This window comes from Salinifilum aidingensis (genome assembly GCF_054782015.1).
The window spans coordinates 56,366-171,708 of the sequence record NZ_BAAGTH010000012.1; the positions used below are offsets into that span (position 1 = coordinate 56,366).

A 115,343-nucleotide genomic window follows, 5' to 3' on the forward strand; every position below is an offset into this window, starting at 1 on the left:
CTCCGCGCCGAGCAGGCGTTCGGCCGGCACCCGGACGCCGTCGAGGACGACCTGGCACGTCGGCTGGGCGTGCCAGCCCATCTTCGCCTCGTTCGGGCCGAACGACAGCCCGGGCGCGTCGCCGTCGACGAGGAACGCGGAGATCCCGCCCGCGCCCGGGTCGCCGGTGCGGGCCATGACCAGGTACAGCTCGGCGGACCCGCTGCCGGAGATGAACTGCTTGACCCCGGTGAGCACGTACTCGTCGCCCTCGCGCACGGCGCGCGTGCTCAGCGCGGCCGCGTCGGACCCCGCGCCCGGTTCGGTCAGGCAGTAGCTGGCGAGCCGCCGCAGGGAGCACAGCTCGGGCAGCCACTCCTGCCGCTGCTGCGCGGTGCCGAACCGGTCGACCACCCCGGCGACCATGTTGTGGATGGACAGGTACGCGGTGACGCAGGGATCGCCGGTGGCCAGCGCCTCGTAGATGACGACCGAGTCGAAGCGGCTCAGCCCGCTGCCGCCGACGTCCTCGGCCACGCAGATCCCGCCCATCCCGAGCGGGCCGGCCGAGCGCAGCGTGTCCACCGGGAAGGTCGTGTTCTGGTCCCACTCCAGGGCGTGCGGGGCGAGCCGTTCGTCGGCGAACTCCTGCGCCGTGTCGCGCAGGGCGCGCTGGTCCGCCGACAGGTCGAAGCGGGAGGTCGGTTCTGCGGTCGGAGCGGACACGGCTCCTCCTTTCGTGGTCATCTCGCCGGTCTGGTCAGACCTGGCGGGAACCGCGCGGCTCCGGGTGCGGTCCGCATCGGCTCCGGCCGGGCCGGACGGCCCGGCCACCCGCATCCGGCGGATCACCGCCGCGGTGCGGGGTGCTGGAGTTGCCAGCGGCTCTCAGGGGTTCCTCGAGGGTCTGCACCCGAGCGGTGCAGAACCGAACGTCCGCTCCAGCCGGTCATGAGTTCGGAGCGGTCGGGCTGTTCGGGCGAACAAGCCGAAGGCCGAACGCGAGCAGTGCGAACTGCGCGGGTCACCGCTCGGTGCGGAGCTCCCAACCACCCGGCCCGACGCACCACAACGCAACCGGGGCCTGGATTCAGGTGCAGCTCCTGATGCCTCGCAACCGCACCCACCGCGGGTTCTCCCGTGCGGCTCATGCGAGGAAGGCTCGACGTTGTGTAGGTGGCTACCCGATGTCGAGCACCCCGGAGCATGAGCCGTGCGGGAGGTTCTGCTACCGGACCAGCTCCGCAACACGGCCCACCGCCCATCACTACGTCGGTATGGTGAAGCTGGCCCCGTCCTTGACCCCCGACGGCCACCGCTGGGTGACGGTCTTGGTCTGCGTGTAGAAGCGGACGGAGTCGGTACCGTGCTGGTTGAGGTCGCCGAAGCCGGAGCGCTTCCAGCCGCCGAAGCCGTGGTAGGCGATGGGCACCGGGATGGGGACGTTGACGCCGACCATGCCGGTGTCGACGCGGGTGGTGAAGTCGCGTGCGGCATCGCCGTCGCGGGTGAAGATCGCCACGCCGTTGCCGTACTCGTTCTCGCTGGGCAGGCGGGCCGCCTCGGCGTAGTCGCGGGCGCGGACGACCGAGAGCACGGGGCCGAAGATCTCCTCGCGGTAGATCCGCATCTCCGGGGTGACGCGGTCGAACAGGGTCGGGCCGAGGAAGAAGCCGCTCTCGTGGCCGGCCACCGTCTGCCCGCGCCCGTCGACGAGGAGTTCGGCGCCCTCCCGCTCGCCGACGCCGATGAGGTCGGTGACGCGGTCGCGCGCCTGCGGGGTGATCAGCGGGCCGAAGTCGGCGCTCTCGTCGAAGCTGGTGCCGACCCGCAGGTCGCGGACGCGTTCGGCGAGGCGTTCGACGAGGGTGTCGGCGGTGCGCTCCCCGACGGGGACGGCCACGGACACGGCCATGCAGCGCTCCCCCGCGGAGCCGTAGCCGGCGCCGACGAGGGCGTCGACGGCCTGGTCCATGTCGGCGTCGGGCATGACGACGAGGTGGTTCTTCGCCCCGCCGAAGCACTGGGCGCGCTTGCCGTGGGCGGCGGCGGTCGCGTAGACGTGCTGGGCGATCGGCGTGGATCCGACGAAGCCGACGGCTTCGACGGTGTCGTCGGTGAGCAGCGCGTCGACGGCGGTGGCGTCGCCGTGCACGACGTTGCACACCCCCGGTGGCAGGCCGGCTTCGACGAGGAGCTCGGCCAGCCGCAGCGGCACGGAGGGGTCGCGCTCGGAGGGCTTGAGGACGAAGGAGTTGCCGCAGGCGATGGCGGGCCCCATCTTCCACAACGGGATCATCGCGGGGAAGTTGAACGGGGTGATGCCGGCGACGACGCCGAGCGGCTGCCGCATCGAGTAGACGTCGATGCCGGTGCCGACGCCGTCGCTGTACTCGCCCTTGAGCAGGTGCGGGATGCCGGTGGCGAACTCGACGACCTCGAGGCCGCGCTGGATGTCGCCGTGGGCGTCGGGGACGGTCTTGCCGTGCTCGGAGGAGAGCAGCCGGGCCAGTTCGTCCTTCTCCTCCTCGACGAGCCGGAGGAAGCGCATCAGCACGCGGGCGCGCTGCTGCGGGTTGTACTTCGCCCACTCCTGCTGCGCCGCGGCCGCGTCGCGCACGGCGGAGCGCACCTCGTCCGCCGTCGCGAACGGGACGCGGGCCTGCACGGCTCCGGTGTTCGGGTCGAACACCTCGCCCGCGGATCCGGACCGCCCCGCGACCCGCTTGCCGCCGATGAAGTGCTCCAGTTCACGGCTCATGCGCCACCACCGATCCCACGCGATTACTCAAACTTCAAACCATCGGTCTTCCAATATTTCTGGCGGGAGGCGCGAACGCAAGAGCGCGCACCGAACTCGCCCGGAACGAGCAGCACCCGGTCGGGCCACCCCGCCTCGTGCGTGCGCACTCGTCCGCACGCACGCCCGCGCTGATCGCCCGCAGCACGCTTACCCTGCCCGCATGGCACGCGATCCGCAGGACATCCGGGCGATGGCCGACATCATCACGCCGTTCGCCATCCGCACGATCGCGACGCTCGGTGTCCCGGACGTCGTGCGGGACGGCCCGGTGCCGCTGGAGTCGATCGCGCGGCAGTGCCGCGCGCTGCCCGACCCGCTGGGGCGCGTGCTCCGCTACCTCGTGCACCACGGGATGTTCACCGAACCGGAGCCGGACGTCTTCGGCCCGAACGAGACCTCGCACGCGCTGCGCAGCGACCGGCCGGGCAGCCAGCGCGCGTGGCTGGACATGGACGGCGCCGTGGGACGCGCGGACCTCGCCTTCGTCGAGCTGCTCACCCACGTGCGCGGGCAGGAAACGGCCTACACGGCGGTGTTCGGGCGCGGGTTCTGGCAGGAGCTCGCCGACGACGAGCAGCTGTCGGACTCCTTCGACGCCCTCATGGAGAGCAAGACGCACGGGCTGGCGCCGCTGGTGGCGCAGGCCCGCTCGTGGGACGCGTTCAGCAGCATCGCCGACATCGGCGGCGGCAAGGGCCTGCTGCTGGCCGAGATCCTCGCCGAGCACCCGGACGTGTCCGGGGTCCTGGTGGAGCTGCCCGGACCGAGCGGCAACGCGGCGGACTACCTGCGGCAGCGCGACGTGGCCGGGCGGGTGGAGATCGTCACCGCCGACTTCCTCGAACCGCTGCCCCGCACGGCGCACGCCCTGCTGCTGTGCGACGTGCTGGGCGACTGGGACGACGCGGAGGCGACCCGGCTCCTGCGCAACTGCGCCGCGGCCGCCGAGGAGGGCGGCCGCGTGTTCGTCGTGGAGGTGCTGCCCGAGCACGACATCGCCGAGCACCCGAGCGCGGCCGACGCGACCACGATGGACGTGTTCACCGAGCTCGACCTGCGCATGATGGTCTACGTGGGCGGGCGGATGCGGGACCTCGCGGCCGTGCGCGGCCTCGCCGACGCCGCGGGGCTCGACCTGGTCGGGGTCACCACGCTGGACAACGGCTACGCGCTCATCGAGTGCCTGCCGCGCGAGCAGCCCGACTGAGGCAGGTGGCTCCTGGCGGGCACCGATGATCGCGGGGCGCGCGGCTGACCCGCGCAGCACCACTCTCCTGTTAAGCTTTGCCGAAATGACTGAGGGTCGCTGGAGATTCAACGAGGAGCGCCGGGAAAAGCTCCAGAGCGACGGCTCCGCAACCGAAAGCGCTGCAGACTTCAGCAAAGGCCTGGCCGCACAGCTGAAGAATCCACTGGCCAAGCTGGGGGACGCGATCGAGAGCACCTGGACGGCGTTCCTGCTGGCTCCCGGCGCATGCGTCATCGCCGTCGTTGCCGCCACCGTCGAGACCGCTGGGGTTCAGGTCAGCTGATGAGCACAGGACCGTTTCCCCACCTCAGTTTCATGCTGGTATCCCCTCCGCTCGAGCGGAAGATCAAGAGCTCCTGCACAGCGGGTGCGGTTCCGTCCTTGGCCACAGCTCCGATCATCGGCCTCATCGTCCTCTTCCTGGACGGCGACCTGCTGTTCGGAAAGCTGCTGCAGGGGTTGTGCGCTCTCTTTCTGCTGGCATCCGGGAACTACCGAGTCGCCCGCAAACTGCTGCCTCCGCGGCCCGCGATGCTTCAGCAGTACGGTCTGTCAGGGCAGGTCGTCGGCCCGCCACCGCATCCGGCGGACCGCACCGGTGAGCGGTGAACCAGCGAGCTCCTGACGAGGTGGCATCCGAGAACACAGGGGTTGCAACACTGGACACCCCGGACGCCCCGCAGTTGGGCCGCGCGCTCGAGAGTTCGCCGCGGCTCTGCGCGCGTCGACCGGCGGTTCCGCGGGCACCGGCGGTCGCGATGTCGATCGGTGACCAGCCCCGCACCGCCCCCGAGACGTGAAGAGGCGGGCGGGAATCCGACGCCAGGATTCCCGCCCGCCTGCGCACCACCGCTGTCGACACCCCGCCACAGGGTTACTTTGCTGGTGCGTTCACTCCGGTGCGTTCCCACGGCGCACCGGACCCCCTCCCCCGACCGAGCCGGGTACGGCCGGAGGCGGGATTCGCGCACCGGTCCACCTCGGCGCCCCGCAGCGTCCTGGCGGACCGGTGCCGAAAACCGGGATCAGAACTGGGCCGACTCGGTGGACTCGGCCAGCGCCGTGGTGGACGCGTCCGGGCTCACGGCGGTGCTGATCAGGTCGAAGTAGCCGGTGCCGGCCTCCCGCTGGTGCCGGGTCGCGGTGTAGCCCTCGGCCTCGGCCGCGAACTCCCGCTGCTGCAGGTCGACGTAGGAGACCATGCCGTCGTTGGCGTAGCCCTTGGCCAGGTCGAACATGCTGTAGTTCAGCGCGTGGAAGCCCGCCAGCGTGATGAACTGGAACTTGTAGCCCATCTGGCCGAGCTCGTTCTGGAACTTCGCGATGGTCGCGTCGTCCAGGTTGCGCTTCCAGTTGAACGACGGCGAGCAGTTGTAGGCCAGCATCTGGTCCGGGTACTGCTGCTTGACCGCCTCGGCGAACCGGCGCGCCTCGTCGAGGTCCGGTGTGGAGGTCTCCATCCAGATCAGGTCGGCGTGCGGCGCGAAGGCCAGCGCCCGGGTGATGCACGGCTCGATGCCGTTGCGCACCTTGTAGAAGCCCTCCGAGGTGCGCTCACCGGTCAGGTACTGGGTGTCGCGCTCGTCGACGTCGTTGGTGAGCAGCGTGGCGGCCTGGGCGTCGGTCCGGGCGATGACCAGGCTGGGCACGTCGGCGACGTCGGCGGCCAGCCGGGCCGCGTTCAGCGTCTTGACGTGCTGGCTGGTGGGGATGAGCACCTTGCCGCCGAGGTGGCCGCACTTCTTCTCGGAGGCCAGCTGGTCCTCCCAGTGCACACCGGCCGCGCCCGCGGAGATCATGCCCTTCATCAGCTCGTAGGCGTTGAGCACGCCGCCGAAGCCGGCCTCGGCGTCGGCCACGATCGGCGCCATCCAGTCGACCTGCTCGCCGTTGTCGCTGGTGTCCGGGTCCAGCGCCTCGGAGTAGTTGACCTGGTCCTGGCGCAGCAGGGCGTTGTTGATGCGCCGCACGACCTGCGGGACCGAGTTCGCCGGGTACAGGCTCTGGTCCGGGTAGGTCTCGCCGGCGAGGTTCGCGTCCGCGGCGACCTGCCAGCCGGACAGGTAGATGGCCTTCAGGCCCGCGCGGACCTGCTGCACCGCCTGGTTGCCGGTCAGCGCGCCGAGAGCGTTGATGTAGTCGTGCTCGTGGAGCTGCTTCCACAGGCGCTCGGCGCCGTGACGAGCGAGGGTGTGCTCCTCGGTCACCGAACCGCGCAGCCGGACGACGTCCTCCGCGGAGTAGGTGCGCTCGATCCCCTCCCAGCGGGGGTCGGTGTCCCACTCGTGCTGGAGCTGCTCGGCCGCACGCTTGGCCTGGGCGCGGATCCCTTCCTCGTTCATCCGTTTCACCTTCCGGATCGGTCGCTGCCTGGTGACACCCAGTCTTGGTGCTCGCGAGCGAAAAGACGAGGAGATTTCCCTAGAAAATTTGGCTGATTTTCTGCTAGGGTCAACGCCATGTCGGCATTCGCCTCGGAAGAACACGGGAATTTTTCAACCGAGCACGACCTCCTGGTGTTCGGTCAGCGGTTGCGGCACTTGCGCCGAGCGGCCGGGCTCACCCTGTCCGACCTCGGCGACAAGGTGGGGCGGGCGCCCTCGCAGCTGTCCCTGCTCGAGAACGGCCACCGCGAACCCAAGCTGTCGCTGCTGCGCGCGCTGGCCGACGCGCTCGGCACCACCACCGACGAACTGCTGTCCAACAAGGCCCCCAACCGCCGGGCCGAGCTGGAGATCGCGGTGGAGAAGGCCCAGCAGGACCCGCTGTACCAGCAGCTGAGCGTGCCGCCGCTGAAGGTGAGCAAACGCGTGCCCACCGAAGCGCTCGAACACGTGCTCGCGCTGTACGAGGAGCTCAAGCGGCGGGAGACCAAGCAGGTCGCCACCCCGGAGGAGGCCCGCAAGGCCAACGCCGAGCTGCGCGCCATGATGCGCGAGCACGGCAACTACTTCGCCGGGATCGAGAAGCAGGCCGCGGAACTGCTCGACGGCGTCGGCTACCACGGCGGCGCGCTGTCCGAGGGGCTCATCCAGTCCATCGCCGCGAACACCGGCTACGGGCTGCGGTTCGTCACCGACCTCCCCCGATCGGTGCGCTCGGTCACCGACCTCAAGCACAACCGCATCTTCCTGCGCCGCGAATCCCTGGGCATGCACAGCCCCCGCACGATCCTGCTGCAGACGCTCGGCCACCTCACGCTCGGCCACAAGCAACCGCGCGACTTCGCCGACTTCCTGCGCCAGCGCGTCGAGGCCAACTACTTCGCCGCAGCCGTGCTCGTGCCGGAGCAGACCGCCGTGCCCTTCCTGCGCCAGGCCAAGGCCGACCGCGACCTCGCCGTCGAGGACCTGCGCGACGTGTTCTCCGTGTCCTACGAGATGGCCGCGCACCGGTTCACCAACCTCGCCACCCAGTACCTGGACCTGCGCTGCCACTTCGTCCGCAACGACGAGACCGGCATCATCTACAAGGCCTACGAGAACGACGGCCTGGTCTTCCCCTCCGACCCCACCGGCGCGATCGAGGGCCAGCGCATGTGCCGCCACTGGGCCGGCCGGCAGGTGTTCAACGCGCCCGACCGGTACTCGACGTACTACCAGTACACCGACAAACCGGGCGCGACGCACTGGTGCGTCGCGCACGTCGACCCCAGCCGGGGGCGGGACTTCGCGATCACCCTCGGCGTGCCGTACGCGGAGTCGCGCTGGTTCCGCGGCCGGGACACCACCAACCACGAGAAGTCCGGCTGCCCCAACGGCGAGTGCTGCCAGCGCCCGCCGGCGGAACTCGCCAACCGGTGGGAGGGCATGGTCTGGCCCTCGGCGCGGGCGCACTCGCACGTGCTCACCGCACTGCCCTCGGACACCTTCCCCGGCGTGGACGAGGCCGACGTCTACGCCTTCGTCGAGTCGCACCAGTACTGAGGCGTCCGAACGAGTTGAGCGGGCCGGCTTCCCCGGCCCGTCAGCCACCACCCGACTCGGCGTGCGCGGTGAGCTTGCCCAGCACCGCGGCGATGTGTTCCAGGCCGATCTGGTTCTGCGCGGCCGCGCAGACCATCTCCTCGGCCACCTCGACGTCCTCGCTCTTGAGCGGGTCGATGAGGGGATGGCCGTTGAGCTCGAGGAAGACCAGCGAGCAGTTCCACGCGGCGCGTTTGTTCCCGTCCACCAGGGCGTAATTGCAGGCCAGCGAGTGCAGCAACGCTGCAGCTTTGACGTGCACACCGGTGTAGGCATCGGCGCCGAACAGCGACGCCTGCGGCCGCGCTACCGCACTCTCCAAGAGCCCGTAGTCGCGGACCTGCGGTGGCGCACCCAACACAACTCGGGTGACCTCGAGGACGTCGGCGACGTCGAGATGCTCTGTCATCCCTGATCCAGGATCACCGCTGGGCCAGGCGCTCGTTCAGGTCGGACGAGATGCGGCCGACACGCGCGGCGGAGGCGGCGACCTTGCGGCGGTGCAGCTCGGCGAGCACGGCTTCGTTGGCCATCGCCTTCACACTCTTGCCCTCCGCTGCGGCGGCGCAGCGCAGCTGCTCCATCTGATCGTCATCGAAGGTCACGTTAATCGCTGGCATGCATCCAGCCTATCTGCAAGGTACCACATTCGGTACCTGTCGTGCGCTGCAAAAACGATTCGACGCAGCCGGCGACGGCCTACTTCTTGCCCTTCTTGTCCTTCTCCTCCTTGCCGCCGTCACCGCCGTCGGTGGACAGCGCGGCCACGAACGCCTCCTGCGGCACCTCGACGCGGCCGATGTTCTTCATCTTCTTCTTGCCTTCCTTCTGCTTCTCCAGCAGCTTGCGCTTCCGGCTGATGTCGCCGCCGTAGCACTTGGAAAGCACGTCCTTGCGCAGCGCGCGGATCGTTTCGCGCGCGATGATGCGCGAGCCCACGGCCGCCTGGATCGGCACCTCGAACTGCTGCCGCGGGATGAGCTCCCGCAGCTTGTTCGTCATCTTCGTGCCGTAGGAGTAGGCGAAGTCCTTGTGCACGATCGCGCTGAACGCGTCGACCATCTCGCCCTGCAGCAGGATGTCCACCTTCACCAGGTCCGCGGCCTGCATCCCCGCCTCCTCGTAGTCCATCGAGGCGTAGCCGCGGGTGCGCGACTTGAGCTGGTCGAAGAAGTCGAACACGATCTCGCCCAGCGGCATCGTGTAGCGCAGCTCCACCCGGGTCTCGGACAGGTAGTCCATCCCGTTCATCGTGCCGCGCCGCCCCTGGCACAGCTCCATCACCGCACCGACGTACTCCGAGGGCACGATGATCGTGCACTTGGCGATCGGTTCGCGCACCTCCTGCGGCTTGCCGCCCGGCCAGTCCGAGGGGTTGGTGACCTCGGCCTCGGCGCCGTCCTCGCAGGTCACCTCGTAGACCACGTTCGGCGCGGTGGAGATCAGGTTGAGGTTGAACTCCCGCTCCAGGCGCGCCCGCGTGATCTCCAGGTGCAGCAGGCCGAGGAACCCGCAGCGGAAGCCGAAGCCCAGCGCGCCCGAGGTCTCCGGCTCGTACGTCAGGGCCGCGTCGTTGAGCAGCAGCTTGTCCAGCGCCTCGCGCAGCAGCGGGTAGTCCGAACCGTCGATCGGGTACAGCCCCGAGTAGACCATCGGCTGCGGTTCGCGGTAACCGGGCAGCGGTTCCGCGGCCCCGTCCTTCACCGCGGTGACGGTGTCGCCGACCTTGGACTGGCGGACGTCCTTCACCCCGGTGATCAGGTAGCCGACCTCGCCGACCCCGAGGCCCTCGCTGGCCTTCGGGTCCGGCGAGATGATGCCGACCTCCAGCAGCTCGTGGTTCGCGCCGGTGTACATCATGCGGATGCGCTGCCGCGGCGTGATCTTGCCGTCGACGACGCGGATGTAGGTCACCACGCCGCGGTAGGTGTCGTAGACCGAGTCGAAGATCATCGCCCGCGGCGGCGCGTCGACCTCGCCCTCCGGCGCCGGCATCCGGCCGACCACCGCGTCGAGCACCGAGTCCACGCCGTCGCCGGTCTTGGCCGACACGTGCAGCACATCCCCCGGGTCGCAGCCGATGATGTGCGCGAGCTCGTTGGCGTACTTCTCCGGTTCGGCGGCCGGCAGGTCGATCTTGTTCAGCACCGGCACGATCTCGAGGTCGTGCTCCATCGCGAGGTACAGGTTCGCCAGCGTCTGCGCCTCGATGCCCTGGGAGGCGTCCACCAGCAGGATCGCGCCCTCGCAGGCGGCCAACGAGCGGCTGACCTCGTAGCTGAAGTCCACGTGCCCCGGGGTGTCGATCAGGTGCAGCACGTGGTCGCGGCCCTCCACGCTCCACGGCAGGCGCACGTTCTGCGCCTTGATGGTGATGCCGCGCTCCCGCTCGAGGTCCATCCGGTCCAGGTACTGGTCCCGGTAGGCGCGCTCCTCCAGCACTCCGGTCAGCTGCAGCATCCGGTCGGCCAGCGTGGACTTGCCGTGGTCGATGTGCGCGATGATGCAGAAGTTCCGGATGCGCTCCGGACTCGTGAACGTCGTGTCTGCGAAGCTGCTCACTCGTGGTTCCTCGCGTGTCGATACCGGGTTGGCCCCATCGTCCCATGCCGGGGGCCGCCTCCGGAGCCCAACTCCGGAAAGCGCGCGAGCTCCCCGGCCCTGCACAGCGACAGTGTTGCTGAGCAGGGAAGACGAGCTCGCAGGGCGCTGCGCGCGGCCAGGGTCACCACCGGGCCGCGGCACCACCGCTCGGAGGCGAGCGCGCCGGGCCCGCCGGAGCCGCGATCCGGCAATCGGATTCCGCGGCGGACGCTGGCGCCAACCGCGCGCGCTCAGTCTCCGCTCGGCGGGTTCCGCACGTCCACGCGCAGCGGGTGGTCGGCGGGGATCTCGACGAGCACGATCGGCAGCCCGTCCGGATCGGCGATCCACGCCTCGTCCAGGCCCCAGGGCTTGCGCTCGGCCTCGGACAGCACGGTCACCTGCGGACGCAACCTGCTCATCTCGGCTTCGAGGTCGCGCACCTGCAGCCACAGCGACTGGTCCCCGCTCGGCGGCTGCTCCCCCCGACCGGAGACCTCCAGGTAGCCCTGCCCGAGGAAGAACACCGTGCCGCCCGGGAACTCGCGGGCGATCGCGAGCCCGAGCACGTCGCGGTAGAAGCGGACGGAGCGCTCCGGGTCGAGCGGTCGGAGGAGCATCCGGCTGCTGAGAATCTCCATGCCGCGTTTCTACCGCGCAGCCCGCCGCTATGCGACGCCGAGCAGCACCACGCCGACCAGCACGACCGCTGCGCCGGTCAACCGCCGGGCCGGCCGGGGCTCGCCGAGCACGCGCCAGGCCAGCAGCCCGGCGATGACGATGCTGAGCTCGCGTCCCGGTGCCACCAGGCTCACCGGTGCCAGCCGCATCGCGAACAGGGCCAGCACGTAGGCCAGCGGCGAGAGCACCGCCACCGCGAGCACCTCGCGCCGGTGCTCGCGCCAGATGGCGCGCACCCGCGCCCGCTGCGTCCCCGCGTACGGACCGAGCAGCGCGGCGCGCACCACCGAGGAGGACCAGTCGAACAGCAGCGGCGACAGCGCCAGACCGGTCACCGCGTGCGCGTCCCACACCGTGTAGGAAGCGATCAGGGCCCCGGTGAGCAGGCCGAACGCCACACCGCCGACGCGGGCTCCCGACCGCGCGGCCCCGCCGGCGAAGCCGATGACGAACACGCCCGCCACGACGAGCAGCCCGCCGAGAACGCCCTGCGCACCGGGTCGCTTCCCGAGCAGCAGCACGGCGGCGAGCACCGCCAGCAGCGGTCCGGTGCCGCGCGCCAGCGGGTAGACCACGGACATGTCGGCCACCCCGTAGCCGTGCTGCAGCAGCAGGTAGTAGCCGAGGTGGAGCACCGCGCTGACGCCGACGCCGAGCGCCCACGCCTCTCCGGCGGGTGCGCCTTCCCGCCACAGCACGAGCAGGCCGAGCGGCAGGTACAGCACCGCGGAACAGGCGGCGGCGAGCCAGACGAACGCCGCGCCGCCGCCGGCGCGCTTGGCGAAGAGGTTCCACCCCGCGTGCGCGAAGGCAGCGGCGAGCAGCAGCAGGCTGGCGGCAAGACCCACGGGCGGGCACCCTCCGACACCTCGTCGACGGATGCCTCCAGGCTTTTGTCCCTTCAGCTGTGCGACCGTCGTACGGCGGTCGTCGGTACCGCTCGGACCGGTCCCCGGCGCTGGCACCCGCGGCCGGGCGGAACCCTAGGCACACCCGGGGGCGCACGGTACCGCGCCGCCATCGCGAGAACCAGGGCATCACCCGCACGCCGCGCACCCGCCCGCCGATCTCGCAGGTCAGCCTTGGTATCGTGATTGCTCGCGCCGTGCGGCGTTCCGCAGGGGAGGAAAACCGCTCCGCGCACCGCCGACCGCGGTGTCGGCGAGCGCGCCGGGGCGGTGCCGTACACAGCGCGGCGCGAGCAGTCGAGCGACGAGGAAGGCGTACCAGTGGCCAACATCAAGTCCCAGGTCAAGCGGATTCGCACCAACGAGCAGAACCGCCGCCGCAACCAGGCAGTGAAGTCCTACGTGAAGACGGCCATCCGCAAGTTCCGGGAGGCCGCTGCCGCCGGCGACAAGAACCGCGCCATCGAGCTGCAGCGCGCCGCCGGGAGTGCGCTGGACCGCGCTGTCACCAAGGGCGTCCTGCACAAGAACCAGGCCTCCAACAAGAAGTCCTCGATGGCCCGGCAGATCAACAAGCTCTGACTTCCGGCCCTCCGGGACCGCCGAGGCCGCCCCTCGCCGCGCACCGCGCGGTGGCGGGCGGCCTTTCGCGTGTCGCGCCGCCCTCCCGCGCTGCGCGGGCGCCGCTCAGCGCCGTCCGTGCAGGGCGACGACGTCGAGCACGGCCCGCTCCAGGGCGTAGTTCGCGTCCGCGGCGCTGCCCTTGACGTCGGCGTTGAGCGCCGCGACCACGCCGAGCGCGTCGGTGATCCCGGTGCTGTTCCACCCGCGCGACTGCGCCAGGGCCTTCTTCACCTTCCACGGCGGCATGCCCAGCTCGCTGGCCAGCCGGAACGGGTCGCCGCCCTTGCCGGCGGAGGCGACCTTGCCGATCGTGCGCACCGCGTCGGCGAGCGCGTCGGCGATGAGCACGTGCGGCACGCCGAGCTGCAGCGCCCACCGCAGCGCCTCGACCGCGCCGCCGCGGTCCCCGGTGACGGCCTTCTCCGCCACGGCGAACCCGGTCACCTCGGCGCGCCCCTGGTGGTAGCGGCGCACGGCCTCGGCGTCGACCGTGCCGCCGGTGTCCGACACGAGCTGGGTGGCGGCGTTGGACAGCTCGCGCAGGTCGGATCCGACGGCCTCGATGAGCGCGCGGACCCCGTCGGCGTCGATCTTGCCGCCGCTGCGGCGGACCTCCTCGCGGACGAACGCCTCGCGGTCGGCGGGTTTGGTGATGCGGGGGCACTCGGTGACCGCCGCGCCGAGCTTCTTCAGCTGGTTGGGCAGGTCCTTGGCGTGCTTGGCGCGGCCACCGCCGCTGTGCACGATCACCAGCACCACGCCGTCGGCGGGTTCGCGGGCGTGGGTCAGCAGCGCTTCGGCGATCTCCTTGCCGGCGTCCTGGCAGTCCTCGACGGCGAGGATGCGCCCGTCGGCGAACAGCGACGGGCTGAGCATCTCGTCGAGCTCGCTGGCGGTGAGTTCGGTCACCTTCGCCCGGCGCAGCTCCGCCTCCGGGTCGGCCGCGCGCGCCGCGGCGACCGCCGCGCGCACCGCTCGCTCAACCAGGAGTTCCTCCTCGCCCACCACGAGGTGCAGCGGGGCGGCGACCGTGTTCGGCGAGGTCATACCGCACATCTTCGCACGACCCCGGTGATCTTCCGCACCGTGGACAGCTGTGGCGAGATGCCGGGACGGTCCATTAGCGTGTCCGCCACAACCGGATAGCTAGCTCATCCAGAGGGGCAGAGGGACCGGCCCGACGAAGCCCCGGCAACCGGTGTCGGCATTCCTGTGACGCGGGGCCGCCGACGACAAAGGTGCCAACTCCGACCCGCCCGCGGGAGAGATGAGGAAAGGACCTCGCCATGACCGCTGCCGCCCAGGCACAGACCCCGTCGCGTTCCGCCCTCGACCTCGGACAGGCCGCTGAGCTCGTGTCCAAGGAGGAGGGGCACCGCCAGCCGCTGGCGCCGGAGTTCGTCAGCCTCGAGGACTTCTCCCCGCTCGAAGTCGCCTACGACTTCGGCCGCATCACGCGCGAGGAGATCGAAGCCGGACCGCGCTCGATCTGGCGCTACAAGAAACTCCTTCCGGTCCCGTCCACCGTGGATCAGATCGCGAACACGGAACCCGGCTGTACGAGGCTGCTTCGCGCCGACAACCTGGCGAAGGCCCTGGGCGTGAAGCAGATCTGGATCAAGGACGACACCGGCAACCCGACGCACTCGTTCAAGGACCGCGTGGTCGCGGTCGCGCTGGCCGCCGCCCGCGAGTTCGGGTTCAACGTGCTCGCCTGCCCCTCCACCGGCAACCTCGCGAACGCGGTCGCCGCGGCGGCCTCCCGCGCGGGCTGGGACTCGGTCGTGCTCGTCCCGAAGACCTTGGAACAGGCCAAGATCATGATGAGCGCGGTCTACGACGGCTCGCTGCTGGCCGTGGACGGCAACTACGACGACGTGAACCGCTTGGCGACCGAGCTGGCCGGGGAGCACGAGGACTGGGCGTTCGTCAACGTCAACGTGCGGCCGTACTACTCGGAGGGCTCGAAGACCCTGGCCTTCGAGGTCGCCGAGCAGCTGGGCTGGCGGCTGCCGGAGCAGATCGTCGTGCCGATCGCCTCCGGGTCGCAGCTGACGAAGGTGTACAAGGGCTTCAACGAGCTCGGCGAGGTGGGCCTGGTCGAGCCGAGCCCGGTGCGCATCTTCGGTGCGCAGGCCGCGGGCTGCTCGCCCGTGTCCACCGCGTTCAAGGAGGGCACCGACGTGGTGCAGCCGCAGCGGCCGGAGACGATCGCCCGGTCGCTGGCCATCGGCGCGCCGGCCGACGGCCCGTACGTGCTGGACACGGTGCACAAGACCGGCGGGGCGATCGAGGACGTCACAGACGAGGAGGTCGTCGAGGGCATCCGCCTGCTCGCGCGGACCGAGGGCATCTTCGCCGAGACCGCGGGCGGTGTGACCGTCGCCAACGCCAAGAAGATGTTCGACAGCGGCCAGCTCGACCCGGATCAGGAGACGGTGCTGCTCATCACCGGTGACGGGCTGAAGACCATGGACGCGGTCACCGAGCACGTGGGGCCGAAGGCGACGGTGGCGCCGAACACCGAGGCGGTGGACCAGGCCCTCGGCCTGTGACGCCCGGGTGACCAGCACCGGCTGACTTCCCGGGGGCGGGGATCCGCGGATCGGCCCCGCCCCCGCTCGCGTGCGCGGGGGCGCCGGTCATGGGACCGGCAGCAGCGCGTCCCCGCGCGCCGCGGCGCGCGGGCCGTGCCGGCCGGGCAGCACGGCGACGTCGCCGCTCTCGTCGGTGCGCAGCACCTCCGGCACGCGCGCGAGCATGCCCAGCAGGCGTCCGTGCGGATGCCCGTAGTCGTTGTCCGCGCCGACGCTGATGACCGCCACCCGCGGGTCGACCGCTGCGACGAACCGCGGCAGGGTGGTCCGCGAGCCGTGGTGCGGCACCTTGAGCACGTCGGCCCGCAAGTCCGCGCCCGACCACAGCAGCTGCTGCTGACCGCGGATCTCCACGTCCCCCGTCAGCAGCACGCTGCCCGCCGGGGTGCGTGCGCGGAGCACCACGGAGGCGTCGTTGGCCGCTTCCTCATCGGAGGTCCGCGCGAGCGAGCCGGCCGGCCCGAGCACGTCGAGGGCCGCCCCCGGCCACCGCAGCGAGCGCCCCGCCTCCGCGCCGAGCACGGGTGCGCCGTGCCGCCGCGCGTGCCCGCGCACTTCCCGCATCGCCCAGGCCGGTTCGCGCACGGGGCCGACGGCGACGCCACCGACGGGGAATTCCGCCAGCACCCCGCCGACGCCGCCCACGTGGTCGGCGTGCAGGTGGCTGAGCACGAGCAGCGGCACGCGCTCCACCCCGAGACGCCGCAGGCAACCGGTCACCGCGCCCGCGTCCGGCCCCGCGTCCACGAGCACCGCCTCCCCGGGGCGTCCGGTGGCCAGCACGACCGCATCCCCCTGGCCCACGTCGCACACGACGGCGCTCCACCCGCCGACCGGCCACGGCGACACCGCGGCCCGCACCGGGACGAGGCAGGCTGCGAGCACCGCGGCCGCGAGGGCGATCCGCCGGAACCGGCGGAAACGCAGCGCGAGCAGCGCCACCAGCGCGGCACCGGCGAGCAGGACCCCGCCGAACACCCCGTCCGGCCAGGGCAGCAGCGCCCCCGGGACTCCTGCCGCGTGCCCGGCCACCCCGATGATCCACTCGAGGGCCGGAGCGGCGAGTCGCACGCACAGCTCAGCTCCTGGCCGCACGGCCGGTGCGGTGACCGTGGCGAGCACGCCGAGCACGGTGGCCGGGGCCACCGCGGGGCCGGCCAGCAGGTTGGCGAGCACCCCGACGAGGCTGATCCCGCCGGAGACGGCGGCGATGAGCGGAGCCGTGGCCAGCTGGGCCGCCGCCGGGACGGTGATCGCCTCGGCCAGGCCCACCGGAACACCGCGGTCGTGCAGCCGGGCCGACCAGGCCGGTGCGAGCACCACCAGCGCGGCCGTGGCCGCCACCGACAGGGCGAACCCGACCTCGCCGGCCAGGCGCGGAACGAGCAGCAGCAGCCCCAGCACGCTCGCCGCGAGCACCGGCAGGGTGGAGCGCTCCCGCCCGAGCGCCAGCGCGAGCAGCGTGATCGCCCCCATCGCGGCGGCCCGCAGCACGCTCGGTTCGGGCCCGCACAGCACCACGAACCCGCACAGCGCCAGCGCGGCGACGCCCGCGCACACCACAGGTCCGCACCCGACCAGGCGTGCCAGCAGCAGCACCGCGCCGCAGACGATGGCGACGTTCGAACCGGACACGGCGACGAGGTGGGTCAGGCCCGCGGTCTCGAAGTCCTGTTCCACCTCCTCGGGCAGCCCTCCGACGTCACCGATCACCAGCCCCGGCAGCAACCCCGCCGCTGCCGGCCCGAGCACCTCCTCCGAGGTGTCACGCAGGCCCTGCCGCAGGTGTTCGGCCACCCGCTGCACCGCGGGAACCGGGCCGGTGCCCCGTGGTGCGGAGTGCGTGCTCACCGCGGCCGCGGTGAGCTCCCCGGGGCGCGGCGGGAGGAGCTCACCGCGCAGCACGGCCCGCTGGCCCGCCACGAGGTGGTTCCACTCCGCGGTGGGCACGAGCAGCACGACCCGGCCCCGCACCTCCCGCACCCGCCCGTCCACTGCGGCCGCCCGCAGCCGGGCCGGCGCCAGGGCGCGCTCCCCTCGGCGGTGGTTGCCGTAGGAGTCGCCGCGCAGCGCACGGGGCGCGTCGGTGAGGGTGACGTGCAGCTCCGCGGTCGTGCCGAGCTCGGCCCGCAGCGGGTGGTGCTCGACCGCGCTGGCGCGCACGCCGATCGACGCTCCCGCCGCCACCACCAGCAGCGCGGCGGCGAGCACCGCCCTGGCGCCCGGGTGGGCGCGCCGCCTCCACGCGAGGGCGAGCACGGCCACCGCGCAGGCGGTCACCACCGCCGCCGCCACCCAGCCGCCGTGCAACCCGAGCAGGGTCACCGCCCACACGCCGCACGCCGCGGGCACGAGACGCAGGTCGAGGACCTCCCCGATCCCCGCGGCTCGGCCGATCCCCACCGGCCGGCCGTTCCCCGCGGTCCGGTCGGGGTCCGCGGTCCGGTCGGGGTCCGGCACGGCACCTGCCGCGGTCGCGGCCTCCGGGGCGCTCACACCTCGGCCATCTCCCGCAGCCGCTGCACGGTCTTCTCCCCGATGCCGTCGATGTCCTGCAACTGCTCGACGGAGCTGAACTCGCCGTGCTCGCTCCGCCAGCGCACGATCTGCTGCGCGGTCACCTCCCCCACGCCGGGCAGCTGCTGCAGTTCCTCCTCGTCCGCGCTGTTCAGGTTCACCACCGGGCCCTCCTCCGCGGCGGACCCGCCCGGTGGCGGCTCCGGTTCGGGGATGCCGACGTGGAGCTGCTCGCCGTCGTCGAGCTGGCGGGCGAGGTTGAGCGCGGTGACGTCGGTGTCCGGCAGCGGGCCACCCGCCGCGGCCAACGCGGCGGCGACCCGGTCGCCGGGGGCGATGGTGACCAGGCCGGGGTCGTGCACGCGTCCGACGACGCTGACGACGAGCTCCTCCGGCGTCGGCTCGGTGGAAGCGGGAGCGCTCGTCGCCGGGGGAGCGGTGGGGCGGAGGACGCGGCGCGCTGCTCCCCCGCGGCCTGCTGCCGCCACAGCGCGCTCGCGGCCACGACGAGGCTGACGAGCGTGAGCGCCGCGAGCACGAGCACGCCGCCGCTCCCGGGGTCGAAACGCGCCGCGAGCAGTGTTTCCGGCACCCACCGGCGCAGCCGCTCGTGCCACCGCCCGCGCGGCGCGGAACCCCCTGCCCCGCTCGCGCTCATCCCGGGGACGGCAGGCGCGCCCGCCTCCACCGTCCGTCCACTCCCGGCAGAACTGCTCGCGGGGAACGGGTCACCACCGGAGTCCGGCGGGGGCAGCGCTTCGGAGGTGGCCTCCAGCACCGGGTCCGGCGCGTCCGGCGAGGACCCACCTGCCGGAGCGATCGCGTCCGCGGTGCGAGGAGCCGCGGGTCCCGTTGCGGACCGCGCGGCGGAGCCGCCCTGCGCGCCGCGGCCGCGCAGCGCCAGCAACCGCTCCTGCGGGACCGGTTCGGCGCGGCGCGCTCGGAACAGCCGGAAGTCGTCCATGCGGCGAAAATAGAGCGCTGCTGCGGAGTTCCGCCGCCCTGGCAGCAGAATCTGTGGAGAACTCGATCCCCTGTGGACAGCTCACCACGAATGCTCGCCCGCTCGGGCGATGTGGTTCACCCGCCCCAGTGCCCACCTTCCGCGGGAGCGAAGTCCTCCGCGAGTTCGGCCTCCTGGCACCGCACGACGACGCCCAACGCGCCCGGGCCGATGTGCGCGCCGATCACAGCTCCCACCTCGGTGACCGCGCAGTCGACCACCGCCGGGAGCGCCTCCCGCAAGCGCTCCGCCAGCCCCGCGGCCCGCTCCGGTGCCGCCAAGTGGTGCACCGCCACCCGCACGGGCGCGTCGCCGCCGCGCGCGGCCTGCTCGGCGCGCTCCACGAGCCGGGTCACCGCCCGCGACATCGTGCGCACCTTCTCCAGCGGGGCGATCCGGCCGGCCTCGACGTGCAGCACGGGCTTGATGGACAGCGCCGTGCCGAACACCGCGGCGGCGGTGCCGATGCGCCCGCCGCGCCGCAGGTGCTCCAACGTGGGCACGGTGAACAGCGTCGTGGTCCGCGCGACCGCCAGCGAGGCGGACCGCTCCACCTCGTCCGCGGGCGCGCCGCGCGCCGCCGCCTCGGCGGCCGCCAGCGCGGGAAACCCCACCCCCATCCCCGCCGAAGCCGAGTCGACCACGCGCACGCGATCCGCGCCGACGCGCTCGGCGGCCACGCGCGCAGCGTCCCACGTGCCGGAGAGGTGGCGGGACAGGTGCACCGCCACGACCGCGTCCGCTCCGCCCTCCAGCGCCGCCGCGTAGGCCGCCGCCAGCTCGTCCGGGGTGGCCCCGGAGGTGGTCACCCGCTGGTGCCTGCCCATGGCGCGGGCCAGGTCCGCCGGCACCACCTCCGACTCGGCGATCGGATCGGCACCGGCGATGGACACGTGCAGCGGAACCACGCCGATGCCGAAGCGGGAGGCGGGCTCCGCGGGGAGATACGCCGTCGAATCGGTGACCACCGCGACCGTCACGCGTTCACCCTACGCCGAACGGTGCAGCGCACGTCACCCGTCGGGGTGGTCACTGGGGCAGCGCGCCCGTGTTGTACGCGGCCAGCCGCCACCGCCGCTCCTGGCGGCCGATCCGCACGAGCACGGCCCAGTGGCAGTTGGCGATGCCGCCGAGCCCGGGCCACAGGTGCACGGGCAGCTCCAGCAGCTGCGACGTCAGCGCGCCGATCACCCCGCCGTGCGCGCACAGCAGCGCCGTGCCCGAGTGCGCCCGGTCCAGCTCCTGCACCACCCGAGCCGCCCGTTCGGCGACGTGCACCCGCGCCTCCCCGCCGGGCGGCGCCCACCGCGGATCGGTGCGCCAGGTCAGCATCGCTCCTGGCCAGTGGTGCTCCACCTCGGCACCGCTGAGGCCCTGCCACTGCCCGATGTCGGTCTCGCGGAGGCGCTGGTCGATGCTCGCCTCGACCCCGGAGACCTCGGTCAGCGCGGCAGCGGTGACCCGCGCCCTGCGCAGGTCGGAGCTGACGACGACGTCCGGGCAGTACTCGGCGACCACGGTGGCCGCGCGCTTGGCCTGCTCGAGCCCGGTTTCGGTGAGCTCGCTGTCCAGATGTCCCTGAAGCCGGCCGGCACGGTTGTAGTCGGTCTCACCGTGCCGCCACAGCACGAGGCGTTCCAGGCTCACGCGTCGGCGTCCCCGGTCTCGCCGTTCTCCACCGTGGCGACGACTCCTTCGAGCTCCACCCGCGGGCAGTCCTTCCACAGGCGTTCCAGCTCGTAGAAGGCGCGCTCCTCGCTGTGCTGGATGTGCACCACGACGTCGTTGAAGTCGAGCAGGACCCAGCGGCCCTCCCGCTCGCCCTCGCGCCGCACCGGCTTGGTGCCCGCGGCGCGCATCTTCTCCTCGACCGCGTCGACGATCGCGCCGACCTGCCGCTCGTTGGACGCGGAGGCGATGAGGAAGCAGTCGGTGATGATCAGCTGCTCGGACACGTCCAACACGACGACGTCGATGGCCTTCTTGTCCGCGGCGGCCTGCGCGGCCACCCTGGCCAGCTCGCGGGACTGTTCGGTCGCTGCCACGTGACTCCTCTCGACGGGGTACCCAGTCCACCAGGGTAGCCCGTTCCGGCACCTCGGCGGGGCGGCGTCCGGTGCGGCGCGCTCCTCCGGCGGGGCCGCACGCGCCCGCACGCCGGGCGGGTGCTCCGCGCTCGACCCGCGGGCGCGACGCGTGCACCCGCCCCCGGACGCGTGCGGTGCGCGCGACTGCCGTGCAACCGCCGCGGCACCGCCGAGGTGCCGAGCTGGCGCGCAGCAGCGCACCTCGCCTAAGGTGCACGTCCGTGCGCACCGGAGAGCCACTGCCGATGGAGCGGGCCCGGCCGGCCGACGCCCCGCGGCTGCACCGCCTGCGCCGGGACGTCGAGGACTGGCTGGCCGAACGCGGCATCGCCCAGTGGGCGCCCGGCGAGATCAGCGAGCGGACCATCGCCGAGCAGATCGAGCGCGGCCTGTGGCACGTGCTCCGCGAGGACGGGTCCGGAGAAGACGATCGGGGCGTCACCGCCGCGCTGCGGCTGCTGTGGTCCGACCCCGAGTTCTGGGGAGCGGACCGGGCTCCCCGCCGCGTACGTGCACGGGCTCATGGTCGACCGCAGCGCGGCCGGCCGCGGCCTGGGCGAAGCCCTGCTGCGCTGGGCCGCCGAGCAGGGCCGGGCCGCGGGGGTCGGACTGCTGCGGCTCGACTGCGTGGAATCGAACACCGCGCTGCTCGCCTACTACCGGCGGCTGGGATTCACCGAGGTCGGACGCCGGGAGTTCGAGCGGTTCCACAGCGTCACCCTGCTGCAGCAGCGGCTCGGCTGAGGCCCGCCGGCGCGCACCTCCCGCGAGCCGGGAGCCCCGGGCACTGCTGCCCGCGCGGGACCTCCGCGGCTATGGTCGCCCCGAGGGGCGCCCGACCGGAGCCCCGCGATGCTCCGATCAATGCGAGGTGAGCGATGGCAGAGGGTTTCCACCCCGCCCTCCCCGGAGCCGGCCAGGGCGCCACGGGACCCGACCGCACCCGGGTGCACCGCGTGCGCAGCACCGAACTGTCCGCCGACACGGCGCAGTCGACCGGGATGAACCGCATCGAGGCGATCAGCGGCAAAACGGTGGGCTCCGAGCACCTCTGGACGGGGCAAACGCACGTGGCACCGGCCACCGCGTCGTCGAACCACCACCACGGCGAGTCGGAGACCTCGATCTACGTGGTGGCCGGGCACCCGCGCTTCGTCTACCACGACGGTGACGGGGAGGTCTCGCTGGACACCGAACCCGGCGACTACATCTACGTGCCGCCGTTCGTCCCGCACCGCGAGGAGAACCCCGATCCGGACGACGAGGCCGTGGTCGTCATCTCGCGGACGACGCAGGAGGCGATCGTGGTGAACCTGCCCGCGCTGCACCCGCTCGACGAGGGGTGAGGGGAACGCCCGGCGAGATCAACCGCGACCACGGCGGCCGCGGTCCGCACTTCGACGCTCCCGCGGGACACCACCTCGAGGTCCGCGCGCACCGCTACCACTGAAGTCTGCTGAGCAGCGCGGCGCGTCGCGGAACGGACCCGCACCTCCGGCGAACTCCGCCAGCGTGCGCCCGTCGAGCAGGCCGATCCCGGACTCGCGGGGCGCGGTGCGAGGATGCGGCCATGAGCGAGCACTCGGACTCGTCGTCCATACCGCTGGCGGTCCGCCTCGGCCGCGAAGAGCTGCTGATCCGCAAGCGCTACGAGACGCTCAGCATCGTCAACGACGTCCTCATCGCGCTGTGGTTCCTCATCGGCAGCGTGCTGTTCTTCTGGGACTCCACGAACACAGCGGGGACCTGGCTGTTCGTACTCGGCAGCGCGGAACTCGGCATCCGCCCGCTCATCCGGTTGCGACGGCACGTGCACCTGAAGAGGATCCACGAAACCCCGCACCCGACCGCCGAATCCGACCAGGACTTCTGACGTCCAACCGCACGTCCACCGCCCCGCTGCGGGCGCAGTGGTCGAGCGCTGCGGGCCCCGTTCGGCAGAACCACCGGCTCGTGCGGTACCACCGAAAGGTAGCGCAAATGCGAACTTCGGGGCATTGATCGTGCCGCGTCCCGCTCTACCATCGGCGCGATGGGATCACGGGACGGCCGCGGGGCGAAGCCGGTGCGACGACCGGGGTATGACGCGTTCATCTCCTACAGCCACGCGGTCGACGGCAAACTCGCCCCCGCTCTGCAACGCGAGGTGGAGCGGTTCGCCACGCCTTGGCACCGGGCGCGTTCCCTGCGGGTTTTCCGCGATGACGCCAACCTGACCGCGAGCCCGGAACTCTGGTCCTCGATCGAGCGCGCCCTGCACTCCTCCCGGTGGTTCGTGCTCATGGCTTCCCCGCAGGCGGCACGATCGCCGTGGGTGGACGCGGAAGTCGCCTGGTGGCTGGCGAACCGCTCCGCGCAGCGGTTGCTGATCGTGCTCACCGACGGCGAGTTCGCCTGGGACGAACGCGCCGGCGGCGTCGACTGGTCGACCACCACCGCGTTGCCTCCCGCGCTGCACGGGGCGTTGCGCGAGGAGCCGCGGTGGGTGGACCTGCGGTGGTTGCGCTCGGCCGACCAGGCCGACCGGGGAAACCCCAGGATGCGGGACAACGTCGCGGACATCGCCGCCGCGATCCGCGAGATGCCGAAGGATTCCCTGGTCGGCGCGCACATCCGGCACCAGCGCCGAACCGTGCGGCTGGCGACCGCGGCCGTGAGCACGCTGTCGTTGTTGCTGGTGGCGACGTTGATCGCCTCGGTGGTGGCGGTCGTGCAGCGCAACATCGCCGTCGAGGAGGCCGAGACCGCCCGTGCGCGCCAGCTGGCGGGACTCGCCGTGGCGAACCTGGACAGCGACCTCGAAGCGGCGCAGTTGCTGGCCGCCGAGGCGTACCGCACCCGGGCGGACGCGCAGACGCGTTCGGCGCTGTTCCGGTCCGCGGCGGCGAATCCGGAGCTGACCCGGTTCCTGCCCGCCGGGGCCGAGGTCACCACGGCCACCGGGGCGACCGACGCCGGGGTCGTCGTGGCGGGCACCGCCGACGGACGCGTGCTGCGCTGGGACCTCACCCGCGGAAGCCGCGCCACCGGCCGGATCGGCAACGCGCCCATCACGGACCTCGCCACGGACTCCACCGGCGAGGCGGTCCTGGCCACCGACGGCTCCGCGGTGCGGACGTGGAATGCGTCGATGGACCGGGACCGGACCGTCCACTCCGGACCATCAGCGGCCGTGACCGTCACGCCCTCGGGACGCCACCTCGCCGTGCTCACGCGCGCCCCGAACGGGCAGGAGGCGGAGTTGATCGCCTACGCCACCTCCTCCCGCCGAGCCGGTTCCGCCTCGGCGCGAGCGGCGGTGCCGGCGACCTTCTCCGAACTCGACGCGCCGGAGGACGACGCGCTCGTCCTGAGCACGAAGTCAGGACAGTGGCAGCGGCGCACGCTCCCGGAACTCGGCGAGGAGGCGACCTCGCGGCAGCCGCTCACTCCCGCGAGCGCGGGGACCACCGGATCTTCGGCCGACGGCACGTACTTCGGCGTGGACATCTACGGGCGCGCCTCGATCTGGGACAGGGAGGATTCCCCGGAGAACCCGCCCTGGAAGCACCCCGATCTGACGACCACCACCGGCACCACGCGAGGGGACAGAGCGGACGACTTCACGATCAGCCACGACGGCAGCCGCACCGCGACGGCGGTCGGCGGGGCGGTCTACGTCTCCTCCACCGCACCGGACGAGCAGAAGTTCGTCCCGGAAGCGCTGACCGGCACGGACACCACCACGCGCGGAACCCTCTCGTTCGTCGGCGAGCACCGGCTGGTCTCGGCCTCCGGCAGCACGCTCGCCGTCCGGAACCTCAACGCACCCGGCCGGATCGGTTCGGACGCCGGGATTCAACTGGACCACGGAGTATCCGCCAACTCCCCGCGCCTGGCCGCAGCCCCCGGCGAGGACGTCGCCGCGTACAGCAGCAGCGACGAGGTGATCACCTACCGCACCCGCGGCGCGCCCGAAACCCGGAAGCTGTTCGACGAGAACGACCTGGCCGGCAGCGACATAATGCTGCCGGTGTGGAGCCCCGACGGCCGACGTCTGGCGCTGCTCGGAGCGGACCACGCAGCACTGGTCGTGCATCCCGACGCGCCGGAAAGCACCGGCCGGAACTGGAGTCCGGTGCGCCCCGCACCGGGCAGCACCCCCGTCGCCGCGCGGATCTCCGCGGACGGCGGCACGATCGCCGCGCTGGGCTCCAGGGGCGACGGGGTGGTGCGCAGCTTCCCGGAGGGGGAGGTCCAACGGACCTTCCCCGGCAACGTTCCGCCCTACGCGTCCCCGAAAATCCTCTCCCCGGAAGAAGCCGCGATCAGCCACGACCTCGCGCGCGCTGCGGTCGCCGAGGAGTCCAACGCCGCAGTCATCGACCTGCGCACGGGGCAGCGGCGGCAACTGCCCGGCGGCCCGGCCGAGGCCGTGACCTTCACCGCGGACCGGCTGCTCGTCCTCCGCGGCGACGGGGCGGTGGAGGTCTGGAACAACGCGGGGACGCAACGCCTCCAGTCGATCCCGGGGACGGAGGGGGACTTCCTGCCCGTCCTCGCGGCCCAGCCGAACGGCAACCTGATCGCGCGGTTGCGCACGGACAACACCATCGTCCTCACCCAGCTCGACTCCGGTGCGCCGCTGGGCTCGTTCACCATGTGGCGCCCCGCTGACACGAACTCCGCCATGACCTTCACCGCGGACGGCGACCACCTCCTGGTGGCCACCCCGAACGCCCGCCTGACCCGGTGGCAGATGACCGAGGGGTCCTGGCTCCGCGAGGTGTGCGCTCGTGCCGGGCGAGACCTGACCGCGGCCGAATGGCACAACTACGTCGGCACGGAACCACCGGAGGACCTCCGGTGCGCGCGCTGACCCCGAACTGCCGACGACGCCTCGGCGGGAACTCCGCGGAAGGATCCGCGACCCGCAGTCCGGGAAACTGCTCGGGACCGACGTGCGCGGGGATCCGCGCCGCCTGTTCTGCCCGCCCGCGTTCTGCCCGCGCGCGTTGCGGCACAAGCACCGGCAAGAGGGTTGCCACGGCGCCGCCCGTCGCTGATGATCTCGCGGTGACCGGTGGTGCCGGCCGACTTCGGCATCGTGGACCTCGACTCGTGGAAGAGGGGGCTGCGGGCGAGACATGACCACGTCCGATCCGCACGTCGCGCCGACGCTGCGCCCGGAAGACCACCCGGGTCTGTTCCAAGCCGCTGACCAGGCGTCGCAGACGGGGCAACGCCGCTACCTCCGCGCCGTCCGCACCCGGTTGATCCTCTCGGTCCTGGCGGCGGCGTCAGCGGCGTTCACCATCGAGGCCGATGCGGTGGACTGGGCCGCGGTGGCCACCGCGTTGTGCTTCATCGGCACCCTCGGCGTCGAGGTGCTCGTGCTGCGCGGTCGACCGAGCCAGACCTGGTACCAAGGACGTGCGCTTGCGGAGTCGACGAAATCGCTGACCTGGCGCTACGCCGTCGGCGGCGAGCCGTTCCCGCCGGAGCTCCCCCCGGCCGAGGCCGATCAGCGGTTCACCCGGCGCTTGGAGGCCCTGCGAGGTGATCTGGCCGCCGTGCGGCTGCTGCCCACCCGAGCCCCGGCCATCAGCGATGCGATGCGCGCCCTGCGCAGATCCCCCTTGCCCGACCGGCGAGACGCGTACCTGATCAGTCGGATCGACGACCAGCGGACCTGGTACGCGGGCAAAGCGCTCTTCCACGAAAAACGCGCGAGCAGGTACCAAACGCTCACGATCGCCTGCGAGATCACCGGCATCGCGGGCGCGCTGGCCCGCGCGTTCGGAGTGGTCCCCTTCGACCTCGCCGGCATCGTGGCCGCCGTGGTCGCCGCACTCGCCGCCTGGTCCACCACCCGCCAGCACACCACCACCGCAGAAGCCTACGTCGTCGCCAACCACGAACTCGGGCTGATCCGCGAACGCCTGAACCACCACACCACCGACGACACCTGGGCCGAGGCCGTCACCGACGCGGAAGCCGCCATCAGCCGCGAGCACAGCACTTGGCGCTCTTCCCACAGCGAATAGGCGCCGCGTGCGGCTGCAGCCCACGGGGCGCCCCGCCCGGACGGTGGACGGTGCGCGGATACCGGTGCGGGCTCCGGGCGCGCTCCGGTCCACGGTGGACCGCCCGGCGCCGCCGAGCGCCGGAAATGCGCTGAACAGCAGCTCCGCACGATCCGTTTTCGCTCGGATGCGGTAGTGACAGGACCATCTCCGCGGAAGGATGGTGGACGGGAACGCGCTGCGGCGGTGAACAGGTGAAGCGCACGTGAACTCGACCCGGTGTTGCCGAAGCCGTCCCCGCACGCCCCGTGAACACCGAGGGGAGGCCGCATTCCGGCGTCCCCGAGCGCAGAGTGGGAGTTGCTTGGTGATCAATTCGATGCCGTTCGGCGGGGACGGGGAGCCCGACCGGGGTGGTACCGGGGAACCGGGCGCCCCGACCGGGCGCTACGTGGTGGTGCTCAGCGACGACGTGCAAGGGGACTGGTCGGCGACGAACGACGTGTTCCGCTCGGTGGCCGGGGCGTCCAACATCGCGAGCACGAACGACTTCCCGGACGGCGCGCTGGACGTCGAACAAGCGGCCTCGGCGGACGCGGCGGTGTTCGCCGAACTCGGCGTCGGCGTGATCGCGGCGGATCCCGAGCGGATGGGATCGATCATCGCGGCCGCTGGCGAGGACTCCCGGGTGCTCGCGGTCGAGCCGGAACAGACCATGCACGCGCTGGCGCAGCCGCGGTCGCTGCCGGCGGAGTACCTGCAGGGGTTCCGGGACGCCGCGGTGAACCTGTACGAGCACGTCAACGGAGGAGCGCCACAAACTCCGGCGCCGGGGGCAGCGGCCGGGCCAGGGGCGGAATTCGCGGACACGCCGGAATTCACGTGGGGACTGCAGGCCACCGAGGTCGCCCGCTCCCAGCAGAGCGGATCGGGCGTGCCGATCACCGTTCTGGACACGGGTTTCGACCTCGAGCACCCGGACTTCAAGAACCGCTCGGTCACCGCGCGATCGTTCGTGTCCGGTCAGCAGCCCCAGGACGGCCACGGCCACGGCACGCACTGCACGGGCACGGCAGCCGGGCCCGAGCAGCCGCCGAACCCGCCCGGCAGCCGCCGGTACGGGGCCGCCCACGCGGCCGACATCCAGATCGGCAAGGTGCTGAGCGACGAGGGCAGCGGCACCGACAGCAACATCCTCGCCGGCATCAACTGGGCGATCGCCACCGGCAGTCGGGTGATCTCGATGTCCCTCGGCGCGAACATCCGCGAGGTGTCGCAGCGCTACGAGCAGGTCGGGCGTCGCGCACTCGAGCGGGGCTCGCTGATCGTGGCCGCGGCCGGGAACAACGCCGACCGGGCCCAGAACGACGTCGGCTTCGTCGGCGTGCCGGCCAACAGCCGCTCGGTCATGGCGGTCGGTGCGGTGGACGACCAGCTGCGCATCGCGAACTTCTCCGCCCGCACCTATCCGGTGCAGGGCGGGCAGGTCGATATCGCGGCGCCCGGTGTTGCGGTGTACTCGTCCTGGATCATGGACCAGCGCTACAACACGATCAGCGGCACGAGCATGGCCACGCCCCACGTGGCCGGCATCGCGGCCATGTGGTCGCAGCACAGCGGTGCGACCGGGACTTCGCTCTGGGCCCTGCTGATGCGCACCGCTCGGCGGCTCGAGCTGCCCTCGCTCGACGCGGGCGCGGGTCTGGTGCAGGCACCGCGGTGACCGACCGGTTGCCAGGGGGTCCCGATGCCGGACAGGGTGACCGTGATCGTCGACGAGGACCAGGGGGTCGGGATCGACGAGCTCGCCGACCGGTTGCGCAGCGCGGGCATGCAGGTCGAGCAGGTGCTCGGTGAAATCGGGATGATCACTGGCTCCGTCCCGCGGGAGCATCGCGAGGGGGTGCGGACCACGCCCGGCGTGGCCGGCGTCGAGGACGAGACGACGTTCCACGCCCCTCCGCCGGACGACGACACCCGGTGATCTCCACGGATCACCGCGTTGCGGTTCGGTCTCGAAGAGACCCTCCCGCGGGACCGACCGGTCCGCGAACCGCCAGACTGCTCGGATGGAGCTGGATCAGCGACTCGTGGACGCGGCGGTCGACCAGGCGGAGCGCCGCGGTCGCGCGGCGGCCGCGGCCGTGTACCTGCGCGGCGGTCGAATCCTCACCAGCGTGTGCCTCGTACAACCTGAATGCCGCGGCCACGTTGTGCGCGGAAACCGGGGCGATCTGCCAGGCCTACACGCTCGGCGTCCCGGTCACCGCTTCGGTGTTCGTCAGCAAGTGGGAAGGCGCCAGCAGTTTCTCGGTCCTCGCGCCCTGCGGGATGTGCCGAGAACGCCTCGCGCTGTGGGGACCGGACGTTCAGGTGGGCGTGGCGGATCCGGAATCCGCGTCCGGCTGGAGCGCGCGGACCCTCCGGGAGCTCAACCCGTTCTACTGGGGCGAGCACTTCGCCGACGGCGACGCCTGGCCGTCCTCCACCGCGCACGCGTCCTGAGCGCCGGGGATCCCGCGGCACGGGAGATCCGGCCGCGGCGACAACTGCCCCGGCACCACCGCATGCTCGTCGGACATACTTCGTCCCGTTCTACTCGCCCGTCAGGAAATTCTCCGCTTCGGTCGCGAGGAAGTCCCCGGCCATGCTCCCGACAGCTCCGCCGACCACGGTGCCGACGCCCGGGCAGATCGCGGAGCCGACCGCAGCACCGGCCGCTGCTCCACCGAGGCTGGCCCCGGCATCCACCGCGGCCTCCCCGGCCGTGTCGGTCCCGGTCCCGCAATCAATCGCTTCCGAGGTCAGCGTCATCGCTGTCCCCGCACGAGGCACTCCGCGCAGAACAGAGCTCGCCCCTTTGGCGACTTTCGAACCGCCTTTCACGTACTTGCTCGCGCCCGCAGCGGCGATATCACTTCCCCGACCCAGCTTCTCGGCGAGCCGCCCCGTCCTCTCTCCTCGCGCATCCGCGACTTTTCTCTGGGCACGGTCTGCACGGCCGCGACCTTGGCCTCGGCGGCGTCACTGCTGTGGTCCGCAGCCTTGGCCATCCTGTCCATCTCCTCGGGCCGGCCGTCCAAGGCATCAGCCCTCTCGAAGAGCGCGGAGGCGCTGTCGCTGGTGGTCTTGATCGCGGTCAACCCGCCGGTCACCGCTCGCATCACGTGGGTCTTGACGGTGTTGACGGTCTCGTTGGGATCCTTCAACTGGCCTTCGGGCTTGCGGTGCGCTTCCTCCTGCTTGCTCCGCGCGTCCGCGACCGTGTCGCCGGCGGCCTCGAACGCCTTCTGCTTCTCCTCAGCGAGTTGTTCGGCGCTTCTCCGCCTGATCGCGCTGGGCGGCGATGAACAGCGGCACCAGTCCGGCGAGGACGAGCACGAGGGCCAGGGGAAGGAGCCACCAGGCAACATCGGGTGTCTGTGGGGTGCGCCACTGGATCGCGCACAGCGGGAGGAGCGCCAAGCCCAACGCGGTGTTCAGCGCCAGGACCGCCTTGGCGCACCGCGCTGCCGAAGCCCAGGTGGCGGTGCGTTTGACCATGCCGGGTGGACGATCGCGTGGTAGTTCGCTTTCCGGAGTGGTGCGTGCGATGCCGAAGGCGGTGCCGGCGAACAGCATCGTGGTCGCGAGGTAGAGGAATACCGGGAGGAAGACGGAACCGACGGTCTTGGCCGTCCACGCATCGACCCCGCTCGGTCCGATGTGCTGGGGAACCTGTTCAGGCAGGTCGGGGTACACCGTCGCTGCCCACGCGGTCATGGTGACCAGGAGCGCGAGGCTCGGCATCAACCACAGCCGTGGAAACCCTGGCCGGGTATCGGTGGACATCGCGCCTCCCGCTGGACGTCTGCCGCGGCATATGCACCCTATCCGGCAGCATCCGCACAGACGGCCCTCACCGGACGCGCATGCGAGCGAGCAGGGGTTCCCGGCCGGACCTGTCCTCGGTCAAGACCGTGCAGCTGGCGCTCGGGCACTCCTCCCCCATGACCACGCTCGAGACCTGCACCCACGAGTGGCCCGAGACGATCGAGCGCACCCGACCGTTGGTCGATGAGTCACCGGAGCCGATGTAGCGGCTCATCTCGCACGCGAGGTGCTCCCCGCGCTGGAGCCGTCGCTCACTCAGCGCCCGGCCCCCACTCCGGCGCAGGTGAGAGGCCGTCCCCGCGGTAGAGCCCGCGCTTGCCGATGTACTGCACGATCCCGTCCGGGACGAGGTACCAGACCGGCAGGCCCGCGCGCACGCGATCGCGGCAGCCGGTGGAGGAGATCGCCATGGCGGGTATCTCGACGAGCGAGACCGACCCCTCCGGCAGGTGCGCCCCGTTGAGCGAGTAGCCGGGCCGCGTCACGCCGATGAAGTGCGCCAGTTCGAAGGCTTCCTCGGCGCGGTGCCAGGACAGGATCTGCTCCAGCGCGTCCGCACCTGTGATGAAGTACAGGTCCGCGTCCGTGTACTGGTGGTGCAGGTCCTTGAGCGTGTCGACGGTGTAGGTCGGGCCGGGCCGGTCGATGTCCACCCTGCTGGTGAGGAACCGCGGGTTGGAGGCGGTGGCGATGACCGTCATCAGATAGCGGTCCTCGGCCGCGGACACGCGCTCGTGGCTCTTCTGCCAGGGCTGGCCCGTGGGGACGAACACGACCTGTTCCATCCCGAACTGGGCCTGCACTTCGCTGGCCGCGACAAGGTGACCGTGGTGGATGGGGTCGAAGGTTCCGCCCATGACACCGATGCGACGCCGCTGCGACATGGGCTCCAAGCTTAGGAAGCCGCATCAGCGGAGATCGCGCGGGGGTGCCCGCCGCGTGCTGCGGCGCACGGTCACCGCCGAGCGCGGCGCAGTCCGCGCGGCGCGGGACGCGCGCCCCGGTTGCTCCGCCCTGCCGGGGCGCGGCCGGAGCGGTGCCCCGCGCACCGGAGGTCCGGGCACGCGGGAAGTCCCGGCACGCAGGAATCCGGGCACGCGGAGCACCGCACGCCTCCGAGATGCTTCCCCTCACCCCGGAGCCGTGGCGCTTCGGCCACCACCGAGTCTGAACCGCCGGTTCCAAGATCGCCCGCCGACGCGGAACACGCGCCGAGTCAAGCCCGACACGACCCGCGTTGTGGACAACTTGTCACCCGGTGGCGTGGGGACGGGTTCCAATTTTCATGAAAATTGCGCCAACTGGAACGATTCCAGATGAGGGGGAAGGTTCCGTCGGCCCGCTCGCCGGCAGGCCGGCCCACTGCGGTCAGTTGGCCGGGCGCACGTGCCCGTCGCCGTGCACGAGCCACTTCGTCGAGGTCAGCTCCGGCAGCGCCATCGGCCCGCGCGCGTGCAGCTTCTGCGTGGAGATGCCGATCTCCGCGCCCATGCCGAACTGGCCGCCGTCGGTGAACCCGGTCGAGGCGTTCACGACCACCGCTGCCGCGTCGACCCGCGCGGTGAACGCGTTCGCCGCGCGCAGGTTCTCGGTCAGGATCGCCTCCGTGTGCCCCGTGCCGTGCGCGCGGATGTGCTCCACCGCGCCCTGCAGGGAGTCGACCACGCCCGCGGTGATGTCCATCGACAGGTACTCGGTGTTCCAGTCCTCGTCGGTGGCCGGCACCACCGTCGGCCCGCCGTGGGCGGCGACGCGCTCGTCGGCGTGCACCGTCACCCCCGCCTGCCCCAGCTCGGACAGCGCGCGGGGGAGGAACTCCTCGGCGATGTCGGCGTGCACCAGCAGCGTCTCGGCCGCGTTGCACACGCTGGTGCGCCGCGTCTTCGCGTTGAGCAGCACGCGCAGCGCGGTGTCCACGTCGGCGGCGGAGTCCACGTAGACGTGCACGTTGCCCACGCCGGTCTCGATGGTGGGCACGGTCGCCTGCTGCACCACGGTGGAGATCAGCCCCGCCCCGCCGCGCGGGATGACCACGTCGACCAGGCCGCGCGCGGTGATCAACGCGTGCACCGAGGCGCGGTCGTGGCACGGCAGCAGCTGCACCGCGTCCTCCGGCAACCCGTGCTGCCGCAGCACCTCGCCGAGCACCGACACGAGCACCCGGTTGGACTCCTCCGCCGAGGACGACCCCCGCAGCAGCACGGCGTTGCCCGACTTGAGCGTGAGCCCAGCGGCGTCGACGGTGACGTTCGGCCGCCCCTCGTAGACCATGCCGACGACGCCGAGAGGCACGCGCACCTGCTGCAGCCGCAGGCCGTTCGCCAGCGTGCCGCCCTGCACCACCTCTCCCACCGGGTCCGGCAGGTCCGCGACGGTGCGCAGGCCGGCGGACATGTCCCGGATCCGCTCCGGGGTCAGGCGCAGCCGGTCCACGATGCTGTCCGGCGTGCCGGCGGCGCGGGCCGCGGCGACGTCCTTGTCGTTGGCGGCGCGGATCTCCGCTTCGCTGTCGATGAGCGCCTCGGCCATCGCCTGCAGCAACGCGTCCTTCGCGTCGCGCGTGGCCGCGGCCAGCTCGACCGACGCGGTCCGGGCGCGCTGGGCGGCGGATCGGACCTGCTCCTGCAGCTGGCCCCCGTCGGCCGCCTCCTGGCTGTCTGCGGAATTCGTCGCGGTGGTCACGGTCCCAGCCTAGAGACCGCGCGGGCGCGCGCGCCGCCCGGGTGCGCCCGCGCGTGCCCGCGCGGGCGCGCGGCGTGGCCGCCACCGCGCACGGGTTGACCAGCCCCGGCCGGCCCGGCTGGCCGAGCCCGACACACCGCGCGTCGTGCGGGCCCACCGCGCCCGGGCCCGCCGGAGCGGTGCGGTAGGAATCGAGGTATGGACGAACACGTCGTGCGCGAGATGGCGGAGGACCGGCTGCGCGCCCTCGCCGGGGAGGACGCGTCGCTGCGCGAGGACCAGTGGGAGGCGATCCGCGCGCTGGTGCTGCACCGCCGTCGCGCCCTGGTGGTGCAGCGCACCGGCTGGGGCAAGTCGGCCGTGTACTTCGTGGCGACGGCGCTGCTGCGCGAGCTCGGCGAGGGGCCCACGCTGATCGTCTCGCCACTGCTGGCGCTGATGCGCAACCAGGTCGCCGCCGCTGCCGCCGCCGACGTGCACGCGGCGACGATCAACTCGGCCAACGCCGAGGACTGGGCCGGCATCGAGGAGCAGGTCGCCACCGGTGAGGTGGACGTGCTGCTGATCAGCCCGGAACGGCTCAACAGCCCCGAGTTCCGGGAGAACGTGCTGCCCTCGCTGGGTTCCGAGCTCGGCCTGCTCGTCGTCGACGAAGCGCACTGCGTGTCCGACTGGGGCCACGACTTCCGCCCGGACTACCGGCGCCTGCGCGGCCTGCTCGGCGAGCTCGCGCCCGACGTGCCGGTGCTGGCGACCACGGCCACGGCCAACGACCGCGTCGTCGAGGACGTCACCGAGCAGCTCGGCGTCGGCGCGGGCGAGCACGACGCGGGCGAGGCGGAGACCGGCGCGCTGGTGCTGCGCGGCAGCCTCGACCGGGAGAGCCTGCACCTGTCGGTGGTGCGGCTGCCGGACACGCAGACGCGGCTGGCCTGGCTCGGCGACCGGGTGTCGCGGTTCACCGGGTCCGGCATCGTCTACGCGCTGACGGTGGCCACGGCCGAGGAGGTGGCCGCCCACCTGCGCGAACAGGGCCACGAGGTGGTGTCCTACTCCGGCCGCGACGACGCCGAACAGCGCCAGCGCGTCGAGGACGACCTGCTGAACAACCGGGTCAAGGCGGTGGTGGCGACCTCCGCGCTGGGCATGGGCTTCGACAAGCCCGACCTGGGCTTCGTGGTGCACTTCGGCGCGCCGGCCACCCCGATCGCCTACTACCAGCAGGTGGGCCGCGCCGGGCGCGGCGTGCGGCGCGCCGACGTGGTGCTGCTGCCCGGTTCGGAGGACCAGGACATCTGGCGGTACTTCGCCTCGCTGGCCTTCCCGCCCGAGCCGACCGTGCGCGCGGTGCTGGCGGCGCTGGCGGACGCGGACCAACCGCTGTCCACCGCGGCGCTGGAGCCGCACGTGGAGCTGGGGCGCGCCCGGTTGGAGATGGTGCTCAAGGTGCTCGACGTGGACGGGGCGGTGCGCCGCGTCCGCGGCGGCTGGGAAGCCACCGGGCAGGAGTGGCACTACGACGCGCAGCGCTACACGCGCATCGCCGAGCAGCGCGCCGCCGAGCAGCGGGCGATGCTGGAGTACCTGGACACCGGCGAGTGCCGGATGCGGTTCCTCCGGCGGCAGCTGGACGACCCGGGAGCGGAGGACTGCGGCCGGTGCGACAACTGCACCGGGGCGCACCCCGAGGTCGACGTGCCGGAGGAGCGGGTGCGCCGGGCGCAGGAGCGGCTGCAGCGGCCCGGCGTGGAGATCGCGCCGCGGCGGCAGTGGCCGAGCGGGTTGGACGCCTTCGACATCCCCGCCTCCGGCCGGATCGCCGCTGAGCAGCGCGCCGAACCGGGGCGCGCCATCGCCCGGTTGACCGATCTGTCCTGGGGTTCCCGGCTGCGCGGTCTGCTGGACGGTGCGCAGCCGCCCGACGACGACCTGGTGCAGGCGTGCGTGCGGGTGCTCGCGGCCTGGGAGTGGGAGCAGCGACCGGTCGGCATCGTGGCCGTGGAGTCGCGGCAACGGCCCAACCTGGTCCGCGGACTGGCCCAGCGCATCGGCTCGATCGGGCGGCTCCCGCTGCTCGGCGAGGTCACCGCCACCACTGGGAGCACCCCGCACGGCACGAACAGCGCCCGCCGGGTGCGGGCGCTGTGGTCGCGGTTCGCGCTGCCGGACGAGCTGGCGCAGCACCTGTCCGGCCTGAGCGGACCGGTGCTGCTCGTGGACGACTACGTCGACACCGGTTGGACGGTGGCGGTGCTCAGCAGCAGGCTCCGGCAGGCCGGTGCTCCCGGGGTGCTGCCGCTGGTCCTGGCCAGCGCGAGCTGACGCGGCGCGGGACACGTTCAGTGCGGACCCTCCCCCGCCCGAGGAGGACCGTTCGTGTCATTGCACGTGCCGATCAGGGCGGAAGAATGGGTGGACCGGCGCCCGTCCCACGACGCGGACGGCCGCACAACCCGAAAGCGTTGCGACGCACCCGGCAGCGGATCATCACCACCGGGTGCGGCCGCTAGGATGGTCGGGCTGCGGACTCGTCGCAGTCGGGAAGGACGTACTCCGGAGCGGTCCGCGGCCGGCCACGCGATCGCGGGCAGCGCGGTGGCGCGGCGGCCCGCAGCGACCCGACGCGAACAGGCGGTGATTCAGTCATGCCCCACCCGTTTCGCTGGCAACCCGGCGAGGGGAAGCGGCACGCCACGCTGACGCCACGTCCCCGCGGGGGTTTCCCGGACGGAACGGAGGTCGACGCGCTCTGCGGCGCGCGCGTGACGGCCGACAACTCGGACGTCGCCTGGTTGTGGAGCACCTGCACGGAGTGCAACGAACAGGCGCACGCGATGGCCGGAACCCCGGGAGTGCCTCCGAGCGGCCGCTCCTGAGCCGTACCGCCGCGCCGGCACCGCCGCATCGACGCCGAGGCGCGCCGTCCGCCGGGCGCCGGCGGTGGGCCGCGTCAGCGCAGCGGCACCAGGTCGTCGGCGTGCACGACCTCGCGGCGCTGCTCCGCGGGGAGGTCGTGGGTGGAACGACCGATCAGCGCGGGCATCTCGGCCGAGTCGTAGGCGACGACGCCGCGCGCGGCCGTCTTCCCGCGCGGCGAGACCAGGTCCACGACGTCCCCGCCGTCGAACACGCCCTCCGCGGCGGTGACGCCGGCGGCCAGCAGCGATTTGCGGCGCCGCACGACGGCGTCGACCGCTCCGGAGTCCAGCCACAGCCGTCCGGAACTCCCGGCGGCGTGCGCCAGCCAGAACCGCCGCGGCGACAGCCGGTCCGCGCTGGCCGCGAAGGCGGTGCCCACGTCGGCCGCGCGCAGCGCGCTCTCCGCCAGGTCGGACGACGTCAGCAGCACCGGGATCCCCGAGGTGCAGGCCACGCGCGCGGCCTGCACCTTCGACGCCATGCCGCCGGTGCCCACGCCGGAAGCACCGGCCTCACCGGCCTCCACGCCGTCCAGATCGGCGACCGAGGACACCTCGCGCACGACGCTGGCACCGCTGCGCCGCGGATCCCCGTCGTAGAGCGCGTCCACATCGGATAGCAGGAGCAGCGCGCCGGCGTCGACGAGGTGCGCCACGAGGGCGGCGAGCCGGTCGTTGTCGCCGAAGCGGATCTCGTGGGTGGCGACCGTGTCGTTCTCGTTGACGACCGGAGCGGCCCCGAGCGACAGCAGCTTGTGCAGCGTGCGCCGCGCGTTGCGGTAGTGCCCGCGGCGCACCACGTCCTCGGCGGTGAGCAGCACCTGGCCGACGATCATCCGGTGCCGCTCGAACGACGCCGCGTAGGCGCGGGCCAGCGCTTCCTGCCCGACGCTCGCCGCGGCCTGCTGGGAGGCCAGGTCACGGGGGCGGCTGGGCAGCCCCAGCGGCGCGAGACCCGCGGCGATCGCACCGGAGGACACGACGACCACCTGGGTGCCGGCGACCGCCCGCGCGGCCACCGCGTCCACGATCTTGTCCAGCCGCGACCGGTCGAGCCCGCCCTCGGCGGTGGTCAACGACGAGGACCCGATCTTGACGACGATCCGCTGCGCGGTGGCGATCGCCTCCCGGGTGCTCACCCCCTGGCCGCTCACCGGCTGTCCCCCTCACCGTCCCATCCGTCGACGTCCGCGACGCCCTGCTCGTCATCGTCCTCGTCGAGGAAGTCGTCGTCGACGTCGTCTTCGTCACCGATGTACGCCCCGGCCGCGTCGAGGGAGCGGCGGCGCTCCTCCTTGGCCTGCTTGCGCTCCTCGGCCGAGACGCGCTCGGTCCGCTCCAACCGCGCGTCCCCGCCGCGCTGCCCCTGCATCGCGGCCACGCCCGCGGGGGTGGACGGCTCCCAGTCGAAGGTCATGCTGCCGATGGTGACCTGGCTGCCCGATTCCGCTCCTCGGCGCGCGAGCTCCTCCTCCACGCCGAGCCGGGCCAGCCGATCGCCGAGGAAGCCGACGGCCTCGTCGTTGTCGAAGTTCGTCTGCCGCACCCACCGTTCCGGTTTGGCGCCGCGGACGACGAACGCGTCCGCTTCCTCCGGGTCGGGCTCGACGGTGAAGCTGTCGTCGTCGACCGCCTTCGGGTGCACCCGCACCCGTTCGGGCTGCGGCGTCGGCAGCTGCGCGCGGAACCGCTCGACCTCCTCGGCGAGCGCGAACGTCAGCTCCCGCAGTCCTTCGTGCGAGGCGGTGGAGATCTCGAACACGCGCCAGCCGCGCTCCTCGAGCTCCGGACGCACCAGTTCGGCCAGCTCGCGGGCCTCGGGCACGTCGACCTTGTTGAGCACGGCCACCCGTGGCCGGTCGGCCAGGTCCGGCACCCCGTCCACGTCGCTGAGCGCCGGGGTGTACTCGGCGAGCTCGTGCTCGAGCGTGTCGATGTCGGTCAGCGGGTCGCGCCCCGGTTCCAGGGTGGCGCAGTCGACCACGTGCGCCAGCACGGCGCACCGCTCGATGTGCCGCAGGAAGTCGAGCCCGAGACCGCGGCCTTCGCTCGCACCCGGGAGCAGGCCGGGCACGTCGGCAACGGTGAAGACCTTCTCGTCGGCGGTGACCACGCCGAGGTTCGGCGCGAGCGTGGTGAACGGGTACTCGGCGATCTTCGGCCGCGCCGCGGACAGCGCGGAGATCAGCGAGGACTTGCCGGCCGAGGGGAAGCCCAGCAGGCCGACGTCGGCGACGGACTTGACCTCCAGCACGAGGTCGAGCTGGTCACCGGGGTCACCGAGCAGGGCGAAGCCGGGCGCCTTGCGAGCGCGCGAGACCAGCGCCGCGTTGCCGAGGCCGCCGCGTCCACCGCTGCCCGCGGTGAACGTCGTGCCCTCGCCGACGAGATCGGTGACGACCTCCCCCTCCGAGGTGAGCACGACCGTCCCGTCGGGCACCGGCAGGACGAGGTCCTCGCCCGCGGCGCCGTGCCGGTTGTTGCCCTTGCCGGCCTTGCCGCTGCTGGCCTCGACGTTCGGCCGGTAGTGGAAGTCCAGCAGCGTGTGCACCCCGGGGTCGACGACGAGCCGGACGTCGCCACCGCGGCCGCCGTTGCCCCCGTCGGGCCCGGCCAGCGGCTTGTACTTCTCGCGACGCACCGAGGCGACGCCATTACCCCCGTCGCCCGCCTTGATGTGGATGGTCACGCGGTCGACGAACCGCGACACGGACACGGATGCCTCCTGAGCAAAAAAGCGAGGGGCGGGTACCGGGGTGTCCCGGACCCGCCCCTCGGCAGGGTTCGAATCGGCCGAGAGCGGGTCAGCTCTCGGCCGGAACCACGGATACGGCCTTGTCCCGGCCGCGGTACCGCCCGAACTGAACGGTGCCCTCGGACAGCGCGAACAGCGTGTCGTCCTTGCCGCGGCCGACGTTCGCGCCGGGGTGGAAGTGCGTTCCACGCTGCCGCACCAGGATCTCACCAGCCCTGACGACCTGACCGCCGAAGCGCTTCACACCGAGAAACTTCGGGTTCGAGTCGCGGCCGTTCCGGGAGCTCGATACACCCTTTTTCTGTGACATGACTCAGGCCCTCACTTGTTGATGCCGGTGACCTCAACACGGGTCAGCTTCTGCCGGTGACCCTGCCGCTTGTGGTAGCCGGTCTTGTTCTTGAACTTGTGGATGCGGATCTTGGGACCCTTGGTCTGCTCGACCAGACGGCCGGTCACCGACGTCTCCGCCAGCTTGCCCGGGTCAACCGTGACATCGGAGCCGTCGATGACCATCAGCGGCTGGAGGTTGACCTCGGAACCCGGCTCGCCATCGAGCTTCTCGACCTCGACGACGTCTCCGACAGCCACTTTGTACTGCTTGCCGCCGGCCTTGACGATCGCGTACATCAGTCGGAAGTCTCCTGCTGCTCGGTTTCGCTACTTCACCAGGTACTCGGCGCTACGCCCCGCTCCGGCCCGGAGGCCGGAGGTCGACACGCCGCTGGTGCAGCGTCTCGGTGGTTCCTGTCTCGACAGCCGAGCCACACGGGCGATCGCCGCCGCAACAGGCTTGAGTCTCTCCGCCCGCAATCGGCGGCGAGAAGTTCCCGCCCATCATACAGGCAACGCTCGTCCCACCAGGAGACCGGGGCGGCGACCCGCTCGTGCCGCACCGCGCCGCAGCGTTCCGCAACGACAACGCCGGCGCGCAGAGCTCCGCGGCACGATGCTCCGGCTCGGAACACCGCGGCTCGGAGCACCGAGGTCACTGCCAACCCCCGGGACGCGCACCGATCGTACCGGTCACGGGCGCGCGTGTCGTGCCCGGTCATCCGCGGGGCGGACCGGGGAGGGCGCTCCTCGGGAGATGTCGACGACGTCGTCGCCGGGCACGCGGGCAGTCGGCCGCCCAGCCCGGCGGCGGTACCGCGCGGAGGTGCGGGCACCCCACGTGATGACAGGACTACGCAGCGGTCCGAGCTGTCGTATGGTTCCCCACGTGCCCCGCCTACCGCACACGTCAGCCCGCCGCGCGGCCGTGCTGTTCGGCCTGCTCGGAACGGTCCTGGCGCTGCTCGTCCCGTTCCTGCCGGTGCGGCACGACACCACCGCGCTCAGCTGGCCCACCCCCGCGAACGGAACGCAGGCCGTCTCGGCCCCGCTCGTGGCCTACGCACCGCTGCGGTTCGACGCGACGATCCCCTGCAGCACCCTGCGCGACGTGGACGCGCGCCCCGACGCGGGCGTCGTGCTGACCACCACCCCGCCCGAGTCGAAGTACGGGCAGCTGACCGGCCTGGCGCTGCGGGCGCACGAGAACCGGGTGGAGCTGTTCAACACCGGCCGCAGCATCGGCTCCCGCGACCTGCCCACCGGCGACTGCACCGTCCGCGTGCACGCCGACGCCGGGGGGCTGCGCGCCGACCTGGGCGGCCGGACCTGGGCTGCGGCCCCCGGCGACCAACGGCCCCAGCTCACCGGGGTGTACTCCGACGTCGACGAGGACGTCGACGACACGGCGGGCCTCGCGGTGCGCGCCCGGGTGGACGACCGGTTCGAGACCTCGGCGACCGCGCTCAAGCTCGCCGCCACCGCGCTGGCCGTGGTCTCCTTCGCCGCCGCGATGGCGGCGCTGCGCCGCATGGACGACGCCACCGGCCGGCGCCCGCCCCGGCTGACCGGACCCGGGTGGGCGCGGCTGACCACGCGCGACGCCGCCGTGTTCGCCGCCCTGCTCGCGTGGTGGCTGATCGGCGCCATGACCTCGGACGACGGCTACGTGCTCAGCATGCTCCGCGCGCGGGAGAGCGCCGGGTACGTGAGCAACTACTACCGCTGGTTCGCCAACCCGGAATCCCCGTTCGGCTGGTTCTACGAGATCTACGCCGGGTGGGTGCACCTGTCCACGGCCACCCCGTGGGTCCGCCTGCCCGCCCTGGCGCTGGCCGTCGGCAGCTGGCTGCTCATCAGCCGGGGAGTGCTGCCCCGCCTGGGCCCGCAGCTGCGGCGCAGCGCGGCCGCGGGCTGGGCCGCCGCCGCGGTGTTCCTGGCGTTCTGGCTGCCGTACAACAACGGCCTGCGCCCCGAACCGGTCGTGGTGTTCTTCGCCCTCGCCTCCTGGTGCGCGGTGGAACGCGCCGTCGCCTCCCAGCGGATCGCCCCGGCCGCCTGGGGACTGCTGGCTGCGGCGCTGTCCACGACCGCGAACCCGCACGGGCTCGTCGCGGTGCTGCCGTTCCTCGCCGCGGTGCGCCCGCTGACACGCCTGGTGCGCCGCTTCGCAGCAGCGCACGGGTGGTGGTCCGGGATCGCTCCGGTGGCCTGCTCCGGATTCCTCGTGCTCGTGCTGGTGTACTTGGACCAGAGCTGGCGCTCGGTGCTCGACGCGATGGCGCTGAAGACGCGGATCGGGCCGAACAGCCACTGGTACGAGGAGCTGGAGCGCTACGCGCTGCTGTTCAGCCCCATCCCGGACGGGTCGCTCACCCGCCGGTTCCCCGTGCTGCTCGTGCTGCTGTGCCTCGTCACCTGCGCGCTCGTGATCGCGCGGCGCACCCGGATCAACGGTGCGGCGGCCGGACCGAGCCGCCGGCTCGTCGCCGTGACCGCGCTGTGCTTCGTGGTGCTGGCGCTGACCCCCACCAAGCACACGCACCACTTCGGCATCCTCGCCGCTTTCGGCGGAGGGTTGGCGGCCCTGACCGCGCTGGCCACGAGCAGCACCGTGCTGCGCTCGCGACGCAACCGGGCGGCGTTCCTCTCCGGGCTGATGCTCGTCGTCGCGCTGGCCTCCACCGGGCCGAACGCCTGGTGGTACGTCTCCAACTGGGGCGTGCCCTGGTTCGACAAGGCGCCCTCGCTGGGCGGCCACGAGGCCAGCACGCTGTTCCTGCTGCTGGCCGGGGTCGCCGCGCTCGTCGCCGTGGTCGAACACGTGCGCATCGACCCGCGCGCCGCGCACGGGGGCGCGCGGCAGGACCACCCGGAGCAGCGCAGCCGCGCCCTGCGGCTGGGCACCGCCCCGCTGTCGCTGGTGTGCGCGCTGCTCGTGCTCGGCGAACTGGCCGCCTTCGGCAAGGCCATCGCCGAGCAGGGCCAGCAGTACAGCCTCGGCGCGGACAACGTGCAGCAGCTCGTCGGCGCCAGCTGCGGGCTGTCCGATTCGGTCATGGTGGAACCGCACCCCCGCGAAGGGGTGCTCACGCCGGTCGGGCAGCAGCCCGCGGCGGCAGCGCCGGGGACTCCGGCGGCGGAGCGCGGCCCCGGGTACCTGCGCCCCGCGGAACGCGGCTTCGACCGCTCCCGCCTGCCCCGCGGCGACGAGGCCGCACCGGGCGAACCGAACTGGCGTCCCCCGCACGGGTTCGGCGACGACCGGGCCCCGGTGTGGGGCAGCTACGACCCCGACGGGACCAACACCGGGCAGCTGCGCACCCCCTGGTACGGCCTGCCGGAGCAGGCGAGGCGCGGTGACCGTCCGGTGGCGCTGAGCCTGGCCGGGATGGAAACCGGCGCCAACCGGGTGGTGCTCGAGTACGGGCGGCCCACGCCGGAGGGGTTCGAGGTCCTCGGGCGCAGCCCGGTGCTCGAGGGGCCACCACCGGGGTGGCGGGACTACCGCGGGGACGTCCCGGAGCGGGCCCGGCAGGCGACGATGGTGCGCGTGGTCGCCACCGACGCGGCGCTCGGCCCGGAGGGCTGGGTGGCCGTCAGCGCCCCGCGCGTGCCGCGCGTGGCCACGCTCACCGAGGTCGTCGGCCGGGACCCGGCCTTCGTGGAGTGGCCCGCCGCGCTAGTGCACCCCTGCCTGCGGCAGCCGCGCCTCGGGCACGGGGTGGCGGAGCTGCCGCGTTACCGCGTCTCGGCCGGCAGGGAGTTCCGCGAGACCGGGCAGGGGTGGTCGGCGCCGGACGCCGGCGGCCCGTTCGGCTGGCTCAACGTGGCCACCACCGCGCGGGAACTGCCCACGTACCTGCGGGGCGACTACGAACGCGACTGGGGGACGCTGTACCGCGTGCAGCCGTACGTCCGCGCCGCACCGGCCGAGACCGCGCTGCGCACCAGCTCGGAGACGCACTGGGGGACGTGGTCGCCGGGACCGCTGCCGGAGCCGGTGGAGCTGCCCGGGGACATGCCCTCCTCCGACGCCCGCGGCGACGTGCGCGGGTTCTCCGACGAGGACTGATCACCCGGGGCTCAACGAGCACCCGGGGGGCGCTGCAGCAGCGGTCGGCGCCGACCGGAGCGGACGCGCGGACCGGCGGCCGTGTGCTCGGCTGCACCGGCCAATCCGCGGAGTCCCCCCGGTCGGCGCCGACCTGGGTCAGCTCTCCTGCGGCGGTCCGGACTGGCGCGAGGCCGTGCGGCGGCGCCGCCGCACCGGCTGCACCTCGGGCTCCGGTTCCGCGGCCGGGACGGTGCTCCCGGTGTCGGCCGGTTCGGCCGGCTTGGCCACGACCACGGGTTGCCCGCTGGTGCTGGCGCTGGTGCTGCCGCTCGGCCGGGTGGCCTTCCGGCGTCCCCGCCCGCCGGTCGGAACACCGCTCTCGTCCGCCGACCCGTTCTCGTCCGCCGGCCCGTTCGCGCCTGCCGACGTGGTGGCGGCCTCCGCGGAGGCCTCCTGCGCGCCCGCCGCTGTTCCGGCTGCGGTGCTCGGCACGGCCGGGGCCGCGGAGGTCTCCGCGGCAGCAGCGGAGGTGCGCTCGCCCCGTCCCGCCGGGGTCGCGGAACCGTCCGCCGCTGTTCCGGCGCCCGAGACCGGTGCCGCGGCCGCCTCCGCGGAGGCCGGAGCCGACCGCCCGGCGGGAGCGGGTTCCGCGGCGGACTCGGCCGGGGCTTCCTTCGCCACTTCCCGCGCCTGCGCACCGCGCTTGTCGCGGCGGTTGCGCCGGCGACCCGCGGAGCGGGTGGACTGCTCGGACGCCTCCTGCGCGGCCTCCGCGGGCTTGTCCTCGGTCTTGGCCTCACCGCGCTGCGGCTCGGCCTTGCCCGGCTGCTCCTTGCCGCCGCGGGAGTCAGCTCCCTTGTCGCCCTTGTCGGAGGACCCCTTCTCGGATCCCTTCTCGGATCCCTTGTCGCTCTTGTCGCCCTTGTCGGTTCCCTTGGGCTCGGAGTGCCGGCCGTCGTCCTGGCCCTTGCCGCGGCGGCGTCCCCGCCCGCCGTTCTCGTTGCCGTGGTGCTGGTGGTTCGCCGAATCCGCGGACACGAGCAGGCCGCGGCCCCGGCAGTGCTCGCAGGTCGAGCTGTAGGCCTCGAGCAGGCCGGTGCCGACGCGCTTGCGGGTCATCTGCACCAGGCCCAGCGACGTGACCTCGGCGACCTGGTGGCGCGTGCGGTCGCGGCCCAGGCACTCGGTCAGGCGACGCAGCACGAGATCGCGGTTGGCCTCCAGCACCATGTCGATGAAGTCGATGACGATGATGCCGCCGACGTCGCGCAGCCGCAGCTGCCGCACGATCTCCTCGGCCGCCTCGAGGTTGTTGCGCGTGACCGTCTCCTCCAGGTTGCCCCCGGACCCGGTGAACTTCCCGGTGTTGACGTCGATGACCGTCATCGCCTCGGTGCGGTCGATGACCAGGTAGCCCCCGGACGGCAGCCACACCTTGCGGTCCAGCGCCTTGGAGATCTGCTCGTTGATGCGCCGCTCGGTGAACACGTCGTTCTTGCCGACGTGCTTGGACAGCCGCGAGACCAGGTCCGGCGCCACGTGCTGCACGTAGGCCTCGATCGTCTCCCAGGCCTGGTCGCCCTGCACCGTCAGCGCCGAGAAGTCCTCGGTGAACAGGTCGCGGATGACCTTGATCAGCAGGTCCGGCTCCTCGTAGAGCAGCTGCGGCGCGTGCGTGTTCTTGGCCTCGGACTTCTCCTTGATGACCTCCCACTGCGCCTGCAGCCGCCGCACGTCGCGGTCCAGCGCGTCCTCGCTGGTGCCCTCCGAGGCGGTGCGGATGATCACTCCCGAGTCCTCGGGCACGATCCGCTTGAGGATGTCCTTGAGCCGCTTGCGCTCGTTGTCCGGCAGCTTGCGGCTGATGCCGGTGGCGCTGCCGCCGGGCACGTAGACGAGGAACCGCCCGGGCAGGCTGATCTGCGTGGTCAGCCGCGCGCCCTTGTGCCCCATCGGGTCCTTGGTGACCTGCACCAGGACGTTGTCACCGGTCTGCAGGGCCTGCTCGATGCGGCGCGCCTTGCCCGCCAGGCCGGCGGCGTCCCAGTCCACCTCGCCCGCGTAGAGCACCGCGTTGCGCCCGCGGCCGATGTCGACGAACGCCGCTTCCATGCTGGGCAGGACGTTCTGCACGCGGCCGAGGTAGACGTTGCCGACCAGCGAGCCGCTGCCGGAGGAGGTCACGAAGTTCTCGACGAGGACGTCGTCCTCGAGCACGGCGATCTGGGTCTGCTCGCCCTGCTGGCGCACCACCATCTGGCGGTCCACGGACTCGCGGCGGGCGAGGAACTCGGACTCGGACAGCACGGGTGCGCGGCGGCGTCCCGCATCGCGCCCGTCGCGGCGGCGCTGCCGCTTGGCCTCCAGCCGCGTCGACCCCTTGACCGAGCGGACTTCGTCCTCGCTGCTGTCCTGCCGGCCCTCCGGGGCGGATTCGCGCACGTGGACCACCGTGTTCGGCGGGTCGTCCTCGCGCGTGGAACCGCTGCCGCCGGAGCCGTTGTCCTCCTCGCCGGAGCTCTTGCGGCGGCGCCGGCGCCGCCTGCGCCGGTTCCCGGCACCGGACTCGCCGTCCTGCTCGGACTCGGCCTGCTCCTCGGCTGCGGCGCCCTGCTCCGAGGAGGACTCCTCGGTGGTGTCACCGCCGGTGGTCCCGCCCTCGGCGGTCTGCTCCTGCTGAGCCTGGTCGCTCTCCCCGCCGCGTCCGCGTCCGCGACCGCGGCGGCCGCGGCGGCGCCGCCTGCGGGCACCGCTCTGGTCCGAGTCGTCACCGGTCTGGTCGGTGGCCTCGTCCTCGGCCTCGCCCTCTTCCTCGGCGGTCTGCGCCCCCGCACCGCTCACCGCGGTAGCGGCGGCGGAGCCGTCCTCGGCCGTCCGCTGCTCGGACGGCGACTCCGCCTCGGTCGAGTCCTTCTCAGCCGTGCGGTTCTGCTGCGGTTCCGGCGCCAGGAACGTGGCGTCCGGCGCGGCGAAGAGCGGGGTCAGCGGCGCCGCTTCCCTGCCGCCCGAGCCGGCGGCCTCCCCGGCGGTCTCCGAAGTGGTCTTCTCGGCGGTCTCAGCGGTGGTCTTCCCGGGGGTGGCTGCGGCACCCTCCGCGGTGCTTCCGCCCTCCGCAGCGGTCCCCTCGGCGGCCTCGGCCGCGGGCTGCTCCGCGGGCTTCGGTGCGGCGGCCGGCGCGGCCCCGTTCGTGGACGCGGCGCCGTGCGCAGCGGTGGACACCTCGGCGGAGCCCGCAGCGCCGTCCGCTCCGCCCGTGCCGGCGGGCATCCGCTCCGGGAACAGCGCGCCGATCACGCGCAGCGCGACCTCCCGGGTGATGTTCGACTGCGCGCTGCGCACCGACTCGTCGAGCTCCTGCAGGGTCCGGATGACTTCCCTGCTGCTCGTGCCGAGCTTCTTCGCCAGCGCGTGCACCCGCATCTTGGCCGGCAGTTCGAACGTGTCCTGCCCGGCCTCCTCGCTGACCGCACCGGCTGCGGCGCTCGCGGCGCCCCCCTGCGAATCCTGTTCCCCTCGTGCGGGTGTGGGCGATGACCCGCTGGGTGTCCCAGCGGGTGTGTCCGTGTTCAACATCCAGCTCCTCCGCCCCCGGGCGCGTCCGGAACGACGCGGGCCGCACAGGGGCATGCGTTCTTGTTCGTTTTCCGCCGTCCGAGGACGGCGGCAATCCTTCTCGGTCTGTTCCGCCCCGGCGAGAAGCCGCGCGGCGGAGTCGACGACGACCGCCCGGCGCTCCTCAGCCGCAGCGCCCCGGGTGCAGTTCCTGCTCGCACCCGGGCACGGCTCCCCGTTACCCGTCCGGGCCAACGAGTCCCCGCAAGCCTCCCGTCGGCGAGCCGGCCGGCGCAGCGGCGAGCGGATCTCCTCCGCCCCCGGTCCCGACCGGCGACGACGCGCAGGGCTGTGGCCTCGTCGTCGAACCGTTCGGCGGTGTGCTCTACCGGACGGCCACCACGAGTATCCCATACCGTCTCGGTTCGGTCCGCCGATCGTCCAACCGGACGGGACGGATCGGTTCCGCTCACGGAGCGCGGCAGGCCCCCACCGTCCACGGACCGGACCGACGCGCACGCCGCGGCGCCGCCGATGCGCACGCACCGGCGACGCCGCGCGAACTCGCTCTCGCGTATCGACTCAGGACGACCTCCCGCTCACGTTCGTCGGCGGCGGTCGCACCGCGCGACCGCTTCGCCGACGATGCTTGCTCGCCGAACCGCGCGCTGACAACACCCGCGCGACCGGAGCGCGGAAGCTGCGGCCGTCCGAGCGATCCCGCGAGCCGCACCCGGCGGTCCGGAACCCGTGGTGGCCCGGACCGGCCGGACGGTTCACACCTCCGGGCGGCTCACACCTCGCGGGTCAACCAGATCCCGTCGCGCTCGTCCTCCGGGGAGGCCCTGAACGCACCGGGCCAGCGCCCGCGCTCGACCCAGCCGTGACCGGTGAAGAAGCGCTCCAACTCGTGACCCGAGCGGACGAACACCTGCAGCCTCGCCAGGCCGCTGGCCTGCGCCTGCACGAGGACCGCGTCGAGCAGCTGCCGGCCCCAGCCCTTGCCCTGGAGCAACGGGTCCACCATCAGCCAGGTCAGCTGCCCGGTGTGCGCGTCCACCGGCAGCCGCCCCGGCACGAGCGCGGCCGCGCCGACGAGCACGTGCGACTGGCCGATCGTGATCAGGCTCGCGCGGCGCTGCTGCGCCTCCTCGACCACCGATTCGGCGACCGCGCGGAGCTCGTCGACCTCGCTGGTCGAGCTGAACCCGACGGCGCCGCCGGCGACCGTGACGCGTCCCCACAGGTCGGTCAGCGCGTCCGCGAGACCGGGGTGCGGGGTGTCCACGCGGTGCGGTCCGGTGACGAACCCCTCCGGATCGATAGCGGTTTCAGTCAACTCGCGTCAGAGCTCCGGGAACCACAGCTTGATCTCGCGCTCGGCCGACTCCGGCGAGTCCGAGCCGTGCACCAGGTTGTACTGCACCTCGAGGCCGTAGTCGCCGCGGATGCTCCCGGCGTCGGCCTTCTCCACCGGGTCGGTGCCGCCGGCGATCTGGCGGAACGCACCGACCGCCTTCGGACCCTCCACGACGGCCGCCACGACCGGGGCCGAGGTGATGAACTCGACCAGCGACTCGTAGAACGGCTTGCCGTCGTGCTCGGCGTAGTGCTGCCGGGCGAGCTGCTCGTCCACCTGCCGCTGCTCCAGCGCGACCAGCTTCAGCCCCTTGCGCTCGATGCGTCCGATCACCTCACCGATCAGACCGCGCTGAACCCCGTCCGGCTTGACGAGAACCAGTGTGCGCTCGCTCACGAAAGTACTCCTTCGTCGTCCCTCGGGGCCGCTACCCTGGCGGCCCGGTGCAGCGCGCCCGCGCAGCGCGAAGCGCGCGCACCCCGTCCGGCCGCCAGGGTAGCGGCCCGACGGGGCTGGTCACCGGCGAGGGCCGCGCACCGGCGCGTCCGGCGGGGAGATCACCTCCTCCCGCCGGAGCCGCGGTGCGCTCCGGGACCGGCCCCGCCCCGGTAACGCCGGCACCGCTCCCCGAGCTGGGGGACTTCCTCGAGGACGTCCCCACCGCCGACCGGCGGAATCGGGCGGTGCGGGTGATCGCCACCGCGCACCTCCGGCCCCTGGTGCCGTCGCGATCCACCCACTAGTGTTCAGCACCGCCTCGAACGACGGCGTCGACGGGAGTTGGGATGCGTGCGGCAGTACACACCGCGGTGCACGAACCGATGCGGATCGAGCAGCTGCAGTCCCCGGAACCGCGCACCGGGGAAGTCGCCATCGACGTGCGCTCCTGCGGCGCCTGCCACTCCGACCTGCACGTGCTCAAGGGGGAACTGCCGTTCCCCGCGCCCGGCGTGCTCGGCCACGAGGTCGCCGGCACGGTCTCCGCGCTCGGCCCGGGCGTGAACGGCCTGTCCGTCGGCGACCCGGTGGTCACGAGCTTCATCATGCCCTGCGGCGACTGCGGCCAGTGCTCCCGCGGCAACGAGGAGATCTGCGAGCGCTTCTTCAGCTGCAACCGGGCCCGGGGCCTGCTCTACGACGACGACACCCGCCTGTTCCGCCCGGACGGCGAGCCGGTGGCCATGTACTCGATGGGCGGGCTCGCGGAACGCTGCGTCACCCCCGCCACCTCGGTCTACCGGGTGCCGGACGGGGTGGAGCTGGGTGACGTCGCCTCGGTGGGCTGTTCCACCATGACCGCCTACGGCGCGCTGCGGCACGCCGCCGACGTGCGGGTCGGGGACGCGATCGCCGTCGTCGGCGCGGGCGGTGTGGGGTCGGCGCTGATCCAGCTGGCCTCCGTGTTCGGCGCCTCCGCGATCGTCGCCGTGGACATCGCCGACGACAAGCTCGACGCCGCGCGGCAGCTCGGCGCGACCCACGCGGTCAACGCCACCACCACCGACGCGCCCGCCGCGATCCGGGAGATCACCGGCGGCCGCGGGGTCGACGTGGCCTTCGAGGCGCTCGGTTCGGTGGCCACGTTCGGCACCGCCCGCGACGCGGTCGTCGAAGGCGGGCACGTCGTGGTCGTCGGCATCGCCCCGCGCGGCACCACCGGCGAGTTCGACCTGGCCACCATCGCGCGCCGCAAGCTGCGCATCAGCGGTTCCTACGGGGCCAAGCCCCGGCGCGACATGCCCGTGCTGCTCGACCTGGTCGCGCGGGGGCTGCTGCGCCCGCAGGACGCCATCACCCGGCGCTACGAGTTCGACCAGGTGCAGCAGGCCTACGACGCGCTCGACAAGCGGGAGATCCTCGGCCGCGCGATCATCGACATCCGGTGAGTCCCCGGCACCGCGGGCGGCACGGACGGCACCGGCACCACCGGCCCACCCGCGAGCGGGGAGCCGCGGGACGCCCCGCGGACCGGGATCCCGCGCCGCTCGTGGCGCTGAGCGCCTCCGCCTTCACTCGGCCTGCTCGGGGTAACCGGGCGGGTGCCCGAGCTGGTCGTACAGCCGGCCTTCGCGCATCCGGCGGGCGACGTCGCGGCGCAGGTGCAGCATGTAGCCCCACGCCGCGGCGAACAGCACGCCCATGATCCCGATGGCCGGGTGCACGAACGCGCACAGCACGGCGCAGGCCTGCAGCACCAGCGCCAGGCCGAGCCCCCACGGACGCCTCTGCACGAACCCGGCCAGCAGCATGAGCACGGCCAGCGCGGCGACGAGGCCGAAGCCGACGCTGGACACCCCGCCGCCGAACTGCCACACCACGGGCAGGGCCAGACCGAACACGATGAACTCCAGCACGAGCGTGCCGGCCATCACCCCGCGCAACCCCTTCCACGGGTCGCGCACGCCCTCCGGCGGGACCGGAAGGCCGCGTTCGGTGCCGCCCGCCTCGCTCACGCCGGCTCCTTGCCGAACAGGGCCCGTCCCTCACCGGCGGTGACGACCGAACCGGTGATGAGCACACCACCGCCGGAGACGGTCTCGCTCGGGTCGCTGACCTCCTCGGCGAGCTGGATCGCGTGCTCCACGGCGTTGTCCAGCCGCGGTTCGACCACGATCCGGTCCTGGCCGAAGACGTCCTTGGCCATCGCGGCGAGCTCGTCGGGGTCCAGCGCGCGCGGCGAGGAGTTGCGGGTGATCACCAGCTGCTCGGCGACCGGTTCGAGCTCGTTGAGGATGCCGTAGGCGTCCTTCTCCCCGAGCACGCCGACCACCGCGACGAGCGTGCGGAAGGAGAACTCCGCGCTCACCGCCTGCGCCAGCGCCCGCGTCCCGTGCGGGTTGTGCGCCGCGTCGACCAGCACCGCGGGGGCCGCGCGCACGCGTTCCAGCCGCCCCGGGGTGAGCACGCTGGCGAAGCCCTCGCGCACCGCGTCGGCCTCCAGCTGCCGCTCGGCGCCGGCGCCGAAGAAGGCCTCCACCGTGGCCAGGGCCACCGCCGCGTTGCGCGCCTGGTGCTCGCCGTGCACCGGCAGGAACACCTCGTCGTACGCACCGCCGAGGCCCTGCAGCCGCACCATCTGCCCGCCGACGGCGACGGTGCGCTCCAGCACCCCGAACTCGTGACCCTCGCGGGCGACGGTCGAGTCGGCCGAGGCGGCGCGCTCCAGGATCACCCGTTCGGCCTCGGCCTGCTGCCCGGCGAGGATCGTGACGGAGCCGGGCTTGATGATGCCGGCCTTCTCCGCCGCGATCGCGGCGATGTCATCGCCGAGGTACTCCGCGTGGTCCTTGGCGACGGGGCAGATCACGTTGATGAGGCCGTCGGCGACGTTGGTGGCGTCCCAGCTGCCGCCGAGCCCCACCTCGAGCACCGCGGCTTCCACCGGGGCGTCGGCGAAGGCGGCGAAGGCCATGCCGGTGAGCACCTCGTACTTGCTCATCGGCACGGGGCTGCGGTTGTCCACCAACGTCACGTACGGCGCCACGTCGCGGTAGGCCTCGACGTAGCCCTCGGGGCTGATCGGCGCGCCGTCGACCGAGATCCGCTCCGTGGCCAGCTGCAGGTGCGGGCTGGTGTAGCGGCCGGTGCGCAGGCCCAACCGGGTCAGCAGCGCGTCGACCATGCGGGAGGTCGACGACTTGCCGTTGGTCCCCGCGATGTGCACCACCGGGTAGGTGCGCTGCGGCTCGGCGAGCAGATCTGTCAGCGCCCGGATGCGCTCCAGGGACGGTTCGATCTTGGTCTCCGGCCAGCGCTCGTTGAGCTCGTCCTCGACCAGCCGCAGCTCGCGGAAGGACTGGGACTCGGTGCCGGGCACGTACTCACCTCTCTGCGAGCAACAACGGATCCGTACGCAGTCTACGTGGGCCGAACGGAGGAACCGGAGACGGCCGCTGCGGCGCGTGCTGATCGGTGCGGACCTCCTCGAGGGGGTCCGCACCGCCGCGCCCGGCGGGCAGGAGCGGTTCAGCCCTCCGGCAGCGCGGCCAGTCGGGCGTTGATCCGCTCGATCTCCGCTTCGGCCGCGGTGCGGCGCGTGCGGATCTTGTCCACCACGTCGGCCGGGGCCTTCTCCACGAACGAGGGGTTGTTCAGCTTCTTGTCGGTGCCGTCGAGCTCCTTGCGCGCGGCGTCGAGGTCCTTGTTCAGGCGCTTGCGCTCGGCGGCCACGTCGACGGCACCGGACAGGTCCAGCTCGACGGTGACGCCGCCACCCGGCAGGCCGACCTCCACCGAGGCCGAGGACGTGAACTGCTCACCCGGTTCAGTGACGCGCACCAGCGCGCGCACCCCGTCCGCGTGCTCGGCCAGACCGGCCCCGCCGATCCCGCCGAGCCGCGCGGCGACCTTCTGCCCCGGCTTGAGGCCCTGGTCCGAGCGGAACCGGCGGATCTCGGTGACGAGCTTCTGCACGGCGGCGATGCGCTCGGCCGCACCTTCGTCGGCGGCCGCGCCGGAGGCGGCCGGCCAGTCGGCGACGACCACCGAATCCCGCCCGGTCAGCGCCGTCCACAGCGCCTCGGTGAGGAACGGCATCGTCGGGTGCAGCAGCCGCAGCAGCACGTCGAGCACCTGGCCGAGCACCTCGCGGGTGCGCTCGGCGCACGCCTCGTCCGCGTCGAGCTGCACCTTGGACAGCTCCACGTACCAGTCGCAGAACTCGTCCCATGTGAAGTGGTACAGCGCCTCGGTGGCCTTGGCGAACTGGTAGTCGTCCAGCAGGTCGTCCACGTCGGACACGAGCTGGTCGAGCCGGTCGAGGATCCACCGGTCGGCATCGGTCAGCTCGGCCCGGTCCGCCGGGGCCTCCGGCACCCGAGCGCCCTTCATCAGGGCGAACTTGGTGGCGTTGAACAGCTTCGTGCCGAAGTTCCGCGCGCCCGAGACCCACTCCTCGCTGATGGGGGCGTCCGCCCCCGGGTTCGCCCCGCGGGCGAGGGTGAACCGCAGCGCGTCGGCGCCGTAGGTGTCCATCCACTCGAGCGGGTCGACCGTGTTGCCCGCGGACTTGGACATCTTCTTGCCGAAGCCGTCGCGGACCATGCCGTGCAGCGCGATGACCTTGAACGGCTCCACCCCGTCCATGGCGTAGAGCCCGAACATCATCATCCGGGCCACCCAGAAGAACAGGATGTCGTAGCCGGTGACGAGCACGCTGGTGGGGTAGAACGTGCGCAGGTCGGCGGTGTCCTCCGGCCAGCCCATCGTGGAGAACGGCCACAGGGCCGAGGAGAACCACGTGTCCAGCACGTCCTCGTCCTGGCGCCAGCCCGGTTCGGACGGGGGCCGCTCGTCCGGGCCGGGGCAGACCATCTCCCCGTTCGGCCCGTGCCACACCGGGATGCGGTGGCCCCACCACAGCTGGCGCGAGATGCACCAGTCGTGCATGTTGTCGACCCAGTCGAAGTAGCGCTTGGCCATCTCCGGCGGGTGCACCGCGACCCGGCCGTCGCGCACCGCGTCGCCGGCGGCCCTGGCCAGCGGGCCGACGCTGACGAACCACTGCTGCGACAGCCGCGGTTCGATCGGCTCCTTGGTGCGGGAGCTGTGCCCGACGCTGTGCACGTAGGGGCGCTTCTCGGCGACGATGCGCCCCTCGGCGCGCAGCGCCTCGCGCACCTGCGCGCGGGCCTCGAAGCGGTCCATGCCGTCGAACCGGGTGCCGGTGCCGTCGATCCGGCCGCTCTCGTCCATGATCGTCGGCATCGGCAGGTCGTGCCGCTGGCCGATCTCGAAGTCGTTCGGGTCGTGCGCCGGGGTGATCTTGACCGCGCCGGTGCCGAACTCGGGGTTGACGTGGTCGTCGGCCACCACCGGGATCTTCCTGCCGGTCAGCGGATGCTCGAGCTCGGTGCCGACCAGCGCCCGGTAGCGCTCGTCCTCCGGGTGCACCGCGACGGCGGTGTCCCCGAGCATCGTCTCCACGCGCGTGGTCGCCACGACCACGGACGCGTCGCCCTCGCCGTAGCGCATGGACACGAGCTCGCCCTCGACGTCCTCGTAGTCCACCTCGATGTCGGACAGCGAGGTCTTCAGCTCCGGCGACCAGTTGACCAGGCGCTCGGCGCGGTAGATGAGGCCGTCGTCGTAGAGCTTCTTGAAGATCGTCCGGACCGCGCGCGAGAGGCCGTCGTCCATGGTGAACCGCTCGCGGGTCCAGTCGACGCTGTCACCCAGGCGGCTCATCTGCGACAGGATGGCGCCGCCGTGCTCGCGCTTCCACTCCCAGGCGCGGTCGACGAAGGCCTCGCGGCCGAGCTCGCGGGCGTCCGTGCCCTCCTCGCGCAGCTGGCGCTCCACCAGCGTCTGCACGGCGATGCTCGCGTGGTCCATGCCCGGCAGCCACAGGGCTTCGTAGCCCTGCATCCGGCGGCGCCGCGTGAGCAGGTCCATCAGCGTGTGCTCGTAGGCGTGGCCGATGTGCAGGCTGCCGGTGACGTTCGGCGGCGGGATGACGATCGAGAACGGCGGACGCCCGCTGTGCGGGTCCGCCGTGAAGCAACCGGCATCTACCCAGCGCTGGTACAGCTCGGCCTCGGCGTCGGCGGGGTTCCAGCTCGACGGGAGTTCACGGGGCTGCTGCGCGCTGTGGGTCTGAGTCACGCCCGGAATTCTACGAGCCCCGGTGAGCACGCCCGTCGGGGAGTGCTTCCTTCCGCGCGCGTGTCGGCCCCGGGTCGGAAGGTGGGCCTGGAACCCCGGTTCCGCCACGAATCGCCGGGCCGTTGCGCGAGGGTCATCTGCGCGGGGAACTTCGCGCGAGCCCGACCGGCCGCCCGGGCAGCCCGGTCCAGGAACCTGAGGACCCGCCCGGCACCTCGGCGGCCGCGCCGGGCGAAGCGATCCGACCGCCCCCGCGCCCGCAGCCGCGGGCAAGGCGTCCGGAAACCGCACGGGTCGCTCAGGCCGCGATCTGGCCCTGCGAACCGCCGACCAGCTCGCTCCTCGCCGTGTCAGCCCCGTCGCGCCGCACCAGGTCTTCCCAGCACGGGCACCGCCGCACGCGCCCGCGCAGGACGCAGCTGAACACCCCGAGGATCCGCAGCGCCACGACCACCTGCTCCAGCCCGCCGCCCTCATCGAGGATCGCCGTGCACAGTCCCCGCGCGACGTCCGCAGTTCCCGGGAGATCACCGGTCGAGCTGCCGATGAGCTCCAACACCGGTGTGCGCGTACCGCGGTTGAGCTCCTCCGACCTGTTCGCCGAGTCAGCCAACGCTCGACACGACGCTGCCGATGCCTCGGCCGTGAACGCATGCCAGCAGGCTCCGCCGAGGAGGTTCTGCCCCGTCCGGCGATGCGCTGCTGCCATTCAGCTCCGGTAACCGCGTGCGGGAACTTCTTCTGCTGCTGCTTCCGGCAGTGCTCCACGAGCAGCTGCCACAGCTTCTCGCTCGCCTGCCGCAGCGCTTCGATCGCCAGTGGGAACGTGCCCCGCCGTCCGAAGAAGCGGTGGTCCGAGCACCGTTCCCGCGGTCGATCCCTGCTGACCCGGCGTTGACACCGCGTGCCGTCACGGGTGTTCCTGTTTCCGCATGCGGGGCCGTCCCGACGCGATGTCATGACGGAAGCTTGACGATCACGGGCGAACGACACGACCGCTCATCGAGCGATGATCACGGGGAGGAGCCCGGTCGAAGGCGCGAACCGGCCCCGGGCGGGCCGCGACTCACGAGTTGACCGGCGCGCGATCACGCGGATCGTCATCGGGCGCGACACCGAGGAGCTGCATCTGCCGGATCCGGCCTCGTCCCACACCAGCATGTAGCGCTCCAGCAGCAACAGCACGTCACCCGTGCCCGCGCCGCTGCCGAACGCGCCGAACTCCTCGGTGCTCAGCGGCACCACCCGCGGCGTCTCCCCCGCGGCGCTCGCCCGCAGCTCCCGCTCCACGGCGCGGCGGTGCTCGGTGTGCGTGCGGGGCGCGTCTTCGTCCTGCCCGTGCGGCGTCACCGGGCGCAGCGTCTCCGGCCAGCGGCGCAGGGCCTCGTCGAACTCGCCCTCGGGCCAGTACGGCACCAGCGGCGGCGTGTCCTGCTGCGGCCGCGGCGCGAGCGATTCGGCGACGTCGCCGCGGGACGCCTCGACGAGCTCGTCCAGTTCGTCGGCGGGCTGCTCGAGAGCACGGCGCTGCCGCCGACGCCCGTCCAGCAGCGCGAACAGCTCCACGTCCTCGCGGAGGTCGGCGAACCAGGGGTCGAACGGCTGCGGACAGCACCGCGCCACGCCCGCGTTGGACCAGGTCAACGCCTCCTGCAGAAAGCCGAGCTCCTCGTGGATCTCGGCCGCCCGCTGGTAGTCCTGCGGATCGGTGGTGCGCTCGTGCCAGAGCTGGCGCAGCATGCCCCACCCGCGGTCCGGGTCCAGCTCCGCCTCGATGAGGAACTCCGCGTACGGCACCCGCGGATCCGGCATGTGCGGATCGTCCTGCTCGGCCAGCAGGCGCTCGTAGCACTGCTCCGCCCGATCGAGGTCACCGGCGCGCTGCCAGGCGTGGGCGGCCTCGCCGAGGATCTCCGCGTGATCCTCCGGGCAGGCGTCGATCTCCGCCTCGAGCTCGCGGGCCGTCTGGCGCCACTCCTCCGGGGTCTGCCTCGCCCGAGCAGCTCATCTGCGGCATGCCGCTGCTGCGGTCGCGATCCGCGGCGCCCTCGGCCAGGTCCGCATCCGCCATCCCCCAGCCCAGTGGGGGAGCCACCGGGCGTACCGCGCCGGTCCGGCGCGCCACCGCGCACCCGCCCTCGCGGTCGTGCGCGGGTGTCCCGGCGCGGCCGCGGTGCGCGCCCGGGTGCCGCGCGACAGGCGTCCCCAGGGCTTACGTCGCGGGGAGCACATGCGGCATGATTCTCGCTATGGCGCGCGAAGCTCCCCGTGAAGATGTGGACGAATCGGCCCTCGACGTTTCCGAGCCCGGCACGGCCGCCGCCGGTCTCACCGGCGTGTGGGTGTCGCTGCGGCGCGGCTGGGAGCAGATGGGGCTGTCGCGCACGGTCCGCACGCTGCCGCTGCTGAACCAGCGCTCCGGCTACGACTGCCCGGGCTGCGCGTGGCCGGACCCGCGCAAGGCCGACGGCGAGGACCGCTCGCTCGCCGAGTTCTGCGAGAACGGCGCGAAGGCGGTGGCCGAGGAGGCCACGACCCGCCGCGTCGACCGGGAGTTCTTCGCCGCCCACCCCGTCTCCGAGCTCGCGGGCAAGACCGACTACTGGCTCGGCCAGCAGGGCCGGCTCACCGAGCCGGTGGTGCTGCGCGAGGGCGACACGCACTACCGCCCGATCAGCTGGGACGAGGCCTTCGACCTCATCGCCGAGCGGCTGCGCGGGCTGGGCTCGCCGGACGAGGCCGCCTTCTACACCTCCGGCCGCACCAGCAACGAGGCCGCGTTCGCCTACCAGCTGCTGGCCCGCTCGTTCGGCACGAACAACCTGCCGGACTGCTCGAACATGTGCCACGAGTCCTCGGGCGCGGCGCTGACGGAGACGATAGGCATCGGCAAGGGGTCGGTCTCCCTGTCCGATGTGGAGAACGCCGACCTCGTGCTCGTCGTGGGGCAGAACCCGGGCACGAACCACCCCCGCATGCTGTCCTCGCTGGAGAAGGTCAAGAACAACGGCGGGCGCATCGTCGCGGTCAACCCGCTGCCGGAGACCGGACTGATGCGGTTCAAGAACCCGCAGACACCGCGGGGGCTGTTCGGCAAGGGCACCGCGCTGGCCGACGAGTTCGCGCAGATCCGCATCGGCGGCGACCTGATGCTGTTCAAGGCGCTGAACGCGCTGCTGCTGCAGCGCGGCGCGGTCGACCGCGCCTTCGTCGACGAGCACACCGCCGGTTTCGACGAGTTCGCCGCCGACGTCGAGCAGGTCGACTGGGACCGCGTGGTCGAGGCGACCGGCCTGGACCGGGCGCAGATCGAGCGCATCGCCGACATGCTCGCCGCGTCCGAGCGGACCGTCACCTGCTGGGCGATGGGGCTGACGCAGCACAAGCACGGCGTGGCCACGATCCGCGAGGTCGTCAACACCATGCTGCTGCGCGGCATGATCGGCAAGCCGGGCGCCGGCCTGTGCCCGGTCCGCGGGCACTCCAACGTGCAGGGGGACCGGACCATGGGCATCTGGGAGAAGATGCCCGAGGGGTTCCTGTCCGCTCTGGACGACGAGTTCGGCATCACCTCGCCGCGCGAGCACGGCCGGGACACCGTGGACACCATCCGCGCGATGCAGTCCGGCGACGTGCGGGTCTTCGTCGGCATGGGCGGCAACTTCGTCTCGGCCACACCGGACACCGAGGCGACCGCGCAGGGGCTGCGCGGCTGCGAGCTCACCGTCCAGGTCTCGACGAAGCTCAACCGCTCGCACGCCGTGCCGGGGCGGACGGCGCTGATCCTGCCCACGCTGGGCCGCACGGAACGCGACGTGCAGGAGACCGGCCAGCAGTTCGTCACCGTCGAGGACTCGATGTCGGTGGTGCACGCCTCGCGCGGCCGCCTGGAGCCGGCCGGGGAGCAGCTGCTGTCCGAGGTGGCGATCATCTCCCGCCTGGCGGGGCGGCTGCTGGGCGCGGACCACCCCGTGGCGTGGTCCGAGTTCGAGCGCGACTACGACGTCCTCCGCGAGCACATCAGCCGCGTGGTGCCCGGCTGCGCCGACTACAACCGGCAGGTGCGCCAGGAGGACGGGTTCGTGCTGCCGCACCCGCCGCGGGACGAGCGCGCGTTCCCCACGGCCACCGGCAAGGCGAACTTCACGGTCAACGCGGCCGACCCGATCCGCATCCCGCACGGGCGGCTGCTGCTGCAGACGCTGCGCAGCCACGACCAGTTCAACACCACGATCTACGGCCTGTCCGACCGCTACCGCGGCATCGAGGACGCCCGCCGGGTGGTGCTCGTCAACGCCGAGGACCTGCAGGGGCTCGACGTCGCCGACGGCGACGTGGTCGACCTCGTCTCCGAGTGGGAGGCCGCCGACGGCACGCTCGAGGAGCGCCGCGCCAAGCGGTTCCGCGTGGTCAGCTACCCCACGGCGCGCGGCTGCGCGGCCGCCTACTACCCGGAGACCAACCCGCTGGTCGCGCTCGACTCCGTCGCGGACGGGTCGAACACCCCCGTGTCGAAGGCGATCATCGTCCGCCTCGAAACGGCGTGATCTCGCTCCGGCGGGCACGACCCGGCCGGTCTCCGGGATGCTGGGGCGCGGCACCGGTCCGCGGGCGCGGGCAGCGCGATCCGCACGGGTCCCCGCGGAGGCCGCGGCCCGAGCGCAACGGCGGACCGGCCCGCCAGCCGGCCGGCCGGCTCCGCGGCCGGCCCGACGACGCGACGCAGGGAGGCGTCATGGGACGAGTAACGGTGCGCCGCCCGATCCTGCGGGTCAGCCCCGAGCGCACCGACACGCGCCCGGACACGCTGGCCGCCGAGGAACCCCTGGAGCTGCGCCTGGCCGGTGATCCGCTCACGGTGACCATGCGCACCCCGGGCCACGACGTGGAGCTGGCGCACGGTTTCCTGCTCACCGAGGGCGTGGTCTGCGCGCCGGAGGACGTCAGCGGGGCGCGCTACTGCGACAGCCCCGGACCGGACGGGCGCAACACCTACAACGTGCTCGACGTCCTCCTCTCCCCCGGCGTGGCTCCACCGGACACCTCGGTGCAGCGGAACTTCTACACCACCTCCTCGTGCGGGGTGTGCGGCAAGGCGGCGCTCGACGCGGTCCGCGTGCGCACCCGCTTCTCCCCCGCGGCCGACCCGGTGTCCCTCTCCGCCGACACGCTGGCCACGTTCGGCGACACGCTGCGCGCCTCGCAGCGGGTGTTCGCCAGCACCGGCGGGCTGCACGCCGCCGGGCTGTTCACCCCCGACGGCACGCTGCTGGCCGTGCGGGAGGACGTGGGGCGGCACAACGCGGTGGACAAGGTGCTCGGCTGGGCGCTGCTGTCCCAGCGCGTCCCGCTGCGCAGCTGCGCGCTGATGGTCTCCGGGCGCGCGTCGTTCGAGCTGGTGCAGAAGGCGGCGATGGCCGGGATCCCGGTGCTCGCCGCGGTGTCGGCCCCGTCCTCGCTCGCGGTGGAACTGGCCGCGGAGCAGGGGATGACGCTGGTCGGGTTCCTGCGCGGCGAGACGATGAACGTCTACACCCAGGCCGCGCGCGTGCTCACCGGTTCGGGCACCGAGTGACGGGACGCACTGCGGCGGCCCCGCGACGCTCGTCGACGGCCGCGCCGCTGCGCTGACACGATCGGAGGGGTGGACGGGGGGACGCGTCCCCTCGTCGCGCGGGGCACCGCGGCGGACCGGTGCTTCCGCAGTTCCACCACTCGGTCGAGGGAGAGGTTCGCATGTCGCGAGAGGGCCGCACCGGACTGGTGCTGCCGGTTCCGGAAGCGGATCCGGTGCTGACGACCGTCCGCCAAGGATTTCCCGGTGCGCTGCTGCGGGAGAACCCGGCGCACATCTCGCTGCTCTACCCCTTCCTGGACGCCGCGGCGGTCGACGAGCGGACCGTCGACGCGCTGGACGGCATCGTCCGGGCGCAGGGCACCGCGTCCCTGACGCTGGCCGAGTGCCGCAGGGAGGAGGACGGCTTCGTCTACCTGCCCGCTGACAGCACCGAGGTCGCGGCGCTGGCCGACGCGGTGCGGACCCGGTGGCCCGACGTCGCCCCGCACGAGGGGCGCGGCGGCGTGACCGCGCCGCACGTGACGGTCGCCAGCGGCGTCGCCGAGGAGACCGCGACGCAGATCCAGACCACCGTGACGGGAGTGCTGCCGGTGCTCGCGGTGCTGGAGGAGGTCTGGCTGGTGGTGTTCACCGGCGGGCAGTGGCAGGTGCGGGAACGCTTCCTCTTCGCCGACGACGAGGTGACGGGCGCGGCCACCTCCTGACGCGGCCACCTCCTGGTGCGGCCACCTCCTGGTGCGGCCACCGCGCACCGATGGCGCCGCGCGGCGGCCGGTGGCCGCCTGGCCGCGCACCCGAGCGGTGCCGCCGCGCACCCGCGGTGCACCTCTCCGCCGCGCCGCCCGGTCGCCGTGTCAGACGAGCTCGCCGCGGGCGAGTTCCGCCTCGTAGCGGTCCACCAGCGGGGCGGTGCCGTGCAGCACCCAGCGCAGCATCGCTGGCCACGGGCCGTAGCCGGCCTCGGTGGTGAGGTGCTCCCCGCCGAGGATGACGTCGAGGTCCACGCCCAGGCGGTCGGCCAGCGTGTGCGCCCGCAGCATGGGCAGCTGCTCGTCCCCGGTGCCCACGACCAGGCGCGTCATCCCGGCGGCGCGCCGCGTGGCGCTCACGTCCACGTCGGGCGGGGGGCCTTCGGCGGGCGCGCACAGCAGCACGCGGTCGGCCCGCCGGAGCGCCGGGTCGAAGCGCGCCACGTGCTGCAGCCACAGCGCGGCGCCGCGGGAGTAGCCCACGACGACGAGCTCCTCCGTCTCGGGCACGGCGTCGAGCGCGCCCTGCAGCTCCGCGAGCAGCAGCGGGAGGGCGGGTCTGTCGGTGGCGGGCAGGCGCAGCGCGTTGAGCGCGACACCGTGCTCGGCCAGGCGGTTGGTGAGCCACTGCTGCCAGTGCCACGGTCCAGTGGCGGCGTCGCGGAGCAACAGCACCCGCAATTCGCTCATCGTCTCTCCCCCGAACGTCCGTCGCGGTCCCCACACATGATCGACGATGTTCGAGCGTTCCGCAGCGGGAATCGCGATGCCGCGGCCGCGTGCAGATCCGCGCCGGGGGTCGCAGCGCCAGAACACGCGCGCGGGCGCCCCCAGCTGGGGGCGCCCGCGCGATGCGGATGGGCCGAGATCAGGCGGACTTGTCGCGCCGCTCCCGGCGCGCCGCCTGTCGGGCCACGATCGTGGGGTTGACGTTCTCCCGCACCGTCTGCTCGGTGATGACGACCTTGGCGACGTCGGAGCGGCTCGGGATGTCGTACATGACCGGGAGCAGCACCTCTTCGAGGATCGCCCGCAGGCCGCGGGCACCGGTTCCGCGCAGGATCGACTGGTCGGCCACCGCCTCCAGTGCGGCCTTGGTGAACTCGAGCTCGACGTTGTCCAGCTCGAACAGGCGCTTGTACTGCTTGACCAGGGCGTTGCGCGGCTCCGTCAGGATCCGGATGAGCGCTTCCCGGTCCAGGTTCGAAACGCTGGCGACGGTGGGCAGCCGGCCGATGAACTCCGGGATGAGCCCGTACTTGATCAGGTCCTCGGGCATGACGTCGCCGAAGTGGTCGGTCGTGTCGATCTCCGACTTCGCCCGCAGGTCCGCCCCGAACCCGATGCTGTGCTTGCCGACGCGCTCCTCGACGATCTGATCCAGGCCGCCGAAGGCCCCGGCGACGATGAACAGCACGTTCGTCGTGTCGATCTGGATGAACTCCTGGTGCGGGTGCTTGCGCCCGCCCTGCGGCGGCACGCTCGCCTGCGTGCCCTCCAGGATCTTCAGCAGCGCCTGCTGCACGCCCTCACCGGAGACGTCCCGGGTGATCGACGGGTTCTCGCTCTTGCGGGCCACCTTGTCGATCTCGTCGATGTAGATGATGCCCGTCTCGGCGCGCTTGACGTCGTAGTCCGCGGCCTGGATCAGCTTGAGCAGGATGTTCTCGACGTCCTCGCCCACGTAGCCGGCCTCGGTCAACGCCGTGGCGTCGGCGATGGCGAACGGGACGTTGAGCATCTTCGCCAGGGTCTGGGCGAGGTAGGTCTTGCCGCAGCCGGTCGGGCCGAGCATGAGGATGTTCGACTTGGCGAGGTCGACCTGCTCCTCGCTGCGGCTCTCCCGCTTCTCCGCGGCCTGGATGCGCTTGTAGTGGTTGTAGACGGCGACCGAGAGGTTGCGCTTCGCGCCGTCCTGGCCGATGACGTACTGGTCGAGGAAGTCGTGGATCTCGCCCGGCTTGGGGAGCTCGTCGAGCTTCGCCTCGCCCGTCTCGGCGAGCTCTTCCTCGATGATCTCGTTGCAGAGATCGATGCACTCGTCGCAGATATACACGCCGGGGCCGGCGATGAGCTTCTTCACCTGCTTCTGGCTCTTCCCGCAGAAGGAGCACTTCAGCAGGTCGCCGCCGTCACCGATACGTGCCATGACCGCTGACCCCGTCCCCTCCGGCGCGTCCTCCGATGACGCACCTGACCGTGTTCGTGCCTTCGACAGTACCCGGCGTTCCCCGGTTTCGGGGAGACGCTGCGATGCCGCGATCCTGGCATGCGCTTCTGCGGCCGCGGCCACGCACGCGCCACGCGGCGGGACGGCCGGGCGTGTCGTGCCCCGGCCGTGTCGCCCGGCTCCGCTCAGTCACCGGGCGACACCCCAGGAAACCATCCGCGGACGGCGGAACGCCCGCGCATGTCCGGCTCGGTGCCGGTGGCATCACTCACGAACGCGACAACTTGCGGTAGGGCAGCACCTCGTCGACGAGTCCGTAGTCCACGGCGTCGTTCGCCGTGAGGATCTTGTCCCGATCGATGTCCTCGTGGATCTCCTCGGACGTCTTGCCGGTGTGCGTCGCGAGCGTGCCCTCCATGAGCTTCCGCATCCGCTCCACCTCGGCGGCCTGGATCTCCAGGTCGGAGACCTGGCCGTAGAGGCCCTCCACCGAGGGCTGGTGGATGAGCACGCGGGAGTTCGGCAGGGCGAGCCGCTTGCCCTTCGTGCCCGCGGAGAGGATCACCGCGGCCGCCGAGGCGGCCTGGCCCAGGCAGATCGTGCTCACGTCCGGCCGCACGTACTGGATCGTGTCGTAGATCGCCATCAGCGCCGTGAACGAACCGCCCGGCGAGTTGATGTAGATCTTGATCTCCCGGTCCGGGTCGTCGGACTCGAGGAAGAGCAGCTGGGCCATGACGTCGTTGGCCGAGGCGTCATCGATCTGCACCCCGAGGAACACGATGCGTTCCTCGAACAGCTTGTTGTACGGGTTGGATTCCTTGACCCCGTAAGGCGTGCGCTCGACGAAGGACGGCAGCACGTAACGGGACTGCGGTAGCTGGAACGAGCTCACGAGAGGTGACTCCTTGTCGCTGGAGTGGTTCACGAAGAGGCTGCACTGGTTGCACGCCGCCGCTGTCCGCAGCGGTTGCGCACCCGCGACCGCGACCGGACGCGGCACGTCGAGGAGGCTCAGCTCTGCGGCAGGTTCGCCGCCGACGCGATGTGGTCGACGAAGCCGTACTCCTGGGCCTCCCGCGCGGTGAACCAGCGGTCGCGGTCGGAGTCCTGGAGGATCTTCTCCGGCGTCTGGCCCGTCTGCTCCGCGATCAGCTCGGCCATCTCCCGCTTGTGCTTGGAGAACACGTCCGCCTGGATCGCGATGTCCGAGGCCGTGCCGCCCAGCCCGGCCGAGGGCTGGTGCATCATGATCCGCGCGTGCGGCAGCGAGAACCGCTTGCCCTGGGCGCCCGCCGAGAGCAGGAACTGCCCCATCGACGCGGCGAAGCCCATCGCGACGGTGGCGACGTCCGGCTTGACCAGCTGCATCGTGTCGTAGATGGCCATGCCCGCGGTCACCGAGCCACCCGGCGAGTTGATGTACAGCGCGATGTCCCGCTCCGGATCCTCCGCGGCCAGCAGCAGCAGCTGCGAGCAGATCTGGTTGGCCAACGTGTCCTCGACCTGCGTGCCGAGGACGATGATGCGTTCCCGCAACAGCCGCTCGTACACCGAGTCGGTCAACGAGAGCCCGTTGGACGTGGTGGTTCGCATCTGCGGCGACCCGTCGGACGCCGGTTGAGTCAGGTGCTGCGTCACGATTCCCTGCCTTACTCCCACAACTGGGCTTTCCCGCCGAGGGCGAGGGTCTACAGTGGACCGCGCAAGACGCCGAGCGGCTTTCGCGGTTGCGGGCTCACCCCCGGTGTGATCCGCTGACGTCGACCCTAACGAACGTGGGCGGCACCAGCTTCCCAGTACCGCCCACGTTCGCTCAGAGCATGTTCCTGTGATGTGCCGGCGCGTCAGCCGTCCTTCTGCTCCGACTCCCGGTCCGCCGAGTCCCGGTCCTGCGACTCGGCGGAATCCTCCGCTGACGCGACCTCGCCCTCGACCTCCGTGATGGACGGCGCGGACTCCTCGTCCTGGTCACCGCCCTCGTTCTCGGTGCCGAACAGCTCGTCCATGTCCAGCTCGTTGCCGGAGGCGTCGGTGATCGTCGCCTGCCGCACGACGTTGAACAGCGCCTTGCTGCGGCGGACGTCGGCGTAGATCGCGCCCAGTTGACCGGACTGCTGCACCTGCTGCACGAACTGGTCGGGGCTCATGCCCGACTGCTGCGCCTGGTACATGATCCGCTCGGTGAGCTCGTTGTCCGAGACGGACACGTCCTCGGCGTCGGCGATGGTGTCCAGGATCAGCTGGGTCCGGACGGCCTTCTCCGCTTCCTGGCGGGTCTCGGCGTCCCAGTCCTCGCGGGTCCGGCCCTGCTGCCGCAGCGACTCGTTGAACTGCTCGTCGTCGTGGTCGAACGGGTGCACCGCGTCGTGGTGCCGCGTCTCGATCTCGGACTCGACCGCCTGCTCCGGCACCGGCACCTCGGTGCTGTCCAGCAGGGCCTGCAGGACCTGGTCCCGGGCCTCCATGCCCTGCTGCATCCGCTTGACGCGCCCCATGCGCTCGCGCAGGTCGGCCATGAGCTCGTCGATCGAGTCGAACTCGCTCGCCATCTGCGCGAACTCGTCGTCGGCCGCGGGCAGGTGCCGCTCCTTGACCGAGCCGACCGTGGCGGTCACCTCCGCCTCGCGCTCGGCGTGCTCGCCCGCGACCAGCGTCGTCGTGAACGTCGTGGTCTCACCCGCGCTCAAACCGGTGATCGCGTCGTCGAGGCCCTCGATCAGGTTGTTCGAGCCGACCTCGTGGGACAGGCCGCTGGTGCTGGCGTCCTCGACCTCCTCGCCGTCGACCGTGGCCGACAGGTCGAGGGTGACGAAATCGCCCTGCTGGGCGGCGCGGTCCACCCCGGTGAGGGTCCCGAAGCGGGCCCGCAGGGTGTCGAGCTGCTCGTTGATCTCCTCGTCCGTGAGCTCGACGTCGTCCACGGTCACCGACAGCTCGCCGAAGGCGGGCAGGGTGACCTCCGGGCGGACGTCGACGTCGGCGGTGAACTCGATCTGCTCGCCGTCGGCGATGTTGGTCACCTCGATGTCCGGGCGGCCGAGGGGGCTCACCTCGGTGCTGTTGACCGCCTCGAGGTACTTCGACGGGACTGCCTCATTGACGACCTCGTCGAGCACTGGGGCACGACCGATGCGGCTTTCCAACACCCGGGCCGGCACCTTCCCCGGCCGGAAACCGGGGATGCGGACCTGCTGGGCGAGTGCCTTGTACGCGCGGTCGAAGTTCGGCTTGAGCTCGTCGAACGGCACCTCGACATTGATCCGGACGCGCGTCGGGCTCAGGTGCTCGACGGTGCTCTTCACGTGGTCTCCTAGTCGAACGTGCTTGCTCCCGGCGCTTTGCCTGTCGGGGTGACCGGACGAACCGCCGTCGGCCGAATCGCCGCTGTCACGCCCGCCGATGCCGGGCTGACCACTGAGTCTATTGCTTCGCGCGGCGGGTGCGCGCTCCGGGGTCAGCTGCTGCGGAGCACATCGGCACCACCCGTGACGGGCGGGCACGAACGCCACAGCGCACACCACCGCCACCGGCGGCGCCCGCTCAGCGACGCGGAGGCGGCACGGCGGTGCCGACCTGCGACGGGCCGACCTGGGCGGGGATGTCCGGCTCGGGGCCGTCGACCCCGAGGGACACGCCGACGAGCACCGCGACCGCGAGCATCAACCCGGCGCACACGAGCACCGCGGACCAGCGGGGCGGCGAGGGGAATCTGTCCACGCCGTGGGGATCGCCCGATTCGCCGTGATCGTTACCCGTTCGGCGGGATCGCTCGCTGCGCTCCGTGACCGGCACCCGCGATGACCCTCGGTGACCGACGCCCTCCGTTCTCGGCCGGGGCCGTCCGGAGGCGCCGACCCCGCGGGGCACCCGGACCGCGGTCGCGGAGCGCGACGCGGAGGCGGCCGCCCGTCGCGCGACGGGCGGCCGTCCGGTCGGGGTGGCGGGATTTGAACCCACGGCCCCTCGCACCCAAAGCGAGTGCGCTACCAAACTGCGCCACACCCCGGTCGCGTCCGCCCTGCGGACACCCTGCCGGGAGCCTATCGCGCACGGGCCGGTTCGAACACGCGTGGTCGACTCCGCACGGCCCGCGGACGTGGCGGGGGCGGGCGAGAACGGGACGGGTCGACCTGCAGGCCTGGGCGGGCGGAGTCCAGGACGGGGCGGATGACACCGCTGCCGCGGGCTGGGTTACGATCTCACCGGGCGGTCGCAACGGCCCCCCAGTTGGTCGGTCCAGTTGGCGGATCCCGCCGGTGGCACCGGCGAACCGCGGAATCCGGCGCGGATTCCGACAACGGAACACGCGGGCGTAGCTCAATGGCAGAGCCCCAGCCTTCCAAGCTGGTTATGCGGGTTCGATTCCCGTCGCCCGCTCTGCACGGGGTGCGTCGGCGCGATGCCGGCGCACCCCAACCTCATCGCAGGGTCCTCATCGTAGGGTCCTCATCGCGGGGTTCTCGGCGCGAGCACGTTCCCCCGCGTTCCTCCTCCGTTCCCGGTCGCCCGTCCGCTGGGCCCGTCCGCTGGGCCCGTCCGCTGGGCCCGCTTGCTGGGGGCGCTTGCTGGGGCCCGGCACCGCTCCCGCCGCTGGACCGCCCCTCCACCATCGCGCGCCGCGACCCCTACGCTGGGCGCACTCGGCGGTGCGCCCCCGGGACGGCTTTGACACGACCGGCGTGAGATAGCTCAATCTGACGCCACAGGCGAAAGGAACCGTGCAGTATGTGTGGTGTGATCGACATGCCACACGCCGATCAGGTCCGGAACTACGCCCGCTGGCGCCCCGGGTGGCACGCCGGGCGCACGAGCTACGCCTGGCTGCTGTCACTGGGCGGCCAGCCTGGTCTGCGTGACCTCGTCAACCAGTACCAGTACGCACTGCGCGACCTCCCCGGTTTCGACCCCGTTCCCCTGGAGTGGATGCACATCCTGGTCCAGGAGATCGGCTTCTCCGACGAGGTGGACCGGTCGGAGCTGGACTCGCTCGTCCCGGCGGTGCGCGAACGCATCACCGGCACGGCCCCGCTGTCGCTGGTGTTCCAGCGCGCGGTCGTGCTGCCGGAGTCGCTGGCGCTTCCCGCGGAACCGCAGTCCACCGTGCGGGAGCTGCGCAGCTCGGTGCGCTCCGGGCTCGCCGACGTGCTCGGCGAGGACCAGCTCCCGGGCGAGCCGGAGGACATCGACCAGCACATCAGCCTGGCGCACTCGAGCCAGGACGGTCCCGCGATCTTCGCCGTGGCCACCCTCGGTGCCACCACCGTCGACCCGGCTTCGGTCCGCGTGCCCTCGCTGTCGCTGGTCGAGCTCAACCGCGACCACTCCTGCTCCGAGTGGGAGACGATCGCCGAGCTCCCCTTCGACGGTTCACCCGAGTGACGCGGGCTCCCGGCGGACGCGGCCCCGCGGGTGACGCGGGCACCGGGGACCGCCCGGCGGGCGGAGCGGGGCGCGGTGCTGCCGCGCTCGCCGCCCGCGCCGCAGCACCGCGGCGTCCCGTCCCGGAGCCGCCCGCCGAAACCGGCCGCTCGGGTTCCGCGCAGGAGTAGGCTCGACGACGAACGGTCGTGTGCGGGAGGCAACGCGTGGAAGCGCTCATCATCATCGTGCTCGCAACGGCGGTCCTCCTGGCCGCCGTCTGGTGGTCGCGCCAGAAGGCCGAGGCCGCGCGCCAGCGGGAACTCGACGACGCCAAGGCGGAGGCGCGCCGCTGGGTCGAGCGGCTCGGCGGCCAGGTGCTGCACCTCGTGGGGACCAACGACGCCGCGAAGCAGGCCCTCGCCGATGCGTCGGAGCGGCACACCGCGGCCACCTCCCAGCTGGAGCAGGCGACGAGCACCCAGCAGGCCCGGTTGACCACGGACACCGCTCTGGAAGGGCTGTACTACGCGCGCGCCGCGCGCACCGCCATGGACATGGACCCGGGACCGGAGCTGCCGGACACCTCGGGACGCGCCCGGGCCGGCCGGGTCACCGAGTACCGCGAGGTGGAGGTCGAGGGCCAGCAGCAGGTCGCCTCGCCCTCGCCGACCGAGCAGACCCCGCACTACTACCCCGGCGGCACCGTGGCCGGGCGCCCCGTGCCCGAGGGCTGGTACAGCCAGCCGTGGTGGAAGCCGGCGCTCGTGGCCGGCGCTTGGGGCGCGGGTTCGTTCCTGCTGATGAGCACGCTGTTCACCGGTATGGCCGGGGTGCCCGCGGCCGCCATGGCCGCCGACGGCGGCGGCGACATGGGCGGCGACGCCGGTGACATGGGGGGCGACGGCGGTGACGCCGGTGACATGGGCGGTGACATGGGCGGCGACGGCGGCGGGCTCTTCGACGGCTTCGACTTCGACTTCTGACGAGCCGCGGAATCCCCCGAAGTCCTACCGCGGGTCCTTCTGGCAGGCGGGGCACCAGTAGAGGTGCCTGCCGGCCAGCTTCTCGGTGAGCACTTCGCTGCCGCAGACGAGGCAGGGCATGCCGGCGCGGCGGTAGACGTACACCTCGCCGCCGTGCCGGTCGCGCCGGGGTTCGCGGCCCGTGGCGACGGGATCGTGCTCGGGGCGGACCGTGTCGATGCGCCCGGACCGCACGCCGTCGTGCATGAGGGCGACGAGGTCGGCCCAGACGCCCTCCCACTGCTGCGGCGTGAGGTCGCGCCCGGGGGTGTGCGGCGGGACGCCGCGGCGGAACAGCACTTCGGCGCGGTAGACGTTGCCGACCCCCGCGAGCACCGCCTGGTCCATGAGCAGCGCGGCGATCGTGGTGCGGCTGCGGGAGACGCGGCGCCAGGCGCGCTCCGGGTCGGCGTCCGAGCGCAGCGGGTCCGGGCCGAGCCGTTCGCGGACGGCGGCCGCTTCGCCGGGGGTGAGCAGTTCGCAGGCCGCGGGCCCGCGCAGGTCCGTGCCGTGCGTACCGCCGAGCAGGCGCATGCGCACCTGGCCGCGGGGTTCGGGCGCGGGCAGCTCGAACTCGGTGAACGTGCCGTACAGCCCGAGGTGGACGTGCACGGTCCGATCACCGTCGTAGGTGTGGAACAGGTGCTTGCCGTGGGCTTCCGCGGAGCGCAGCACGGCGCCGTCGATCCCGGCCGCGCCCGCGGCGAACCGCCCCTGCGGGCTGGACGCGCGCACGGGGCTTCCGGCGTAGCGCTGCTCGTGCAACCGCGCGAGCCGGTGCAGGGTGTGACCTTCGGGCATGGCTGATCGCAGACCGCGCAGATCGGTCCCGGCCCGCGGGGCGGGCCGGGACGCGGTGGTCAACGGTGGGGCCGCCGGGGCGGTCAGTTCGGCAGCGCGGGCGGCTGACCGGTCTTCTCGTAGTCGCCCAGCATGTCGATGCGCCGCTGGTGCCGGCCGCCCTCGAACTCGGTGGTCAGGAAGGCGCGGAGGATGCCCTCGATCTCCTCGGTGCTGTGCATCCGCGCACCGATGCCGGCGACGAGCGCGTTGTTGTGCTTGCGGGAGAGCTCGGCGGTCTCCGCGTTCCACGTCAGCGCGGCCCGCACCCCGGGGACCTTGTTCGCGGCGATCTGCTCGCCGTTGCCGGAGCCGCCGATGACGACCCCGAGGCTGCCCTCGTCCGCGGCGACCCGGCGGGCCGCTTCGACGCAGAACGGCGGGTAGTCGTCCTCGGCGTCGTAGACCTCCGGGCCCACGTCGACCGGTTCGTACCCGTTCTCGCGCAGCCACGCGAGCAGGTGCTTCTTCAGTTCGAAACCTGCGTGATCAGAGCCTAGGTAGACGCGCACGCCGCGCAGTCTGCCAAACGCGTCCCGCCGCTCGGCAGCCCGGTAGGCTCTCCGCCGGGTGCCCGGTCGGATCCGCGCCGCGGCCGGTCCGCCCGCTCGTCCCGTTCCCCGCGCCCGACCGCACCGGAGGTGGCCGCCGTGCCGTGGCACACGCTCGCCACCGGGGTGCGCATCCGCACCCACTCCGATCTGGACCTGACGGTCGGGCTCGTCACGGGAACGCGCGCGGCGCTGGTGGTCGACTCCCGGGGTGATGCGGAGCAGGGCGCGGAGCTGGCCCGCGAGGTGCGCGGGCTGACCGCGCTGCCGGTGCAGCTGGTGGTCACGCACGGCCACTTCGACCACTGCTTCGGCGGCGGGGCGCTGCGCGCCGAGCGCGTGTGGGCCCACCGCGACTACACCGCGTTCCTCGCCGCGACCGCCGAGCAGCAGCGGCAGCACTGGGCGGAGCACTTCGCCGAGGGCGGGGACGCGGCGCGGGCCGCCGCGCTGCGCCGCGCGGTTCCCGTGGCCGCGGACCGCACCGTGGCGGAGCGGGCGCACCTCGACCTCGGCGGGCGCACCGCGCGGTTCGTCCACTTCGGACGCGGGCACACCGACCACGACCTGCTCGTGCTCGTCGAGGACGCCGGTGTCGTGTTCACCGGCGACCTCGTCGAGCAGGCCGGACCGCCGGACTTCGAGCACGCCCACCCGGCGCAGTGGCCGTCCGCGCTGGACGCGCTGCTCGCCGACCGCAGCTGGAGCACGGCCGTCCCGGGGCACGGCGAACCCGTGGACCGCGCGTTCGTGCGGCGCCAGCGCGACGACCTCGCCGCGCTGGCCGGGCTGTGCCGCGCCGCCGCGGACGGGGAGATCGGCGGGGGCGAAGCGCTGTCCCGCTCCCCGTTCCCCGCCGAAACCACCGCCGCGGCCCTGCACCGCTGCGGCCTGCGCTGACCCCGGTTCCACCCCGAAGCGTCGACCGGAGCCCGGGGGAGTCCGCGGATGGGCTGTTGAGGGGCGGGGGACGGGGGCAGCTGGGAGGAACCTCCGTCAAGACCCCGCTGCGGGATCCCCGACACCGGGTAGCCACCTGCTCCCAGCTGCCCCCGAGCACAGCTCGATCACACCTGCGGGTCCTCGTTCCGCGTCCTCTTCAGCTCGAAGAAGTACGGGTACCGCGCCAGCGACACGGCACCGTCGAACATGGCCGCGGCCTCCTCCCCGGTGGGGACCCGCGTGATGACCGGACCGAAGAACGCCACGCCGTCCACGTGCAGCGTCGGCGTGCCGACGTCGTCGCCGACCGGGTCCATCCCGGCGTGGTGGCTGCTGCGCAGCGCCTCGTCGTGCTCGGTGCTGTCCGCGGCCGCGGCGAGCTCGGCGGGCAGGCCGGCTTCCTGCAGGGACTCGGCGATGACCCCGTCGAAGTCCGAGCGGCCCTGCCCGTGCAGCCGGTCGCCCATGGCGGTGTACAGCGGTTCGAGGACCTCGTTGCCGTGCTGCTGCTCCGCGGCGATCGCCACGCGCACCGGGCCCCACGCCTTGCTCATGAGCTCCTGGTAGTCCGCGGGCAGGTCGCGCCCCTCGTTGAGCACGGCCAGGCTCATCACGCGGAAGCTCAGGTCCACGTCGCGGACCCGGGCCACTTCGAGGATCCAGCGCGAGGAGATCCACGCGAACGGGCAGGCCGGGTCGAAGTAGAAGTCCACCTTCGGGCGGGACGTCGTCATCGCATCTCCTTGCATCCGTCGTGCGGTGCCCGGTCGGCGCACCGCCCCACCGGAACAACCCGCGCGGCCCGCCGCGTCATCCCGCGCTCGATGACACGCGCGTGCGCACCCGCCCGCGATGTCCGGACCCGCCGTCGTGATTGGATGCGGCTGTCGACGCATTCGCGCCGGTGAAAACCGATCCAACGAGCAACGAGGTGATCCGTGGCACCGCCGAACCTCACCCGCGAACAGGCCCAGGAGCGCGCGGCCCTGCTGCGCGTGCAGTCCTACGTCGTCGAACTGGATCTGTCCGACGGCGCGGGCGGCTCCGAGGTCGCGACGTTCTCCTCGACCACCACGGTGCGGTTCACCAGCGACCAGGTCGGCGCGGAGACCTGGATCGACCTGATCGCCACCCGCGTCCACCGCGCCGCGCTCAACGGTGTCGAGCTCGACCTGTCCGACTACGACGAGTCCACGGGGATCCGGCTGCCGGAGCTGGCCGCGGACAACGAGCTCGTCGTCCACGCGGACTGCTACTACACCAACACCGGTGAGGGGCTGCACCGCTTCGTCGACCCCGTGGACGGGGCCGTCTACCTGTACAGCCAGTTCGAGACCGCTGATGCGAAGCGCATGTTCGCCTGCTTCGACCAGCCGGACCTGAAGGCCGCGTACCAGCTGACGGTGCACGCCCCGGAGTCGTGGAAGGTCATCTCGAACGCCGCGGCCGAGGTGGTCGAGGCGAACCCGAACGGCTCGCTGCGGCACGTGTTCGCGACGACGCCGCCCATGTCGACCTACCTGGTCGCGCTCGTCGCCGGCCCCTACGCCGAGTGGCGCGACGTCTTCCGCGGCGAGGAGGGGGACATCCCGCTGGGGCTGTACTGCCGCGCCTCGCTGGCCGAGCACTTCGACCCGGAGCGCCTGTTCACCGAGACCAAGCAGGGTTTCGCGTTCTACCACCGGGCGTTCGGCGTGCCCTACCCGTTCGGCAAGTACGACCAGTGCTTCGTGCCCGAGTTCAACGCCGGGGCGATGGAGAACGCGGGCTGCGTCACCTTCCGCGAGGACTACGTGTTCCGGTCCAAGGTGACCGGTTACTTCTACGAGCGCCGCGCCGAGACCGTGCTGCACGAGATGGCGCACATGTGGTTCGGCGACCTGGTGACGATGCGCTGGTGGGACGACCTGTGGCTCAACGAGTCGTTCGCCACCTGGGCGAGCGTGCTGTGCCAGGTCGACGCCACGCAGTACGAGCACGCCTGGACCACGTTCGCGAACGTGGAGAAGTCCTGGGCCTACCGGCAGGACCAGCTGCCGTCCACGCACCCCATCGCCGCCGACATGACGGATCTGCAGGCGGTCGAGGTCAACTTCGACGGCATCACCTACGCCAAGGGCGCGTCGGTGCTCAAGCAGCTGGTCGCCTACGTCGGCCTGGAGAACTTCCTGGCCGGGCTGCGCGTCTACTTCGACCGGCACGCGTGGGGCAACGCCACGCTGGGCGACCTGCTGCAGGCCCTGGAGGAGTCCTCCGGCCGGGACCTGTCCTGGTGGAGCGCGCAGTGGTTGGAGACCACCGGGCTGAACACGCTGCGGCCCGAGTTCGAGACGGACGCCGCGGGGCGGTTCACCTCGTTCGCCGTGCTGCAGGAGGGGGCGCAGCCGGGCGAGGGCGAGCTGCGCACGCACCGGTTGGCCATCGGCGTCTACGACGACCAGGACGGCCGGCTCGTCCGGCGGCACCGCGTGGAGACCGACGTCTCCGGCGAGCGCACCGAGGTGCCGGACCTCGTCGGCGTGCACCGCGGTCAGCTCGTGCTCGTCAACGACGACGACCTGACCTACTGCTCGCTGCGGTTGGATCCGGATTCGCTGCGCACCGTTGTGGAGCGGATCGGTGATCTGGAGGGGTCGCTGCCGCGCGCGCTGTGCTGGTCGACCGCGTGGGAGATGACGCGGAACGCGGAGATGCGCGCCCGCGACTTCGTCGACCTCGTCGTCGGCTCCTCGGCGGCGGCCGGCATCGGCGCGGAGACCGAAGTCGGCGTGGTGCAGCGGGTTCTCATGCAGGTCCAGACCGCGCTGGCGTCCTATGTGGATCCCTCCTGGCAGGACGCGGGCTGGCGGCGGTTCACCGGCAGGTTGTTCGAGCTCGCGCGCCGGGCCGAGCCGGGTTCGGACCACCAGCTGGCCTTCGTCACCGCGCTGGTCGGGTGCGTCCTGGACGACGAGCAGCTCGGGGTGCTGCGCGGCTGGCTGGACGGTTCCGCCCCGCTGGAGGGGCTGCACGTCGACACGGATCTGCGGTGGCAGCTGCTGCAGGCGCTCGTGGCGCACGGCGCCGCCGAGGAGTCCGAGATCGACGCGCAGCTCGAGCAGGACTCCACCGCCACGGGCCAGCGGCGCGCCGAGCGGGCGCGGGCGCTCATCCCCACCGCGGAGAACAAGCGGCGCGCCTGGCAGCGCGCGGTGCACGACGACGAGCTGCCGAACGCGATCAACGAGGCGATCATCGGCGGGTTCAGCCACCCGAACCAGAAGGAGCTGCTCGCCGACTACGTGCACACCTACTTCGCCGAGGTCGACGACGTCTGGCAGCGGCGGTCGAGCGAGCGGGCCCAGCCGACGGTGATCGGCCTGTTCCCCTCGTGGGCCGTTTCCGAGGACACGGTCGCCGCCGCGGACGCGTGGTTGGCCGACGAGCACCCGCCGGCGCTGCGGCGGCTCGTCTCGGAGGGCCGCGCCGGGGTGGTCCGCGCGCTGGCGGCGCGGGCGTTCGACCGCGGCGAGCAGCCCACCGGGTGACCCTCCGGTGGGATGACCACCGGGCGCGGCCGGGGGCGGGCAGCGCGCCCGCCCCCGGCCGTCGTGCTCCCGGCGGAACTCCGCCTGCCGCCGCCGCGCTCCCGGCCGGAGTCCGGGTGCGATCGGCCGGAGTCCGGGTGCGGTCGCTGCACGCCGGCCGCAGGCGCCGCTCGGGCCCTCGCGTTCCCCCGGCTGCGCGGCGGGGCGTTCGCGGCTGCGTCGTCGACCCGCGGAGCGGTCACCCGCTTCGAGCGGTTCGGCCTGCTCCGGACGCGACCGGGCGGCGCCGCCCGGGTTCGCCGACCGCAGGCGTCACTCGGGGTGGTCGGACCGCTGACCGGCCGCGTCGGCCAGCATGCGCAGCCCGCTCACCAGCCCTTCGGTGAGCTCGCCCTCCTGGAACGAGGCCATCATGCTCATGGCGGCCAGCTGGCAGCTGCGGTCGGTGATGCGCCGGTGCGCCTCCTCGCCGGTGACGATCTCGAACGTGCGCTGCCCGGGCGAGACGGCGATGAGCACGCCGGGCGAGGCGTACTCGCCGAGACCGGCGTGCAGCTCCTCGGCGCGCGCACGGCTGTCCTCGCCGAGGCCGCCGAGGTAGATGGCGAACTCGAGGCCGGTGCTGCGGCTGGACAGCACGAGGGCCTCGTCGATCCGCTCCAGCTGGGTGGGGCTGAACGGCAAGCGGTACGCGTCCGGCTCGACGCGGCGGGCGATGGACAGCCTGCCGGCGTCCATCACGACCTCACCGGAGCCCGGTTCAGCATCGGACTGCGCGGGACCTCCCGCGACCTCACCAGTTGCCACGTGCGCCTCCCCGAGCCGTATCGGGACGTGTGCCCCCGGCCGCACCGGTGTCGGTGTCGACGGGCACCGCCCTGCTCACCTCGACCGGGTCCGCGACCCAGAGCACCGGAGAGAAGTTCCAATCCTGACCTGCGCGGTAGCGCGGGCGGGTGAGCCGCGGCCACATCACCACGAGCGTGATCAACGCGTAGATGGCCGCCGGGATCACCGCCAAGACGAGCACAGCCTCAACGACAGTCACGGGTCGTACGGTATCCGATGAGTCCCCTTCGACGCGCCACTGCCGCCTCCCCGATTCGACATCGCCGCGCTGCCGCCGCGGCCGCTCCGGGAGGGGCGCCGCACTGCCCAGCCGGAATCACCCGAAATCACCTGGACGCGCAGAAAACCGTAGCGGAGTGTGACGCAGTTCACCTACTATGGCTCAAACGGAGCACAGCCGGAACCCGTCCGAGCCCATCCAGCGGTATACGCAGCGGGGCAACTTGGAGGCTTGTACCGAGAACGAGGCGGTTCTAAATTTCACCTGTATGGATCTTGCGTGACCGTCCACGCACGTTCCACGAACCAGCGAACCGCGGAGGAAGCACCCATGGCAACCACGAGGACCCCGAGTGGATCGCAATCCGTCGCCCGCACGGGTGGGAGGCGAACACGCAACGCGCACGGCGTGCGGATCAGCGGCCGGCACACCGGCTCGCGCGGGGCCGCGCGGTGCGGCGTGCGGATCAGCGGCCACCGCGGCGTGCGCATCAGCTGACCGCGCGAGCCGGCGGATCCAGCCCCGCTCCGACGCTCCGGGGACGACGGCGGGACGAGGACGCGGGAACGCCCGGGGGGCAGGACCACCGGTAGCTCACCGACCGCTCACGCGGTCGGCTCACCGGTCGCTCACGCGGCGACCTCGCCGAGGTACGGCAGCCACGTCGGGTCGGTCTCCACGCCCATCAACCGCCAGTGCCGCCCGTGCGGCGCGCGCGGCGCCACCGACAGCCGCCAGCCCAGCTCGGCCAGCGTCCGGTCGGCCTTGCGGTGGTTGCACTTGCGGCAGGAAGCCACGCAGTTCTCCCAGGTGTGCTGCCCGCCGCGGCTGCGCGGGATCACGTGGTCGACCGTCTCGGCCTTCGCGCCGCAGTAGGCGCACCGGTGGTCGTCCCGCGCCAGCAGCGCCGCGCGGCTGAGCGGCACCCGACCGCGGTAGGGCACGCGCACGAACGTGCGCAGCCGGATGACCGAGGGCACGGCCACCGCGTGGTTGGCCGAGCGCAGCACCACGCCGGCCTCGTCGCCGTGCACGAGCTCGGCCTTGCCGCACACGAGCAGCACCACCGCGCGCCGCAGCGGCAGCGCCGTCAGCGGCTCGAACGTGGTGTTCAGCAGCAGCACCCGCCGCCGCGCGGCTCGCGCGGGATCCCCGCGCGCCGGTGCGCGGTTCCCCGCCACGCAGCGCGCGGAAACCGCCGCCGGCTCGACGGCGGCTCCGCGCGCGGAGCCGCCGTCCGGCGTGTTCGTCGGAGTCCGTTGCAGGTCGGGCACGCGACCACCTCCACGGGCTGTCCGGCAACAGTCGACCACACACGCCGACCCGAACGCACGTGTGATTCGTCACGCCAGCTTCCACCGGACCGCACGACCATTCTCCGCCACTTCCGGAGCTCTCCCCGGGCGCCTTCCCCGACAGCGTGGTCACCTGGTCGAGCGAGAGCTCCGCGCTCCGAGGGGATTCCGTATCGTCAGTGCCGTGAGCGAGCCGCCATTCCAGTCCTCCCCGAACTCCCCGACTCCGCTGCCCGCCTACCCCGAGGCGGAGCGCGAAGACCGGGTCGACGTCCTGCACGGCCGTCCCGTCAGCGACCCGTACCGCTGGCTGGAGGACCCGCAGGACCCCCGCACGGTGAAGTGGAGCGAAGCTCAGGACGAGCTCGCCCGCGCGCACCTCGACGCGCTGCCCGACCGCGAGGCGATCACCGAGCGCATGTCCGAACTGCTCGCCGCGGGATCGGTGGGCACGCCGACCTGGCGCGCCGGCCGCGCCTTCTTCACGCGCCGGGCTCCCGGTGAGGAGTTCGCCGTGCTGCACGTGCGCGAACCGGACGGCACCGAGCGCGCGCTGCTGGACGTCATGCAGCTCGACCCGAGCGGCCTGACGACGCTCGACCGGTGGTCGCCGAGCCGCGAGGGCGACCGGCTCGCCTACCAGATCTCGGTCGGCGGCGACGAGGAGTCGCTGCTGCACGTGCTCGACGTGAGCACCGGCGAACTGCTCGAGGGCCCCATCGACCGGTGCCGCTACTCCCCCGTGTCCTGGCTGCCCGGCGGCGAGGAGTTCTGCTACGTGCGGCGCCTGCCGCCGGAGGAGGTCCCGGAGGACGAGCGGCAGTTCCACCGCCGCGTGTGGCGGCACCGCGTCGGCAGTTCCCCGGAGGAGGACGTCCTGCTGCACGGGGACGGCCTCGACCCGACCTACTTCTTCGGCACGAGCGTCTCCCGCGACGGGCGCTGGCTGGTGATCAACGGCAGCCCCGGCACCGCGCGCAAGGACTCGGTGTGGCTGGTCGACCTCGACCCCGCGGCCGCGCGGCCGAAGCGGCAGATCGTCGACACCACCGAGGGGTTCCGCGCGCACGCCTGGGTCGAACCGGACGGGCGGCTGCACGTGCTGACCACGCGCGACGCGCCCCGCTGGGAGCTGTTCACGGCGGACCCGCACCGGCCCGAGCAGCAGCACTGGAGCAGGCTGCTCGGCGCGGACCCCGAGGCGGTGCTCGAGGCCGTGCGCTGGTTCGACCCGGGCGACGGGCGACCGCTGCTCGCGGCGCTGCGCACGCGGCACGCCGTCTCCGAGATCACCCTGCACGACCCGGGCAGCGGTGCGGCCGTGCGCGAGCTCCCGCTGCCGGGCACCGGCCAGGTCACCGGGCTCAGCACCGTCGACGAGCACACCGGGGGCGGCGCCGAGCACCTGTGGTTCGGCTGGACCGACTTCGCCACCCCGCCGTGCGTGCACCGCTACACGCACACCACCGGTGAGGTCGTGCTCGACCAGCGGGCCCCCGGGGCGAACCGGTTGCCCGAGGTGCGCACCCACCAGGTGACCTACCGCTCCGCCGACGGCACACCGGTGCGGATGTTCCTGCTCACCCCGACCGAGCGGCCCGACGGGCCGCGTCCGGCGCTGATGACCGGCTACGGCGGTTTCTCGCTGTCCCGCGAACCCGGCTACGCACCGACCGCCCTGGCCTGGGTGGCCGCCGGCGGCGTGTGGGCGCTGCCCTCGCTGCGCGGCGGCGGCGAGGAGGGCGAGCAGTGGCACCGCGCGGGCATGCGGGAGAACAAGCAGAACACCTTCGACGACTTCCACGCCGCGGCGGAGCACCTGATCGCCGAGGGGTGGACCGACGGCGAGCGGCTGGCGATCTCCGGCGGCTCCAACGGCGGGCTGCTCGTCGGCGCGGCGCTGACCCAGCGGCCCGAGCTCTACCGCGCGGTGGTGTGCTCGGCTCCGCTGCTGGACATGGTGCGGTTCGAGCACTTCCTGCTCGGACGCCTGTGGACCGAGGAGTACGGCTCCAGCGAGCACCCCGAGGAGCTGGGGTGGCTGCTGTCGTACTCCCCGTACCACCACGTGCACCCCGGCGCGGCGTACCCGTCGGTGCTGTTCAGCGTGTTCGAGTCGGACACGCGGGTGGATCCGCTGCACGCCCGGAAGATGTGCGCCGCGCTGCAGCACGCGACCGAGCCCCCGCTCGCGGCCCAGTCCCCGAGCGCGGGGGTCGCCGCCCGGCCGCGGCCCGTGCTGCTGCGCCGGGAGACGGAGGTGGGGCACGCCGCCCGTTCGGTCTCGCGCACGGTGGGCCTCGTCGCCGACCAGCTCGCGTTCCTGTCCGCGGCCACCGGCCTGCACTGGGTGACGGAATCGCCCGAATCTCCTGATCACACGGCGTGAGACGCTGCACAAAAATCGGCGATCCAGGTAACGAACGAGCATCGTCGTTCGACTACCCGAGTGATGCGCGCCGTCCCGTCCACCCCGGACGGCGGCGACCCCCGACGCCGCGCACGGCGCGCATCCCCCCGTCATCCCCCGATGGAGACCGCCGAGCATGGAACTACCCGATCTCTCGCAGCCGAAGTGCGTGGAGGACGTGGGCAGCTGGTGCCACGGCGTGTTCCGCATGACCGGCAACGAGTGGCTCGCCGCGTCGGCCGACTTCTTCCTGGCCAAGCCGTTCAAGATCCTGCTCATCCTCGTGGTGGCCTACACGGTCCGCTGGGCCGTGCACCGGGTGATCACGCGGATGACCCAGCCGAACGGGCACACCCCGAAGCTGCTGCAGCCGCTCAAGGAGCGCTCGGACGTGCGCACCAGCGCCGCGCTGTCCGAGCGGCGCCTGCAGCGGGCCCGCACCATCGGCTCGGTGATGAAGTCCGTCGCCTCGCTGCTCATCCTCGGCCTGGCGGTGATGTACATCCTGCAGGTGCTGAGCGTGCCGATCGGGCCGCTGCTCACCTCCGCGGGAGTGCTCGGCATCGCCGTGTCCTTCGGCGCGCAGAACCTCGTCCGCGACTTCCTGTCCGGCATGTTCATGCTCGTCGAGGACCAGTACGGCGTGGGCGACTGGGTCGACGTCGGCGAGGCGACCGGCACGGTCGAGGCGGTGGGCCTGCGCGTGACCACGCTGCGCGACGTGGACGGCACGGTCTGGTACGTGCGCAACGGGGAGATCCTGCGCGTCGGCAACTCCAGCCAGGGATGGGCCGTCGCCGTGCTGGACCTGCCGATCTCGCACTCCAGCGACGTGCAGAAGGCCATCGAGGTGGCCGCCGGGGTCGCCGAGGAGGCCACCCAGAGCGATCCGCTCGCCACCGACTGCCTGGAACCGCCGCAGATGCTCGGCGTGAACCAGATCACCGCGGACACGATCACCCTGCGGTTGACGATTAAAGTGCGCCCCGGCAAGCAGTGGACGGTGCAGCGCCAGTTGCACCGCGAGATCAAGCGGGCCTACGACCACGAGGACATCAAGCCGCCGTACCCGAACGGGCTGCCGCTGGGGCCCGGCAACAGGGCGCACCGCGACTCGACGCAGCCGTGACGGTGCCATCGGGGTGCTGACAGGATGGGGACGTGACTTCGCAGACCTTCTACGACCAGGTGGGCGGCGAGGCGACCTTCGACAAGATCGTGGCGCGCTTCTACCAGGAAGTCGCCTCCGACGAGTTGCTGCGGCCGCTCTACCCGGAGGAGGACCTGGGGCCGGCGCAGGAGCGCCTCAAGCTGTTCCTCATGCAGTACTGGGGCGGCCCGCGCACCTACTCGGACCAGCGCGGACACCCGCGCCTGCGGATGCGGCACGCCCCGTTCAAGATCGGGCTCGCGGAGCGCGACGCGTGGCTGCGGTGCATGCGCATCGCCCTGGACGAGGCGGAGCTGAGCTCCGAGCACCGCCAGCAGCTCTGGGAGTACTTCGAGATGGCCGCGCACAGCATGGTGAATTCGTGGTTCTGACTCGGGTGGCGCGGTGATTGGCAACCAGGAGACGACCGGCCGGCCGTGGTGGCGCGACGCGCTGTTCTACCGCGTGGACGTGCGCACGTTCGCCGATGCCGACGGCGACGGCGCGGGGGATCTCGAGGGCCTGCGGGCCCGGCTCGGCTACACGGAGCTGTTCGGCGCGGACGCGCTCGTCCTCACCGGAGTGCCCTCCCCGGACGGTGATTCGTTCACGGCCCTGGTGGACGAGGTGCACCAGAGCGGCATGCGCGTGCTCATCGCGGCCGACTTCGACCCGCACGAGCAGGACGCGCGGGCGGTGCTGGAACCGTGGCTGCGGCACGGCGTCGACGGCGTGCACCTCGCGCCGCGCGACGACCCGGACGGGGTGGTGCGCGGCATCGTCGACGAGTTCCCCGACCGCATCGTGCTCGGCACCGGCAAGGGGCCGTGGCACCTGGCGTTCAACCTGGAGCTCGCCGTCACCGGCTTCGACCCGGCGGGGCTGCCGGCGGTGATCGACCGCATCCTCGACGGCCCGAACGGCGCGCCCACGCGGCAGGCCTGGGCGATGGCCAGCCGGGACACCGAGAGCAGCCGCACCGAGGCGGCGCTGCGACCGGTGCGGGCGATGGCGCTGGTGCAGCTGGCGCTGCCGGGCGCGGTGTGCCTGCGGCACGGCGAGGAGCTCGGCCTCCCCGGCACCCGGCCGGTGCCGATGCCCTGGGAGGGCGACGCGGCCCCGTTCGGCTTCTCCCCGCTGCCCGGCGAGTGGGAGCAGATCCCGCAGGCGTGGTCCGAGTTCACCGTGGAACGCCAGCTGGAGGACGCCGAGTCCACGCTGTCGCTGTACCGCAAGGCGGTGCAGCTGCGCAACGAGCACTCGGCGTTCATCGGCGACGGCGTCGAGTGGTTCGGTGCCCCGGAGGGGTGCTTCGCGTTCCGGCGCACCGGTCACGGGATCACGTGCGCGCTGAACGTCTCGGCCGGGCCGGTGCCCGCCCCGCCGGGGGAGCTGCTGCTGTCCAGCAGCCCGCTGCGCGACGGCGAGCTGGAACCGGGCACCGCCGCCTGGATCGCGGGCTGAACGAGCCGCGGACTCCCCTACATGAGCAGCGGCAGCAGCGCGTGCCGCCGCCGCACCACGGCGCCGAACCGCGAGTCGATGCGCACCCAGGAATCGGTCGCGCTGACCCGGACGACCTCCTCCTCGGAGGGCTCGGAGACGAGGAAGCCCATGCCGGACAGGGCGAACAGGCACCGCAGCGGCACCTTCACCTCCATCCCCGCGCCGTGCACGGTGAAGACCTCCTGGTCCATCAGCGACGCGGGCGGGGTGCCCTTCGGACCGACGTTCTCGCGGGCGAGGTGAACCCCCTGGTCAGCGACCTCGCCGACGACCTTCGCGGGAAGGTCGTCGACGCGCCGCCAGCCCTCGGGCGGTGGCAGCTCGGAACGCCACATGAGGTCCCGCTCCGGGCCGGGGTCCATCCGCGGCCCGCTGGCCACGGTCAGCGCGGCGAGCAGCTCGCTGCCCTGCACGCTCACGTCGGCCGGTTCGGCCTCCCCCTGCACCACCCGGGTGCACAGCGCGTCGAACGGGGTGGCGGTCCACACATCCAGCAGGCCGGTTCCGGTGCGGTTGCGCAGCCGCACGACGGCCTGCTGCTCCAGGCGCACGGCGCGCGCGACGAACGCGCCGAGGTCCTCGCGCTGCGTCGCCTCCGGCATCCGCAGTTCAGGCACTGGAGTGCTCCACCCCCTCCGGTCGCGCCGCCTCCGGGTGCTCCGGCCCCGGGGCCCGCCAGCGGCCGAGGAACGCGCGCTCCTCGGCCGTCAACCGCCGCGGCCGGCCGGACCCGAGGTCGTACGGGACCATGAGCGTTTCCGCGCTGGCCACCGTTTCCTCGGACAGCGCGGTGTAGTCCACGACGAACGAAGCGGCCTTGACCTCCCGCACGGACATGCGCACCCGCAGCACGCGGTCCGCGTAGAACAGCGGGCTGTGGTAGTCGATCACCACGCGTGCCACCACCATGCCCGCGGACATGCCGTGCAGCCCGTGGCGCTCCGCCTCGGCGAAGAGCATCTCGGCCCGCGCCTGCTCCAGCAGCGTGACCATCGTCGCGTGGTTCACGTGGCCGAACGCGTCCACGTCCGCCCAGCGCAGCGGGACTTCGGCCGCAAAGGCGCCCACCGAACGCTCCTTTCCGCAACAACCTCTAACGCACCATGCCGCGCAGTTCGCGGGCCGCCACGGACAGGGTAGCCAAGTCCAGTCTGCCCGATCCCATGATCTGGGTCAGCACCGAGCGGGCCCGCTGCAGCCGGAAGGAGTTGGCCGACTCCCACCGCGCGATCTTGTCCGCCGCGCTCTGCCCGGGCTCGCTCGTGCGCAGCACGTCCACCGCGATGTCCCGCAGCGTGGCGTAGAAGTCGTCGCGCAGCGCCAACCGCGCCAGCGCGTGCCACCGGTTGCCGCGCTCCAACTGGTTGACCGCCTGGAGCATGCGCTCCGCGTCCAGGTGCTCCCAGAGCGCGTAGTACAGCTCCGCGCTCTCGGCCGGACTGCGCTCGGGCGATACCCCGGCGTCGCGTTCTGCCAGTTCCGCGACCTCGGTGATGTCCAGCAGCGCGAACGAGTCGACCAGAACGGCCACGCGCTCGGCCAGCTGCTCGGGCACGCCCTGCTCGACCCAGGCGCGGATCTTCTCCTCCGCGGCCTCCAGGGCCTGGCCGCTCAGCAAGCTGCGGACGGATCCGGTGAGTTCGCGCACGACCGACTGGAACCGGTTGATCTCGGCGTTGATCGCCAGCGGCTGCGGCCGGTTGGACAGCATCCAGCGCGAGGCGCGGTCGAGCAGCCGGCGGCTCTCCAGCACGAGGTGATCGGTCACCGAGCTGGGCACGCTGCCCGTCAGCCCGTCGATCTCGCGCCACACCTCGTGCAGGTCGTAGATGCCGGTGACCGCGGCGAACGCGCGCACCGCGTCGGTGGCCGTGGCGCTGATCTCCTCGGAGAGCCGGAAGGCGTAGGAGATCCCCGCGTTGTCCACCATCTCGTTGACCAGCAGCGTGGTGATGATCTGCCGCCGCAGCGGGTGGGCGTCGATCGCGTCGGCGTACTGCGAGCGCAGCGGCTCCGGGAAGTACTCGGGCAGGCGCCGGGTGAACGCCTCCTCGTCCGGCAGGTCGCTGGAGAGCACCTCCTCCTTGAGGGAGAGCTTCACGTGCGCCATCAGCGTGGCCAGTTCCGGCGAGGTCAGCCCGTCGCCGGCGCGCTCCCGCCCCTGCACCTCCTCCTGCGAGGGCAGGGCTTCCAGCTCCCGGTCGAGGGAACCGGTGCGCTCCAGCGCGGTGATCTGCCGGGCGTGCACGGAGAGCATCTCCGGCGCGTGCGAGCGCGCCACGCCGAGCAGGCGGTTCTGGCTGCGGTTGTCGGCCAGCACCAGCTCGGCGACCTCCTCGGTCATGTCGCCGAGCAGTTCGTTGCGCTGCTGCCGCGTGAGCTTGCCCGCCGAGACCAGCCGGTCCAGCGCGATCTTGATGTTGACCTCGTGGTCCGAGCAGTCCACGCCGGCCGAGTTGTCCAGCGCGTCGCTGTTGACCTTCCCGCCGGTGCGGGCGAACTCGATGCGGCCGAGCTCGGTCAGGCCGAGGTTGCCGCCTTCGCCGACCACTTTCGCGCGCAGCTGCTCGCCGTCGACGCGCACCGAGTCGTTGGCCTTGTCGCCGACCTCGGCGTGCGTCTCGGTCGACGCCTTGACGTAGGTGCCGATCCCGCCGTTCCACAGCAGGTCGACGGGGGCGTGCAGGATCTCCCTGATCAGCTCCGGCGGGGACAGCCGCTCCACCGACTCGTCGATGCCCAGCGCGGTGCGGATCTGCGGGTTCAACGGGATCGACTTGAGCGAACGCGACCACACACCGCCGCCCTGGCTGATCGCCGAGCGGTCGTAGTCGTCCCACGTGGACCGGGGCGTGGCGAACAGGCGCTGCCGCTCGGCGAACGACGCCGCCGGGTCGGGGTCCGGGTCGATGAAGACGTGCATGTGGTTGAACGCCGCGACGAGCTTGAGGTGCTCGGAGGAGAGCATCCCGTTGCCGAACACGTCGCCGCCCATGTCGCCGATGCCGACGACGGTGAACTCCTCGCGCTGCGTGTCCACGCCGAGCTCGCGGAAGTGCCGCTTGACGCTCTCCCACGCGCCGCGGGCGGTGATGCCCATCTCCTTGTGGTCGTAGCCGACCGATCCGCCGGAGGCGAAGGCGTCGCCGAGCCAGAACCCGTAGGAGCCGGCGACCTCGTTGGCGATGTCGGAGAAGCTCGCGGTGCCCTTGTCCGCTGCGACGACGAGGTAGTGGTCGTCGCCGTCGTGGCGCACCACCCCCCGCGGCGGGGCGATCCTGCCGTCGACGAGGTTGTCGGTGAGGTCGAGCATGCCGGAGATGAACATGCGGTAGCAGGCGATGCCCTCGGCCTGCTGCGCCTCGCGGTCGGCCGCCGCGTCGCCCGTCGCCGCCGGCGGGCGCTTGACCACGAACCCGCCCTTGGCGCCGAGCGGCACGATCACCGCGTTCTTGACCGCCTGGGCCTTGACCAGGCCGAGGACCTCGGTGCGGAAGTCCTGCCTGCGGTCGGACCAGCGCAGTCCGCCGCGCGCGACCGAACCGAACCGCAGGTGCACGCCCTCGGTCCGCGGCGAGTACACGAAGATCTCGTAGCGCGGCCGCGGCTCCGGCAGTCCGGCGATCGCCGTGGGTTCCAGCTTCAGCGCCAGGTAGGACCGCGGTCCGTCCTCATCGGACACGAAGTAGTTCGTGCGCAGCGTGGCGGTGACCAGGTTCAGGTAGCTGCGCAGGATCCGGTCGGTGTCCAGTCCGGACACCTCGTCGAGCAGCGCGCCGATCTCCTCCTGCAGCCGCTCCTGCTGCTCCGCACGCTCCGCTGTGGACAGTCCCGGGTCGAACCGCGCTTCGAAGAGCCGCACGAGCGCGAGCGCGACCTCCCGGTGGTCGAGGACGACGTTCTCGATGTAGTCCTGCGTGTAGGCGGTGCCTACCTGGCGCAGGTACTTGGCGTAGGCGCGCAGCACGACCACCTGCCGCCAGTCGAGCCCGGCGCGCAGCACCAGCGCGTTGAACCGGTCCACTTCGGCGTCGCCCAGCCACGCGGCCCGGAAGGTCTGCTCGAAGCGCTCCTGCAGCGTGTCCAGCGGCTGCGTGCCGTCGTCGACGAGCAGGTCCTTCTCCACGCGCAGGCCGAAGTCGCAGATCCAGTAGCGCTCGCCGTCGAACACGACCTCGTAGGGGCGCTCGTCGACGACCTCCACACCCATGGCCTGCAGCACCGGCAGCACGCGGGAGAGGCTGATCCGCCCGCCGCGCACGAAGATCTTGAACCGCCGCTCGTCCGGCGCCGAGCCCTGCGGGTCGTAGAAGTACATGTCGAGGTCCCGGTGGCCCGACAGCTCCCGCAGCCGGGTGAGGTCGCGCAGCCCTTCCTCCGCCGGGAAGTCCTCCTTGTACGCCTCCGGGAAACCGCTGGCCCACCGCTGGGCGAGCTGGTGGATGGCCTCCGAGCCGGCGGAGGGCCAGTCCGGGTGCGGACGGGTGCGCTGCTCGGCGCGCAGCGCGTCGATCATCGCGTCGTCCCAGCTCCGCACGGCCTCGTTGAGCCGCTGCTGGATGCGGTCGAGGTCCGGCTGCACCTGGCTCTGCGGGTCGGTGTGCACGGTGAAGTGCACCCGCGCCAGCGCCGACTCGCCGACCCGCGTGCTGTACTCCAGCCCGGTGCCGCCGAGCTCGTCGAGCAGCACCTCCTGCATCGCCAGCCGCGAACTCGTCGTGTACCGGTCGCGCGGCAGGTACACCAGGCAGGAGTAGAACCGCCCGTAGGGATCGCGCCGCAGGAACGGTTTGAGCTTGCGGCGACCGGCCAGCGCGAGCACACCGGTGATGATCTCGCGCAGCGTCGCCTCGTCGGTGGCGAACAGCTCCGTGCGCGGGTAGTCCTGGATCTCCTCCAGCATCTGCTGGCCGGAGTACGACTCGAGAGGGAAGCCGGCGCGGTGGATGACCGTGCGCACGCGGCGTTCGATCACCGGGATGTCGAGCACGTTCTCGTGCAGCGCGGTCGTGGTGAACAGCCCGAGGAACCGGTGCTCACCCGTCACGCGGCCGCTCTCGTCGAAGGTCTTCACACCGACGTAGAACGGGTGCACCGGACGGTGCACAGTGGACGAAGCGCTGGCCTGGGTGAGCACCATCAGCTGCGGGGCCAGCGCTGTGGACAGCGCGTCCGGCCCCGCGGTGAGCCGGCGGGCCTCGACGCTGTCGTGGCGCAGCACGCCGAGCCCGGAGGCCAGCACCGCGCGCAGCGCCGGATTCGCCCCCGCCTCGCCGTCACCGCCGCTGACGGCGGTCCCCTCGCCGGAGTCAGCGTCCTCGAGCGCGTAGTGCCGGTAGCCGAGGAAGGTGAAGTGCCCGTCGGCCAGCCACCGCAGCAGCTGCGCACCGTCGTGCACGTCCTCGGCGGGCAGCGGCGGCGGGTTCTGCTCGAGCTCCTCGGCGAGCGTGCGCGCCGTGGTGTGCATCCGGTCCACGTCCTCGACGACCTCGCGGACGTCGTTGAGGACGTCGAGCAACCGACCCTCGAGCTCCGCCAACCGCTCGGGGTCGACGATCTTGTCGACCTCCACGCACATCCAGGACTCGGTGATCGCGCTGGAAGGCGGGGCCGCGGGGTCGGCACTCGGCAGCACCTCGCGCAGCTGCCCGGTCACGTCCCTGTCGGCGGCGATGATCGGGTGGATGATGCGCCGCACTTCGGCACCGCTGCGGCCGAGCTCGGCGGTGACCGAGTCCACCAGGTACGGCATGTCGTCGGTGACGATCTGCACGATCGTCGCCGAGCTCTCCCAGCCGTCGGTGTCCGGGTCGGGGTTGAACACCCGCACCACGGCGCGCCCGGCCACGCGCTCCGCGGCGAGAGCGCGGTGCGCGCGCACCGTCGCGGCGAGGTCGGCGGGCTCGTCCTGCGCGAACTCCTCGCCGGGCACGTGCCGGTAGTAGGTACCGAGCAGCTCGGCGAGATCGGGAGCCGACTCGGCGGCGCGGCTCAGCAACCGGTTCCTCATCCCGTCGGAGCTCTCGCCCCGTTCGTCCGTCACGTCTCCCCCAGCTCCGCGTGCTGTCGCGTCGACGTCCAGCTGTCCAGCTCTCGAAATCATGCTCAGCTCCTGCTCCAAGGCACCTCGTTGTGCCCGCACCGTCCACCCTAAGCCTGCCAGTCCGCACTGTTGAGAGGCGTCCCACAGCCGACATCCGGCGCGAAATCACACCCGGCGGGCGCGATCCGGTTGCACGGCGCACCGATCAGGGCGCAGCGCGGGCGGCATCGCACGCAGCGTGACGAAAGCGGCGGGAAGCCCCGGGTTCGCGGGGGAGCAGCACATCACCCGCCCGCACGACGGCGGCGGGCCGGACCTCGTCCGGCCTCCCCGTCCAGCACGGCATCGCCCGCTTCCCCGCCGCGGCGCAGGTTCTCCGCCACACGCAAGTCCGAAATGGACACAGGGGCGCCCTGCGCGGGCAGGCCGGCCGGATCGGTGTCGTCGAACCGGTCACCCCGCGTGTTCTCGAAGGCCGCGAGCGCCCCGGCGAGCAGGTCCGCGAGCCCCGCGCTGCTCGGGTCGACCTCCTCGGCTGGTCCGGGGCCGCCGGCCGGGGTCGCGCCCGGCTCGGACCCCTGCTCGGGGGTCTCCGGCGCCGGGGTCTCCTGCTCCGGGAACCCCGGCACCGCGGGGACTTGCGCGGCGAATTCCTGCGCGTGACGGGTTGGAGGAGCGTCCCTCCCGGAGGACGGGGCGACACCTGCCTGATCCGCGAGCGCTTCCGGCGGTGGCGGCTCGGCGGCGGAGCGCGGTTCCCCGCTCGGGCCCGCTCCGGCGGCGGGCGGGGCGGCTCCGGCCTGGTCGGCGAGCGCGGCGAGCTCCTCGGTGGCCGGCCACACGCGCTCCACCGGGGGCTCGGCGGGGGCCGTGCCCGGGTCCACGTCGGTGACGGGGATGACGGTGTCCAGGTCCACGGCCCGCGGCCACCGCGGCGCCTCCTCGGACGGCGAGGCCTCGCCCCGGGCACCGGGCCCCTCCGCCGGCTCGGGCGCCGGGGGTTCCGGTTCGGCGTGGCGGCCCCCGCCCGGCACCTCGGCGGCGCCGCTCTCCGCCGCCCGCGCGGAGAGGATGATGTCGAGCGCCGAGATCCCGGCGGCGGACTCCGCGTGCGCACCGCGCTCGCGGACGCCGGTTGCCGGGTGCTCCGGCACCTCCGCCCGATCAGCGGTGGGCGCACCGGCTGCCGCGGTTTCCGCGGGCGCTTCCGGTGCAGCCGCCTTCCAGGCAGCCGCTTCCAGCGCGCTCATCTCCCGGGCAGCCGGCCCCCGCGCGGTGCGGCCCTCGGCCTCGCTGCCGAGCGTCCCGGGCCCGGCGGGGTGGTCGGCGGTCCCGGCGGGTTCCGCGGCCGCAGCAGGGGCGGGCTCGGCAGCGGGGCCGGATTCGGCAGCCGCGGCGGGCTCGGCCGCCCGGTGCCCACCGCCGGTTCCGCCGTTCCGCCCCCCGGGGAGGTAGCGGGCCAGCACCTCCGCTGCGGGCGTGCTCGACCGGCGGGAGCGCCGCGCGCCCGCCGGTGCCGGGGCTCCGGCGGGCGCGGAGCGCGGGTGGTGCGCGTGCCCGTCCCGTTCGGCCGCGCGGCGGCGCCCGCGCGGGCGCCGCCCGGTCTCCGGCAGGTCCCCAGCAGGAGGCAGGTCCCCCGCCGCCGGGGACTCCCCCGCAGCGGGGAAGCCCCCAGCCGCGGGGTGCTCACCGGCACCCGGGAGGTCACCGACCGGAGGGAGGTCTGCGGACGGTGCGTCCCCGGTCACCGCGTCGCCCCCGGGGGACTCGGCCCCCGGGGACCGGTGCTGGTCACTCCGGCCGGACCACCTCCCCGGCTCCGCGGCGGAGCGCTCCTGCCCGCGCTGCGCGGGCACCGCCTCCCACCGGGGATCCGCGGATGCGGCCGGAGCGGGCCCCGCCGAAACGGGCTCGTCCGGCACCGCCCCCGCCGGGGCGGCCACCTCCGGGGCGGCCACCTCCGGAGCGGGCGCCGCCGGACGCGCCGCGACCGACCCGACGGCCGCGGTCCCGGTCCGCGCAGCTCGCACTGCCGACGCCGGTGCCGGCAGTGCCGCGGGGACCTCGGTGCACAGCCGCATCCGGGCGACGTGCACGGCGGAGCGCCACCGCCGGTCGACGGCGTAGGCGGTGCGCAGTGCGCGCAGGGCGGCGTGCGGGTGGTCGGCGCGCTCGTGCAGGTGCGACAGGGCCCGCTGCACGTGGACACCGATCGCGTCGAGCCCGTACCGCTCGGCCAGCGCCGCGGCGTCGTGCAGCACGCGGACGGCGGAGTCGAGGTCGCCGCGCGGGGCCTGCACGCGCGTGGCGAGCACGAGCCCGAGCCAGGCCAGGTGGGGGGCGGCCGCGGCGCGGGCGGGCTGGCGCACGGCGTGCGCGGCGATGGCTTCGGCCTGCTCCCGCGCGCCGAGCTCGAGCAGGGCCTGCACCCGTTCCAGGACGAGCAAGCCCCGGGCCGCACCGCTGTCGGCCGCGGGATCGTCGAGCTGCTCCACCCGCGTCAGACCGCTCTCGGCGGCCTCGGCCGCGGCGCGGAAGTCCCCGCTGCGGCGCCAGTGCACCGCGCGCTCGGCGGCGACGCGCGCCAGTGCGGGCAGCGCGGCCCGCTCGGGCAGGGCGGAGCAGAGCCGCTCGGACTCGTCGAGCGCTGCGACGCGCTCGGCGGGCGGCTGCGGCAGGGCCGCTGCCGCCAGCAGGGCGTGCGCGCGCAGACCGTCGGTGACTTCGGAGTCGAGCACCGAGCGCAGCACGCGCCGGGCGGTGCCGGGCGCGCCGCACGCGCCCGAGCACCAGGCGAGCTCCACGTACAGCTCGCCGAGGATCCGGTCGGCGGCGGGACCGGCGGTGTGGCGGGCGGGCAGTTCCCGCACCACCGGCACCGCGCGTCCCGCCGCGGTGACGGGCCGACCGAGCCGATTGGCGGCGAAGGCGGCGAGCGTCTCGGTTTCGAGGCGGGCGACCCAGTCGCCGTCCTCCGGTGCGCCCGCGCGGGCGCACCACGCCCAGGCCAGTTCGGGGGCCCGCCACCGCACGTCGCGTGCGGCGGCGAGCGCTGCCCGAACCGGACCGCCGGCGTGGGGACCGGGTTCGTCCGCCACAGCGCCTCCCGTGTGCTCCGGACCTCCCGCGTGCTCCGGGCGGTTCAGTCCCGGGTGAGCTTGCGGTGCGTGACCCGGTGCGGCCGGGCCGCTTCCGCGCCCAACCGCTCGACCTTGTTCTTCTCGTAGCCCTCGAAGTTGCCCTCGAACCAGAACCACTTGGCGGGGTTCTCCTCGTCGCCCTCCCAGGCGAGGATGTGGGTGGCGACGCGGTCCAGGAACCAGCGGTCGTGCGAGGTGACCACCGCGCAACCGGGGAACTGCAGCAGGGCGTTCTCCAACGAGCTCAGCGTCTCCACGTCGAGGTCGTTGGTGGGCTCGTCCAGCAGCAGCAGGTTGCCGCCCTTCTTCAGGGTCAGCGCGAGGTTGAGCCGGTTGCGCTCACCGCCGGACAGCACGCCCGCGGGCTTCTGCTGGTCCGGTCCCTTGAACCCGAAGGCGCTCACGTAGGCCCGGGACGGCATCTCGACCTGGCCGACGTGGATGTAGTCCAGACCGTCGGAGACGACCTGCCACACGGTCTTGTCCGGGTCGATGTGCTCCCGGTTCTGGTCCACGTACGACAGCTTCACGGTGTCGCCGACGCGGACCGTGCCCTCGTCCGGCTCCTCCAACCCGACGATGGTCTTGAACAGCGTGGTCTTGCCGACGCCGTTCGGACCGATCACGCCGACGATGCCGTTGCGCGGCAGGTTGAACGAGAGGTCGTCGATGAGCAGGTTGCCGTCGAAGCCCTTCTTCAGGTTCTCCACTTCGACGACCTGGTTGCCCAGGCGCGGACCCGGCGGGATCTGGATCTCCTCGAAGTCCAGCTTGCGGGTCTTCTCCGCCTCGGCGGCCATCTCCTCGTAGCGCTGCAACCGGGCACGCGACTTGTTCTGCCGCGCCTTGGTGTTGGACCGGACCCATTCGAGCTCGTCCTTGAGGCGCTTCTGCAGCTTCGCGTCCCGACGCCCCTGCACTTCCAGGCGTTCCTGCTTCTTCTGCAGGTACGTCGAGTAGTTGCCCTCGTAGGGGTAGGTGTTGCCCCGGTCCAGCTCCAGGATCCAACCGGCCACGTTGTCCAGGAAGTAGCGGTCGTGGGTGACGGCCAGCACGGCGCCGTGGTAGTCGGACAGGAACTGCTCGAGCCACAGCACGCTCTCGGCGTCGAGGTGGTTGGTGGGCTCGTCCAGCAACAGCAGGTCGGGCTTGCTCAGCAGCAGTTTGCACAGGGCGACCCGACGCCGCTCACCACCGGAGAGCTGCTGCACGGGAGCTTCCGGCGGCGGGCAGCGCAGCGCGTCCATCGCCTGCTCCAGCTGGGAGTCCAGCTCCCAGGCATCCGCGTGGTCGAGCTCCTCCTGGAGCTTGCCCATCTCGGCCATGAGGTCGTCGGAGTAGTCGGTGGCGAGCTTCTCGGCGATCTCGTTGAAGCGGTCGAGCTTGCCCTTGATCTCACCGACGCCCTCCTGGACGTTGCCCAGGACCGTCTTCTCCTCGTTCAGCGGGGGTTCCTGCTGGAGGATGCCCACGCTGTAGCCGGGCGAGAGGAACGCCTCCCCGTTGTTCGGCTGGTCGAGTCCCGCCATGATGCGCAGCACGGTCGACTTGCCAGCGCCGTTCGGCCCGACGACGCCGATCTTGGCGCCTGGATAGAACTGGATGGTCGCATTCTCGAGGATGACCTTGTCCCCGTGCGTCTTGCGCACGCTCTTCATGGTGTAGATGAACTCGGCCATACCGGGAATCGTAGTGGTGCTTCGCCACCCCGTCCGCATCCGGTGCGGCTATTCACGGCGCAGCGCCCGCGCCTCCCGCCCGCGGGGCGGCGTCGCAGGTCACTCGGATCAGCGATGCGGGCGCTCCTGCTCGGCGAGCTGGCGCAGCATCTCGTTGTAGGCGGCGAGCTCGGCGTCGCCGTCGGCGTCGGCCTTGCGGTCGATGCGGCGCGCGCTGCGCAGGTCCGAACGCGACCACTGGATCAGCAGCGCCAGGGCGACCACGATCGTGGGAGCCTCGCCACCGGCCCAGGCGATGGCCCCGGCGACGTTCTGATCGGCCAGCAGGTCGCCCATCCACGGCAGGTCCAGGCTGCGGTAGAAGTTCCCGCCGATCACGTCGTGCGACATCATCAGGATGACGCCGAAGAACGCGTGGAAGGGCATCGACGCGAACACCAGCCCGAGCTTGCCGAGGTGGGGCAGCTCGCGCGGCGCCGGGTCCACCCCGATCGCGGGCCAGTAGTAGACGTAGCCGACGAGCAGGAAGTGCGCGTTCATCGCCAGGTGCGCCCAGTGCTCGGACACGGCCAGGTCGTACAGCGGGGTGAAGTACAGCACCCAGAACGAGCCGACGAACAGCGCCAGCGCCGGCAACGGGTGCGTGAGCGCCCGCGAGACCGGCGAGTGCACCGCGGCCAGCAGCCACTCCCGCGCGCCCGGCGGTTCGCCCTTGCGGGCGGGTTTCAGCGCGCGCAGCGCCAGCGACGCGGGTCCGCCGAGCACGAGGAACGCCGGCGCCAGCATGTTCAGCAGCATGTGCTGACCCATGTGCGCGCTGAACATCGCCATGGCGTACTTGCCGAGTCCGGTGGACGTGGCCAGCAGGATCGTGGCGCAACCCGCCAGCCACGCCACCGTGCGACCGACCGGCCAGTGGTCGCCGCGCCGCCGCAGCCGCCGCACGCCCGCCAGGTACAGCCCGGCCAGCACGAGCGACAGCGTGCCGAAGACGAGGTCGAAGCGGAAGTCCACCAGCAGCGTCCACACCGACGGCGGCTGCGGCAGCGGGAAGCCGATGAGCAGTTCGACCCGCCCGGGCGGCGGTCCCAGCTGCGCGGGCGGCGGGGTGCGTCCGAGCGCGACGGCCACGCCGACCGTGGCCAGCATCACCAGCACCTCCACCGCGCCGAGGCGCAGCAGCTCGCTCCCGCCCGCGCCCTCGTCGAGCCGCCGGACCGAGCGCCGGCGCTGCAGGTGGCCGAACACGCCGAGCACGACCAGCGCGGCGGTCTTGACCAGCAGCAGCGCGCCGTAACCGGTGGTGAGCACCTCGCCCGGCGACGCGCGCACGAGCGCGTTGACCGCTCCGGAGGCGGCCATCGCGACCCAGCACCACAGGGCGATCGCGGAGAACCGGCGCGTCACCAGCGGCAGGTGCGCCCCGCCGCGGGCGGCGTGCGCCAGCAGCGCGACGAGCCCGCCGACCCAGAGCACCGCGCCGAACAGGTGCAGCAGCAGGCTGTTCATGGCCAGGTCGTGCGCCCCGCCGCTGGCCGAGTGGCCGGTAGCGACGACCGGGAGGACGCCCAGCAGCGCCAGCCCGAACAGGCCCGCCGACCAGCCCCAGGACAGCACGAGGCGGCAGCCGACCGCGGTCAGCAGCGCCAGCGCCGCGGTCAGGGTCCAGGCCTTGGCCTCGGCCAGCGCGCCGAACAACCCGAACAGCACCTGCGGGTCCAGCATCCGCGACACGGGCACACCGCTGGCGTCGGCGGCGGTGAACGGCACCACCAGTGCCGCGCCGAGGCACCACACCGCTGCTGACCAGCTCGCGGCGCGCACCGCGGCCCAGCCGTCGGCGGTGAGCTCGCCCGAGCGGCGGGCCGGGATGCCGAACACCGCCAGCAGCAGCGAACCGATGGTCACCAGCGCCCCGACCTCGGCGAGCACGCGCACCGCGGGCAGGCCGTAGCGCGTCGCGGCACCGGGGTCGGGCAGCCCGAGCAGCGCGTGGGAACCGCCGGCGAAAGCGGCGGTCAGCGCGGCGGCGACGAGCGCGGCGAGGGCGGTTCCGGTGACCACGAGGATGCCGAGGGTGCGGGACGCGGCGCGGGCGTCCCGCCGCGCCCGGGACCGCTCGGTCGGGGGCGCGGCATCGCTTCCGGAGGACACGGGTCGAGCTTAACGAGCTCGTGATCCGCGCTCCCCCGCGGTGCGGTCGACGTTCGTGCGCGCGCGGCCCGGCCGCTACGGTGATCGCCGTGACTCCCGCCCGCCGTCGCCTCCGGTTCGCGCTGCCGTGCGGCGCGGCGGCGCTGCTGCTCGGGTGCGCGGCGCAGGTCCCCGGTGAGCCGATCCCGGCCGCCGGGTTCACCGACCCGCCGCCGCAGGACACACCGGGTGCGGCGAGGCCGGTGCAGATCCCGCGCCCGCTGCGCACCGCGGGCGATCCGTGCGCGCTGCTGGGCCCGCGCGAACTCGAACCGGTGGGCGGGCTCCACGGGCGTCCGCACCCGGGGAACCCGTTCCCGGAGACGTGCACGTTCCCGCTGGGCGCGCCGGGGGACGGCGGGGGGCGCGCCGACCGGGCGCGCAACACGGCCGCGGCCGGGTTCCACCGCTCGTACGAGAAGACCGCGCGGCAGCAGCCGGAGGGGGTCAAGACCTCGGTGCGGGGCTACTCCAGCTGGCTGTACTGCGAGGTGGTGCGGGGCTTCCAGACGTGCACGGCGACCACCGCGGTGACCGAGGAGCGCTCGCTGGTGACGATGCTCTCGCTGCGCGGCGCCGCGGCGGCCGACACGACCGCGCGCCTGCACGGGTTGACCGAGGCGGCGCTGAAGCGCCTGCGGCCGCTGTGAGGCGGCGGCAGCCGCGAGCCGGTCCGGTGCGGGGCGACCCGCCCGGGCCGCCCCGGTGCGGTCCGGCTGCGCGCGGAGCCGCTCACCGCACCGCCACGGCGTCCGCACCGAGCAGCAGCCGACCACCGATCACGGTGGCCGTGACGGCGGTGTCCCTGATCCGGGTCGGATCGATGGCGAGCACGTCCTCGGACAGGGCGACGAAGTCCGCGAGCTTGCCCGGCTCGAGGGTGCCGACCTCGTCCTCGCGCCCCGCCGCGTGCGCCGAGCCGTGCGTGTAGGCCCGGAGCGCCTCGGCGATGCCGACTCTCTCCGCCGGGGCGAAATCAGCCCCCGCGGAGGTCCGGCGGTTGACGAGGTCGTGGATCGACACGAGCGGGTTGGCGTCGGAGACCGGGGAGTCGGTCGACCCGGGCACCACCATCCCCGCGTCGAGGAGGGAGCGCATCCGGTAGGTCCCCCGCACCCGATCCGCTCCGATCGCGTCGATGATGCCGTCGCCGAACTCGGAGATGAAAGCGCCCTGGGGCACGGGGGTCACCCCCAGTTCGGCGCAGCGCCGCACCTGGGCGTCCGTGGCGATGGCGAAGTGCTCGATCCGGTGCCTGACCTGCTTCGGCGCGGCTTGCTGGGCTGCGGCGACGGCGTCGAGGGCGTGGTCGATCGCGCGATCGCCGATCGCGTGCGTCGCCACCGCCCACCCGGCCCGGTGGTACGCCGGAACGAGCTCGCGGAGTTCCGCCGGCTCGACGACCATCACCCCGCGGTTGTCCGGCTCACCGCAGAAGCAGTCGTGGACCGCGGCCGACCGCCCGATGAGGGATCCGTCGGAGATGACCTTCACGGGTCCGAACCGCAGGTGCTCGTCGCCGAAGCCCGTTCGCACGCCCAGGTCGAGCGTCCGCATCCCCTCCGCGTTGAGCTCGAGCTCGTGGAGGGTCCGGTGGAAGGGCATGACCGTCATCCGCGGGCGCAGCACCCCGGTTTCGACCGCCGTCTGGTAGAGCCCCAGCACCGGGGCGTCGGCCCCGAGGACGCCGCCGAGGAGGACACCCGGTTCGGTGAGGCTGGTGAGCCCGTAGGACAGGGCCTGGTCCGAGGCCAACCGCAGGTACCCGAGCGACTCCTCCTCGGTGACCTTCGCCGCCTCGAGCGCGATGCGGTCTCCCGCGTTCTCCTGCAGCAGGCCTTCGGCGCGCCCCTGCTCGTCGCGGATCACCCGCCCGCCGGGAACGTCCGAGTACCCCGCACGACCGGGGGCACCGACGAGTTCGAAGGCCCGGGTGTTGGCGACGATCATGTGGTGGGACACGTGCTCGACGATCGCCGGGCGACCACCGGTGACCCGGTCGAGCGCCTCGGCGGTGGGGTGCCCGCCGAGGCGGTTCTGGTCGTAGCCGCTGCCGCGCACCCAGGAATCCGGGGGGAGTTGCGCGGCGCGTTCGGCGAGCGCGGCGTAGAGCTCGTCGAGATCGCGCACGGCCGGGTAGCGCAGGTCGACGGTCGCCAGCTGCTCACCCGTCCCCATCGTGTGGTGGTGGGCGTCGTGGAATCCGGGCACCGCGCGGGCGTCGCCGAGGTCGAACTCGCTGTCCGGCTCGAGCCCGGAGACCTCGTCGACGGCGAGGATCCGGCCGCGGTGGACGGCGAGGGTGCGCGCCTCGGGGTGGGACGGGTTCCCGGTCCAGAACCGCCCGTGCCAGAACGAATCGATCTTCATGCCGTGTGCTCCTCCTCCGTCATCGCGTGTTCGACCTCGGAAGCGCTGCGTCGCGACAGCCCGATCACTCCGAGGACCGAGAGGGCGACGGTGCCGACGTAGAACGACATCACCGCCCACGGGCTGCCACCGGTCGAGTTGAGCAGCCACTGGGCGACGATCGGGGTGGTTCCGCCGAAGACCGTCGCGCACAGCTGGTAGGCCAGCGTGACTCCCGTGTAGCGGATCCTGGCGGGGAACGCCTCCGACAGGGCGGTGGCGAGCATCGCGTAGTACGCGGTGGCCCCGATGGTGTTGACCACGAGCATCACGCCGAGGAACACCGCGTCCGCCGACTGGATCGCCAGGAAGAAGGGCGGGGTGGCCACGCCGGTGACGACCAGCCCCCAGATGAGGACGGCGCGCAGACCGATCTTCTCGGCGATCTTCGCGGCCACCGGTTGCCAGAAGAACTGGACGACCGCCGAGAGGAGGATGAGGTTGAGGATCACGGACCGATCCATGCCGAGCAGATCCGTGGTCCAGGAGAGCATGAAGGTGTTGTTGAAGTACGCCGAGGAGATGCCCACCACCGAGGCGAGCACGCCGAGGACGACGAGCAGCGGGGCCGTGGTGACCGCTTCCGCGGCGGGGATCCGCGACACCTGGCTGCGCTCCTTGAGCTCGCTGAACTGGGAGGTCTCCTCGACCTTCAGCCGGATGAAGAAGGCGAGGAGGACGAGGACGGCGGAGAGCAGGAAGGGCACGCGCCATCCCCAGCTCATGAAGGCCTCGTCGGGCAGGAGGCCGACGAGCGTGAAGGCGACGGTCGAGAGGATCGATCCTGCCGGCGAGCCCTGCTGCACCCACGCCCCGGCGAGCCCGTTCTTGCCGGGAGCGGCGTTCTCCGTGGCGAGCACGACGGCTCCGCCCCATTCGCCGCCGACGGCCAGCCCCTGGGTGGTGCGCAGGACGACGAGGAGGACCGGAGCGAGCACGCCGATCTGCTCGTAGCTCGGCAGCAGACCGATGCCGGTGGTCGACACCCCCATGAGGAGGAGGGTGACGATGACGGTGTTCTTCCTCCCGAACCGATCACCGAAGTGGCTGAAGACCACCCCTCCGATCGGGCGCGCGAGGAACCCGACCCAGAAGGTCGCGAACGAGGCGAGCAACCCGGCCCCCGGAGCGAGGTCGGGGTAGAACGCGGTGCCGAAGACGAGCGCGGCGGCCGTGCCGAAGAGGAAGAAGTCGTACCACTCGATGGCGGTACCGACGAAGGCACCCATCATCGATCGGCGCTGCTTCTGCGCAGCTGCCTGAGACGTCGTTGCCATGGTGGGCTCCCGGAGGTCAGCGGGCGGGGGAGGTCCGGCCGTCGAGAAGCGCGAGCGGACCGCTCAGGACCGCCCGGAACGCCGCTGCCGAGACACCTGCGGACCGAGGTGGCTCGAAAAGCGCGCGCAAGCTCTCGGGCAATCTAAGGTCCGGGGAGGTATGCGCACCAATACTGATTCATGAGGGTTGTGATAACTTTCGCGCATGGAACTCGCGGCCCTCGAGAGCTTCCTCGCCGTGCTCGAGACCGGCACGGTCACCGAGGCCGCACGCCGCAGGTTCACCTCCCAGCCGGCGCTGTCCCGCCAGATCAGAACGCTCGAGGACACCTGCGGCACGCAGCTGTTCACCCGCGCGAAGACCGGGATGGTCCCGACCCGGGCCGGCCGTCAGCTCGAGCCGGTCGCCCGCGACCTGCTCGCGCGCAGTCGTTCCGCCGAACGCATGATGTCGACGCTCGCCCAGCAGGAGGTCCCGCTCACCGTGGCCTGCCCGACGATGGTCGCCGAGCACCTCGTCCTGCCCTTCGTCGCCGAACGCTGCGCCGCGGTCGCCAACGTCCTGGAACGCCCCACCCTCGAGATCTTCGACCTCGTCACCGACCTCTCCGCGGACCTCGGGATCGCTCCGATCACCCCGCCGCCGGGGATCGAGTCCCGGTTGATCTGCCACATCCCGTTCTCCGTGCAGGTCACGCCCGATTCACCGCTCGCCGGGCGGGCGGCGGTCGACATCACCGAACTGCCGGAGCTGCCGCTGCTCGTCCCGGACGCGCTCAGCGGGACCCGGCGCGCCTTCGACGCGCACCTCGCCCGCGCGGACGTCACGCTGCACCCGCGCACGGAAGTCACGCGCACGCACATCGCGCAGGCGATGGCGACGGCCGGGCAGGGGGTCGTCGTCGCGATCGATCCACCGCAGTACGACCTCGTCGCCGTCCCCCTGCTGTCCGGAGGGCGGCAGCTCTTCGTCGAGGAGTGGGCCGGGTGGCCGAGCGGCCACTACGCAGCGGGGACGATCCGCAACTTCCTCGACGCGTACGTCGCCTGGCTGAGGCGGTCGCCGCGGGCGGAGTCCCTCGTCCACGCCGAGCACGGGCCTGCCGCCGGAACACCCGGGCGCGGTGAGCGCGCGGGACCCGGCGCGGAGGCATAGGTGGCGCCCGCGGCGGGTACGCGCGTGGCACACCCGGTGCCGGAGGTTCGGAGGGACCGGCCGCGCAGCACCGGTGCGCAGCAGGCGACGAGGAGGAACTGTGGCCGACGAGCAACTGCCGATCGCGGGATTCGACGAGCTCCCGCTGAACACGCTGCAGCACCGCATCCGCTCGCTGACCTCGGACCAGCTGGAGCAACTGCTCGCGCACGAGCAGGAGCACGCCGACCGGGTCCAGGTCGTGGAGCTGCTGAACAACCGCCTGGAGGAGCTGGCAGCGGGAGCGGAGCCCACACCCGGCGAGGGGGAGCCGATCGACGTGCCCGGGCAGACGGCGCACGGCTCACCGGTCGGGCCGCAGGGACCGCGCGAGAAGGGGCGTCCGGGCGTGCACGGCACGCGCAGCTCCACCGGCAAGGGCGCCGAGCACAAGTCGAAGTGAGCCCGCACGTCGCACCGGGGTGCAGCACCTCGGCGAGGAGGAGCCGATGACCACCGCCCACCAGCAGCACACCGGGCACGAGCACGTGCACGGCGAGGGGTGCGGCCACGTCGCCGTGCCGCACCATGACCACGTGGACTACGTGCACGACGGCCACCTGCACGCCGCCCACGACGACCACTACGACGAGTGCGAACCGGCCGAGCACCAGGCGCACGGCGACCACGGCGAGCACGTGCACGGGCCGGACTGCGGGCACGTCGCGGTGCCGCACGGCGACCACGTCGACTACGTGCACGACGGCCACCGGCACGCCGCCCACGGCGACCACTACGACGAGCACTGAGACGGCTGCTGCGGTGCGGCATCCGAGTGACTCGAACTCGGCTGTCCGAGGGGTTTTCGACCTCAGGCCCGGCAGCGGGGAATCACCGGCGCACGACGGACGTTGGATCGGCGGTCCTTCTTGATCAGCATGGAGGTTCCGCCCGTGCAGGATGTCCCCGAACCCGGTCCTCGCCAGCAGCCCGACCCGCACATGCCCGAATCCGCGCCACGTCGGCAGCACCAGCCCAGTCACCACCGCAGCAGTCGTCGGGCGGGTCCCTCCCGCCCTTTCCCGCCGGTCGCCCAGCTGCAACGAGCCCTGCGCAGGCTGAAGTTCCGCAACGCCGGCCTGCGCATCGGTGGTTCGAAAACGGTGCACGGCCTCCGATGGGCCGAAACCTCCGAGGGAGCACTGCGCGTCGCCACGGCGTGCAACACCGGGCACGACCGCAGCGATAACTCGGAGGACCTCAAGCCCGAGGTCAGCGATCCGGTCAACTGCGACAAGTGCAGCGGCGCAAAGGCCCTGGCCCAGGGGCAGCGCTACGACCCCAACCGGAACACGAACCAACCTCCGCTCCCCGCCATGCACCGGCACCCGATCTGGCCCGGTGATTACGGGGATCGCACACGACCCCTCTGGTGAGCCGGGCACCCGGAACACTGCTCCCTCCGAAAACCCCGCCACGAAGGGGTCTTCCAGGAAACACCTCAGGCGAAGCGGTCGATCTTGACCGCCTCGATGAAAGCCTGCCACTGGGCGCGGCCAGCCGTGAAGTGCCCCTGCGCGCGGTTCTTGGTGTCGCGCACGGCAGCACCGTGGTCGGTGCGCCCAACCTCGACGCAGTTGTTGGCCCCTTGAGTACGGCTCGACTTCCGCCACCCGCTCGGCTGTTCCTGCAGGGCCATCACACGCTCCTAGATCAGTTCCTTGATCCGCCGCTCCAGCATCGCCATCGTCGCGCGTTCCGAGGCAGCTGCGGCACGCAGCTTATCGAACGCCGTGACGTACTTCTCCGTGTGGCTGGGCTTGTCCAAGTAGTCGCTGCCCGTCAGCCCCTCCAGATAAGCGTAGGTCGCGACCGGTTCTCCCAAGTGCAACAGGACCCACGAGGAACCCACAGCGATGTGCTGCCCCGCGGAGAAGGGCACGATCTGGATCGTGATGTTCGGCCGCTGAGCCGCCACGCGCAGGTGCTCGAGCTGCTCGCGCAGGACCTCGTGGTTGCCCACCTCGCGGTAGAGCACGGCCTCGCCGAGCACGCACCACAGACTCGGGCCCGTACCTTCGAGCACTCGCGATCCCCTGGCCAGACGCTCGCGGATGGCCGGTTCGATGTCGCGGGAGTCGTCCAGGGGATCGCTCAGGATGGCTCGCGCGTAGTCCTCGGTCTGCAGCGTGCCGTGGATCAGCTCGGGATCATAGGACTTGATCTCGGTGGCAGCGCCTTCCAGCGCGACGTACGTCGCCGCCCAGTCGGGCACCTTCGCAGGCTGGTCCCGCCGCCGCGCCTCACGAGCCAGCTCCCGCAGTTGCTCGGCCTCCGCGCCATCGGGCACCGAGAACATGGTGAGCAGTACTTCAACTTCAGCCGCGCTGACGGTGAGCTCGCCCTTTTCCACCCGGGTGACCTTGGTGGAGTACCAGTCCAGCCGCTCGGCGATCTCCTTCGGTTTCACGCCTGCGCGTTCTCGCAGATTTCGCAGGATGAGCCCGACCTGCACGCGGCGCACTGCTGGCCAAGTGTTGCTCATGCTCACATCATGACCCATCGGTCACCCCCACCTCGCATGTCACTCATTCGGTGTCTCGCAACTGTAATTTCACCTCGGTAATTTTCTCTATGTTGCTTACGCCGACGAGCACCAGGAGGGAGCGGCGATGTGGGAGCGGTGGAAGTTGAGCCATTCCGCACGGAAGGCACGACGCGAGCGGGAACGCCGCCGCAAACGGGTGGTCCTGGACCGCAGCCCGATGCCGGGGGTGATCAGGTGACCTCGCCCGGAGCACGGCTTGCCATCGTCCTGCGCAGCGCGCAGTGGGACATCGACGAAGCCGCCTTCCGGATGCCGCGCGGCGAGGTCACCGCCGAGGAGTGCTACCGGCTCGCCCACGGGCTGGAAGAGGTGGCCCGGCAACTCCGGCTGCACGTGGTTCGCGAGGGCAGCACCACGGGTGAGTGCTCATGACCGGACGCGGATCCCTGCGGTGGTGTCAGCGCGCCGAACGCGAACGGCCCTGCTGAAAGCGCCGGCCGGGAGAAGGCACCCCCGGCCGCCGCTGCGGCACTCCCACCGGCGATCGCGCGCACCGCGTCCGGGCGAAAGCGGCGGGGCACCGTCCACTCTCCCGATCCGCGCGAGTCCCCCGATGCTGCGACCGCGGAGGAATGCTTTCCGTTTTCCGCGTTCTTCCGCGCATTCCCGCCCCGAATCGCAGCGCGCGCGATCGGGCGCGGATCTGCTGCGAAAACACCGCGCGGTTGCCGCTCCCCAGCGCACCGGGGCAGCGCTGCCGCCACAACAAGGCCGATGACCTGCGGATTCCTCGGAGGGGCCGCACCTCCGGGCGCAACCCGACCCGGCGGCACCCGCGAAATGTGGTGCCCCCAGCTGGACTCGAACCAGCGACCTAAGGATTAGAAGTCCTTCGCTCTGTCCTGCTGAGCTATGGGGGCCGAACGGTTTCCCGTCAACCGCAGATAGCAGGGTAGCGCTCCGTGTTTGATCTCGTGACGACGATGCCGGGCTGTTGCCGACTCGGTATCGAACAGCAGCCCGTTCGGCGACAACGAACCCGGCACCCGACCGCGCGGAATCGGGGGGCACCGCCGTCCACTCCGCCGGAAACAGCCCAGCTGCGCTGGGGAGGAGAGGGATCGGCGCACATCCGGTGCACGCCGGGTCACGATACGCGCACCGGCGGCGCGCGGAACCGCCCGGCACTGAACCCCCCCGGAAGAGCCAGTGAGCGGGTGCTCAGCGCAGCCGGTCGATCACGTGCGGCGACTGGCGCAGCAGGCGGGTGACCCCGCCGACGGTGAACTCGGTCAGCAGCTCGAGCAGCGCCTCGCGGTCGGGACCGCCGTCGGTGCGGGACAGGCGCACCATGGACTCGGTCATCGCGAAGTACAGGGCCACGAGCGCGTCGTCGGCGCCGCCCGAGCTGACGCCCTCGGCCTCCCAGCGGCGCCGGCTCGCCGCGGCGTAGACGGGCGCGAGCCGGCTGCACAGCTCCGTCAGGCCGGGCCTGCCGGTCTGCTCCGCCACGTGCAACACGTCGTAGACCTCGGGTTGCCGCTCGACGAACTCGAACATCCGCGCGTAGCTGCGCCGCGCCACGAGCTCGAGCTCCTCGCTCTCGGGTTCGAGCACCTCCGCGGACAGCGCCGCGACCGCGCGGTCCAGCGCGCGCTGCGCCGCCGCGTCGAACAGCTCCGCGCGCCCGCCGAACAGCTCGTACACCGACTGCCGGGTGAGCCCCGCCGTGCGGGCGACCTCCTCGATGGTGGCCGACTCGCCGCTGCGCGCGAACGCGCGCACGGCGGCGTCGACGACGAGCTCCCGCTGGCGCTCGACCGGGATCTTGCGCGGACGGCCCCGACCGGACCCGGCCCTGCCCGTTGACACGTAACGCACCTCACAGCATCATTTTCGACAATCTTGTCGGATATTCCCCTCCGGCCCGGTCTCGACCTCGAAGGAGAGGCGATGTCACTGCTCCGCCGATTATCCCGACTCGCGACCCTCACCGCGGCCACGGCGCTCGGCCTCGCCCTCACCACGGCGAGCAGCACCGCCGCACCCTCCTTCTACGACCCGCCCCGACCGCTGCCCGCCGGCGAGAACGGCGACGTGATCAGGCACGAACCGAGCAGCTTCCACCTCGACCCGCTGCGCGGCGTCGAAGCCCCCGCCGACGTCGAGCGGATCATGTACCGCAGCACCGACGCCCGCGGCGAGCCCACCGCCGTCACCGGCACCGTGCTCACCCCGCAGCGCTCCTGGGACGGGCCCGGTCAGCGCCCCCTCATCGCCTTCGCCCCGGGCACCCAGGGCATCGGCGACCAGTGCGCCCCGTCGAAGCGCCTCGCCAGCGGCGAGGAGTACGAAGGCGTCATGCTCAAGGCCCTGCTGAACCAGGGCTACGGCGTCGTCGTCACCGACTACGAGGGGCTCGGCACCCCCGGCGTGCACACCTACGTCACCCGCGAATCCATGGGCCACGCGGTGCTCGACGCGGCGCGCGCCGCGCAGCGGCTGCCCGCGGCCGACCTGCCGGACTCCGGACCGGTGGCGACGTACGGCTACTCGCAGGGAGGCGGTGGATCGGCCGCGGCCGCCGAACTGCAACCGAACTACGCACCCGAACTCGACCTCCGCGGCTCCTACGCCGGGGCGGTCCCGGCCGACCTGCGGCAGGTGGCCGCAGCGCTCGACGGCAACGTCTCGGCCGGACTGCTCGGGTTCGCCCTCGTCGGCGCCGACTCGGCCTACCCGGAGGCGGGGATCCCGGACATCCTCAACGAGCGCGGGAAGGAGATGGCGCAGCAGATCCGCGAGGACTGCGTCACCGACATCCCGCACTACGCGTTCACGCGCTCCGAGGACCTCACCGCGGACGGCCGCTCAGTACTCGACCACCTCGACGAGGAACCGTTCCGGTCCATCGTGGACGAGCAGACCATCGGCGACCGCGCACCGGAAGTTCCGGTGCTCAGCGTGCACAGCATCGCCGACGACATCGTGCCGTACCAGCAGGGGCGCGAGATGGCGCGGAAGTGGTGCCGGCAGGGCGCCCAGGTGCAGTTCTCCAGCTACGCCGCACCGACCCACGTCGCCCCCGCCGTGCTGGGGATCCCGGAAGCCCTGCACTTCCTCGAGCAGCGCTTCGCCGGGAGGGAAGCGCCGAGCAACTGCGCCGAGCTCCTCGGCGAGTCCACGGCGGACGCGGTGGAGCGGCACGCGCAGGAGGAGTCGAACTAGCTGCTCGGACGTCGAAGCCGGGTGGACGGGGCGGCTGGCGGGGAATCCCCAGCTGCCCCGAAATCCCGAGGGACGAGGACGATCGGGGGAGACCTGAACGCAGCCCCGGAGCCCCACGACGCCGCGGGCCCCTCCGGGGCCACTTCCGCCGCACCCGCGGAGCGGCGGCACCTGCTCGTCGCGCGTCCCGCGAGGCTCCCCGGCTCCAGCGACCCGCCGACGGCCCAGGACGCGCGGCATCCCCGGCGTCGTCCCGCGGACCCACCGCTCGTCGCCGGCGCGCTCCCCGTCGGTTCACGGGCATCCCTCCGCCAGCGCGGCGACCACCGACGCCGCCGGCCCGGTCGGCGCGTGCCGGTGGCCGGTGCCCGCCCACAGGTGCACGCGGTCCGCGTCGTGCGCCTTCGCCGCCGCGCCGCGCAGTTCACGGGTGAGGTGGTGGACGGCCGGGTAACCGACCGGCGCGGTGGCGCCGTGGCGGTCGACGAACCCGTTGCGCAGCGCCCGCGCGGGACGACCGGTGAAAGCCCTGGTCACCACCGTCCCGGTGAACGACGGGTCGACCAGCGCGTCGCGGTGCGCCCCGCCGGCCCCGCTCTCCTCCGTGCGCAGCAGCAACGTGCCCACCACGACCGCCTCCGCACCCGCGTCGAGCAGCCGCCGCACGTCCTCCGGCCCCGCGACACCACCGGCGGCGAGCACGGGCAGGCCGGTGCCGGAACCGACGTCGGCGACGAGCCGCTCCAGCGGCACCTCGGAAGGTTCCCGCGCGGCGGAGTGCACCGCGGAGTGCCCGCCCGCCTGCGGTCCCTGCACGACGATGCCGTCGACGCCGAGTTCCCGCGCCGCCGCGGCCTCCTCGACGTCGGTGACCGTGACCAGCACGTGCGAACCCGCGCGGCGCAGCGCCGCGACCACGTCCGCACCCGGCAGGCCGAAGGTGAACCCGACGGCGGAAACCGGTTCGCGCAGCAGCAGATCCACCTTCTCCTGCCACCGGTCGTCGTCGTGCACCACGGGCGCACCCGCGAGGTCGAGGCCGTAATCCCGCCCCTCCTCGGCGATCTCCCGCGCGTAACGGCGGAACTCCGCCTCGTCGACGGGTTCCCGCTCGGGCACGAACAAGTTCACGCCGAATGGGAACCCCGCTCGCCGCACACCGTCCATGTCGGACTTCAACGCCGCCGCCGTCTTGTAACCGCCGGCGAGGAAACCGAACCCGCCCGCCGCGGAGACGGCCGACACGAGCGCGGGAGTGCTCGCCCCGCCCGCCATCGGCGCCGCCACCAGGGGGAGACGGCTCGGCACCAGCTGCGAATCCGCGCTGCCCATCACTTCGCCCTTCCCTCGTCTCGTTCCGCAACCGCGTCGCCCCGCTCGCGCCGCCACGACGCGCCGAGCCGCCGAACGGCTTGTTCGCCCAGCGCGCGCACCACCTCGGCGGCCGGGCGCACGCGGTCGACCCGGCCGATCGCCTCGCCGGCGATGATCCCGACCTCGTCGGGATCGTCCCCGTCGACCGCCGCGCGGTACTGCTCCACCACGCGCGGCAGATCGGCCGCGAGCTCGTCCTCCCGGCCGTGCCACCGCTCGACGAAGCCGTTGCGCAGCACGCGGCTGGTGTACTCCCGCGGCCAGGACAGCCGCCGCACGACGTCGTACACACCGGTGCGCACCGTGTCATCACCGCTGCTGCCGAGCACGCGGCGCTGCGCTCCTGCCGGGAGGAGCGCTTCGGCGGTGGCGAGCAGGCGGGTGCCGACGAGGACGCCGTCGGCACCGAGCACCAGGGCGGCCGCCACCGCGCGGCCGTCGACCACGCCTCCGGCCGCGAGCAGCGGTGTGCCCGGAGCCTCCTCGGCGATCAGGTCGGCCACCTCCGGGACGAGGGTGAACGCGGTGCGCTCCGCCCTCCCGTGCCCGCCGGCCTCGGAACCCTGCGCCACGACGACGTCCGCGCCGGCTGCCAGCGCTTCCCGCGCCTGGGCGAGCGTGTGCACCTGGCACAGCACGCGGGCGCCCGCGTCGCGGATCCGGTCCACGAACGGGGCGGGGTCGCCGAAGGACAGCATGACGGCCACCGGTTCGTGCTCCAGGGCCACGTCGAGCAGGGCGGGCCGCTCGGCCAAGCTCCAGGTGATGAAACCGCAGCCCACGCGCGCCCCTTCCGCTCGGGCGAACTCGCGGCGCAACCACTGCTCCTCCCCGTAGCCACCGCCGATGAGGCCGAGGCCGCCGGCGCGGGAGACCTCACCGGCGAGATGCCCGCCCGCCACGACGTCCATCGGCGCCAGCGCGAGCGGGTGCTCCAGGTCGAACATCCCGGTGAAGCTGCTCGTGAGCGGCACGGGTTCCTCCGTTCGGGATCGCGGACGGGACGGCGCGCACCGCCGTGGACGGTAGTCGCGGTGCCTGCAGCACCACCAACGATTCCTCGGGATGGGAGCCATCTCCGCAGCAGAACGCTCACCGCCCGCGGCATGGCGAGCGCCACGAGCGATCGCCCGCACCGATCGCGGCTGCGTAGTGTGGGGCGCGACCCGCAAGCCCTCCGCGCGTCCGCGCCGCGGACGCGCTGGCACCGGAGGTGCGCCGTGGAGCTGTACGACCTGCGGATCTTCCGGACCGCCGCGCGCACCGGCGGCATCACCGCCGCCGCGCGCGAACTGCACACGGTCCAGTCGAACATCAGCAGCCGCATCGCCGCGCTGGAGAAGGAGCTCGGCGCCGACCTGTTCCACCGCCACGCGCGCGGTGTCGTGCTCACCGGTTCCGGGCAGCAGCTGCTCGGCTACGCCGAGCGCATCAGCGAGCTCGCCGAGGAGGCCCGCCGCACCTTGGCCGACCAGGACGACCCCAGCGGCCCGCTGCGGATCGGCGCCCTGGAGACCACCGCCGGGCTGCGCCTGCCCGGCGTGATCAGCGCCTTCAGCGCGGACTGCCCGCGCGTCGAGCTGTCGCTGATCACCGGGGCCACCGACGGGCTGATCGCCGACGTGCTCGCGCACCGCCTCGACGGCGCGTTCGTCAGCGGACCGGTGCAGCACGCCGACCTGGAGGCGGCGGAGGTGTTCACCGAGCAGCTCGTGCTCGTCACCGCGCCGGCCGTGCCCAGCATCGACGCCGCGCTGCGCGGGGCCGCTCCGAAACTGCTGGTCTTCCGGCGCGGCTGCTCCTACCGCCGCCGGCTGGAAGATCTGGCGCCCCGCCACGACGCACCCGCCCCGCAGGTGCTCGAGTTCGGCACGCTCGAGGGGATCCTGGGCTGCGTGCGCGCGGGCATGGGCTGCACGCTGCTGCCGGAAGCCGTCGTCGACGAGCACGTGCGCCGCGGGCGCGTGCGCACCCACGCCCTCCCCCCCGAGCACGCCCGCACCGACACCGCGTTCGTGCGCCGCCGGGACACCACCGCCGGCCCGGCGCTGCGCCGCTTCGCGGAACTCGCGCAGCAGCACGCCGCCCCCGCGGGCGGCGAACGCGCGCAGGCGTTCCCCGCGTGACGCGTTCGCCCCCCGCGCGGCTCACGCCCCGCCGCACTGCCAGCGGCGCCACTCGTGGTCCCAGAACCGGGCCGCGTGCCTGCGTCCCACCACCTGGCACATCCGCGCGGAGAACCAGCAGACCAGCACCGCGAGCACCCACAGCAGCACGCCGGTGAGCGCCGCGACGGCCCCTCGCGTGGGGGGTGACATCGGCGGTGTCACCCGGTCACCGGAGCGGTCCACCCACACGCGCACGGTGTCGCCGCGGGAGAGGTCCAGCGGCACGTCCACGGTGCTCGTACTCGTGCTCGCCCCGGTGTGCCACCGCACCGTGGCTTTCGCCGACTGCTGGTAGTAGCCGTTGCCCGCGGGGGACTGCATCCGCGGTTGCGAGGTGAGCACGGCCTGCACCGGCTGCGCGGTGCGCACCGTCGCGGCCGCCTGCCGTTCCAGGTCCCGGTGCACCTCCGCAGCGGCCACCGCGACCGCGGGCGCGGCCAGCAGCGCCGCGGTCGCGAACAGCGCCGTGAGCCAGGCGACGACCCGGTCCACGCGCCGGCACAGGGGGTTGTCGGAACGCAGGGCGTTGCGCAGCCATGCCAGCTCCTCGCGCCACGCGGCGGCCATGCTCACCCCTTTCGCCGAACGCGCACCGAAGAGCGGGCGTGCGACCGGCGGCCACACCGCTCCGCGGCGCACCCGCCTGCGGCCCGTGCCACCAGCCTGCCAGCGGAAAGCCAACCGGGGTGGAAGCCGACCGCTCGGGTCCGCGCCGTTCCCGCGTGCCGTTCCCACCGGGGTCGTTCCCACCAACTCGCTCCCGCGGGGTCCGTGCCGAGCACGGCGGCCGAGCGCGACCGCACCGGAGTTCTTGGTAGCACGGAGTGCGCTGCGTCACAGCGAAGGCGGGTTCCTCCGACCCGCCGACCGGGAGCGCCCGCCGGCCCCGGCCTCCGGGGATCAACCGGCCTCCGGGGATCACCCGGCGACCGGGAGTCAGCGGCGGCTGAGGAAGCGGCGGAACCACTCGCGCGGTCGCGGTGCGCGCTGGCTGCGGGGCCTGCGCGACAGCTCGCGCAGCCAGTCCTGCCACGCCCCCGCGGCGTCGCTGTCCACACCGCGCAGCAGGCGGTGGATGCGGATGTAGTCGCCCTGCCGGTGCTCGCTCGCCCACTGCTCCAGGCGCGCGTCCACCGCGCGCCGCACGCCGTCGGGTGCGCTGTCGGACCAGGCCATCGCGAAGGCCAGCGCGATCGCCCGATCCCGCCGCTGCTCGGGGACGCCTCTGTCCTGCCACACCCCGGGCAGGCGTTCGGCCAGCAGCTGCGCGAACGTCTCCCCGCTGCCGACGGCGATCTGCAGCGCCACCCGCAGCGACACGTCGAGCACGGAGGAGGCGAGCTCGTCGGCCCGGGCCGTCAGCACCGCTTCGGACACCGACTGCGGCGCGTCCGCCCCCGAGGCGGGGAGTTCGCCGGTGCGCTGCAGCGCACCGAGCCAGTGCCGCAGCCGTCCGTCCTCCTCCCACAACTGGCGCAGCTGTTCGTGGTCGGGGCCGGCGTGGTGCACCACCAGCCGCAGCACGTCCAGCAGCCCCGGCGACATGGTCGCCCCGTCGAGCACGCCGAACACGCGCTGCGCCAGCGACTCCTCCACCGCCGAGGACGGCACCACCGCCAGCAGCCCGGCCGCCTCCTCGACGCTCGGCCGCACCTCGTCGAACAGCGCCCGCCACGCCGCTTCCGCGTCGACGTCCGCCTCGGACTTCGCGAGCAGATCGCGGCAGCGGTCGATCGCCTCCCTGCGGGACTCCTCACCGCGGGCCACGGCCGTGCGCAGCACGAGGGCGTCGAGCTCGGAGGCGGGATCGCGCACCAGCGGCAGCAGCAGCGGCCACCAGTGGTTGCGCACCGCCTCGACCGCCCCGTCGCGCTCGGCGGCCCCGGCCGGCTCGGCCGAGTCGCGCCCCACCCGGCGGGCGAGCTCCTGCCGCAGCAGTTCCACCAGCTGCTCGCCGCAGCTCCAGCGCTGCGCGTCGAAGCCGAGCCGGGGTCGTTCGGCCCACCAGCGTGCGAACTGCTCCATGGCCTGCCCGGTGCGCTCCAGGCGCGGCGTCAGGCCGAACCGGGTGGCGGTGCGCAGCACCGCGTCCACGCGTTCCGGGGACGTGCTGTTGACGATCCGCTCGACCAGTTCGGTGGCCTGCTCGGCGTCCCGCTCGGACCAGCCCAGCTCCGCCGGCAGCGGCACCGCGTCCCCGACGCCCTCGGCCGAGTCGCGCGCCGCGGTCAGCTCGGCCCGCAGCACCGCCAGCCACAGCCGCCCGGTGCGGGCGCCCAGGTCCACGTCGGCGAGCCGGTGCAGCACGCCGCGGTCGGGGTCCGCGGCCAGCAGGGCGTCGAGCACCGGGGTCCAGGTCTCCGCGTCGAGCACGTAGGCAGCGGTGCGCAGCCAGTCGGCGAGCGCCTCGGTCTCATCGGCCGTCACGGGTTCGTCGAAGGTGAGCACGGCTGCGGCGTACCGGTCGGCGGCCTCCGGGTGGCGCTGCCGCCGCTGCCGCCCGAAATCGTGCGCGCGTTCGACCGCGTCGACCACTCCGAACGGGTCGCCCCCGAGGAACCGCCGCACCCAGAACGCCGCGGCCGAGGTGGGGGTGACGCGGCTGCGGGTGCCCTCCGCCGCGTTGAACACCACCGCCTCGGACACCCCCGAGGGGTCGGCGAACTCGCCCGCGTTGTCCGGCGTCACGGCGACCACCGGGTAGCGGCGGTCGCGCGGGTCGGGGCCGAACACCCGGAAACCCACGCGCAGCGCGCGTTCGCGGGGCAGCAGCAGGGTGGCCGCGGCCAGCCAGCGGACCACGGCGGCGGTGTCCGAGGCGACGAACACCACTCGTGCGGGGCTCGCCCCGTCGAGCTCCTCCAGCGCGGACAGCAGGGCCAGCAGCCAGGACTCGCCCTCCGGTTGCGCGAGCACCCAGTCGCGCACGGTCTGCGCGTCCAGTGGGCCGGCCTCGGCGGCGCCGACCGCCGGGCACTCACCGCCGTCCGCGGGGGTGTCGGCCCAGCAGCCCGCGTCCCACAGCTGCGCGGGGCGGGCGGTGCCGTAGGTGGCGGGATCGTCGGCCACGAGCGCGTGGGTGAACCGCCCGGGCTCCTCCCCGTCGCCGTCGCGGCTGACGCAGCGGGCGGTGACGTAGGCGGTGTCGCAGGCGTGCAGCAGCGAGGGCTGCTGCCGCGCCGGGCCGTCCGGATCGGGTTCGGCGGCGACGCACCGCTCGACGAGGGTGCGCGTGTGCGGGTCGGTGTTCGGGGAGGTCGCGTGGAACAGCAGACCGCCCCGGTTCTCGTCCCACACCGGGGTCTCGATGCAGTGCACTGCCTGGAACTCCCGCGCGCTCATGTCCCGTCTCGCTCCGTTCCGCCCGGCGCACCCCGCTGGTGACCGGTTCGCCCGTCGTGTCCACGTGGTCCGGCTGCTCCGGATCAAGTCCACATGATCCGGTTGCTCAGCACCGTAGGACACCGCGAAACAGCGGAACGTGACGTGCCTTCGATCATGCGCGTGTCGGGCACCGACCCTCGATCAGGCGAACTCCCCGGGGCGACCCCCGAGCAACCGACCGGCCGGCGACCGGCGGCCCACCTCCCCGGTCCGGGACCACCCCGGCCGGCGACCCCGCCGGTCCGGGGGATCAGGAGAGCGCGGGCAGGCCGATCGCGGAGTCCACCGCGATGCCCACGAACAGCAGCGCGAGGTACGAGTTCGACAGGTGGAACAGGCGCATCGGGTTGGCCGCGACCCCGCGGCGCACCGCGCCGTGCAGGTGCTGGGCCACGACGAGGAACACCACCCCGGAGGCCACGGCCAGGACGAGGTAGATCCAGCTGGTCACCGGCACGAGCAGCAACGTGCACGCCACGGTGGCGTAGCTGTAGGCGAGGATGCGGGCCGAGACCTGGCCGGGCGTCTTCACCACCGGCAGCATCGGCACGCCCGCCCGCGCGTAGTCCTCCCGGTACTTCATCGCCAGCGACCAGAAGTGCGGCGGGGTCCACAGGAACACCACGCCGAACATGACCAGCGCGGGCCACTCGACCCGGCCGGTCACCGCTGCCCAGCCGACCACGACGGGCATGCACCCGGCGGCCCCGCCCCAGACGATGTTCTGCGTGGTGCGCCGCTTGAGCACCAGCGTGTAGATGAAGACGTAGAACAGCAGCGCAGCCGTGGCCAGCACCGCGGCGAGCAGGTTCGCCCCGGCCCACAGCACGGCGAAGGAGGCGGCGCCGAGGACCAGGCCGAACACGAGCGCGTGCCGCCGCGGCACCGTGTAGGTGGCCAGCGGGCGCTTCTTCGTGCGGTCCATGACCTGGTCGATGTCCGAGTCGGCCACGCAGTTCAGCGCGTTCGCGCTGCCCGCGGACATGGCCCCGCCGAGGAAGGTGACCAGCACCAGCCAGAGGTTCGGGACGCCGCGCTCGGCGAGGAACATCGCCGGGATGGTGGTCACCAGCAGCAGTTCGATCACGCGCGGCTTGGTCAGGGCCAGGTAGGCACCGAGCACGCCGCGAACGTCGGGCCCGCGCTCGGGCGGTTCGCCCCCGGAGCGTGCGTTGCCGTCGTGTGCGTGCGCCGAGGTGGTCATGACGTCCGATCTTCCTCCGCGGCCCGTGACTGCTCCTGCGGGGTGATCGGTTCGCCGGCGGCACGCGCGCGGGACCAGTGCGTCACCCTGCGCTCCGCGAAGAACGCTCCGAACGGGATGGTGCCGGCCAGCAGGACCAGCAGCATCCGCCCGAGCGGGATGCGCAGCCGCGTGGTGAGCACGAAGGCCACGAGCAGGTAGACGAAGTACAGCCAGCCGTGCAGGAAACCGATCCGCCCGACCCAGGTGTCGCC

At 72.7% G+C, this 115,343-nt stretch carries 98 protein-coding genes, 3 tRNA genes and 1 riboswitch (2 of these 102 running past the window's edge); of the genes, 39 read left to right on the top strand and 62 right to left on the bottom strand.

The genetic code is table 11. The annotated features are described in order from the left end of the window. A protein-coding gene (locus ACYVJE_RS16555) for an acyl-CoA dehydrogenase family protein (RefSeq protein ID WP_461145169.1) crosses the window boundary here: on the bottom strand, positions 1–705 show its 5' portion. The gene continues 468 nt to the left of window position 1, outside the view; 705 of the gene's 1,173 nt are visible here — the first part of the coding sequence; the start codon lies at positions 703–705; its stop codon lies beyond the left edge, outside the window. A 541-nt stretch (positions 706–1,246) separates the two neighbouring features. Beyond that, complete coding sequence (locus ACYVJE_RS16560) at positions 1,247–2,740, bottom strand: CoA-acylating methylmalonate-semialdehyde dehydrogenase (protein ID WP_461145170.1); 1,494 nt, start codon at positions 2,738–2,740, stop codon at positions 1,247–1,249. Positions 2,741–2,942: 202 nt separating this feature from the next. Here ACYVJE_RS16560 and ACYVJE_RS16565 point away from each other — a divergent pair, with 202 nt between their 5' ends. The 3 genes from ACYVJE_RS16565 (at position 2,943) to ACYVJE_RS16575 (ending at position 4,640) form a co-directional block, all read left to right on the top strand. Next, entirely contained in the window at positions 2,943–3,989 is a 1,047-nt protein-coding gene (locus tag ACYVJE_RS16565; protein ID WP_459158748.1) for a methyltransferase, read from the top strand. An 85-nt stretch (positions 3,990–4,074) separates the two neighbouring features. Further along, positions 4,075–4,314, top strand: coding sequence for a hypothetical protein (locus tag ACYVJE_RS16570; protein ID WP_461145171.1), 240 nt, complete (start codon positions 4,075–4,077; stop codon positions 4,312–4,314). A 98-nt stretch (positions 4,315–4,412) separates the two neighbouring features. After that, positions 4,413–4,640 carry a hypothetical protein gene (locus ACYVJE_RS16575; protein ID WP_461145172.1) on the top strand — a complete coding sequence of 76 codons (228 nt, stop codon included), beginning with the start codon at positions 4,413–4,415 and terminating at the stop codon, positions 4,638–4,640. Positions 4,641–5,056: 416 nt separating this feature from the next. Here the strand turns inward: ACYVJE_RS16575 and aceA are convergent, their stop codons facing one another. Beyond that, positions 5,057–6,373 (bottom strand): isocitrate lyase, encoded by a 1,317-nt coding sequence (gene aceA, locus ACYVJE_RS16580; protein ID WP_459158741.1) that lies wholly within the window; start codon positions 6,371–6,373, stop codon positions 5,057–5,059. Positions 6,374–6,490: 117 nt separating this feature from the next. Between aceA and ACYVJE_RS16585 the strand changes: the two genes are divergently transcribed. Next, a complete protein-coding gene (locus ACYVJE_RS16585) occupies positions 6,491–7,957 on the top strand; it encodes a helix-turn-helix domain-containing protein (RefSeq protein WP_459158740.1) in 1,467 nt (488 codons plus the stop codon). A gap of 40 nt (positions 7,958–7,997) precedes the next feature. Here ACYVJE_RS16585 and ACYVJE_RS16590 read toward each other — a convergent pair whose 3' ends face one another. The 5 genes from ACYVJE_RS16590 to ACYVJE_RS16610 form a co-directional block, all read right to left on the bottom strand. Beyond that, a complete protein-coding gene (locus tag ACYVJE_RS16590; RefSeq protein ID WP_461145173.1) occupies positions 7,998–8,405 on the bottom strand; it encodes a type II toxin-antitoxin system death-on-curing family toxin in 408 nt (135 codons plus the stop codon). 13 nt (positions 8,406–8,418) lie between these two features. Beyond that, positions 8,419–8,616: a hypothetical protein gene (locus ACYVJE_RS16595; protein ID WP_461145174.1), complete on the bottom strand. Its 198-nt coding sequence runs from the start codon at positions 8,614–8,616 to the stop codon at positions 8,419–8,421. A 79-nt stretch (positions 8,617–8,695) separates the two neighbouring features. After that, positions 8,696–10,558 (bottom strand): translation elongation factor 4, encoded by a 1,863-nt coding sequence (gene lepA, locus ACYVJE_RS16600; protein WP_461145175.1) that lies wholly within the window; start codon positions 10,556–10,558, stop codon positions 8,696–8,698. A 272-nt stretch (positions 10,559–10,830) separates the two neighbouring features. Further along, positions 10,831–11,220 (bottom strand): VOC family protein, encoded by a 390-nt coding sequence (locus ACYVJE_RS16605; protein ID WP_461145176.1) that lies wholly within the window; start codon positions 11,218–11,220, stop codon positions 10,831–10,833. A gap of 27 nt (positions 11,221–11,247) precedes the next feature. Further along, positions 11,248–12,108, bottom strand: coding sequence for an EamA family transporter (locus ACYVJE_RS16610; protein WP_461145177.1), 861 nt, complete (start codon positions 12,106–12,108; stop codon positions 11,248–11,250). Positions 12,109–12,489: 381 nt separating this feature from the next. On the opposite strand from ACYVJE_RS16610, the gene rpsT reads away from it, so the two are divergent. Next, positions 12,490–12,750, top strand: a complete 261-nt coding sequence (gene rpsT / locus ACYVJE_RS16615; protein ID WP_459159930.1) for a 30S ribosomal protein S20 — start codon at positions 12,490–12,492, stop codon at positions 12,748–12,750. Positions 12,751–12,855: 105 nt separating this feature from the next. Here the strand turns inward: rpsT and holA are convergent, their stop codons facing one another. Continuing rightward, entirely contained in the window at positions 12,856–13,839 is a 984-nt protein-coding gene (gene holA / locus ACYVJE_RS16620) for a DNA polymerase III subunit delta (RefSeq protein ID WP_459158735.1), read from the bottom strand. A gap of 101 nt (positions 13,840–13,940) precedes the next feature. Next, positions 13,941–14,066, top strand: a riboswitch (SAM riboswitch). 12 nt (positions 14,067–14,078) lie between these two features. Here holA and thrC point away from each other — a divergent pair. After that, the gene (gene thrC, locus ACYVJE_RS16625) at positions 14,079–15,347 is read left to right on the top strand and encodes a threonine synthase (RefSeq protein ID WP_459158734.1); all 1,269 of its coding nucleotides are present in this window, start codon (positions 14,079–14,081) and stop codon (positions 15,345–15,347) included. An 87-nt stretch (positions 15,348–15,434) separates the two neighbouring features. On the opposite strand, the gene ACYVJE_RS16630 is transcribed toward thrC, so the two are convergent. From ACYVJE_RS16630 to rsfS, 5 genes are all read right to left on the bottom strand, one after another. After that, entirely contained in the window at positions 15,435–17,885 is a 2,451-nt protein-coding gene (locus tag ACYVJE_RS16630) for a ComEC/Rec2 family competence protein (protein ID WP_461145178.1), read from the bottom strand. After that, on the bottom strand, positions 17,882–18,394 hold the full coding sequence (locus ACYVJE_RS16635; protein ID WP_461145179.1) for a ComEA family DNA-binding protein: 513 nt from the start codon (positions 18,392–18,394) through the stop codon (positions 17,882–17,884). The genes ACYVJE_RS16630 and ACYVJE_RS16635 overlap by 4 nt, the downstream gene beginning before the upstream one ends. Positions 18,395–18,986: 592 nt before the next feature. Next, positions 18,987–19,889 (bottom strand): DegV family protein, encoded by a 903-nt coding sequence (locus ACYVJE_RS16640; protein WP_461145180.1) that lies wholly within the window; start codon positions 19,887–19,889, stop codon positions 18,987–18,989. A 49-nt stretch (positions 19,890–19,938) separates the two neighbouring features. Beyond that, positions 19,939–20,556, bottom strand: coding sequence for a histidine phosphatase family protein (locus tag ACYVJE_RS16645; RefSeq protein ID WP_461145181.1), 618 nt, complete (start codon positions 20,554–20,556; stop codon positions 19,939–19,941). Beyond that, positions 20,553–20,954, bottom strand: coding sequence for a ribosome silencing factor (gene rsfS / locus ACYVJE_RS16650; protein ID WP_459158729.1), 402 nt, complete (start codon positions 20,952–20,954; stop codon positions 20,553–20,555). Before rsfS ends, ACYVJE_RS16645 begins: the two co-directional genes overlap by 4 nt. A gap of 471 nt (positions 20,955–21,425) precedes the next feature. Here rsfS and ACYVJE_RS16655 point away from each other — a divergent pair, with 471 nt between their 5' ends. The 8 genes from ACYVJE_RS16655 to ACYVJE_RS16690 all read left to right on the top strand — a co-directional run bounded on the left by ACYVJE_RS16655 (position 21,426) and on the right by ACYVJE_RS16690 (position 29,506). Continuing rightward, positions 21,426–21,740 carry a GNAT family N-acetyltransferase gene (locus ACYVJE_RS16655; protein WP_461145259.1) on the top strand — a complete coding sequence of 105 codons (315 nt, stop codon included), beginning with the start codon at positions 21,426–21,428 and terminating at the stop codon, positions 21,738–21,740. Positions 21,741–21,874: 134 nt separating this feature from the next. Beyond that, positions 21,875–22,342, top strand: a complete 468-nt coding sequence (locus ACYVJE_RS16660) for a cupin domain-containing protein (RefSeq protein ID WP_461145182.1) — start codon at positions 21,875–21,877, stop codon at positions 22,340–22,342. A gap of 224 nt (positions 22,343–22,566) precedes the next feature. Next, positions 22,567–22,869 (top strand): YrhK family protein, encoded by a 303-nt coding sequence (locus ACYVJE_RS16665; protein WP_461145183.1) that lies wholly within the window; start codon positions 22,567–22,569, stop codon positions 22,867–22,869. Positions 22,870–23,028: 159 nt separating this feature from the next. Next, on the top strand, positions 23,029–25,854 hold the full coding sequence (locus ACYVJE_RS16670; protein WP_461145184.1) for a TIR domain-containing protein: 2,826 nt from the start codon (positions 23,029–23,031) through the stop codon (positions 25,852–25,854). 268 nt (positions 25,855–26,122) lie between these two features. Then, positions 26,123–27,022: a DUF4231 domain-containing protein gene (locus tag ACYVJE_RS16675; RefSeq protein ID WP_461145185.1), complete on the top strand. Its 900-nt coding sequence runs from the start codon at positions 26,123–26,125 to the stop codon at positions 27,020–27,022. Positions 27,023–27,368: 346 nt separating this feature from the next. Next, positions 27,369–28,724, top strand: coding sequence for a S8 family serine peptidase (locus ACYVJE_RS16680; protein ID WP_461145186.1), 1,356 nt, complete (start codon positions 27,369–27,371; stop codon positions 28,722–28,724). Between the two features lie 24 nt (positions 28,725–28,748). Beyond that, positions 28,749–28,985 (top strand): hypothetical protein, encoded by a 237-nt coding sequence (locus ACYVJE_RS16685; protein WP_459158722.1) that lies wholly within the window; start codon positions 28,749–28,751, stop codon positions 28,983–28,985. 227 nt (positions 28,986–29,212) lie between these two features. Continuing rightward, entirely contained in the window at positions 29,213–29,506 is a 294-nt protein-coding gene (locus tag ACYVJE_RS16690) for a cytidine/deoxycytidylate deaminase family protein (protein ID WP_461145187.1), read from the top strand. Between the two features lie 90 nt (positions 29,507–29,596). Here ACYVJE_RS16690 and ACYVJE_RS16695 read toward each other — a convergent pair whose 3' ends face one another. From ACYVJE_RS16695 to ACYVJE_RS16705, 3 genes are all read right to left on the bottom strand, one after another. Next, entirely contained in the window at positions 29,597–29,815 is a 219-nt protein-coding gene (locus tag ACYVJE_RS16695; RefSeq protein WP_461145188.1) for a hypothetical protein, read from the bottom strand. A 68-nt stretch (positions 29,816–29,883) separates the two neighbouring features. Then, positions 29,884–30,210: a hypothetical protein gene (locus ACYVJE_RS16700; protein ID WP_461145189.1), complete on the bottom strand. Its 327-nt coding sequence runs from the start codon at positions 30,208–30,210 to the stop codon at positions 29,884–29,886. A 91-nt stretch (positions 30,211–30,301) separates the two neighbouring features. Then, a complete protein-coding gene (locus ACYVJE_RS16705) occupies positions 30,302–30,832 on the bottom strand; it encodes a DUF1648 domain-containing protein (RefSeq protein WP_461145190.1) in 531 nt (176 codons plus the stop codon). Between the two features lie 80 nt (positions 30,833–30,912). On the opposite strand from ACYVJE_RS16705, the gene ACYVJE_RS16710 reads away from it, so the two are divergent. Continuing rightward, positions 30,913–31,080: a hypothetical protein gene (locus ACYVJE_RS16710; protein ID WP_461145191.1), complete on the top strand. Its 168-nt coding sequence runs from the start codon at positions 30,913–30,915 to the stop codon at positions 31,078–31,080. Between the two features lie 45 nt (positions 31,081–31,125). Here the strand turns inward: ACYVJE_RS16710 and nadD are convergent, their stop codons facing one another. Together nadD and ACYVJE_RS16720 are read right to left on the bottom strand one after the other, a co-directional pair. Continuing rightward, positions 31,126–31,758 carry a nicotinate-nucleotide adenylyltransferase gene (gene nadD / locus ACYVJE_RS16715; RefSeq protein WP_461145192.1) on the bottom strand — a complete coding sequence of 211 codons (633 nt, stop codon included), beginning with the start codon at positions 31,756–31,758 and terminating at the stop codon, positions 31,126–31,128. A 484-nt stretch (positions 31,759–32,242) separates the two neighbouring features. After that, complete coding sequence (locus tag ACYVJE_RS16720) at positions 32,243–33,556, bottom strand: glutamate-5-semialdehyde dehydrogenase (protein WP_461145193.1); 1,314 nt, start codon at positions 33,554–33,556, stop codon at positions 32,243–32,245. 198 nt (positions 33,557–33,754) lie between these two features. Between ACYVJE_RS16720 and ACYVJE_RS16725 the strand changes: the two genes are divergently transcribed. Both ACYVJE_RS16725 and ACYVJE_RS16730 read left to right on the top strand, forming a co-directional pair. Continuing rightward, complete coding sequence (locus ACYVJE_RS16725; RefSeq protein WP_461145194.1) at positions 33,755–35,878, top strand: RecQ family ATP-dependent DNA helicase; 2,124 nt, start codon at positions 33,755–33,757, stop codon at positions 35,876–35,878. Between the two features lie 323 nt (positions 35,879–36,201). Then, the gene (locus ACYVJE_RS16730; RefSeq protein ID WP_459158703.1) at positions 36,202–36,432 is read left to right on the top strand and encodes a zinc finger protein; all 231 of its coding nucleotides are present in this window, start codon (positions 36,202–36,204) and stop codon (positions 36,430–36,432) included. Between the two features lie 74 nt (positions 36,433–36,506). On the opposite strand, the gene proB is transcribed toward ACYVJE_RS16730, so the two are convergent. The 4 genes from proB to rplU all read right to left on the bottom strand — a co-directional run bounded on the left by proB (position 36,507) and on the right by rplU (position 39,859). Then, positions 36,507–37,628, bottom strand: coding sequence for a glutamate 5-kinase (gene proB, locus ACYVJE_RS16735; RefSeq protein WP_461145195.1), 1,122 nt, complete (start codon positions 37,626–37,628; stop codon positions 36,507–36,509). Next, on the bottom strand, positions 37,625–39,184 hold the full coding sequence (gene obgE / locus ACYVJE_RS16740; RefSeq protein WP_461145260.1) for a GTPase ObgE: 1,560 nt from the start codon (positions 39,182–39,184) through the stop codon (positions 37,625–37,627). The genes proB and obgE overlap by 4 nt, the downstream gene beginning before the upstream one ends. 94 nt (positions 39,185–39,278) lie before the next feature. Continuing rightward, on the bottom strand, positions 39,279–39,539 hold the full coding sequence (rpmA, locus tag ACYVJE_RS16745) for a 50S ribosomal protein L27 (RefSeq protein WP_459158701.1): 261 nt from the start codon (positions 39,537–39,539) through the stop codon (positions 39,279–39,281). Between the two features lie 11 nt (positions 39,540–39,550). Further along, positions 39,551–39,859, bottom strand: coding sequence for a 50S ribosomal protein L21 (gene rplU / locus ACYVJE_RS16750; protein WP_459158700.1), 309 nt, complete (start codon positions 39,857–39,859; stop codon positions 39,551–39,553). 592 nt (positions 39,860–40,451) lie between these two features. Between rplU and ACYVJE_RS16755 the strand changes: the two genes are divergently transcribed. After that, positions 40,452–43,637, top strand: a complete 3,186-nt coding sequence (locus ACYVJE_RS16755; protein ID WP_461145196.1) for an arabinosyltransferase domain-containing protein — start codon at positions 40,452–40,454, stop codon at positions 43,635–43,637. Between the two features lie 138 nt (positions 43,638–43,775). Here ACYVJE_RS16755 and ACYVJE_RS16760 read toward each other — a convergent pair whose 3' ends face one another. From ACYVJE_RS16760 to ndk, 3 genes are all read right to left on the bottom strand, one after another. Further along, positions 43,776–47,192 carry a translation initiation factor IF-2 N-terminal domain-containing protein gene (locus tag ACYVJE_RS16760; protein WP_461145197.1) on the bottom strand — a complete coding sequence of 1,139 codons (3,417 nt, stop codon included), beginning with the start codon at positions 47,190–47,192 and terminating at the stop codon, positions 43,776–43,778. Between the two features lie 772 nt (positions 47,193–47,964). Continuing rightward, on the bottom strand, positions 47,965–48,510 hold the full coding sequence (locus ACYVJE_RS16765) for a GNAT family N-acetyltransferase (protein ID WP_459158697.1): 546 nt from the start codon (positions 48,508–48,510) through the stop codon (positions 47,965–47,967). A gap of 6 nt (positions 48,511–48,516) precedes the next feature. Continuing rightward, positions 48,517–48,927: a nucleoside-diphosphate kinase gene (gene ndk / locus ACYVJE_RS16770; RefSeq protein ID WP_459158696.1), complete on the bottom strand. Its 411-nt coding sequence runs from the start codon at positions 48,925–48,927 to the stop codon at positions 48,517–48,519. A 389-nt stretch (positions 48,928–49,316) separates the two neighbouring features. Between ndk and ACYVJE_RS16775 the strand changes: the two genes are divergently transcribed. Beyond that, positions 49,317–50,417, top strand: a complete 1,101-nt coding sequence (locus tag ACYVJE_RS16775) for a zinc-binding dehydrogenase (protein WP_461145198.1) — start codon at positions 49,317–49,319, stop codon at positions 50,415–50,417. A gap of 123 nt (positions 50,418–50,540) precedes the next feature. Here the strand turns inward: ACYVJE_RS16775 and ACYVJE_RS16780 are convergent, their stop codons facing one another. The 5 genes from ACYVJE_RS16780 to ACYVJE_RS16800 form a co-directional block, all read right to left on the bottom strand. Next, positions 50,541–50,984, bottom strand: coding sequence for a DUF4233 domain-containing protein (locus ACYVJE_RS16780; RefSeq protein ID WP_459158694.1), 444 nt, complete (start codon positions 50,982–50,984; stop codon positions 50,541–50,543). After that, the gene (folC, locus tag ACYVJE_RS16785; protein WP_461145199.1) at positions 50,981–52,348 is read right to left on the bottom strand and encodes a bifunctional tetrahydrofolate synthase/dihydrofolate synthase; all 1,368 of its coding nucleotides are present in this window, start codon (positions 52,346–52,348) and stop codon (positions 50,981–50,983) included. Before folC ends, ACYVJE_RS16780 begins: the two co-directional genes overlap by 4 nt. 149 nt (positions 52,349–52,497) lie before the next feature. Further along, complete coding sequence (locus tag ACYVJE_RS16790; RefSeq protein WP_461145200.1) at positions 52,498–55,134, bottom strand: valine--tRNA ligase; 2,637 nt, start codon at positions 55,132–55,134, stop codon at positions 52,498–52,500. A gap of 298 nt (positions 55,135–55,432) precedes the next feature. Further along, positions 55,433–55,747, bottom strand: coding sequence for a hypothetical protein (locus tag ACYVJE_RS16795; protein ID WP_461145201.1), 315 nt, complete (start codon positions 55,745–55,747; stop codon positions 55,433–55,435). 386 nt (positions 55,748–56,133) lie between these two features. Continuing rightward, complete coding sequence (locus ACYVJE_RS16800; protein ID WP_461145202.1) at positions 56,134–56,946, bottom strand: hypothetical protein; 813 nt, start codon at positions 56,944–56,946, stop codon at positions 56,134–56,136. Between the two features lie 437 nt (positions 56,947–57,383). Here ACYVJE_RS16800 and ACYVJE_RS16805 point away from each other — a divergent pair, with 437 nt between their 5' ends. The 3 genes from ACYVJE_RS16805 (at position 57,384) to ACYVJE_RS16815 (ending at position 61,416) form a co-directional block, all read left to right on the top strand. Then, the gene (locus ACYVJE_RS16805; RefSeq protein ID WP_461145203.1) at positions 57,384–59,681 is read left to right on the top strand and encodes an FdhF/YdeP family oxidoreductase; all 2,298 of its coding nucleotides are present in this window, start codon (positions 57,384–57,386) and stop codon (positions 59,679–59,681) included. 188 nt (positions 59,682–59,869) lie between these two features. Next, positions 59,870–60,709: a formate dehydrogenase accessory sulfurtransferase FdhD gene (fdhD, locus tag ACYVJE_RS16810; RefSeq protein ID WP_459158688.1), complete on the top strand. Its 840-nt coding sequence runs from the start codon at positions 59,870–59,872 to the stop codon at positions 60,707–60,709. Between the two features lie 161 nt (positions 60,710–60,870). Next, the gene (locus ACYVJE_RS16815; RefSeq protein WP_461145204.1) at positions 60,871–61,416 is read left to right on the top strand and encodes a 2'-5' RNA ligase family protein; all 546 of its coding nucleotides are present in this window, start codon (positions 60,871–60,873) and stop codon (positions 61,414–61,416) included. A 150-nt stretch (positions 61,417–61,566) separates the two neighbouring features. On the opposite strand, the gene ACYVJE_RS16820 is transcribed toward ACYVJE_RS16815, so the two are convergent. From ACYVJE_RS16820 to ACYVJE_RS16850, 7 genes are all read right to left on the bottom strand, one after another. Then, positions 61,567–62,151: an alpha/beta hydrolase gene (locus ACYVJE_RS16820; RefSeq protein ID WP_459158686.1), complete on the bottom strand. Its 585-nt coding sequence runs from the start codon at positions 62,149–62,151 to the stop codon at positions 61,567–61,569. A 178-nt stretch (positions 62,152–62,329) separates the two neighbouring features. Then, complete coding sequence (gene clpX, locus ACYVJE_RS16825; RefSeq protein ID WP_459158685.1) at positions 62,330–63,610, bottom strand: ATP-dependent Clp protease ATP-binding subunit ClpX; 1,281 nt, start codon at positions 63,608–63,610, stop codon at positions 62,330–62,332. A gap of 289 nt (positions 63,611–63,899) precedes the next feature. Continuing rightward, positions 63,900–64,526: an ATP-dependent Clp protease proteolytic subunit gene (locus ACYVJE_RS16830; protein WP_459158684.1), complete on the bottom strand. Its 627-nt coding sequence runs from the start codon at positions 64,524–64,526 to the stop codon at positions 63,900–63,902. Between the two features lie 119 nt (positions 64,527–64,645). Then, entirely contained in the window at positions 64,646–65,227 is a 582-nt protein-coding gene (locus tag ACYVJE_RS16835; protein ID WP_461145205.1) for a ClpP family protease, read from the bottom strand. 251 nt (positions 65,228–65,478) lie between these two features. After that, positions 65,479–66,936, bottom strand: coding sequence for a trigger factor (tig, locus tag ACYVJE_RS16840; RefSeq protein WP_461145206.1), 1,458 nt, complete (start codon positions 66,934–66,936; stop codon positions 65,479–65,481). Positions 66,937–67,174: 238 nt separating this feature from the next. Continuing rightward, positions 67,175–67,351 (bottom strand): hypothetical protein, encoded by a 177-nt coding sequence (locus tag ACYVJE_RS16845; RefSeq protein ID WP_459158681.1) that lies wholly within the window; start codon positions 67,349–67,351, stop codon positions 67,175–67,177. 215 nt (positions 67,352–67,566) lie between these two features. Continuing rightward, positions 67,567–67,640: transfer RNA gene (locus ACYVJE_RS16850), tRNA-Pro, on the bottom strand. Between the two features lie 300 nt (positions 67,641–67,940). On the opposite strand from ACYVJE_RS16850, the gene ACYVJE_RS16855 reads away from it, so the two are divergent. The 3 genes from ACYVJE_RS16855 (at position 67,941) to ACYVJE_RS16865 (ending at position 69,978) form a co-directional block, all read left to right on the top strand. Further along, a tRNA-Gly gene (locus ACYVJE_RS16855) sits at positions 67,941–68,011 on the top strand. 366 nt (positions 68,012–68,377) lie between these two features. Then, on the top strand, positions 68,378–69,013 hold the full coding sequence (locus tag ACYVJE_RS16860) for a 2'-5' RNA ligase family protein (RefSeq protein WP_461145261.1): 636 nt from the start codon (positions 68,378–68,380) through the stop codon (positions 69,011–69,013). 206 nt (positions 69,014–69,219) lie between these two features. Beyond that, positions 69,220–69,978 (top strand): hypothetical protein, encoded by a 759-nt coding sequence (locus tag ACYVJE_RS16865; RefSeq protein ID WP_461145207.1) that lies wholly within the window; start codon positions 69,220–69,222, stop codon positions 69,976–69,978. A 24-nt stretch (positions 69,979–70,002) separates the two neighbouring features. Here ACYVJE_RS16865 and ACYVJE_RS16870 read toward each other — a convergent pair whose 3' ends face one another. Together ACYVJE_RS16870 and ACYVJE_RS16875 are read right to left on the bottom strand one after the other, a co-directional pair. After that, positions 70,003–70,818, bottom strand: a complete 816-nt coding sequence (locus tag ACYVJE_RS16870; RefSeq protein ID WP_461145208.1) for an Fpg/Nei family DNA glycosylase — start codon at positions 70,816–70,818, stop codon at positions 70,003–70,005. Positions 70,819–70,901: 83 nt separating this feature from the next. Next, positions 70,902–71,369, bottom strand: coding sequence for a ribose-5-phosphate isomerase (locus ACYVJE_RS16875; RefSeq protein ID WP_459158678.1), 468 nt, complete (start codon positions 71,367–71,369; stop codon positions 70,902–70,904). A gap of 138 nt (positions 71,370–71,507) precedes the next feature. Between ACYVJE_RS16875 and ACYVJE_RS16880 the strand changes: the two genes are divergently transcribed. Next, positions 71,508–72,308 carry an MBL fold metallo-hydrolase gene (locus ACYVJE_RS16880; protein ID WP_461145209.1) on the top strand — a complete coding sequence of 267 codons (801 nt, stop codon included), beginning with the start codon at positions 71,508–71,510 and terminating at the stop codon, positions 72,306–72,308. Positions 72,309–72,475: 167 nt separating this feature from the next. Here ACYVJE_RS16880 and ACYVJE_RS16885 read toward each other — a convergent pair whose 3' ends face one another. Next, positions 72,476–73,084 (bottom strand): mycothiol-dependent nitroreductase Rv2466c family protein, encoded by a 609-nt coding sequence (locus ACYVJE_RS16885; protein WP_461145210.1) that lies wholly within the window; start codon positions 73,082–73,084, stop codon positions 72,476–72,478. 204 nt (positions 73,085–73,288) lie between these two features. Here ACYVJE_RS16885 and pepN point away from each other — a divergent pair, with 204 nt between their 5' ends. Further along, positions 73,289–75,877, top strand: coding sequence for an aminopeptidase N (pepN, locus tag ACYVJE_RS16890; protein ID WP_461145211.1), 2,589 nt, complete (start codon positions 73,289–73,291; stop codon positions 75,875–75,877). Between the two features lie 312 nt (positions 75,878–76,189). Here the strand turns inward: pepN and ACYVJE_RS16895 are convergent, their stop codons facing one another. From ACYVJE_RS16895 to ACYVJE_RS16905, 3 genes are all read right to left on the bottom strand, one after another. Then, a complete protein-coding gene (locus tag ACYVJE_RS16895) occupies positions 76,190–76,684 on the bottom strand; it encodes a DUF5130 family protein (RefSeq protein ID WP_461145212.1) in 495 nt (164 codons plus the stop codon). Beyond that, positions 76,671–76,925 (bottom strand): aa3-type cytochrome oxidase subunit CtaJ, encoded by a 255-nt coding sequence (ctaJ, locus tag ACYVJE_RS16900; protein WP_461145213.1) that lies wholly within the window; start codon positions 76,923–76,925, stop codon positions 76,671–76,673. The genes ACYVJE_RS16895 and ctaJ overlap by 14 nt, the downstream gene beginning before the upstream one ends. Positions 76,926–77,575: 650 nt before the next feature. After that, entirely contained in the window at positions 77,576–78,127 is a 552-nt protein-coding gene (locus ACYVJE_RS16905) for an HNH endonuclease (RefSeq protein ID WP_461145262.1), read from the bottom strand. A gap of 298 nt (positions 78,128–78,425) precedes the next feature. On the opposite strand from ACYVJE_RS16905, the gene ACYVJE_RS16910 reads away from it, so the two are divergent. The 4 genes from ACYVJE_RS16910 (at position 78,426) to ACYVJE_RS16925 (ending at position 83,265) form a co-directional block, all read left to right on the top strand. Next, positions 78,426–80,630, top strand: a complete 2,205-nt coding sequence (locus ACYVJE_RS16910; RefSeq protein WP_461145214.1) for a prolyl oligopeptidase family serine peptidase — start codon at positions 78,426–78,428, stop codon at positions 80,628–80,630. Between the two features lie 157 nt (positions 80,631–80,787). After that, the gene (locus tag ACYVJE_RS16915; RefSeq protein ID WP_459158670.1) at positions 80,788–81,780 is read left to right on the top strand and encodes a mechanosensitive ion channel family protein; all 993 of its coding nucleotides are present in this window, start codon (positions 80,788–80,790) and stop codon (positions 81,778–81,780) included. A gap of 32 nt (positions 81,781–81,812) precedes the next feature. Further along, entirely contained in the window at positions 81,813–82,193 is a 381-nt protein-coding gene (locus tag ACYVJE_RS16920) for a globin (RefSeq protein ID WP_459158669.1), read from the top strand. Between the two features lie 13 nt (positions 82,194–82,206). Then, on the top strand, positions 82,207–83,265 hold the full coding sequence (locus ACYVJE_RS16925; protein WP_461145215.1) for an alpha-amylase family glycosyl hydrolase: 1,059 nt from the start codon (positions 82,207–82,209) through the stop codon (positions 83,263–83,265). Between the two features lie 17 nt (positions 83,266–83,282). On the opposite strand, the gene ACYVJE_RS16930 is transcribed toward ACYVJE_RS16925, so the two are convergent. From ACYVJE_RS16930 to ACYVJE_RS16955, 6 genes are all read right to left on the bottom strand, one after another. Continuing rightward, positions 83,283–83,924, bottom strand: coding sequence for a hypothetical protein (locus ACYVJE_RS16930; protein WP_459158667.1), 642 nt, complete (start codon positions 83,922–83,924; stop codon positions 83,283–83,285). Next, on the bottom strand, positions 83,917–84,375 hold the full coding sequence (locus ACYVJE_RS16935; protein ID WP_461145216.1) for an acyl-CoA thioesterase: 459 nt from the start codon (positions 84,373–84,375) through the stop codon (positions 83,917–83,919). Before ACYVJE_RS16935 ends, ACYVJE_RS16930 begins: the two co-directional genes overlap by 8 nt. Positions 84,376–84,400: 25 nt before the next feature. Further along, positions 84,401–89,410 (bottom strand): NAD-glutamate dehydrogenase, encoded by a 5,010-nt coding sequence (locus ACYVJE_RS16940; RefSeq protein WP_461145217.1) that lies wholly within the window; start codon positions 89,408–89,410, stop codon positions 84,401–84,403. Positions 89,411–89,634: 224 nt separating this feature from the next. Continuing rightward, positions 89,635–92,448, bottom strand: a complete 2,814-nt coding sequence (locus tag ACYVJE_RS16945) for a hypothetical protein (protein ID WP_461145218.1) — start codon at positions 92,446–92,448, stop codon at positions 89,635–89,637. A 44-nt stretch (positions 92,449–92,492) separates the two neighbouring features. After that, positions 92,493–94,169: an energy-dependent translational throttle protein EttA gene (gene ettA, locus ACYVJE_RS16950; protein WP_459158663.1), complete on the bottom strand. Its 1,677-nt coding sequence runs from the start codon at positions 94,167–94,169 to the stop codon at positions 92,493–92,495. A gap of 108 nt (positions 94,170–94,277) precedes the next feature. Then, positions 94,278–96,323, bottom strand: a complete 2,046-nt coding sequence (locus ACYVJE_RS16955) for a cytochrome c oxidase assembly protein (RefSeq protein ID WP_461145219.1) — start codon at positions 96,321–96,323, stop codon at positions 94,278–94,280. Between the two features lie 89 nt (positions 96,324–96,412). Between ACYVJE_RS16955 and ACYVJE_RS16960 the strand changes: the two genes are divergently transcribed. Further along, complete coding sequence (locus ACYVJE_RS16960) at positions 96,413–97,012, top strand: DUF3558 family protein (protein ID WP_461145220.1); 600 nt, start codon at positions 96,413–96,415, stop codon at positions 97,010–97,012. An 82-nt stretch (positions 97,013–97,094) separates the two neighbouring features. Here the strand turns inward: ACYVJE_RS16960 and ACYVJE_RS16965 are convergent, their stop codons facing one another. Both ACYVJE_RS16965 and ACYVJE_RS16970 read right to left on the bottom strand, forming a co-directional pair. Beyond that, positions 97,095–98,732, bottom strand: a complete 1,638-nt coding sequence (locus ACYVJE_RS16965) for an amidohydrolase (protein WP_461145221.1) — start codon at positions 98,730–98,732, stop codon at positions 97,095–97,097. Next, the gene (locus ACYVJE_RS16970) at positions 98,729–100,048 is read right to left on the bottom strand and encodes an MFS transporter (protein ID WP_461145222.1); all 1,320 of its coding nucleotides are present in this window, start codon (positions 100,046–100,048) and stop codon (positions 98,729–98,731) included. The genes ACYVJE_RS16965 and ACYVJE_RS16970 overlap by 4 nt, the downstream gene beginning before the upstream one ends. Before the next feature lie 205 nt (positions 100,049–100,253). On the opposite strand from ACYVJE_RS16970, the gene ACYVJE_RS16975 reads away from it, so the two are divergent. The 4 genes from ACYVJE_RS16975 (at position 100,254) to ACYVJE_RS16990 (ending at position 102,619) form a co-directional block, all read left to right on the top strand. Beyond that, positions 100,254–101,204, top strand: coding sequence for a LysR family transcriptional regulator (locus ACYVJE_RS16975; protein WP_461145223.1), 951 nt, complete (start codon positions 100,254–100,256; stop codon positions 101,202–101,204). A 100-nt stretch (positions 101,205–101,304) separates the two neighbouring features. Continuing rightward, positions 101,305–101,646, top strand: a complete 342-nt coding sequence (locus ACYVJE_RS16980) for a hypothetical protein (protein ID WP_461145224.1) — start codon at positions 101,305–101,307, stop codon at positions 101,644–101,646. Positions 101,647–101,692: 46 nt separating this feature from the next. After that, complete coding sequence (locus ACYVJE_RS16985) at positions 101,693–101,992, top strand: hypothetical protein (protein ID WP_461145225.1); 300 nt, start codon at positions 101,693–101,695, stop codon at positions 101,990–101,992. Positions 101,993–102,136: 144 nt separating this feature from the next. Further along, a complete protein-coding gene (locus ACYVJE_RS16990) occupies positions 102,137–102,619 on the top strand; it encodes a hypothetical protein (RefSeq protein WP_461145226.1) in 483 nt (160 codons plus the stop codon). A gap of 65 nt (positions 102,620–102,684) precedes the next feature. On the opposite strand, the gene ACYVJE_RS16995 is transcribed toward ACYVJE_RS16990, so the two are convergent. Then, a complete protein-coding gene (locus ACYVJE_RS16995; protein ID WP_461145227.1) occupies positions 102,685–102,882 on the bottom strand; it encodes a DUF397 domain-containing protein in 198 nt (65 codons plus the stop codon). A 9-nt stretch (positions 102,883–102,891) separates the two neighbouring features. Then, the gene (locus ACYVJE_RS17000) at positions 102,892–103,728 is read right to left on the bottom strand and encodes a helix-turn-helix domain-containing protein (RefSeq protein WP_461145228.1); all 837 of its coding nucleotides are present in this window, start codon (positions 103,726–103,728) and stop codon (positions 102,892–102,894) included. 237 nt (positions 103,729–103,965) lie between these two features. Here ACYVJE_RS17000 and ACYVJE_RS17005 point away from each other — a divergent pair, with 237 nt between their 5' ends. Next, positions 103,966–104,163, top strand: coding sequence for a hypothetical protein (locus ACYVJE_RS17005; protein ID WP_461145229.1), 198 nt, complete (start codon positions 103,966–103,968; stop codon positions 104,161–104,163). Between the two features lie 411 nt (positions 104,164–104,574). On the opposite strand, the gene ACYVJE_RS17010 is transcribed toward ACYVJE_RS17005, so the two are convergent. Both ACYVJE_RS17010 and ACYVJE_RS17015 read right to left on the bottom strand, forming a co-directional pair. After that, positions 104,575–104,651, bottom strand: a tRNA-Arg gene (locus ACYVJE_RS17010). 301 nt (positions 104,652–104,952) lie between these two features. Continuing rightward, the gene (locus tag ACYVJE_RS17015) at positions 104,953–105,603 is read right to left on the bottom strand and encodes a TetR/AcrR family transcriptional regulator (protein WP_461145230.1); all 651 of its coding nucleotides are present in this window, start codon (positions 105,601–105,603) and stop codon (positions 104,953–104,955) included. Positions 105,604–105,684: 81 nt separating this feature from the next. Between ACYVJE_RS17015 and ACYVJE_RS17020 the strand changes: the two genes are divergently transcribed. Continuing rightward, on the top strand, positions 105,685–106,959 hold the full coding sequence (locus ACYVJE_RS17020; protein ID WP_461145231.1) for a lipase family protein: 1,275 nt from the start codon (positions 105,685–105,687) through the stop codon (positions 106,957–106,959). Between the two features lie 294 nt (positions 106,960–107,253). Here ACYVJE_RS17020 and ACYVJE_RS17025 read toward each other — a convergent pair whose 3' ends face one another. Then, positions 107,254–108,291, bottom strand: a complete 1,038-nt coding sequence (locus ACYVJE_RS17025) for a nitronate monooxygenase (RefSeq protein ID WP_461145232.1) — start codon at positions 108,289–108,291, stop codon at positions 107,254–107,256. Further along, on the bottom strand, positions 108,291–109,307 hold the full coding sequence (locus tag ACYVJE_RS17030) for an NAD(P)H-dependent flavin oxidoreductase (protein ID WP_461145233.1): 1,017 nt from the start codon (positions 109,305–109,307) through the stop codon (positions 108,291–108,293). Before ACYVJE_RS17030 ends, ACYVJE_RS17025 begins: the two co-directional genes overlap by 1 nt. Positions 109,308–109,553: 246 nt before the next feature. Here ACYVJE_RS17030 and ACYVJE_RS17035 point away from each other — a divergent pair, with 246 nt between their 5' ends. Then, a complete protein-coding gene (locus tag ACYVJE_RS17035; protein ID WP_461145234.1) occupies positions 109,554–110,459 on the top strand; it encodes a LysR family transcriptional regulator in 906 nt (301 codons plus the stop codon). Between the two features lie 21 nt (positions 110,460–110,480). On the opposite strand, the gene ACYVJE_RS17040 is transcribed toward ACYVJE_RS17035, so the two are convergent. The 4 genes from ACYVJE_RS17040 to ACYVJE_RS17055 all read right to left on the bottom strand — a co-directional run. Further along, positions 110,481–111,068, bottom strand: coding sequence for an Rv1733c family protein (locus ACYVJE_RS17040; protein ID WP_461145235.1), 588 nt, complete (start codon positions 111,066–111,068; stop codon positions 110,481–110,483). A 369-nt stretch (positions 111,069–111,437) separates the two neighbouring features. After that, on the bottom strand, positions 111,438–113,843 hold the full coding sequence (locus ACYVJE_RS17045; protein WP_461145236.1) for a GTPase-associated protein 1-related protein: 2,406 nt from the start codon (positions 113,841–113,843) through the stop codon (positions 111,438–111,440). A 292-nt stretch (positions 113,844–114,135) separates the two neighbouring features. Further along, entirely contained in the window at positions 114,136–115,089 is a 954-nt protein-coding gene (locus tag ACYVJE_RS17050; protein ID WP_461145237.1) for a heme o synthase, read from the bottom strand. Beyond that, positions 115,086–115,343: the 3' portion of a DUF3817 domain-containing protein gene (locus tag ACYVJE_RS17055; protein ID WP_461145238.1), read on the bottom strand. The gene runs 141 nt beyond the window's last position; only the last 258 of its 399 coding nucleotides appear in the window; its start codon lies beyond the right edge, outside the window; the stop codon is at positions 115,086–115,088. Before ACYVJE_RS17055 ends, ACYVJE_RS17050 begins: the two co-directional genes overlap by 4 nt.

What these genes read in the sequence shown, in the direction of transcription:
- ACYVJE_RS16560 (WP_461145170.1), bottom strand. Translation starts at nt 2,740, where the DNA reads ATGAGCCGTGAACTGGAGCACTTCATCGGCGGCAAGCGGGTCGCGGGG.
- ACYVJE_RS16565 (WP_459158748.1), top strand. Translation starts at nt 2,943, where the DNA reads ATGGCACGCGATCCGCAGGACATCCGGGCGATGGCCGACATCATCACG.
- ACYVJE_RS16570 (WP_461145171.1), top strand. Translation starts at nt 4,075, where the DNA reads ATGACTGAGGGTCGCTGGAGATTCAACGAGGAGCGCCGGGAAAAGCTC.
- aceA (WP_459158741.1), bottom strand. Translation starts at nt 6,373, where the DNA reads ATGAACGAGGAAGGGATCCGCGCCCAGGCCAAGCGTGCGGCCGAGCAG.
- ACYVJE_RS16585 (WP_459158740.1), top strand. Translation starts at nt 6,491, where the DNA reads ATGTCGGCATTCGCCTCGGAAGAACACGGGAATTTTTCAACCGAGCAC.
- ACYVJE_RS16590 (WP_461145173.1), bottom strand. Translation starts at nt 8,405, where the DNA reads ATGACAGAGCATCTCGACGTCGCCGACGTCCTCGAGGTCACCCGAGTT.
- ACYVJE_RS16595 (WP_461145174.1), bottom strand. Translation starts at nt 8,616, where the DNA reads ATGCCAGCGATTAACGTGACCTTCGATGACGATCAGATGGAGCAGCTG.
- ACYVJE_RS16605 (WP_461145176.1), bottom strand. Translation starts at nt 11,220, where the DNA reads ATGGAGATTCTCAGCAGCCGGATGCTCCTCCGACCGCTCGACCCGGAG.
- holA (WP_459158735.1), bottom strand. Translation starts at nt 13,839, where the DNA reads ATGACCTCGCCGAACACGGTCGCCGCCCCGCTGCACCTCGTGGTGGGC.
- thrC (WP_459158734.1), top strand. Translation starts at nt 14,079, where the DNA reads ATGACCGCTGCCGCCCAGGCACAGACCCCGTCGCGTTCCGCCCTCGAC.
- ACYVJE_RS16660 (WP_461145182.1), top strand. Translation starts at nt 21,875, where the DNA reads ATGGCAGAGGGTTTCCACCCCGCCCTCCCCGGAGCCGGCCAGGGCGCC.
- ACYVJE_RS16665 (WP_461145183.1), top strand. Translation starts at nt 22,567, where the DNA reads ATGAGCGAGCACTCGGACTCGTCGTCCATACCGCTGGCGGTCCGCCTC.
- ACYVJE_RS16670 (WP_461145184.1), top strand. Translation starts at nt 23,029, where the DNA reads ATGGGATCACGGGACGGCCGCGGGGCGAAGCCGGTGCGACGACCGGGG.
- ACYVJE_RS16675 (WP_461145185.1), top strand. Translation starts at nt 26,123, where the DNA reads ATGACCACGTCCGATCCGCACGTCGCGCCGACGCTGCGCCCGGAAGAC.
- ACYVJE_RS16685 (WP_459158722.1), top strand. Translation starts at nt 28,749, where the DNA reads ATGCCGGACAGGGTGACCGTGATCGTCGACGAGGACCAGGGGGTCGGG.
- ACYVJE_RS16695 (WP_461145188.1), bottom strand. Translation starts at nt 29,815, where the DNA reads ATGACGCTGACCTCGGAAGCGATTGATTGCGGGACCGGGACCGACACG.
- ACYVJE_RS16705 (WP_461145190.1), bottom strand. Translation starts at nt 30,832, where the DNA reads ATGTCCACCGATACCCGGCCAGGGTTTCCACGGCTGTGGTTGATGCCG.
- ACYVJE_RS16710 (WP_461145191.1), top strand. Translation starts at nt 30,913, where the DNA reads ATGCGAGCGAGCAGGGGTTCCCGGCCGGACCTGTCCTCGGTCAAGACC.
- nadD (WP_461145192.1), bottom strand. Translation starts at nt 31,758, where the DNA reads ATGTCGCAGCGGCGTCGCATCGGTGTCATGGGCGGAACCTTCGACCCC.
- ACYVJE_RS16725 (WP_461145194.1), top strand. Translation starts at nt 33,755, where the DNA reads ATGGACGAACACGTCGTGCGCGAGATGGCGGAGGACCGGCTGCGCGCC.
- ACYVJE_RS16730 (WP_459158703.1), top strand. Translation starts at nt 36,202, where the DNA reads ATGCCCCACCCGTTTCGCTGGCAACCCGGCGAGGGGAAGCGGCACGCC.
- rpmA (WP_459158701.1), bottom strand. Translation starts at nt 39,539, where the DNA reads ATGTCACAGAAAAAGGGTGTATCGAGCTCCCGGAACGGCCGCGACTCG.
- rplU (WP_459158700.1), bottom strand. Translation starts at nt 39,859, where the DNA reads ATGTACGCGATCGTCAAGGCCGGCGGCAAGCAGTACAAAGTGGCTGTC.
- ACYVJE_RS16760 (WP_461145197.1), bottom strand. Translation starts at nt 47,192, where the DNA reads ATGTTGAACACGGACACACCCGCTGGGACACCCAGCGGGTCATCGCCC.
- ACYVJE_RS16775 (WP_461145198.1), top strand. Translation starts at nt 49,317, where the DNA reads ATGCGTGCGGCAGTACACACCGCGGTGCACGAACCGATGCGGATCGAG.
- ACYVJE_RS16800 (WP_461145202.1), bottom strand. Translation starts at nt 56,946, where the DNA reads ATGCCGGATCCGCGGGTGCCGTACGCGGAGTTCCTCATCGAGGCGGAG.
- ACYVJE_RS16805 (WP_461145203.1), top strand. Translation starts at nt 57,384, where the DNA reads ATGGCGCGCGAAGCTCCCCGTGAAGATGTGGACGAATCGGCCCTCGAC.
- fdhD (WP_459158688.1), top strand. Translation starts at nt 59,870, where the DNA reads ATGGGACGAGTAACGGTGCGCCGCCCGATCCTGCGGGTCAGCCCCGAG.
- ACYVJE_RS16815 (WP_461145204.1), top strand. Translation starts at nt 60,871, where the DNA reads ATGTCGCGAGAGGGCCGCACCGGACTGGTGCTGCCGGTTCCGGAAGCG.
- ACYVJE_RS16820 (WP_459158686.1), bottom strand. Translation starts at nt 62,151, where the DNA reads ATGAGCGAATTGCGGGTGCTGTTGCTCCGCGACGCCGCCACTGGACCG.
- clpX (WP_459158685.1), bottom strand. Translation starts at nt 63,610, where the DNA reads ATGGCACGTATCGGTGACGGCGGCGACCTGCTGAAGTGCTCCTTCTGC.
- ACYVJE_RS16835 (WP_461145205.1), bottom strand. Translation starts at nt 65,227, where the DNA reads ATGCGAACCACCACGTCCAACGGGCTCTCGTTGACCGACTCGGTGTAC.
- ACYVJE_RS16860 (WP_461145261.1), top strand. Translation starts at nt 68,378, where the DNA reads ATGCCACACGCCGATCAGGTCCGGAACTACGCCCGCTGGCGCCCCGGG.
- ACYVJE_RS16870 (WP_461145208.1), bottom strand. Translation starts at nt 70,818, where the DNA reads ATGCCCGAAGGTCACACCCTGCACCGGCTCGCGCGGTTGCACGAGCAG.
- ACYVJE_RS16885 (WP_461145210.1), bottom strand. Translation starts at nt 73,084, where the DNA reads ATGACGACGTCCCGCCCGAAGGTGGACTTCTACTTCGACCCGGCCTGC.
- ACYVJE_RS16915 (WP_459158670.1), top strand. Translation starts at nt 80,788, where the DNA reads ATGGAACTACCCGATCTCTCGCAGCCGAAGTGCGTGGAGGACGTGGGC.
- ACYVJE_RS16940 (WP_461145217.1), bottom strand. Translation starts at nt 89,410, where the DNA reads ATGATTTCGAGAGCTGGACAGCTGGACGTCGACGCGACAGCACGCGGA.
- ettA (WP_459158663.1), bottom strand. Translation starts at nt 94,169, where the DNA reads ATGGCCGAGTTCATCTACACCATGAAGAGCGTGCGCAAGACGCACGGG.
- ACYVJE_RS16965 (WP_461145221.1), bottom strand. Translation starts at nt 98,732, where the DNA reads ATGAAGATCGATTCGTTCTGGCACGGGCGGTTCTGGACCGGGAACCCG.
- ACYVJE_RS16970 (WP_461145222.1), bottom strand. Translation starts at nt 100,048, where the DNA reads ATGGCAACGACGTCTCAGGCAGCTGCGCAGAAGCAGCGCCGATCGATG.
- ACYVJE_RS16975 (WP_461145223.1), top strand. Translation starts at nt 100,254, where the DNA reads ATGGAACTCGCGGCCCTCGAGAGCTTCCTCGCCGTGCTCGAGACCGGC.
- ACYVJE_RS16985 (WP_461145225.1), top strand. Translation starts at nt 101,693, where the DNA reads ATGACCACCGCCCACCAGCAGCACACCGGGCACGAGCACGTGCACGGC.
- ACYVJE_RS16995 (WP_461145227.1), bottom strand. Translation starts at nt 102,882, where the DNA reads ATGGCCCTGCAGGAACAGCCGAGCGGGTGGCGGAAGTCGAGCCGTACT.
- ACYVJE_RS17000 (WP_461145228.1), bottom strand. Translation starts at nt 103,728, where the DNA reads ATGAGCAACACTTGGCCAGCAGTGCGCCGCGTGCAGGTCGGGCTCATC.
- ACYVJE_RS17020 (WP_461145231.1), top strand. Translation starts at nt 105,685, where the DNA reads ATGTCACTGCTCCGCCGATTATCCCGACTCGCGACCCTCACCGCGGCC.
- ACYVJE_RS17025 (WP_461145232.1), bottom strand. Translation starts at nt 108,291, where the DNA reads ATGGGCAGCGCGGATTCGCAGCTGGTGCCGAGCCGTCTCCCCCTGGTG.
- ACYVJE_RS17040 (WP_461145235.1), bottom strand. Translation starts at nt 111,068, where the DNA reads ATGGCCGCCGCGTGGCGCGAGGAGCTGGCATGGCTGCGCAACGCCCTG.
- ACYVJE_RS17045 (WP_461145236.1), bottom strand. Translation starts at nt 113,843, where the DNA reads ATGAGCGCGCGGGAGTTCCAGGCAGTGCACTGCATCGAGACCCCGGTG.
- ACYVJE_RS17050 (WP_461145237.1), bottom strand. Translation starts at nt 115,089, where the DNA reads ATGACCACCTCGGCGCACGCACACGACGGCAACGCACGCTCCGGGGGC.